Origin of the sequence: Aquirufa regiilacus, from assembly GCF_032470275.1 — a bacterium.
GTDB classification, from domain to species: Bacteria; Bacteroidota; Bacteroidia; order Cytophagales; family Spirosomataceae; genus Aquirufa; species Aquirufa regiilacus.
Map to the genome: position 1 here is coordinate 230,687 of NZ_JAVNWW010000001.1, position 115,343 is coordinate 346,029.

Annotated in this window: 93 protein-coding genes (2 of these 93 running past the window's edge); 48 read left to right on the top strand and 45 right to left on the bottom strand. The window is 42.6% G+C overall.

From position 1 onward, the window contains the following. Window positions 1-1,582, top strand: partial view of a replication restart helicase PriA gene (priA, locus tag PQG45_RS01020; RefSeq protein ID WP_315576040.1) — the 3' portion only. Its footprint begins 920 nt before the window's first position; 1,582 of the gene's 2,502 nt are visible here — the last part of the coding sequence; the start codon falls outside the window, past its left edge; the stop codon is at window positions 1,580-1,582. Here the strand turns inward: priA and PQG45_RS01025 are convergent. The 3 genes from PQG45_RS01025 to PQG45_RS01035 form a co-directional block, all read right to left on the bottom strand. Beyond that, on the bottom strand, window positions 1,579-2,304 hold the full coding sequence (locus PQG45_RS01025) for a nitroreductase family protein (RefSeq protein WP_315576039.1): 726 nt from the start codon (window positions 2,302-2,304) through the stop codon (window positions 1,579-1,581). The genes priA and PQG45_RS01025 overlap by 4 nt on opposite strands. A 98-nt stretch (window positions 2,305-2,402) precedes the next feature. Continuing rightward, the gene (locus PQG45_RS01030; RefSeq protein WP_316070131.1) at window positions 2,403-4,181 is read right to left on the bottom strand and encodes a RagB/SusD family nutrient uptake outer membrane protein; all 1,779 of its coding nucleotides are present in this window, start codon (window positions 4,179-4,181) and stop codon (window positions 2,403-2,405) included. 35 nt (window positions 4,182-4,216) lie between these two features. Beyond that, a complete protein-coding gene (locus tag PQG45_RS01035) occupies window positions 4,217-7,471 on the bottom strand; it encodes a SusC/RagA family TonB-linked outer membrane protein (protein WP_315576035.1) in 3,255 nt (1,084 codons plus the stop codon). 232 nt (window positions 7,472-7,703) lie between these two features. Between PQG45_RS01035 and PQG45_RS01040 the strand changes: the two genes are divergently transcribed. Continuing rightward, window positions 7,704-8,276, top strand: coding sequence for an adenylate kinase (locus tag PQG45_RS01040; protein WP_315576033.1), 573 nt, complete (start codon window positions 7,704-7,706; stop codon window positions 8,274-8,276). A 146-nt stretch (window positions 8,277-8,422) separates the two neighbouring features. Further along, entirely contained in the window at window positions 8,423-9,502 is a 1,080-nt protein-coding gene (gene obgE, locus PQG45_RS01045; RefSeq protein WP_316070132.1) for a GTPase ObgE, read from the top strand. A gap of 48 nt (window positions 9,503-9,550) precedes the next feature. Here the strand turns inward: obgE and PQG45_RS01050 are convergent, their stop codons facing one another. The 5 genes from PQG45_RS01050 to PQG45_RS01070 all read right to left on the bottom strand — a co-directional run bounded on the left by PQG45_RS01050 (window position 9,551) and on the right by PQG45_RS01070 (window position 13,947). Continuing rightward, window positions 9,551-10,453 carry an SDR family oxidoreductase gene (locus tag PQG45_RS01050; protein WP_315576030.1) on the bottom strand — a complete coding sequence of 301 codons (903 nt, stop codon included), beginning with the start codon at window positions 10,451-10,453 and terminating at the stop codon, window positions 9,551-9,553. Beyond that, the gene (hemC, locus tag PQG45_RS01055; protein ID WP_315576028.1) at window positions 10,450-11,382 is read right to left on the bottom strand and encodes a hydroxymethylbilane synthase; all 933 of its coding nucleotides are present in this window, start codon (window positions 11,380-11,382) and stop codon (window positions 10,450-10,452) included. The genes PQG45_RS01050 and hemC overlap by 4 nt, the downstream gene beginning before the upstream one ends. Continuing rightward, window positions 11,369-12,496, bottom strand: a complete 1,128-nt coding sequence (locus tag PQG45_RS01060) for a DNA polymerase III subunit (protein WP_315576027.1) — start codon at window positions 12,494-12,496, stop codon at window positions 11,369-11,371. Before PQG45_RS01060 ends, hemC begins: the two co-directional genes overlap by 14 nt. Window positions 12,497-12,521: 25 nt before the next feature. After that, window positions 12,522-13,568: a putative sugar nucleotidyl transferase gene (locus PQG45_RS01065; protein WP_316070133.1), complete on the bottom strand. Its 1,047-nt coding sequence runs from the start codon at window positions 13,566-13,568 to the stop codon at window positions 12,522-12,524. Between the two features lie 136 nt (window positions 13,569-13,704). Beyond that, window positions 13,705-13,947 carry a type B 50S ribosomal protein L31 gene (locus PQG45_RS01070; protein WP_315576023.1) on the bottom strand — a complete coding sequence of 81 codons (243 nt, stop codon included), beginning with the start codon at window positions 13,945-13,947 and terminating at the stop codon, window positions 13,705-13,707. 520 nt (window positions 13,948-14,467) lie between these two features. On the opposite strand from PQG45_RS01070, the gene PQG45_RS01075 reads away from it, so the two are divergent. The 4 genes from PQG45_RS01075 (at window position 14,468) to PQG45_RS01090 (ending at window position 22,133) form a co-directional block, all read left to right on the top strand. Beyond that, a complete protein-coding gene (locus PQG45_RS01075; protein WP_316070134.1) occupies window positions 14,468-16,921 on the top strand; it encodes a ribonucleoside-diphosphate reductase subunit alpha in 2,454 nt (817 codons plus the stop codon). A 70-nt stretch (window positions 16,922-16,991) separates the two neighbouring features. Continuing rightward, window positions 16,992-18,587: a glycosyltransferase family 39 protein gene (locus PQG45_RS01080; RefSeq protein ID WP_316070135.1), complete on the top strand. Its 1,596-nt coding sequence runs from the start codon at window positions 16,992-16,994 to the stop codon at window positions 18,585-18,587. Next, window positions 18,587-19,213, top strand: a complete 627-nt coding sequence (locus tag PQG45_RS01085; protein ID WP_315576017.1) for a lysoplasmalogenase — start codon at window positions 18,587-18,589, stop codon at window positions 19,211-19,213. The genes PQG45_RS01080 and PQG45_RS01085 overlap by 1 nt, the downstream gene beginning before the upstream one ends. Window positions 19,214-19,223: 10 nt before the next feature. After that, window positions 19,224-22,133: an FAD-binding and (Fe-S)-binding domain-containing protein gene (locus PQG45_RS01090; protein WP_315576016.1), complete on the top strand. Its 2,910-nt coding sequence runs from the start codon at window positions 19,224-19,226 to the stop codon at window positions 22,131-22,133. On the opposite strand, the gene nagB is transcribed toward PQG45_RS01090, so the two are convergent. Beyond that, window positions 22,130-24,031 carry a glucosamine-6-phosphate deaminase gene (gene nagB, locus PQG45_RS01095; protein WP_315576015.1) on the bottom strand — a complete coding sequence of 634 codons (1,902 nt, stop codon included), beginning with the start codon at window positions 24,029-24,031 and terminating at the stop codon, window positions 22,130-22,132. The two genes, PQG45_RS01090 and nagB, sit on opposite strands and share 4 nt — an antisense overlap. An 11-nt stretch (window positions 24,032-24,042) precedes the next feature. Continuing rightward, window positions 24,043-24,252 (bottom strand): helix-turn-helix transcriptional regulator, encoded by a 210-nt coding sequence (locus PQG45_RS01100; RefSeq protein ID WP_315576013.1) that lies wholly within the window; start codon window positions 24,250-24,252, stop codon window positions 24,043-24,045. Between the two features lie 165 nt (window positions 24,253-24,417). Between PQG45_RS01100 and PQG45_RS01105 the strand changes: the two genes are divergently transcribed. Continuing rightward, entirely contained in the window at window positions 24,418-26,793 is a 2,376-nt protein-coding gene (locus PQG45_RS01105) for a TonB-dependent receptor (RefSeq protein WP_315576011.1), read from the top strand. Window position 26,794: 1 nt separating this feature from the next. Then, the gene (locus PQG45_RS01110; RefSeq protein ID WP_315576009.1) at window positions 26,795-27,700 is read left to right on the top strand and encodes a DUF4249 domain-containing protein; all 906 of its coding nucleotides are present in this window, start codon (window positions 26,795-26,797) and stop codon (window positions 27,698-27,700) included. Between the two features lies 1 nt (window position 27,701). Here the strand turns inward: PQG45_RS01110 and porT are convergent, their stop codons facing one another. The 4 genes from porT to PQG45_RS01130 form a co-directional block, all read right to left on the bottom strand. Then, window positions 27,702-28,379, bottom strand: coding sequence for a type IX secretion/gliding motility protein PorT/SprT (porT, locus tag PQG45_RS01115; RefSeq protein ID WP_316070136.1), 678 nt, complete (start codon window positions 28,377-28,379; stop codon window positions 27,702-27,704). A 2-nt stretch (window positions 28,380-28,381) separates the two neighbouring features. Continuing rightward, entirely contained in the window at window positions 28,382-29,107 is a 726-nt protein-coding gene (ubiE, locus tag PQG45_RS01120; RefSeq protein WP_315576006.1) for a bifunctional demethylmenaquinone methyltransferase/2-methoxy-6-polyprenyl-1,4-benzoquinol methylase UbiE, read from the bottom strand. 76 nt (window positions 29,108-29,183) lie between these two features. Beyond that, complete coding sequence (locus PQG45_RS01125) at window positions 29,184-30,110, bottom strand: AEC family transporter (RefSeq protein ID WP_315576004.1); 927 nt, start codon at window positions 30,108-30,110, stop codon at window positions 29,184-29,186. Next, window positions 30,107-31,330 carry a sensor histidine kinase gene (locus PQG45_RS01130; protein WP_315576003.1) on the bottom strand — a complete coding sequence of 408 codons (1,224 nt, stop codon included), beginning with the start codon at window positions 31,328-31,330 and terminating at the stop codon, window positions 30,107-30,109. The genes PQG45_RS01125 and PQG45_RS01130 overlap by 4 nt, the downstream gene beginning before the upstream one ends. 138 nt (window positions 31,331-31,468) lie before the next feature. Between PQG45_RS01130 and PQG45_RS01135 the strand changes: the two genes are divergently transcribed. From PQG45_RS01135 to PQG45_RS01145, 3 genes are all read left to right on the top strand, one after another. Next, the gene (locus PQG45_RS01135; RefSeq protein WP_315576190.1) at window positions 31,469-31,810 is read left to right on the top strand and encodes a PadR family transcriptional regulator; all 342 of its coding nucleotides are present in this window, start codon (window positions 31,469-31,471) and stop codon (window positions 31,808-31,810) included. A 10-nt stretch (window positions 31,811-31,820) separates the two neighbouring features. Continuing rightward, window positions 31,821-34,277, top strand: coding sequence for a PspC domain-containing protein (locus PQG45_RS01140; RefSeq protein ID WP_316070137.1), 2,457 nt, complete (start codon window positions 31,821-31,823; stop codon window positions 34,275-34,277). 70 nt (window positions 34,278-34,347) lie between these two features. Then, window positions 34,348-35,076, top strand: a complete 729-nt coding sequence (locus PQG45_RS01145; protein ID WP_315576000.1) for a head GIN domain-containing protein — start codon at window positions 34,348-34,350, stop codon at window positions 35,074-35,076. On the opposite strand, the gene PQG45_RS01150 is transcribed toward PQG45_RS01145, so the two are convergent. Next, a complete protein-coding gene (locus tag PQG45_RS01150; RefSeq protein ID WP_315575998.1) occupies window positions 35,073-35,681 on the bottom strand; it encodes a DUF1684 domain-containing protein in 609 nt (202 codons plus the stop codon). The two genes, PQG45_RS01145 and PQG45_RS01150, sit on opposite strands and share 4 nt — an antisense overlap. 46 nt (window positions 35,682-35,727) lie before the next feature. Here PQG45_RS01150 and PQG45_RS01155 point away from each other — a divergent pair, with 46 nt between their 5' ends. Further along, a complete protein-coding gene (locus tag PQG45_RS01155) occupies window positions 35,728-36,318 on the top strand; it encodes a riboflavin synthase (RefSeq protein ID WP_315575996.1) in 591 nt (196 codons plus the stop codon). On the opposite strand, the gene argH is transcribed toward PQG45_RS01155, so the two are convergent. The 5 genes from argH to PQG45_RS01180 all read right to left on the bottom strand — a co-directional run bounded on the left by argH (window position 36,307) and on the right by PQG45_RS01180 (window position 41,116). After that, complete coding sequence (argH, locus tag PQG45_RS01160) at window positions 36,307-37,647, bottom strand: argininosuccinate lyase (protein WP_315575994.1); 1,341 nt, start codon at window positions 37,645-37,647, stop codon at window positions 36,307-36,309. The two genes, PQG45_RS01155 and argH, sit on opposite strands and share 12 nt — an antisense overlap. A gap of 7 nt (window positions 37,648-37,654) precedes the next feature. Beyond that, on the bottom strand, window positions 37,655-38,719 hold the full coding sequence (locus tag PQG45_RS01165; RefSeq protein WP_315575993.1) for a M20 family metallo-hydrolase: 1,065 nt from the start codon (window positions 38,717-38,719) through the stop codon (window positions 37,655-37,657). Then, on the bottom strand, window positions 38,720-39,499 hold the full coding sequence (argB, locus tag PQG45_RS01170; RefSeq protein WP_316070138.1) for an acetylglutamate kinase: 780 nt from the start codon (window positions 39,497-39,499) through the stop codon (window positions 38,720-38,722). After that, a complete protein-coding gene (locus PQG45_RS01175; protein ID WP_315575989.1) occupies window positions 39,499-40,473 on the bottom strand; it encodes an N-acetylornithine carbamoyltransferase in 975 nt (324 codons plus the stop codon). The genes argB and PQG45_RS01175 overlap by 1 nt, the downstream gene beginning before the upstream one ends. A gap of 73 nt (window positions 40,474-40,546) precedes the next feature. Beyond that, complete coding sequence (locus PQG45_RS01180; RefSeq protein WP_316070139.1) at window positions 40,547-41,116, bottom strand: GNAT family N-acetyltransferase; 570 nt, start codon at window positions 41,114-41,116, stop codon at window positions 40,547-40,549. 78 nt (window positions 41,117-41,194) lie between these two features. On the opposite strand from PQG45_RS01180, the gene PQG45_RS01185 reads away from it, so the two are divergent. Further along, window positions 41,195-43,798: a TonB-dependent receptor domain-containing protein gene (locus PQG45_RS01185; RefSeq protein ID WP_315575985.1), complete on the top strand. Its 2,604-nt coding sequence runs from the start codon at window positions 41,195-41,197 to the stop codon at window positions 43,796-43,798. A gap of 46 nt (window positions 43,799-43,844) precedes the next feature. On the opposite strand, the gene PQG45_RS01190 is transcribed toward PQG45_RS01185, so the two are convergent. Then, complete coding sequence (locus PQG45_RS01190; RefSeq protein ID WP_315575983.1) at window positions 43,845-44,819, bottom strand: polyprenyl synthetase family protein; 975 nt, start codon at window positions 44,817-44,819, stop codon at window positions 43,845-43,847. A 100-nt stretch (window positions 44,820-44,919) separates the two neighbouring features. Here PQG45_RS01190 and PQG45_RS01195 point away from each other — a divergent pair, with 100 nt between their 5' ends. Continuing rightward, window positions 44,920-45,849, top strand: a complete 930-nt coding sequence (locus PQG45_RS01195; RefSeq protein ID WP_315575981.1) for a patatin-like phospholipase family protein — start codon at window positions 44,920-44,922, stop codon at window positions 45,847-45,849. Window positions 45,850-45,878: 29 nt separating this feature from the next. On the opposite strand, the gene frr is transcribed toward PQG45_RS01195, so the two are convergent. Genes frr through PQG45_RS01210 form a run of 3 tightly spaced genes read right to left on the bottom strand, consistent with a single transcriptional unit; the run spans window position 45,879 to window position 47,907 of the window. After that, window positions 45,879-46,439, bottom strand: coding sequence for a ribosome recycling factor (frr, locus tag PQG45_RS01200; protein ID WP_315575979.1), 561 nt, complete (start codon window positions 46,437-46,439; stop codon window positions 45,879-45,881). A gap of 6 nt (window positions 46,440-46,445) precedes the next feature. Next, window positions 46,446-47,156, bottom strand: a complete 711-nt coding sequence (gene pyrH, locus PQG45_RS01205) for a UMP kinase (protein WP_315575977.1) — start codon at window positions 47,154-47,156, stop codon at window positions 46,446-46,448. 52 nt (window positions 47,157-47,208) lie between these two features. Beyond that, window positions 47,209-47,907, bottom strand: coding sequence for a fatty acid desaturase (locus PQG45_RS01210; protein WP_315575975.1), 699 nt, complete (start codon window positions 47,905-47,907; stop codon window positions 47,209-47,211). Between the two features lie 39 nt (window positions 47,908-47,946). Between PQG45_RS01210 and PQG45_RS01215 the strand changes: the two genes are divergently transcribed. After that, complete coding sequence (locus tag PQG45_RS01215; RefSeq protein ID WP_316070140.1) at window positions 47,947-49,689, top strand: family 43 glycosylhydrolase; 1,743 nt, start codon at window positions 47,947-47,949, stop codon at window positions 49,687-49,689. Here PQG45_RS01215 and PQG45_RS01220 read toward each other — a convergent pair. From PQG45_RS01220 to dusB, 3 genes are all read right to left on the bottom strand, one after another. Further along, a complete protein-coding gene (locus PQG45_RS01220; RefSeq protein WP_316070141.1) occupies window positions 49,676-50,944 on the bottom strand; it encodes a DUF2851 family protein in 1,269 nt (422 codons plus the stop codon). The two genes, PQG45_RS01215 and PQG45_RS01220, sit on opposite strands and share 14 nt — an antisense overlap. A 77-nt stretch (window positions 50,945-51,021) precedes the next feature. Continuing rightward, on the bottom strand, window positions 51,022-51,903 hold the full coding sequence (locus PQG45_RS01225) for a DMT family transporter (RefSeq protein WP_315575970.1): 882 nt from the start codon (window positions 51,901-51,903) through the stop codon (window positions 51,022-51,024). After that, entirely contained in the window at window positions 51,890-52,873 is a 984-nt protein-coding gene (gene dusB, locus PQG45_RS01230; protein ID WP_315575969.1) for a tRNA dihydrouridine synthase DusB, read from the bottom strand. Before dusB ends, PQG45_RS01225 begins: the two co-directional genes overlap by 14 nt. Before the next feature lie 33 nt (window positions 52,874-52,906). Here dusB and PQG45_RS01235 point away from each other — a divergent pair, with 33 nt between their 5' ends. The 4 genes from PQG45_RS01235 to PQG45_RS01250 are packed head-to-tail and all read left to right on the top strand — an operon-like array spanning window position 52,907 to window position 55,658. Then, window positions 52,907-53,857 carry a CPBP family intramembrane glutamic endopeptidase gene (locus tag PQG45_RS01235; protein WP_315575967.1) on the top strand — a complete coding sequence of 317 codons (951 nt, stop codon included), beginning with the start codon at window positions 52,907-52,909 and terminating at the stop codon, window positions 53,855-53,857. Beyond that, a complete protein-coding gene (locus PQG45_RS01240; RefSeq protein WP_315575966.1) occupies window positions 53,858-54,052 on the top strand; it encodes a DUF2007 domain-containing protein in 195 nt (64 codons plus the stop codon). A 3-nt stretch (window positions 54,053-54,055) separates the two neighbouring features. Further along, a complete protein-coding gene (locus PQG45_RS01245; RefSeq protein ID WP_315575964.1) occupies window positions 54,056-54,889 on the top strand; it encodes a phosphatidate cytidylyltransferase in 834 nt (277 codons plus the stop codon). Window positions 54,890-54,944: 55 nt separating this feature from the next. Next, a complete protein-coding gene (locus PQG45_RS01250) occupies window positions 54,945-55,658 on the top strand; it encodes a carboxypeptidase-like regulatory domain-containing protein (RefSeq protein ID WP_315575963.1) in 714 nt (237 codons plus the stop codon). A 159-nt stretch (window positions 55,659-55,817) separates the two neighbouring features. Here the strand turns inward: PQG45_RS01250 and pgeF are convergent, their stop codons facing one another. The 3 genes from pgeF to PQG45_RS01265 are packed head-to-tail and all read right to left on the bottom strand — an operon-like array spanning window position 55,818 to window position 58,925. Further along, the gene (gene pgeF, locus PQG45_RS01255; RefSeq protein WP_315575961.1) at window positions 55,818-56,555 is read right to left on the bottom strand and encodes a peptidoglycan editing factor PgeF; all 738 of its coding nucleotides are present in this window, start codon (window positions 56,553-56,555) and stop codon (window positions 55,818-55,820) included. Next, the gene (locus PQG45_RS01260; protein ID WP_315575959.1) at window positions 56,545-57,168 is read right to left on the bottom strand and encodes a gluconate 2-dehydrogenase subunit 3 family protein; all 624 of its coding nucleotides are present in this window, start codon (window positions 57,166-57,168) and stop codon (window positions 56,545-56,547) included. The genes pgeF and PQG45_RS01260 overlap by 11 nt, the downstream gene beginning before the upstream one ends. Beyond that, on the bottom strand, window positions 57,168-58,925 hold the full coding sequence (locus tag PQG45_RS01265) for a GMC family oxidoreductase (RefSeq protein ID WP_315575957.1): 1,758 nt from the start codon (window positions 58,923-58,925) through the stop codon (window positions 57,168-57,170). Before PQG45_RS01265 ends, PQG45_RS01260 begins: the two co-directional genes overlap by 1 nt. Before the next feature lie 76 nt (window positions 58,926-59,001). Between PQG45_RS01265 and mutS the strand changes: the two genes are divergently transcribed. Continuing rightward, window positions 59,002-61,632 carry a DNA mismatch repair protein MutS gene (gene mutS, locus PQG45_RS01270; protein ID WP_315575955.1) on the top strand — a complete coding sequence of 877 codons (2,631 nt, stop codon included), beginning with the start codon at window positions 59,002-59,004 and terminating at the stop codon, window positions 61,630-61,632. Window positions 61,633-61,909: 277 nt separating this feature from the next. On the opposite strand, the gene PQG45_RS01275 is transcribed toward mutS, so the two are convergent. From PQG45_RS01275 to PQG45_RS01285, 3 genes are read right to left on the bottom strand one after another with little or no spacing between them, the layout of a single operon-like run. Next, window positions 61,910-62,794, bottom strand: a complete 885-nt coding sequence (locus tag PQG45_RS01275; RefSeq protein ID WP_315575953.1) for an NAD kinase — start codon at window positions 62,792-62,794, stop codon at window positions 61,910-61,912. Between the two features lie 3 nt (window positions 62,795-62,797). Then, window positions 62,798-63,466 carry a CBS domain-containing protein gene (locus PQG45_RS01280; protein WP_315575951.1) on the bottom strand — a complete coding sequence of 223 codons (669 nt, stop codon included), beginning with the start codon at window positions 63,464-63,466 and terminating at the stop codon, window positions 62,798-62,800. Window position 63,467: 1 nt separating this feature from the next. After that, the gene (locus tag PQG45_RS01285; protein WP_315575949.1) at window positions 63,468-64,229 is read right to left on the bottom strand and encodes an alpha/beta fold hydrolase; all 762 of its coding nucleotides are present in this window, start codon (window positions 64,227-64,229) and stop codon (window positions 63,468-63,470) included. An 87-nt stretch (window positions 64,230-64,316) separates the two neighbouring features. On the opposite strand from PQG45_RS01285, the gene PQG45_RS01290 reads away from it, so the two are divergent. From PQG45_RS01290 to PQG45_RS01300, 3 genes are all read left to right on the top strand, one after another. Continuing rightward, window positions 64,317-65,510 carry a protoporphyrinogen/coproporphyrinogen oxidase gene (locus PQG45_RS01290; RefSeq protein ID WP_315575948.1) on the top strand — a complete coding sequence of 398 codons (1,194 nt, stop codon included), beginning with the start codon at window positions 64,317-64,319 and terminating at the stop codon, window positions 65,508-65,510. Between the two features lie 61 nt (window positions 65,511-65,571). Then, window positions 65,572-66,891 carry a vanadium-dependent haloperoxidase gene (locus PQG45_RS01295; protein ID WP_315575947.1) on the top strand — a complete coding sequence of 440 codons (1,320 nt, stop codon included), beginning with the start codon at window positions 65,572-65,574 and terminating at the stop codon, window positions 66,889-66,891. Next, a complete protein-coding gene (locus PQG45_RS01300) occupies window positions 66,891-67,271 on the top strand; it encodes a group III truncated hemoglobin (RefSeq protein ID WP_315575945.1) in 381 nt (126 codons plus the stop codon). Before PQG45_RS01295 ends, PQG45_RS01300 begins: the two co-directional genes overlap by 1 nt. A 555-nt stretch (window positions 67,272-67,826) precedes the next feature. Here PQG45_RS01300 and PQG45_RS01305 read toward each other — a convergent pair. Next, window positions 67,827-68,915 (bottom strand): DUF5009 domain-containing protein, encoded by a 1,089-nt coding sequence (locus PQG45_RS01305; protein WP_315575943.1) that lies wholly within the window; start codon window positions 68,913-68,915, stop codon window positions 67,827-67,829. Window positions 68,916-68,992: 77 nt separating this feature from the next. Here PQG45_RS01305 and PQG45_RS01310 point away from each other — a divergent pair, with 77 nt between their 5' ends. The 7 genes from PQG45_RS01310 to PQG45_RS01340 all read left to right on the top strand — a co-directional run bounded on the left by PQG45_RS01310 (window position 68,993) and on the right by PQG45_RS01340 (window position 82,035). Continuing rightward, window positions 68,993-70,069 (top strand): mevalonate kinase family protein, encoded by a 1,077-nt coding sequence (locus PQG45_RS01310; RefSeq protein WP_315575941.1) that lies wholly within the window; start codon window positions 68,993-68,995, stop codon window positions 70,067-70,069. A 3-nt stretch (window positions 70,070-70,072) separates the two neighbouring features. After that, entirely contained in the window at window positions 70,073-70,942 is an 870-nt protein-coding gene (locus PQG45_RS01315) for a sugar phosphate nucleotidyltransferase (RefSeq protein ID WP_315575939.1), read from the top strand. 173 nt (window positions 70,943-71,115) lie between these two features. Beyond that, on the top strand, window positions 71,116-72,429 hold the full coding sequence (locus PQG45_RS01320) for a gluconate:H+ symporter (RefSeq protein ID WP_315575938.1): 1,314 nt from the start codon (window positions 71,116-71,118) through the stop codon (window positions 72,427-72,429). Window positions 72,430-72,613: 184 nt separating this feature from the next. Then, entirely contained in the window at window positions 72,614-75,820 is a 3,207-nt protein-coding gene (locus PQG45_RS01325) for a SusC/RagA family TonB-linked outer membrane protein (RefSeq protein ID WP_315575936.1), read from the top strand. Between the two features lie 21 nt (window positions 75,821-75,841). Continuing rightward, window positions 75,842-77,272 carry a SusD/RagB family nutrient-binding outer membrane lipoprotein gene (locus tag PQG45_RS01330; RefSeq protein WP_315575934.1) on the top strand — a complete coding sequence of 477 codons (1,431 nt, stop codon included), beginning with the start codon at window positions 75,842-75,844 and terminating at the stop codon, window positions 77,270-77,272. Window positions 77,273-77,421: 149 nt separating this feature from the next. Further along, a complete protein-coding gene (locus tag PQG45_RS01335) occupies window positions 77,422-80,571 on the top strand; it encodes a SusC/RagA family TonB-linked outer membrane protein (protein ID WP_315575932.1) in 3,150 nt (1,049 codons plus the stop codon). An 18-nt stretch (window positions 80,572-80,589) separates the two neighbouring features. After that, entirely contained in the window at window positions 80,590-82,035 is a 1,446-nt protein-coding gene (locus PQG45_RS01340; protein WP_315575931.1) for a RagB/SusD family nutrient uptake outer membrane protein, read from the top strand. 564 nt (window positions 82,036-82,599) lie between these two features. Here the strand turns inward: PQG45_RS01340 and PQG45_RS01345 are convergent. Next, window positions 82,600-84,624 carry a M13 family metallopeptidase gene (locus tag PQG45_RS01345; protein ID WP_315575929.1) on the bottom strand — a complete coding sequence of 675 codons (2,025 nt, stop codon included), beginning with the start codon at window positions 84,622-84,624 and terminating at the stop codon, window positions 82,600-82,602. Between the two features lie 54 nt (window positions 84,625-84,678). On the opposite strand from PQG45_RS01345, the gene PQG45_RS01350 reads away from it, so the two are divergent. Beyond that, a complete protein-coding gene (locus PQG45_RS01350; protein ID WP_316070142.1) occupies window positions 84,679-86,709 on the top strand; it encodes a S9 family peptidase in 2,031 nt (676 codons plus the stop codon). Between the two features lie 307 nt (window positions 86,710-87,016). Here PQG45_RS01350 and PQG45_RS01355 read toward each other — a convergent pair whose 3' ends face one another. Then, window positions 87,017-88,087, bottom strand: coding sequence for a Gfo/Idh/MocA family protein (locus PQG45_RS01355; protein WP_316070143.1), 1,071 nt, complete (start codon window positions 88,085-88,087; stop codon window positions 87,017-87,019). 68 nt (window positions 88,088-88,155) lie between these two features. Between PQG45_RS01355 and PQG45_RS01360 the strand changes: the two genes are divergently transcribed. Together PQG45_RS01360 and PQG45_RS01365 are read left to right on the top strand one after the other, a co-directional pair. After that, a complete protein-coding gene (locus PQG45_RS01360; protein WP_316070144.1) occupies window positions 88,156-90,057 on the top strand; it encodes a pectinesterase family protein in 1,902 nt (633 codons plus the stop codon). Window positions 90,058-90,120: 63 nt separating this feature from the next. Beyond that, window positions 90,121-90,999, top strand: coding sequence for a sugar phosphate isomerase/epimerase family protein (locus PQG45_RS01365; protein ID WP_316070145.1), 879 nt, complete (start codon window positions 90,121-90,123; stop codon window positions 90,997-90,999). Between the two features lie 159 nt (window positions 91,000-91,158). Here PQG45_RS01365 and PQG45_RS01370 read toward each other — a convergent pair whose 3' ends face one another. The 4 genes from PQG45_RS01370 to PQG45_RS01385 form a co-directional block, all read right to left on the bottom strand. Next, the gene (locus PQG45_RS01370) at window positions 91,159-93,087 is read right to left on the bottom strand and encodes an alpha-amylase family glycosyl hydrolase (RefSeq protein ID WP_316070146.1); all 1,929 of its coding nucleotides are present in this window, start codon (window positions 93,085-93,087) and stop codon (window positions 91,159-91,161) included. Between the two features lie 5 nt (window positions 93,088-93,092). Then, window positions 93,093-94,040 (bottom strand): carbohydrate kinase family protein, encoded by a 948-nt coding sequence (locus tag PQG45_RS01375; protein ID WP_316070147.1) that lies wholly within the window; start codon window positions 94,038-94,040, stop codon window positions 93,093-93,095. Next, complete coding sequence (locus tag PQG45_RS01380) at window positions 94,040-95,344, bottom strand: MFS transporter (RefSeq protein WP_316070148.1); 1,305 nt, start codon at window positions 95,342-95,344, stop codon at window positions 94,040-94,042. Before PQG45_RS01380 ends, PQG45_RS01375 begins: the two co-directional genes overlap by 1 nt. 72 nt (window positions 95,345-95,416) lie before the next feature. Beyond that, the gene (locus PQG45_RS01385; protein ID WP_316070149.1) at window positions 95,417-96,133 is read right to left on the bottom strand and encodes an SDR family oxidoreductase; all 717 of its coding nucleotides are present in this window, start codon (window positions 96,131-96,133) and stop codon (window positions 95,417-95,419) included. A 92-nt stretch (window positions 96,134-96,225) separates the two neighbouring features. On the opposite strand from PQG45_RS01385, the gene PQG45_RS01390 reads away from it, so the two are divergent. From PQG45_RS01390 to PQG45_RS01415, 6 genes are all read left to right on the top strand, one after another. Further along, window positions 96,226-96,654, top strand: a complete 429-nt coding sequence (locus PQG45_RS01390; RefSeq protein ID WP_315575912.1) for a CBS domain-containing protein — start codon at window positions 96,226-96,228, stop codon at window positions 96,652-96,654. Continuing rightward, on the top strand, window positions 96,647-97,468 hold the full coding sequence (locus PQG45_RS01395; RefSeq protein WP_316070150.1) for a diacylglycerol/lipid kinase family protein: 822 nt from the start codon (window positions 96,647-96,649) through the stop codon (window positions 97,466-97,468). The genes PQG45_RS01390 and PQG45_RS01395 overlap by 8 nt, the downstream gene beginning before the upstream one ends. 3 nt (window positions 97,469-97,471) lie before the next feature. Further along, a complete protein-coding gene (locus PQG45_RS01400) occupies window positions 97,472-98,902 on the top strand; it encodes an amidohydrolase (protein WP_316070151.1) in 1,431 nt (476 codons plus the stop codon). A 178-nt stretch (window positions 98,903-99,080) separates the two neighbouring features. Further along, window positions 99,081-99,416 (top strand): ArsR/SmtB family transcription factor, encoded by a 336-nt coding sequence (locus PQG45_RS01405; protein WP_316070152.1) that lies wholly within the window; start codon window positions 99,081-99,083, stop codon window positions 99,414-99,416. Between the two features lie 2 nt (window positions 99,417-99,418). Continuing rightward, window positions 99,419-99,925 carry an ArsI/CadI family heavy metal resistance metalloenzyme gene (locus tag PQG45_RS01410; protein ID WP_316070153.1) on the top strand — a complete coding sequence of 169 codons (507 nt, stop codon included), beginning with the start codon at window positions 99,419-99,421 and terminating at the stop codon, window positions 99,923-99,925. Window positions 99,926-100,025: 100 nt separating this feature from the next. Then, window positions 100,026-100,625 carry a protein-tyrosine-phosphatase gene (locus PQG45_RS01415; protein WP_316070154.1) on the top strand — a complete coding sequence of 200 codons (600 nt, stop codon included), beginning with the start codon at window positions 100,026-100,028 and terminating at the stop codon, window positions 100,623-100,625. On the opposite strand, the gene PQG45_RS01420 is transcribed toward PQG45_RS01415, so the two are convergent. Next, window positions 100,622-101,041, bottom strand: coding sequence for a YybH family protein (locus tag PQG45_RS01420; protein WP_316070155.1), 420 nt, complete (start codon window positions 101,039-101,041; stop codon window positions 100,622-100,624). The two genes, PQG45_RS01415 and PQG45_RS01420, sit on opposite strands and share 4 nt — an antisense overlap. Window positions 101,042-101,172: 131 nt before the next feature. Between PQG45_RS01420 and PQG45_RS01425 the strand changes: the two genes are divergently transcribed. Together PQG45_RS01425 and PQG45_RS01430 are read left to right on the top strand one after the other, a co-directional pair. Beyond that, window positions 101,173-104,088, top strand: a complete 2,916-nt coding sequence (locus tag PQG45_RS01425) for a PQQ-dependent sugar dehydrogenase (RefSeq protein ID WP_316070156.1) — start codon at window positions 101,173-101,175, stop codon at window positions 104,086-104,088. Window positions 104,089-104,145: 57 nt separating this feature from the next. Beyond that, window positions 104,146-105,444, top strand: a complete 1,299-nt coding sequence (locus tag PQG45_RS01430) for a glycoside hydrolase family 88/105 protein (protein WP_315575897.1) — start codon at window positions 104,146-104,148, stop codon at window positions 105,442-105,444. Here the strand turns inward: PQG45_RS01430 and PQG45_RS01435 are convergent. The 4 genes from PQG45_RS01435 to PQG45_RS01450 form a co-directional block, all read right to left on the bottom strand. Further along, window positions 105,436-106,335: a hypothetical protein gene (locus tag PQG45_RS01435; protein ID WP_316070157.1), complete on the bottom strand. Its 900-nt coding sequence runs from the start codon at window positions 106,333-106,335 to the stop codon at window positions 105,436-105,438. The two genes, PQG45_RS01430 and PQG45_RS01435, sit on opposite strands and share 9 nt — an antisense overlap. 1 nt (window position 106,336) lies before the next feature. Beyond that, window positions 106,337-107,365, bottom strand: a complete 1,029-nt coding sequence (locus tag PQG45_RS01440; RefSeq protein ID WP_316070158.1) for a cytochrome-c peroxidase — start codon at window positions 107,363-107,365, stop codon at window positions 106,337-106,339. A 36-nt stretch (window positions 107,366-107,401) separates the two neighbouring features. Then, on the bottom strand, window positions 107,402-108,190 hold the full coding sequence (locus PQG45_RS01445) for an MbnP family protein (protein ID WP_316070159.1): 789 nt from the start codon (window positions 108,188-108,190) through the stop codon (window positions 107,402-107,404). A 63-nt stretch (window positions 108,191-108,253) separates the two neighbouring features. After that, window positions 108,254-108,637, bottom strand: a complete 384-nt coding sequence (locus tag PQG45_RS01450; RefSeq protein WP_315575888.1) for a hypothetical protein — start codon at window positions 108,635-108,637, stop codon at window positions 108,254-108,256. 97 nt (window positions 108,638-108,734) lie between these two features. Between PQG45_RS01450 and kduD the strand changes: the two genes are divergently transcribed. The 6 genes from kduD to ppk1 form a co-directional block, all read left to right on the top strand. After that, a complete protein-coding gene (gene kduD / locus PQG45_RS01455) occupies window positions 108,735-109,499 on the top strand; it encodes a 2-dehydro-3-deoxy-D-gluconate 5-dehydrogenase KduD (RefSeq protein ID WP_316070160.1) in 765 nt (254 codons plus the stop codon). A gap of 116 nt (window positions 109,500-109,615) precedes the next feature. Then, a complete protein-coding gene (locus tag PQG45_RS01460) occupies window positions 109,616-110,779 on the top strand; it encodes a glycoside hydrolase family 88 protein (RefSeq protein ID WP_316070161.1) in 1,164 nt (387 codons plus the stop codon). A 111-nt stretch (window positions 110,780-110,890) separates the two neighbouring features. Beyond that, window positions 110,891-112,414 (top strand): bifunctional phosphoribosylaminoimidazolecarboxamide formyltransferase/IMP cyclohydrolase, encoded by a 1,524-nt coding sequence (gene purH, locus PQG45_RS01465; protein ID WP_315575883.1) that lies wholly within the window; start codon window positions 110,891-110,893, stop codon window positions 112,412-112,414. A gap of 95 nt (window positions 112,415-112,509) precedes the next feature. Next, window positions 112,510-114,480 (top strand): DNA topoisomerase (ATP-hydrolyzing) subunit B, encoded by a 1,971-nt coding sequence (gene gyrB, locus PQG45_RS01470; RefSeq protein ID WP_315575881.1) that lies wholly within the window; start codon window positions 112,510-112,512, stop codon window positions 114,478-114,480. 4 nt (window positions 114,481-114,484) lie between these two features. Further along, window positions 114,485-114,703 carry a hypothetical protein gene (locus tag PQG45_RS01475; protein ID WP_315575879.1) on the top strand — a complete coding sequence of 73 codons (219 nt, stop codon included), beginning with the start codon at window positions 114,485-114,487 and terminating at the stop codon, window positions 114,701-114,703. A 2-nt stretch (window positions 114,704-114,705) separates the two neighbouring features. Then, window positions 114,706-115,343 carry the 5' portion of a polyphosphate kinase 1 gene (ppk1, locus tag PQG45_RS01480; RefSeq protein WP_316070162.1) on the top strand. 1,651 nt of this gene lie beyond the right edge of the window, so only the first 638 of its 2,289 coding nucleotides appear in the window; the start codon lies at window positions 114,706-114,708; its stop codon lies beyond the right edge, outside the window.

Sequence of the window (115,343 nt, forward strand, 5' to 3'; positions counted from 1 at the left end):
CATCCTCGCGCAGTTTCAGGAAAAAGATACCGTATTATTACATGGTATTACCGGAAGTGGTAAAACGGAAATCTACATTCGCTTGATTCAAGAGGCTTTGGCCAATGGCGATCAAGTCCTGTATTTGTTACCAGAGATTGCATTAACGACGCAAATTGTGGCACGCTTAAAGAAGATTTTCGGCGAGCAGGTGGGAATTTACCATTCTAAATTTTCCGATAATGAGCGTGTTGAAGTTTGGAAATCCATTGTAGAAGGTAAATATCCATTCGTTGTTGGGGTTCGTTCCTCCGTGTTTCTGCCATTTTCTCGCTTAGGCTTAATTATTGTAGACGAAGAACATGAGTCTTCTTTCAAGCAAGTGGACCCCGCCCCGCGTTACCATGCGCGTGATGTAGCGATGGTGCTTGCGGGCCAACAAAAAGCCAAGGTTTTATTGGGCTCTGCGACGCCATCCATTGAATCCTATTATCAAGCTAAGCAGGGGAAATATGGATTAGTTATGTTGATGGAGCGATTTGGGAAGGCGACATTGCCCGAAATGAATTTGATTGACACGAAGTATGCCACCAAAATGAAACAGATGAAAGGGGGCTTTTCGGTCGATCTGGTGACGATGTTGGAGGAGAATTTTCAGAAGGGTAAACAAAGTTTATTATTCCAAAACCGAAGAGGTTATTCCCCTTATATTCAGTGTCAAGATTGTGATTGGATTGCAGAATGTAATCAATGCGATGTAAGTTTGACCTATCATGCCAAAGACCAAGAATTGCGTTGTCACTATTGTGGTTACCGTGAAGGATTGTTACGTCGATGTGGGGCATGTGGAGGGACTAACTTGAAAACGATGGGTTATGGTACCGAAAAGTTAGAGGAAGAACTACAATTGCTTATTCCTGATGCGCGTATTGGTCGGATGGATTTAGATACCACACGTTCCAAAACTGCTTTTAACAGTTTGCTAGCTGAGATACAATCCGGAAATATCGATATTTTAGTGGGTACACAAATGGTTGCCAAAGGGCTCGATTTTGAAGGGCTATCCACGGTTGCTATTTTTGATGCGGATCGGATTATTAACTTTCCCGATTTTAGAGCGCATGAACGTGCATTCCAATTGATTACTCAGGTTGCCGGTCGTGCCGGTCGGCGCGATGAACAAGGTCAAGTTTTCATCCAAACGAATCAGCCTTCGCATCGCTTGTTTCAATTCATTGAATCGGGGGATTATGCTGCCTTGTATGCGGATGAAATTGTGGAGCGCGAAGGATATAATTATCCACCCTTTGTGCGTCTGATCAAATTGACCTTAAGACACTTGGAATCGATTCAGGTGGAGAAAGCTGCCCTTGAATTAGGAGCTATGTTAAAAGCTAAATACGGGCATGGTCGAATTTTGGGTCCAGAGCGTCCTTTGATTGAACGCATTCGTAATCAATTCGTGATGGAAATCCTGATTAAACTCGAAAAGGGAGTATCATTAGCCCAATTTAAAGTTGACCTTCGCTTGTTGCTTGATGAATTACCAAGCAAACCTGTTTTTAAGGGCGTGCAAGTGATTCCGGACGTTGATTGCCTTTAGTGTTTAATGACAACTTCGTTGAATGGCAATCGGAATCGTTCACCCCAAATGCCTGCTTCAGTCCCTTTGCCTACGGAAATAATCATATTGATTTCTGCTCCTGCAGGTAAATTCAACGCTTTTTTTACGCGAACAGCGTCGAAACCTTCCATCGGGCACGTGTCATATCCTTCGGAAGCGATGGAAAGCATGAATGTTTGTGCAGCTAAGGCACATGATTTATGAACCATCACACGTTGGTCGGCTTTTCCACCAAAACGCATGAAGGGTTTTCGAATTCCCATGAAAAAACACATGGCTCTACGGATGAGTGTGAATATCCCGAAGATATCTTGACGATAAAGTAAGGGCATCAATTGGCCATAATATTGCATCCCTCTTTTTTCTCTTTTACCTGCTTCTTTGCCTTTTAATGCATTTTTTATTTGATCAAGATTCCACTGAGCGTGTTGTTTCCAATGATCTTGACGTGTTACAAAAACGACGAGGTGGGCAGGGTTTTTAGCGGCAGATTGTCCGAGACATAAGGCATGGAATTCAGCCTTTTTTTCTGGACTTTGAATCCAATGAAATTCCCACAATTGCATATTGCTACTGTTGGGCGATAAAATGGCACGCGCTAAGCTTCGTTCAATGACTGCATCGTCTACGGAGATGGTTTCGTCGAAGAGACGGTTCGATCTTCTTTGTTGGATGATTTGTTCGAATTGATCAGCTAGCATATGAATTTGTTTTTTCAAATATAAAGGAAATCTCAAGGAGTTTACATAAAAAAAGTCAGGACCGAAGTCCTGACTTTTTAACAAAACAAAAAAACTAATTAATAACCTGGGTTCTGCTTCAAGGTTGCAGCACCCGCTTTTTGAGAGTTTAGAATCTCGTCATTTGGTAATGGGAAATATTCGTTTTTGCCTTTTGTATAGGCTTTCCCTTTTAAATATCCACGCTTGTTGTAGGTTCTACCCGCTAAGTCAGTACCGTTTAAAGATTCCTCTGTTAAGTATTTGTTGATATAAGGCTCAGCAATACCCCAACGAACTAAATCGAAGAAACGGTGACCTTCCATGGCAAACTCCAAACGGCTCTCCATACGCACCGCATTTTGTGCATATTCTTTGCCTTTCGAAGCAAATGTGCCAGCAGGGTAAGGATTGACAACATAATTAACACTTGCATCTTGAACAGAACCTGTTTTTGCACGGTTACGAATTAAGTTGACGTATTTCTCTGCTTCAGCGAAATTGCCTAATTCAACTTCACATTCAGCTAACCAAAGAATCACGGACGACATTTTCAATAAGCGATAATTGTTATTCACATTTCGCTTGCTTGTTGAGTGCGTCGAGCTACCTTCGTCGGCTAAGTAATACATCCATTTCTTGCCAATGTAAGGCCCTGAATATGTTTGGTTCCGAATCCAGTTAAATCCAGGCATTTGACCCCAATCCAAGAAGTTTACACCACGACGACCTACTGTCCAGTCTAAACGAGGATCTACTGGTACATCTTTCTTCAAGTTGAATGTTTGATCTGATTTTAATCCTTGATCATTAGGTACATCAACTGCGTTGTATGTATCAGCCGTTCCATCAGCTTTCGCACCGATCATCGGTAAACCGTCAGCATCCGTTTTGAATGCGTTTACTAGGTTTTGCGACGGAAGGTAGAAACCGCAACATCCACGACCAGGTGAGTTCGCTGAATAAGGCCAGTTCAAGTTATCGCCAGCATTACCATTGTTACCCGTAGAACCATCGTTTACAGAGAATTCAACCTCGAAAATTGATTCTGCATTGTTGTTCGTAATGTTACGGTAGTTGTCATGGTAGTTTGGCATTAATTTCTTACCAGAATTCGTATACACATCTAGCAATAAATCTTTCGCTGCTTGCCATTTACCTTGAAAAATGTAGGCTTTTGCTAAATAGGTTTTTGCGGCCCATTTCGTAGCACGCCCCTTTTGACCTTGCGTTGCAGGTAAATTATCTGCAGCAAATTTGAAGTCCGCTTCTATGTTAGACCAAATATCTTTGTCATTTGGAACTTTCGTCGAATTAGGATCATCACGCTTGTAGATAGTCTCATCGATGTACGGAATTTTATTCCACATCTTTTTACCTTCGAAATGGTAGTGACCACGTAAAAAACGAGCTTCGGCAACTACTTGATTACGCTCAGCTTCGGTCATGTCCTTTACATCTGTACTTTTGGCCAATAGAATGGCTTCGTTTGCACGAGCTACCCCATCATAGGTATGTTGCCATTTTCCTAAAAAGTACGTATTGTCTGAAAGCCATAAATACTGTTCGATGTACTCTTGCTCTGGCTGATCACCAATATCCGTTCCTTTTACAGCATCCCCGGAGGTGATACCACCAAAAACGTAATTTGAAATCGTAGACTGACGTCCCGTATTTCCAGCTCCTACTCCGTCCAATAGGGAGTAAGCTCCAATTAATAAGGCATTCACCCCATTCTTATTACTTAGTGAAGTCAACGAAGCCGCCCCTTGAGGTTCGATGTTGAAGAAACTATCTGAACAAGAAAAGTTGACACCTACTGTCGCGACTAATGATGCGATAATGATTAACTTTTTCATTTTATATCTGATTTATTTTCAAATGATATACCTAATTAGAATCCTACTCTTAAACCAACATTGTATGATTTAGCTACAGGGAATGCACCTTCATCAATACCCATGTGTGTATCTTGATTGTCATTGCCTGAAGTTCTCAAGTTGACATCGGGATCCAAACCTTTGTATTTCGTAAATGTGAACAAGTTTTGACCTTGCACATAAACTTGAACAGAGTTTAGCTTCACAATCTTCAAGAAGCTAGCCGGTACATTGTAGCTTAACTGAATATTCTTAATTCGCATGTAAGAACCATCTTCTACGAAATAAGTAGAGATTTGCTGACTTGTACCATCTTGAGAATTCAAGCGAGGTAACAAGGCATTATCTCCTTGTTTCTTCCAAGAGTTATATAACATGTCTTTTGAACGGTTACCTTGGAACGTATTAAAGTCAGTCCAGTATTTTTGGTAATTGAACAATTCATTACCTTGAACACCTTGCGCAAATACAGTTAAATCCCAGTTTTTATAACCAAGATTTAAGTTGATTCCATACGTGAAATCAGGATGTGGATTACCGATGATTGTTTTATCAGCAGCAGTAATGACATTGTCGCCATTAATATCACGGAATTTGAAAACACCCGCACGCGTGTAGGTACCAAATTTAGGTGCCGCAGCAGCTTCTGCATCATCCTTAATAACACCATCAATGATGTAACCAAAGAAACTAGAAATAGGCAAGCCTGCTCTTGTCACCGAGATTGATGGAAGACGTGTTGAGAATCCAAATACAGATGCTTTCGGATCGTCATTTAGTTTTACAACCTCATTTTTGTATTGTGAGATTTGACCCGAAACTGAGTAACGGAAATCGCCGATGCGATCACGGTACGTTACATTTAAGTCAATCCCCGTATTGTTTACTTCACCAATATTCACATAAGGAATAGAAGCAGAACCTGCCGTTTTCGGAATGGGTACTTGCGTTAACATATCGGATGTTGTACGCGTATACCAGTCTAAGTTAACATCCAACTTGTTGTTCCAGAAACTCGCATCTATACCAATGTTGGTTGATGTGTTTGTTTCCCAACGACCACCTGTATTACCAAATTGTGCGATATCAAAACCTGTTGCGATTGAGTTCCCTGATCCAGAAATATCATAGGCATTGTTGTTTGGATCTGGTGTAAATAACGTATAAGCGTTATAAACGTTTGGAATCAATTGGTTACCCGTTTTACCCCAACCACCACGAACTTTGAATTCATTGATGAATGTCAAATCCTTCATGAATGCTAATTCTGTTAGGCGTGCACCTAATGAGAATGCAGGGAAGATACCGTAACGGTAATTTGATGCGAAACGTGATGAACCATCACGACGTAACGTAAAATCAGCTAGTAATAACTCTTTGTACGAGTAGTTTACTTTTCCAAATTGGGAGAACAAAGCTGTGATTGTTGCTCCTGATCCTGCATTCGATAAACCAGCTGCTGAACCGTTATTCAAATAACGATAAGATAAATCATCAAATGCGAAATTTGAACGTGCCGCACTAAATCCGACACCATACGTTGAAACGGCTTCAGTACCAACTAACACATTCACTGTGTGATCACCTAACGTTTTATTATAGTTCAAGGTGTTGTACCAAGTTACCGCACGATCGTAACTATTTGAAACCGTTAAACTGTTCGCATTACGAGCTTCGGCCGCTTCAATATCACGGTTTAAATAGGCCGCTTGGTTGAAGTTGTTGTATTCAAAACCAAGACTTGTACGGGCTTTTAAATTTTTGATGATTTCCAATTCTGTAAATACATTACCAAAGATGTGTGTTGCTTTAATTGGGTTATCACGCTCTCTCCATTGACGCGCTAATGGGTTAGGCGCGTTACCTAAGTTGGAACCACGAGATCCTGCAAAACCATTCAAGTTAGATGAGTTAGTTCCGCCTAAAGCCGTTGGACCACCCGTAATATCAAATACCGGAATGATTGGTTGAATACGAATCGCAAAGGAAATAGGGTTAGATTCGTTGTTGTTACCCGAAGGAACACCTGTACGCTCATCGTATGAAACGGTAAAGTTTTCACCGAAAGTTAACGCTCCTTTTTTGAATTCGGTATTCGCTCTTACGGAATAACGCTTGTATCCTGTATACTTCAAAATACCTTCTTGGTCAAAATAACTCGCCGAAATTGCATATTTGCCATTTTTCGAACCACCTGTTGCGCCTAATTGATAATTAGAGATTTTAGCAGGGCCGAAAATTACATTTTGCCAATCAGTACCTTCTTTATTTGCTTTGGTAATATTGAAAGCCGTTTTTCCTAAGTTAGGATCTGTGATGTCATTTGTATAGGTATAGTTCGCAGGCAGCGCGCCATATACGTTTGGATAGATATAATCTGCAATGGTTTGAGATCCATCTGCACCGAAACGGTATTGTGCCGAAGGAGATGTTCCTGCAGGCTTTCCAGCACCAATTTCAGATTCATAGTAATACTGACCCAATTCTTTCGTGTTCAACAAATCTAATGTCCTACCTACTGTCTGAGTACCCGTATACATGTCGAAGTTGATTTTAGGCTCTCCTTCGCCACCACGTTTTGTTGTAATGATCACAACCCCATTCGCAGCACGCGCTCCGTAGATAGATGCGGCAGATGCATCTTTTAATACTTGCATCGACTCAATATCAGCTGGGTTGATTTGGTTTAAGGTTCCTTGCGTAGGTACACCATCAATTACATATAGTGGTGAATTGTTGTTGATTGAACCAAAACCACGGATACGAACCATCGTTCCTCCACCGGGAGAGTTGTCATTACCAACAGTCACACCGGACGCACGTCCTTGTAACATTTGCGTTAAACTCGCGGAAGGTACTGCTGTTAATTCCTTAGCTCCTACAACTGTTACCGCTCCCGTAATGTCCTTTTTACGTTGGGAAGAGTAACCAGTTACAACGACTTCGTTCAACTGACTTACATCTTCGTCTAAGGACACGGTGATGCTTGATCGGTTGCCCACGGCTACATTTTTAGTAACATAACCCACGGACGAGATCACTAATTCAGCGTTTCCGCTTTTTACATTAATGGAGAAAGCTCCATTTCCATCTGTTGTGGTACCCGTAGTGGTACCTTTAATTGCAACAGAAACACCAGGTATTCCTCCGCCCTTGGCGTCTTGGATACTACCTGTCACTTTTCGGTCTTGACCAAAAGCCACCCATGAGAGGGTTAGCATGAAGGCCATCAGAAAGACCACTCTGCTTACGTAGAAATTGTTTTTCATAAAATATAAGGTTTGAGTGATAATTGACAAACGTTATTTGCCAACTTATTTTTGCCAATATATAAAACAATTGCATCCGTGCTACACTGTTTTATAATTATTTTAAGAAAAAGTTTAAAAATTATCAAATAATCATAATTTCTTAATGATGAGGTAATTAGCCTGTTCTGCATAGGTAAATCTCCAAGCTTTGCGTACCTTTGTCTTTTGCATTTATTATAAAGAATAGAATATGTTAAACTTGGTATTGTTTGGCCCTCCAGGTGCAGGGAAAGGAACTCAATCAGCAAAATTGATTGAGCAATATGGGTTAATTCACTTGTCTACCGGTGATTTATTGCGTGCAGAAATTTCTGCGGGAACAACCTTAGGTTTGGAAGCAAAGAAATTGATGGATCAAGGAATTTTAGTTCCAGATGCCGTTGTCATCGGAATGATTGATAATAAGTTGAACGAAAATAAAGCTGCTGCAGGTTTTATCTTCGATGGTTTTCCTCGTACGGTTGCGCAAGCAGCGGCATTGGACAACCTATTAGCTCAACACGATGTTAGTATCCAACAAATGATTGCCTTGGAGGTAGAAGAAGAAGAGTTGACGCAGCGACTTTTATCTAGAGGTAAAACATCTGGTCGCCCTGATGACCAAAACGAAGATTTGATTCGTAAGCGCGTCCAAGAATATACAGAGAAAACGGCACCCGTTGCAGATTTTTATGCCCAACAAGGGAAGTTTACGGGTATCAATGGGGTAGGGGAAATAGAAGATATTTATGCCCAAATCGTTTCCATTGTTGAAAAGAATTAATTAAGAACTAAGAGTGAAGAGTTAAGAGGTAAGAAGTAAATGGTGTTTGATTTTATTTCAGCCTAAAATCTCCAGACTTTTGACTTCGGACTGATTAAATCACCTGACTAAAGATTTGCTAGTAACTAGCGACTAATGACTAAAATATGACATCAAATTTCATCGATTACGTTAAAATTAACTTACGTTCAGGACGTGGAGGAAGTGGTTCTTCTCACTTTAGAAGAGAAAAACACGTTCCAAAAGGCGGACCGGATGGCGGTGATGGCGGTCGGGGAGGTCACGTCTATATCGTAGGAAATAGTCAACATTGGACCTTGCTTCACTTGAAATTTCAGAAACACATCATTGCCGATAATGGTAAAGGTGGAGAAGGCGGTCGCCGTTCTGGTTTGGAAGGGGAAGATATTTTCATTGAAGTGCCTTTGGGAACCATTGTCAAAGACGCGGAAACCAATGAGTTTCTAGCCGAAGTGACCGAAGAAGGTCAAAAAGTATTGTTACTACCAGGCGGTCGTGGTGGTTTGGGTAATACACACTTTAAGTCTTCCACAAATCAATCGCCACGTCATGCCCAACCGGGTGAGGCTGGTTTAGAACGCTGGGTGGTCATGGAATTGAAAGTTCTTGCGGATGTCGGTTTAGTTGGTTTTCCAAATGCAGGAAAATCGACCTTGCTTTCCGTGCTTTCTGCGGCGAAACCTGAAATTGCCGACTATCCTTTTACAACCTTGGTTCCTAACCTGGGTGTTGTCGCCTACCGGGATTACAAGTCATTTGTGGTTGCCGATATTCCCGGCATTATCGAAGGTGCAGCGGAAGGAAAAGGACTTGGTTTACGCTTTTTGCGCCACATTGAGCGGAATTCAATTCTTTGCTTTTTGATTCCATCAGATGCTGAAAATTGGGGCGATGAATATCAAATCTTAGTGGGCGAATTAGAGAAATACAATCCTGAATTATTGCATAAGCGTCGCGTACTCGTTGTTTCAAAAATGGATTTGTCCATCCCTGAAATGGAAGAGGAAATGCGGGAGAGCCTTCCAAAAGATCTTCCATTAGTCTTCATTTCTTCGGTAACGAATACCGGTATTCAAGAATTGAAAGACCTACTTTGGGAAACCTTGCAGGAAGAAAATAAAGATGTCGCCAAACAAGTGGAAAGTTCCATTGAAATTCTTCCGCCAGCACAACTCGCTACTGATCCTCAAGAAGAAATCGAATAAATAATTTGTTTACACAATAAAAAAGGTCGCCCGATGGACGACCTTTTTTTATGCTATCTGCGTTGCCATTAAAGCAATGCCTTCATTGAAGGTTCTTGGCTTGTATCCCAACATCGTTTTGGCTTTCGTCAGAATAAATCCCGTTCTCGGAGGTCTTCTAGCGGGTTGTGAAAAGGTGGAAGAATCAGCTGGCTTGATCAATTCTTTTGGTAGATGATAAAATTCCGCCGTTTTAATCGCCATTTCGTAGGGCGTTAATAATTCTTCGCCTGATATGTTGAAAATTCCTTCCGCTTCTTTTTGTGCAATAAGCCAACATCCTATCGCGAGGTCTTCAGCAAGGGTAGGAGTTCTAAATTGGTCCGTAACCACATTAATTTGTTTGCCTTCTTCCAAAGATTTTTTCACCCATAAAATAATATTCGTTCGACTCATATCAGGTACGATACCAAATACTAATACGGTGCGTGCAATAGCCCAACGAATCGAGGAGGCTTGAATGATTTGTTCAGCCTTTAATTTACTTTCGCCATAAACCGAGATAGGGTTCGGTACCGCATCTTCAGCATAGGGTCCTGCCTCGCCATCAAAAATAAAATCTGTGGACAAATGGCATAGGAAACTTTGGTGCTTGGCACATGCGGCCACAATGTATTCGACGGCCTTGACATTTAAGGCTTCACATCCGGTTAGATCACTTTCACAGGTGTCAACGTTCGTCATTGCCGCCGTATGAATAACAATTTGTGGTTTATGTCGGGTGAATACATCTTCCACGGCCGCTGGGTCCGTTATATCAAGTGTTTGGTAGGTATAACCTATTTGATTAGGTAAACGATTTTCACCGCGTGCAGTCGCAATCAAATTAACGCCAGACTCTTTGCTGAGTAGGTCGACTAACTTTTGCCCTAGTAGGCCATTCGATCCTGTGATGAGAATGGTTTTTTTCATGATGCTAATTGTTTCCTAATGTCTTGTAATAACGTTTGCGCACCCTGTGCAATTAAATCTTGCGCGACAGCCTTACCCAATGTCTCAGGATCTGTTCCGATGCCCGTGGCTTTTAGTTCAACTTCTCCCTGTAGTCCAAGTACACCTGCTTGTAGATGTAATCCGTCTGCATGCTGTTTGGCATGACCAAATACAGGGACGCTACAGCCACCATCCAATTGCGCTAATAAATGTCTTTCCGCAAGTAAACAGGCCTCTGTGGGTTCATCATTGCAAAGCTGACGTATCGCAATCGCTAACGCAGGATCCAATTGACTTGAACTTTGTATCGCGACGGAACCTTGGCCCACAGCCGGAGTAAATGTATCGATCGGTAAATGTTCAACGATGTAAGATTCCATACCCATGCGGTGCACACCGGCATAGGCCAATATCATGGCATCACAAGCCCCGCTTTTTAATTTTTCTAATCTCGTTTGAAGATTTCCGCGCATCTCCACCAAGGTATGTTGCGAGTATTCTTTTGCCAACATGGCGCGTCGACGTGTACTAGAGGTACCAACAATAGCACCTGCTACAGCCAACCGAAAATCTGGATTTAAGCTTAAGACAACATCATGTGCAGCCTCTCGCTTTGTGAAGGCGATTAAGGGTAAATCTGCGGCCAATGTTGATGGAAGATCTTTGGCTGAATGTTGAGCGATGTCAATCTCTCCATTCCGAAGCATTGTCTCCAACTCTTCGGTAAAAACACCTTTTGCACCAATTTTCGAAAGGGATCGATCAAGGATTTTATCGCCAATGGTTACAATGTCGATAATTTCAACGGAATATCCTGCGGCCTCCAACAAGCAAGCGATGTGCCTTGCTTGCCACATGGCAAGGGCAGAATTACGCGTCCCGATTCGAATGAGTTTATTTGTTGGCATTAGCAATTCGAATTATTTGTAAAGATAAATCCAAGTGAATCATTTTTGCCCGACCATTTCTTTCCAAATGATAGTGCGCGGTAGACACTTTTTCGCTTATTTTTTCAATGGATTGGCGATTCAAGGTTTTAGAAAAATTCGTAATAAACGCTTTCTCTTTTTCCAAAGCCTTAATCAAGGTCGGCGCATCCGAAATTTGATATAAACACTGTCTGAAAATGTGCAATGCGTACTCCAATAGACTTTTTTGGTCTTCTTTGGCAAGACCATCAAACTGGTCGGCAAGGCCAACCAACTTGCTCAAATTCTTTTGATAAACAGCGCGCATCCAGTCGGCAAACCACGTAGAAGTGCTCAGATTTTCCGACTTGGCTTTTTCGAGTGCCCAGGCAATATTTCCTTCGCAGCTAATGGCTAAATTTTGCGCATTTTCGAGGCTCGTCCCTGTTTCTTTGACTAGGAAATCGGCAAGAGAAACTTCGTCAACAGCCTGAATTGCAATGCGTTGGGTACGAGATAATATGGTTGTCAAAAGCTTTTGTGCATCGGAGCAAATAAGCAAAAATAAGGTGTCGCTTGGCGGCTCTTCTAAGGTCTTGAGTAGCGCATTTCCGGAAGATAAATTCAATGATTCAGGATTCCAGATGATGACTACTTTGAATGGCGCTTCAAAGGGTTTTAGGCTTATTTTTCCAAGTAGTTTTCGCGTTTCTTCGACGGGAATGTTCCCTTGTTTATTTCCTTCAGCACCCATGGCTGCGAGCCACTCGGGTAGAACTCTAAAGAGGCCTCCGGTGATGAAATTACGCCATTCGGGTAAAAATGCATCGGATTCTGCTTCCTTGATCTTTTTGGTGGTAACACTTGGGAATAGGTACACAATATCCGGATGAATTCCTTTATGTACTTTCTGGCAACTAGGACATGTACCACATGCATCGTCACCTTGACGGTTCATGCAAAACAAAAATGAGGTGAATGCCATTGCCATGGCTAACTGTGCGCCACCCGTAGGACCATGAAATAACTGAGCGTGCGCAATATGTTCGTTGAGAACAGATTGGCTCAATTGTTTCTTGGTTTGATGTAATCCGGGGATGTCTTGAAAGCGCATGCGGTTTCCCTAAAAAATGAATAGGCTAATTTCGGGCATTTGCTTCCTCTTTCCAAATTTGTTCGATGATGCTAGGCAGATTTTCGGGGATTTCTTGCTTTTTGGCGCGAATCCATGCCGCTGCGTTTTCTGCCGCGCGATCCTTTCGATAAGGCTTGACCTGCGGGTACTCACCCCAAGTCAGTGATGGGACAAATTTTGGTAAAAATTGACTGCCACTGATGTTGCAATGATTGCCTACCACGGTTCCCGTATTGAATTTGGTATGAATTCCGGTGCTCACGAAGTCACCCATCAAAATCCCGAATGAGCCGCTTTTCGTGTCCCGTAATTCGTTTGTATGATAATCGTATATAAGGACGTTCTTCAAGTCATTTCGCACGTTTGAACAAGTGGTTAATGCACCCAAATTACAAAATGAACCAATAATCGAATTGCCGATGAACCCTTCGTGGGCTTTGTTGCTATAGGGGAAGAAAAGGCTGGCGCTGATTTCGCCGCCAACTTTACAGCCGGGGCCAATGGTCGTTAGTGGTCTGATTTTAGTGCCTAAGTTGGTTACACTTCCTTCCAGTATCGCTGCTGGGCCTTGAATGCATGTTCCAATTTGGAGATTTACATTTGCTCCAATATGGATAGGCCCGTGACTTGCATCGAGGATTGTTCCATTTAGCTGGGCGCTCGGGTCGATGTAACAATTATGAGGATGAATAATGGTTGTGCCGTGGGCTGTATAACGGGCTGGATCAACGTTATTGGGCTCAATGTCAGCATGTAATGCTTGGTGATTGGCCGCAAGTAAATCTTCTGGATATTGGATGTATGCCGGTTGGTCTTGCAGGTAATGAATATTCGTATGATTGGTGCTTGGCGCTGCTGCTCGGTAGGCGATCCATTGTTTATTCCAATATAGAGCCGTTTCCTCCGGTAGCTGGAGTAGACTGTTTAGGAGGGATGGACTCGGAAGTACGGATCCTAGGATATAGGTGTCAGCGGGGATATCTTTCCGGTAAGGCATCCATTTAGCTTCAATCGTTTGTAAACCTACCCAAAGTTCGCGCAGTTTGCGCATGTACGTAAGAGGTCTCAATTGAAGGCAAATCTGCCCATCATCTACTAATCGTTCGGTGTTCCACATGTTGCAAATAAACGGAAAAAGCCCCAACATGAAATCATGTAGAGGCTTTTTTTGTATACTAAAAAGAATACTAGTTTTTCGCGTAACGCTTGTTGAATTTATCAACACGACCCGTAGTATCTAACAACACATTTTTACCTGTGTAGAATGGGTGTGATTGAGAAGAAACCTCTAGTTTGTAAACTGGGTAAGTTGCTCCTTCAAATTCAGTTGTTTCAGTTGTTTGAACGCAAGAACGTGTTAAGAATTTGTAATCAGCTGATAAATCGTGAAATACAACTTCTTTGTATTCTGGGTGGATATCTTTTTTCATTGTGTTTGTATAATGACGATTCCCTGCCGTCTATTTAAAATTAATTGGAAATCCCTGGGAATGGACTTCATTTATTCGGGTTGCAAAATTAATTATTATCTACATAAATACAAATCATGCGCCTATATAATTTTCAATAAAATCAAAGCCTGAAGGCCTTGAAATTTTTTTTCAAAAATATTTTATGGTACTTTTCCAAGACAGATACTGCCATTGGATTTTCCTATGGCGCTATGTCATAGTGTATTTTAAATATGCAATTATTTTCATCTATTTTAGCTTAGAAAAATGTTTGCACAGCCTCTCATTTTTTTCTAATTTTACGTAGTGCCCAAGCCGCTGGAAGTGCTTCAATTTCCGGCTTACGAAAAGCAATAAAACAAAACCGCCAACAGACCGATTTTAGCCATAAATAGGTCTAGTAAAATTAAGAAAAAGCAAATTCTTAGGCGGGAATCTTATTGTGTTAAGTTTGGCTTGTTCCAGATTGATTATTCTAATTTATATTTTATAGAAACACATGTACGTAATTAAAAGAGACGGTCGTCGCGAATCTGTCAAGTTTGACAAAATCACAGCTCGCATTGAGAAGTTGTGCTACAGCTTGGATCCATTTTTTGTTCAACCTTTAGAGGTGGCAAGAAAGGTTATTTCAGGTTTATATGATGGGGTTAAGACGACTGAATTGGATAATTTAGCAGCGGAAACAGCGGCTTCTTTGACAACAAAGCACCCAGATTACGCAACATTAGCTGCGCGTATAGCCATCTCAAACCTGCATAAGAACACGTTAAAGTCGTTTTCTGCAACAATGAAGCGTCTATATACGTACATTGATCCTAAGACAGGACAAAATGCAGCACTTCTTTCGAAAGAGGTTTTTGATATCATCAAGAAGAATGCTGTTGAATTAGATGAAGCAATTATCTATGACCGGGATTTTGGTTATGACTACTTCGGTTTCAAAACATTAGAGAAATCTTATTTATTAAAGTTGGATGGCGCTATCGCGGAACGTCCTCAGCACATGTTGATGCGTGTGGCTGTAGGTATCCACGGTACTGACATTGCAGCTGCAATTCATACATATAATTTGTTGTCTGAGCGTTGGTTTACACATGCAACTCCAACCTTGTTCAACGCAGGTACACCGAAGCCTCAAATGTCTTCATGTTTCTTGCTTGCTATGCAGGACGATTCGATCGAAGGTATCTATGATACATTGAAGCAAACAGCGAAGATTTCGCAGTCGGCGGGAGGTATCGGATTGAGCATTCATAATGTACGTGCCACGGGCTCATACATCAAAGGAACGAACGGTACTTCGAATGGTATTATTCCTATGTTGCGTGTATTCAATGATACAGCACGTTACGTGGATCAAGGGGGTGGAAAGCGTAAAGGTTCCTTTGCGATTTACTTAGAGCCTTGGCATGCAGATGTATTCGATTTCTTGGAATTGAAGAAAAACCACGGAAAAGAAGAAATGCGTGCGCGTGATTTATTCTATGCCTTGTGGATTCCAGATTTGTTCATGAAGCGTGTGGAAAGCAATGAAGAATGGTCTTTGTTCTGCCCACACGAGTGTCCAGGTCTTTCGGATGCTTACGGTGAGGAGTTTGAGGCATTATACCACAAGTATGAATTAGAAGGCAAAGCGCGTGCGACAGTGAAAGCACAAGAGCTTTGGTTTAAAGTATTAGAGTCGCAAACTGAAACAGGTACACCTTACATGTTGTACAAGGATCACGCGAACAACAAATCGAACCAGAAGAATTTGGGTACCATCAAGTCGTCGAACTTGTGTACTGAAATCATGGAATATACATCGAAAGATGAAGTTGCTGTATGTAATCTAGCTTCATTGGCATTGCCTAAGTATGTTCGCACCAACGAGCAAGGTGTGTCTGAGTTTGATCACGCGAAGTTATATGAAGTAACAAAGGCGGCAACTGTCAACTTGAACAAGATTATTGATGTTAACTACTACCCAGTTCCTGAAGCACGTAATTCAAACTTACGTCACCGTCCAATCGGTTTAGGGGTTCAAGGATTAGCTGACGTGTTCATCATGTTGCGTATGCCATTTGAGTCTGCAGAAGCACAACAATTGAACAAAGACATTTTCGAAACAATCTATTTCGCTGCGATGGAAGCATCCATGGAATTAGCGAAAGTAGAAGGTCCTTACTCGACGTGGGAAGGCTCACCAATCTCGAAAGGTATTTTCCAATTTGATATGTGGAATGTTACTCCATCTTCAGGTAACTGGGATTGGGATAAATTACGCCAACACGTTGTTGAGCACGGTGTACGTAACTCATTGTTAGTAGCACCAATGCCTACAGCTTCTACGAGTCAAATCTTAGGTAACAACGAATGTTTCGAACCATACACTTCAAACATCTATGCACGTCGTGTGTTGTCTGGTGAGTTTGCGGTTGTTAATAAGCACTTGTTGAAAGATTTGATCAAGTTGAACTTGTGGAATGAAACGATGAAGAACAAATTGATCTCTGCGAATGGATCTGTTCAAAACATCCCAGAAATTCCTCAAAACCTAAAAGAGCTTTATAAGACTGTTTGGGAGATTAAGCAAAAAACAATCTTGGAGATGGCTGCAGATCGTGGCGCATACATCTGCCAGTCACAAAGTTTAAATATCCACATTCAAGATGTAAACTTTGGTAAATTAACATCGATGCACTTCCACGCTTGGAAGTTAGGTTTGAAAACAGGTATGTATTACTTGCGTACAAAAGCCGCTGCTGATGCGATTAAATTTACGATTGAGAAACAAGCTGACGTGGCAATCGAGCAATCGAATGATGTACACGAGACAGAATTGCAATATGCTGCACATGCGGCTCAAGCAGCTGCCGCAGCTTCATTCCAAACGGAAGATGCTCAAAATCGCGCTGATATGTCATGCTCATTGGATAATCCAGAGGCATGCGAGGCTTGTGGTTCATAATCATGAGATAAATTAACTTGTCAAAATCACCTAGTCGCAAGATTAGGTGATTTTCATATTTTAAGCTACTATGCAAATAAAGAAGGAACTATATTTTTTCGTATTTCTCGGACTAATTCTATTGGCTCTTTTTTTACGCGTGTATCACCTTGGGCAATTTAGCCTATTTTCCGATGAACGATCAAGTGTCTTACTAGGCGTTGCCAATACCAACCAAGGCGGCATGGGTGAACTGATGCGCCCAGACAAAACTTTCACTCCGGCTGATTTTTGGGCACCCAGAGGGATAAAATCTTGGTTGGATGCCGATGCCCGTGGCGATGTCAGTGGGAATAGCCTCGTGCACGACATGATGCTCAAGCTATTTGCTTGGTTATTTGGAAAAGGAGATGCTGCGATGCGTAGTGTCTCGGTCATGTTCAATATGTTGACGATTTGGGTCATGTTCCGCTGGGCCCGACAATTCACGAAGTCAAACATATGGACACTCGCGATTGTCTTGTTCGCTGCCATCGAACCATTCTTTGTTATTTACAGTCAGCAAGCACGTAATTATGCGACAAGTTTGTTTTTCACAACGGCATCCAACTATCTATTTTGGTTATTAGTGATCAAACGAGAAGGCGAATTGAATGGCAATAAAAAATACTTGCTATTGTGGGCAATCGCCTCGCTTGGAGCCCTTTTTAGTACCTATTTAACGGCATTAGCACTTGTGGGGCAGTTTGCTTATATGGCATTGTTTGTGCGCAATAAGTCGATTTGGCTTCGGATGATTACGCGTCTAGGCTTAATTCTTGTGCCATTTGTTGCCTGGTTTATCTGGGGACCCGCCCGTTATTTCATGGGTTTTCAGGCAAATGCAGCAGAACAACTCATCACCTACATTAAGAAAAATGGTGAAATTCCTGGTTGGCTTGAATTTGCCACACCTTCGAATCTCTTCAAGCGTACCATTTCGATCTTATCAGATCATTTTTTCTGGACTAATGACTTGTATGTTAAACATGGTTTTAAAATTGGAACGGTACTTCTAGTAGGATTTCTTTTTTTAGTTTATCAATGGGTTAAATCATTGGATCGGGCAAATCGTGGTGTATATGTGTTAGGAATCATTCAAATCGTACTTCCTGTCGTTTTTCTATTCGCCGCAGCCGTAAATGCAGGGACGACATCAGGATTTTTTCTTCGTTACGCATGTTTTGGGCTACCCTTTGGTATTTTTCTTTCCGTTGGCCTATTCGATTATATTCTGAAACAAGCCATTTGGTATCGGATTTTTGCTTTTGTTTATTTATTGGCCCAGACCTATCAATTGGTCGAATTATTTGTGCCTTTGTATACTGACCAACATCAGAAATACACCTTTTCGGTCAATCGGGGACCCAATCCTTACCCACTTATCGCTTCAACGATTCAAGCAAAATATCAAAAAGGAGATACGGTTGTTTATCCTTCGTCCAAAGCGAATATCTTGGATTCGAAATACTTACGTAATCTGGTTATTGATCCCTTGGATGCGCAGAATGTTAATCTATACTTGAGTGAAACTGATTCATTCATTCAGCGCGTAGATCCTTACTTGCAGGATTCGGTTTTGATTAAAAAAAGCAATGGTCAGGTGATCGTTATTTTTGATTTTAAGAAAGGGAAATATAGATACTAATGAAATTAAATCGAGTTCTTGTCGCCTACGGGATTGTGTCCATCGTTGAACTGCTTGTGAGTCATTCAGCCATTCGATATGTCACTAAGCCCCTGTTGATGATTTTATTAGGCGTTTATGTATATGCTTTTGGCTTAAAACCTGCCGTGCGTAATGCTTTGTTATTCACGTTGCTTTTTGCTTGGTTGGGGGATGTTTTTCTTTTGATTCCGGGTAATTCTGCCTTGTATTTTCAATTAGGCTTAGGGTCTTTCTTGGTCATGCAACTTGCATATATTCGGTTATTTATTAAGTTAGGCGCAACAAGATTGACCTATTTATTAATTCCGGTTCTTGTTTATGTCTTCGGATTTTTGGGATTTTTATACCCCAATCTTCCAGGTGCTCTGGTACCCCCTGTACTTGTTTATGCACTTGCGCTCGGGTCAATGTTGTATTTTGCCTTTCAGATTTCAAGTGTACAACTCCGTGTGGGAGCGTTTTTGTTTGTGGTTTCGGATAGCTTATTAGCTTTTGGTAAGTTTTATTTTGAATATCCTTGGAATTCTTTTGCGGTCATGTCGACTTATATCCTAGCTCAATTGCTACTAATCCATGCTTTGTGTAAATTGCAAGCTCAGCGATAATCACACGTACATGGATGCTCAAGTTCTCAATCAATTAGCAAGTCAATTACAGGGTGCTTTGCACACGGACAACGTGATGCGAACTTTGTATGCCACGGATGCTTCTGCCTACCGGGAGATGCCACTAGGTGTTGCGATTCCTGAAACCATCCAGGATATTGAGACGTTGATTCAGTTTGCTGACCAACATCAAATTCCGTTAATTCCACGGACAGCCGGGACTTCATTAGCTGGTCAGGTCGTAGGAAATGGCTTAGTTGTCGATGTCTCAAAGCATTTCAATCGGATTTTGGAGGTAAATGCTGCTGAATCCTATGCTTGGGTTGAACCAGGTGTTGTGCGTGATGTGCTGAATGTAGAGTTGAAAAAACACGGTTTATTCTTTGGTCCTGAAACGTCCACTGCAAATCGCGCGATGATCGGGGGGATGCTCGGAAATAATTCCTGTGGGTCTAATTCTGTTATTTATGGCTCTACGCGCGATCATATTTTAGAAGTTGAAGGCTATTTGTCGGACGGCACTTTCGTGCAATTTAAAGCGGAAGATCCGCATCAAACCGTTCAAAAATTGCAACCCGGCTCTCGCTTGCATACGATTTATGCACAGACCTTGGCCGCACTTTCGAATCCGCGGAATCAAAAGAATATTCAGGATGAATTTCCAAAGCCGAGTATCAAGCGTAGAAATACAGGCTATGCGGTGGATATGTTGTTGAATTCCGATGCCTTTCTTGCCGACAAGCCGGCCTTTAATTTTTGTGCGCTCTTAGCGGGTTCGGAAGGAACCTTGTGTTTTGTGACACGCATTAAATTGCATGTAGATCCCTTGCCACCTGCCCATTTAGGCTTGGTTTGTGCGCACTTTAATACGATAGATGAGGCCTTGCGGGCTAATTTAATTGCCTTGCGATTTAATCCTTCGGCATCTGAGTTGATGGATCATTATATTTTAGAATGTACCAAAGCGAATGCGGAACAGAGTCTGAACCGTTTCTTCGTTGATGGTGACCCTGGGGCTATTTTGGTTGTTGAACTTCGTTCCGACAATGCAGAGGATTTAGCAAAGCAAGCAAAGGCCGTCGAAGAAGCGATGTTGGCTGAAAACCTTGGATATCATTTCCCGTTTGTAACAGGCGGTGATGTGAAAAAGGTTTGGGATTTACGGAAAGCGGGTTTAGGCCTTTTATCAAATCTGCCAGGTGATGAAAAGGCGGTTGCGGTGATTGAAGATACGGCGGTTGACGTGAATGATTTACCGGCTTTTATAGCTGAGTTTAACGAAATACTTACTGAAAATAATTTGTACTGCGTGCACTATGCACATGCGGGTTCGGGTGAATTGCACCTGCGTCCCATCATCAATTTGAAGACGGCAGAAGGTCATAAACAATTCCGACATATTGCGGAAGCAATTGCGGAATTGGTTAAGAAATACCAAGGATCTTTGTCGGGCGAGCACGGAGATGGTCGTTTACGTGGGGAATTTATCCCTTGGATGGTGGGTGAGGCGAATTACCAATTAATGCGTGAATTGAAGTCTTGGTGGGATCCGAAGGGAATTTTTAATCCCAATAAGATTGTGGACACGCCACCGATGGATACGTTTTTGCGGTATGAGGCGGGCCAACAAACGCCTGAGTTTAAGACAGCATTCCGTTACCAGGATCAAGATGTTTTGCAACATGCGGAACAATGTAATGGTTCGGGGGATTGTCGGAAGACGCCTGTTTCCGGAGGAACGATGTGCCCGTCGTTTATGGCGACACGTAATGAAAAGGAAACCACACGTGCCCGTGCGAATATCCTTCGAGAATTTTTAACACGTTCAACCAAACCCAATCGCTTTGATCACAAGGAGATTAAGGAGGTAATGGATTTGTGTTTGGCATGTAAAGGCTGTAAGGCGGAATGTCCGTCGAACGTCGATGTGGCTAAATTGAAGATGGAATTCTTGTACCAATATCAAAAAGAAAATGGTACTCCCTTGCGTAGTCGGATGGTCGGGCATTTTGCGTCGATTTCTTCACTAGCATCTCGGGTACCTTTTCTCTATAATTTGATTATGGGGACACCTTTCTTGCGTCGAATTTCCAATCGGATTGTAGGTTTCCATCCGGATCGTACGATGCCTTTGATGGCGAAGCAAACCTTAAATTCTTGGTTGAAAGGGCGTAAAACTATTCAGTCTGCAAAATCCATTTATCTTTTTGTAGATGAGTTTACGAATTATAACGATGCCGAAGTGGGTCGTAAGGCTGTTTTGTTATTGGAAGCCTTGGGCTATGAAGTTCGCACGTTAGAGCACCCTATTTCAGGACGTTCATTTTTATCCAAAGGTATGTTGGATGAGGCACGAAATTTGGCACAGAAGAATGTCGAACTATGGTCGGGTTTAGTAAGCGCTGACATTCCTTTAGTCGGCATTGAACCATCTGCCATTTTAACCTTCCGCGATGAATATCCGGATTTGGTATCGGATGCGTGGGTAGAAAAAGCACAGGCATTGAGTAAAAATGTGTTATTGCTGGAGGAGTTTATTGCACGTGAGGCTGATGCCAAACGAATTAATAGCAAGGCTTTCCAGACAGATAAGAAATTATTGAAGTTGCATGGGCATTGCCAACAAAAATCCATGAGTTCATTGGTGGCAGCTAAGAAGGCTTTGTCATTGCCGGCAAACTTTGAGGTGCAATTGATCCCATCGGGATGTTGCGGGATGGCAGGTTCCTTCGGATATGAAAAGGAGCATTATGATTTGTCGATGCAAATTGGGGAATTGGTCCTATTCCCTACGGTGCGTGCTCAACCGGCTGAAGTTGAAATTGTTGCCTCTGGAACGAGTTGCCGACATCAAATTCACGACGGTACGCAACGCCATGCGAAGCATACCGCCGAGGTATTATTTGAAGCTTTGGCTTAGAATTTCCAACGAACAAAGGCTTCCATGGCCTCATATTCAGCTAAACCGAGTGCATTGTAAATTTGAGCAGTGCCTCGGTTTCGTTCTTCAGCCCGTTGCCAGAATTCACGTGAATCTTCCCCTTGGAAAACCACGCCGTCTTTCTGTGATTGGTGTTTGAAGATACCCATCCGTTTTTTGAATACTTGATCGGGTGACATCGGAACGGCCATTTCAATTTGGTCGATATCCCATTCGGCCCAAGCACCTTTGTACAGCCAGACCCAACAGTTCTTCATGTACTCTCTGTGTTTTAACCGTTGGATAGCTTCAAATATGGCATCCAAACATACCTTATGCGTGCCATGTGGATCGGCGAGGTCTCCTGCTGCATAAATTTGATGCGGTTGGACTTCCTCGATGATGTCCATAATTAATTGGATGTCGGCTTCGCCAATCGGTTTTTTACGTATCGTTCCTGTCTCGTAAAAAGGCATGTGTAGGAAGTGGGCGTTCTCTTTTTTGATGCCTACGAACCGACAGGTATTTTTTGCTTCCCCTTGTCGGATAAGTCCTTTGATTTCGCGAACCGCGGGGATATCCAATTCAGAGTCTTTCTTGTTTTTCAAGAATTTGACAGCTTCTTTGTAGATTTTGTTGGCTTTCGCGTTCGAGCTTTCAAATTTTTCATTGAAATCGACCACGAATTCAGCGAAGCGAAGTGCCTCGTCGTCAGCGACAGCGATGTTTCCTGATGTTTGGTAAACAACATGAACATCATGGCCTTGATCATGTAATCGCTGGAAAGTACCTCCCATCGAAATGATGTCGTCGTCAGGGTGGGGGCTAAAAATGATTACTTTTTTCTTAGCAGGAAAGGCGCGTTCCGGTCTATGTGTATCGTCAGCATTCGGTTTTCCACCTGGCCAGCCCGTGATGGAATGTTGTAAGTAGTTGAATACCTCGATATTGATATCGTAGGCCTGTCCATAAAGGGATAATAAATCAGACATCCCGTGTTCATTGTAATCTTTGCTGGTTAGTTTTAATACAGGCTTTCCCAAATGTAAGGACAGATGTGTCACAGCCTTCTTGATCATGTTGCGATCCCAGGTAACGGAGTCGACCAACCAAGGTGTTTTAATCCGTGTTAACAAAGACGCTGCCGTTTCATCCAGAATGAACAGTGTATTTGGATGTTGCTGTAAATAAGTCGCAGGAATATCAGATGTGATAGGCCCTTCCACGGCTTTCGCAACGCTTTGCGCTTTGTGTTCACCCCAAGCTAATAAAACAATACGTTTCGCTTGCATGATCTTGTCGATACCTAACGTGATTGCTCGTTTAGGGACTTTTTCTAATCCTCCAAAATCAATAGCTGCATCGATTTTCGTTGTGATGTCGAGTGTCATCAAACGCGTTTTCGAGTTGATAACGGATCCAGGTTCATTGAATCCAATGTGGCCGTTGCGACCAATTCCAAGCAGGTAAAAGTCGAAACCGCCTAACTTTTCGATTTTGGCTTCATAGTCTCGGCAGAACTCAGGTATCTTTTCAATGGTTAAAGTTCCATCCGGAATATGGTAATTTGTTACCGGTATGTCAATGTGGTCAAACAACTGCTCCCGCATGAATCGCACATAACTTTGGATGGAATCGGGTTCCATGGGATGGTATTCATCTAAGTTGAAGGTGATTACATTTTTAAAACTCAAGCCTTCTTCCTTGTGCATTCGGATCAATTCTTGATAGACTTTTTTCGGAGATGATCCTGTGGCTAGTCCCAAAATTGTTGGTTTTCCTTCCTTGTTTTTTTCTCTGATGAGTGCTGCTATTTCATGTGCTACGGCTTTTGATGCCTGCTCAGAATCATCAAATATTCGCGTTGGGATACGTTCAAAACTAATGGCTTGTTCCATAATGAGTTAATTTAGAGGGATTTGGCTGAAACGACGATGAAGTCTAGTTCGAGTATTTCAAATAAACGTAAGATTGTTTTTATAGCTGGATTGCCTTTACCTAATTCAATGGAATGAATGGTTTTTACTGCGACACCGCTTCGAAGACTTAAATCTTCCTGTTTTAGGCGCAGGGCATTTCTTTTTTCGCGAATGATTTGACCAAATATTGTTAAATCCATTTGTGTGCTTCGTGTTAGGCAAATGTAAGGAAAGTATTTGTTTTATTTTAGTTTCGGTAATATGTTACCATTTTGTTAATGTAAATGCCAATTATTGATATTATGATGAGTGGTAAAACTTTTAATCTCCATTCTGGGTTATATTTGTGTTTTGATTCAATCTATATGTTAGTAAAGAAATTAGGCTTGTTCCTTTTTATGTTATTTCCCTTGGGCTTAATCGCTCAAAAAGCGACCATCAGTGGTTATGTGAAGGATGCTTCGAATGGGGAAGGATTAATTGGGGCAAGTATTTATATCAAGGAATTGAAGGTTGGTAATGTGACCAATACCTACGGATTTTACAGTTTATCTGTTCAGCCGGGTGATTTTACCTTGGTATTTTCATCTTCAGGCTATGCCAAGCAAGAACGGAAGGTTACATTTTCTGGTAAAAATCAGACGCTCAATATTGAAATGAAGCCTGAATCCAACGAATTGGCGGAGGTTCGAGTGACCGCCAAAGCAGTGGATGAGAACGTCAAAGGTATTGAGATGTCGGTCAATAAAATTGACATTAAGACGATTCGAAAGATTCCTGCATTATTGGGCGAAGTGGATTTAGTACGCGCGATTCAATTGTTACCCGGCGTTTCAACGGTGGGTGAAGGTGCAACAGGTTTTAATGTGCGAGGTGGGGGAGTGGATCAAAATTTGGTCTTACTCGATGATGCACCCGTGTATAATTCGTCCCATTTATTTGGTTTCTTTTCTGTATTTAACCCAGATGCTGTTAAAGATGTTAAGTTGTTTAAGGGGGGGATTCCTTCGCAATATGGAGGTCGTGTTTCGTCTATTCTAGATGTTAAAATGAAAGAGGGGAATGCGAAGAAATTAGAAGTTAATGGGGGTATTGGTGTAATCTTTTCCCGACTTTCCATTGAGGCGCCTTTAATAAAGGATAAGGCTTCGTTCATCGTTGCCGCGCGTCGTTCCTACATTGATATTTTAGCTAAACCTTTTTTAACAGGAAATAATGCGGATGCCGCATTTAATTTTTATGATTTGACGGCTAAGGTTAATTATAATATTAACACGAAGAACACGGTGTTTTTGTCGGGTTATTTTGGACGCGACGTATTTGGCACAGGTTTTGGGTTCAATTGGGGAAATAGTACCGTTTCGGCACGATGGAATCACGTGTTTTCGAACAAGCTGTTTTTGAATGCGACGACGTTCTACAGTAATTATGATTATTTGTTAGATTCAGATTTGAAAAATAAACGCCCGTCGGATGCGTTTCGTTGGACATCGAATATTGTTAACCTAAGTTTTAAACCGGATTTCACATATTATGTGACGCCAGATAATACCTTAACCTTTGGGGCTCAAGTTTTATCTTATCAGTTTTCGCCAGGCAAGGCAACTGCTTCTTCCAACGGGGATAAACGTGAATTTGGACAAGCAGATAAGAGCGGAGTTGAACTTTCTGCCTATGTGGGTGATGAATGGAAAATTAGTCCGCGTATTTCGGTACAATATGGCGTAAGGTATTCGAATTATGACTACAAGAGTGATAATGGGGTATATTATGAGCGCGTTCCTGTGCCTGCGAGTATTGAAAATCCAACAGGTTATACCTTGAAAATGATTCAAGTTTCTCCGAATGCCTCCGTTGCTAATTATGGAAATTGGGAGCCTCGATTTGCCTTGAATTTAAAGGTGGGAGAGAATTCATCCTTTAAAGCCTCCTACAATCGATTGGCACAATATGTGCATTTAATGTCGAATACGGCGGCGTCTACTCCTCTGGATGTTTGGACTTCGTCAACGAATATTATTAAGCCTCAAATTGCGGATCAGGTTGCCTTGGGCTTATTTAAAAACTGGGGAGAGAATGGCAATGATTATGAAACTTCGGTAGAGGTTTATTACAAGGATATGCAGAATCAAATTGATTATGCAGATCGCGCAAATTTGTTTTTGAACCCTTTGTTTGAAAAGGATTTACTGTTTGGCAAAGGTCGTGCTTACGGTGCTGAGTTTTTCGTGAAAAAGAATGTAGGGAAACTAACGGGTTGGGTAAGTTATACCTTGGCTCGCACGGAACGATTGATCGAAGGGTTAAACAACAATGATTGGTATGTAAATCGGTATGATCGTACGCATACACTCAATGTGGTTGGTCAATACGCTTTATCAGCTAAATGGTCCTTTGGGGCAAATTTTGCTTACATAACGGGTGTACCTTATTCGATTCCCTCACAAAAATATATCTATGAGGGTGTCGCTTATCCACAAACCGCTGTGGGAACCCGTGGTAATATTCGTGTGCCTGATTATCACCGACTGGATATTTCAGCTACGAAGAAGAACAAGAAGGCTTTGTTTGGAAAAGGCTCTTCGGAATGGGTATTCTCTGTTTATAATGTGTATAATCGGAAGAATCCATTCTCGATCTATACGCAAGCAAATGATTCCAATACCTTAAAAACAGAAGCGGTACAATTGTCCATTATTGGATCTTTTGTTCCAGCTGTCACTTATAATTTTACTTTTTAAGATGCGCTATTTAATCTTATTGTTTTCGGTCTTTTTATTTTCATGTGAAGATGTGGTTACGTTGGATAGCCCTAAGTCGGATCATTATTTAGTGGTTGAGTCAACCTTGACGAATCTTCCTGGTCCACAGAAAATCACATTAACCCAATCGCAAGACTATTTCGATAATAGTTCTGTTCCTGCCATTCGAAATGCGGAGGTCATTGTTCGAGATGATGCTGCAAATGAGTTTAGATTTGTGGAAAGTGCTGAGACTCCAGGGGTATATATCTGGACACCATCAGCAGCGAACCCACTCTTTGGGCAGGTCGGTCGGACCTATCAATTATCCGTTAAATCAGGGGATGATACCTATGTGGCGTCTGCTAAAATGAATCCTGTGCCTCCCATTGATTCGATTGCGTATAAAACAGCCACAGCGAATCCTCGCCAGTCGGGCGATGGAAAACCGGAAAAGGGTTTTGAAGCGCGCTGGTTTGGGAATGATTTAAAAGGTGAGGGAAGTTGTTATCGTTTGAAGTTTTACAAAAATGGAGTCTTGTTTAATTCCCCGTCTAATCTTGTTATTTTTTACGATTCTGCGCTTCAGAAAGTTGCAAATACAGATGGATTGATGTTTAATCTTCCTATTCGTGGTGCCATCAATCCCGAATTGTATGAAGCGAACGATAAGGTAAAGGTTGAGTTGTATTCTATTACCTTAGACCAATTTAGCTTTTATTCACAAGCGCGTCTAGAATTGAATAATGCCGGCTTGTTCTCAAGACCTGCGGCGAATATCCCAACGAATATTAAGAATACCAATAGCAGTTCTACATTACAGGGGGCTGGATGGTTTGGAGTATCCGCGGTTTCTTCGTTAGAGGTCACTATTGATCCTGCCAAAGCTAAAAAGGATTTGCCTTAATTTACTCGAAGTTGATGACAAGCGACACCGTATGGGACCTGATGCCATTTAATTTAGAATAGGGTCCGCTTACAGAAGGGGGCACATATAAATTCAATAGGCCGTGTGAAAAACGTATCTCGGGAGTAAACTTGAAGAACTGGAAATATTGTTCAAGACCAAAGCCATATTCTAAGGAAAGGTCGGCTGTATTTGCGCTGAGTGCGGTGCTTTTTTTCTTAACATTTGCTTCTACCCCAAGTTTAAATCCGCCCATGACATACATGCGGTGATTCTTGCGGCGCAATGATCGTAATTTCAACAATACGGGTACTTCCAACCAAGTTGATTCCCTCCAGAGCGGATTATTTGCCTCACTTTTAAATTGAATTTCACGTTCATAAAGGGCAATGTTGATCCCGGATTTTAATTCCCAATGTTTATCAAATGCGTAATTGACAAGCCCGCCAATTTGAAATCCAAAATTTCGAGGTGATCTGACGGAATCTATCGTCCCTAGAATAGTTTTGTCAGCCTGCATGAAGTAATTCGATGAAGCAAATCCGAATAAGAAACCAAAGTGAATGGGTTTCTCATCGTAATATTCATGAAATATACGGGTGTATTTGGTGTGTTGGCCCCAAGATTGAAAGGTCAGTAATATCAAACATAAGGCTCCAATATTTCGAATGATGCGCACGATTATTTTACTTTTTGGCCTAAGTAGATAGAGCAAATTCCACCTGTCATTGGAATCCATTGTGTCTTCGAAAATCCACAAGACTCATAAATCTTAATAAAATCAGGTCCATCTGGGAATGCTTGAACAGATTCCGGAAGGTATGTGTAAGCTGCTGGATCTTTGGAAATTAATTTACCTAACAACGGTAAGCAATATTTCGAATAGAAGTTGTAAAGTTGCTTCATCGGAAAGTGTCTTGGATTCGAAAACTCCAAGATTAGGCAATATCCGCCGGGTTTAAGCACCCTAAACATGTCTCTTAAGCCCTTTTCCAATGTTTCATAATTCCGTACACCAAAACTAACGGTGATTGCATCAAAACTATTGTCGGAAAACGGAAGTTTTTCAGAATCCCCCATTTGCAAGGTAATCTTTTCTTCTAATCCCATTTTTTTGATTTTCTCTTTACCGAAGGCGAGCATGCCTTCTGAGATATCAACACCTACAATTTTGTCAGGATTGATTTTTAATGCCTCGATTGCAAAGTCGCCGGTACCTGTGGCGATATCCAATACTTTCTTGATACCCTTGTTCTTGAGTAATTTGATCGCTTTTCTCCTCCAGATAATATCGATTCCACCACTTAATAAATGGTTTAGGAAGTCGTATTTATGTGAAATGGAGTTGAACATGTCTGCGACTTGTTCTTTTTTGCCTTTATTTTGATTTTTGTAGGGTACGACCATAGCATTGATTGATTTGCCTAGTCCTAACGTTGATGATTGGCAAATTGTTTACACAAAAATACCAATTTTATTTGGTTTAATGGGGCGCCATGCTGAAAATCCCTACTAAACACCACATGATGACAAAGCTGATCAGCATCGAGAAATTTACGATGGCCGCAGCAATTCCCGTATCAAAATTCAATTCATCCGAATAGGTGATGAGTGTCATGCCGGCGGGAAGAATCAAACAGATCAGCAGCATGTTCCGGTATTGAAATTCGAAGGGAACCGTATAGTAGAGCAATAATCCGATGCTGAGGCCTAATATATACCGAAGTCCTAACACCTGGAATACCTTAGCAAATGCCACTTTAGGTAAACGTACGCTGAAATATATACCCATCAGCAATAAGACCATGGGTTTATTCCCTTTTGCGATGGTATCGATAATATCAGCAGCTAAGGGGAATACTGGAATTTGGAGGATGTTGAAGGCTAATCCGATCAACATCGCTTGAAACGGCGGTAATGTAAATATCTTTTTTAGTACATGCTTAATGGGGTTTTTTGAGCCGTGATTCCCAGCTAAATAAGTCCCCATGCCATAATTGACCATGAAGTTGATGACCGAATTTCCTAGATCAAACATGATGGCATAAGTGAGTCCTTGCCAGCCCCAGATGCCTTCAATTAAAGGGTAGGCAAACAAACCAAGGTTCCAGCCTGCTGAACCCATAGTTAAAATGCCGCGGTGTGTTGGGGCCTCTTTTTTAAATACAAGAAATCCTATAAAGGAAGAAAGGAAGCCGAATAACATGGCGATTAGTGGTAACCAGCCTAATGCTGCGGAAAGTTCAACCTTCAACATGGTCGTAAAAACCAGCGCCGGGAAGGTGGTATGCATCAAAAATTTCGAGATGGATTTCGCATCATTCATCTCGATGAAGCGTAGGCTTTTTAATAAATAGCCGATTCCAATAATGATTAATGCGGATCCGAAGACCAGGTTGGTCGTGTTCATACGTCCTTATTCAGCGGTTTAGGAAGTGAAATCCGGAATGTGCTCCCTTTGTTGATCTCGGTCGACTTCAAGGTTAATTTTCCTTCGTGGTAGTTTTCAACAATCCGTTTGGCTAAGGTAAGTCCTAAGCCCCAACCGCGTTTTTTGGTACTATAACCCGGGTTGAATATTTTCGACATGTTCGCGGGGATAATACCTTTACCCGTATCTGAGATATCAATGAAAAGTTGGTTGTTTTTGCCTTCATGCAGGTAGATTAACATATCGCCGGTACCACTCATGGCGTCTACTGCGTTTTTGCAGATGTTCTCAATGACCCATTCAAAAAGATATTTGTTGACATTAGCCAACTGCCCAGGTACCAATGAGGATTTAATCTCAATGTATACTTTGGTTGAAATTCGAATTTTAAGGTAGTTGATGAAACTGGAAATAAGTTCTTCCAAATCTTCCTCTTTCAGAATGGGTGTTGAACCGATATTTGAAAAGCGGGTCGTAATGGTTTCGAGCCGTTGGATATCCTTCCCAAGTTCAACGACAATTTCGGGATTAATACTCGGTTCATTTCGTAGGATTTCAACCCAAGCAGTCAAGGATGAGAGCGGCGTCCCCAACTGATGTGCGGTTTCTTTCGCTAATCCTACCCAAACTCGATTCTGTTCAGCTCGTCTCGAATAGGAGAAGAATATATAGCCTAAGAAGCCAATGATTAAAACCACGAGCAATTGAGAGAGTGGGTAATAGCGCAGGAGTTTCAAAAGCTTGGAATTCCCGTAATAGATGTATTCTTTTTGGAAACCCATGTCCATTTCGATGGGCTTGTTGTTTTCTGCGATAATTTCCTTGAGTTTGGCTTGTAATAAAACCTGTTTTTGCTCGATGTCAATTGCGTCTGGCATAGCGATGTTGATGGAATTCAGGTGTCCGCTGCCATCTTTCCATATCACTGGAATCGTATTGTTTTCATTGATTTTCTTGATTCGCTCAAAGAAAAAATTGATGTCGGCATTCTCATCACTCGTCATTACATAGCGAATGGTTTCTGCATACAATTCGATTTGCTGCTTTTCGCGCTCCTCTAATTTATTCACCAATCCATCCGTGAAATACAAGGAAAAGCCCGCCATAAATACGCAAACGGCGAAGAAGGCAACTTTCAACCAAGTGTCTCGGTTGTAGAATGCAAGCGGTAAGGCTACTTCTTTGGATAGGATTTTCATAGGGACATAAGCTTGGTAAGCCATTCCTCACAAATTACTCACCGTTTATCCATAAATCAAAAATATTTTTTCTAAGGTACTTTGTATTACATAGTACCTTTTATACATTTGTCCTATCAAATAAACAAAAACAAACCGATGGATATTGAAAATGCCAAGGTGCAGATGCGGAAAGGGATTTTAGAATTCTGTATTCTGCAGATTATTTCAAGGGGTGAGGTTTATGCCTCTACCATGCTGACGGAATTAACATCAGCAAAAATCATGGTTGTAGAAGGGACATTATACCCTTTGTTGACCCGCTTAAAAAATGCCGGATTTCTGGATTATAAATGGGTCGAGTCGGCATCAGGTCCGCCACGAAAATATTATGTATTAACCGAAAAAGGGGAGACCTTTTTAGCGGAATTACATGGAACCTGGGATGACTTACAAGGCTCTGTTTCCCAAATTACTCATCCTCAAACACCCCAAGCTTAATTATACGTTTATGAAAAAGACCTTATCAATTAATATCGCTGGCATTGTTTTCCATATCGAGGAAGACGCTTTTGCTACCTTGGATGCGTATTTAAAATCCATCCATGCTTATTTTCAAAACTTTGAGGGTTCGAAAGAAATCATTGAAGATATTGAGGCTCGTATTGCTGAGAAATTTTGGAATATCCGGGAAACCGAGAAAACCGAAGCCATCACGCAAGTTCATGTAGATGAATTAATCGCCTCTTTGGGAACGGTGGCTGATTTTCAAGAAATCGAAACAGAGGAAGGAAAATCCGAACAACGTAAATCGGAACCGAAACAAGATTCAGGCGCTAAGAAGATTTTTCGTCGGGATTTGACCAACAAGAAATTGGGTGGTGTAGCGGCAGGTGCTGCGAATTATTTTGAGATTGATCCTATTTGGGTGCGATTGATTCTAATTGTTGGCTTTTTTGGCCTTTTCCCTTTGCTGCACGCGGCTAACCTTGTATTCTGGGTGTATGTAGCTTGTTGGATTGCTATTCCTGGAGAAGTAACAGTCGAAACGGATAAATCCTATCGGAAGTTTTACCGTGATCCGGAGAATAAAGTAGTCGGTGGTGTCATGGCCGGAATATCCGCTTATACAGGGTGGGATGTAGGTTTATTACGTGTGTTAGCCGTTATTTCGTTGTTCTTTTTCGGTACAGGAGCTGCAGCTTACATTATCATCATGGCGATTACACCCGAGGCAAAATCGGTGACAGACAAGATGGCGATGACGGGTGAGCCGATCACCTTGGAAAATATTGAGAAGAATATCAAGGAGACATTTCAGCCAGATTCAGCTGAGGAAAAACCCTTGACACGTTTATTGCTTTTCCCTTTTCGGACATTGGCGACTATTTTTACCGCGCTGAAACCAGTCTTGATTGGACTTAAATGGTTTGTGCAGTACCTTTTTGGAATTGTTTTAATCGCCATTGCCATTGCATTTGCCGCTACATTGGTACTTGCAACAACAGCAGGATTTTCCGGATTCGATCATGGAATCATTGGTCTTAATTTTGGAGAGACAGGAATTCCTTTTTATTTATTGGCGCAGGATTTACCTGCCTGGGCAATTTGGGCGGCTTATGCTGCCATAATCCCGATGATCGTTGGCATTGGAATTGGCGGATTGTCCTTATTGCTTAACCGGAAGTTGACAAATTCAATCTACAAATACATCTCCACAACAATGGCGATTGTGGGTTGGATTGGATTATTTGCTGCCTTCAGTTTTGTGGGACGTAATTTCCAACGGACTGCATCCGTGAACCAAATGAAGGAAATTACTGCTGATTCGTCTTATGTCTTTGATGTGAATCGTGAATCAAATGAAACGATGTGGGAGAAATTGTTGGGGAACAATATCATCACAGATGAATTATTGGATGAAGATGAAGAGCATGATTTTAATCGGGGTGGTTTCTCACGTGCACAAGTCAGCTTGGAAGGTTACGATGGAAAGACCATTCAAATTATCCAGTTTGCCAAATCCAATGGCCGTACGCGGGCGGAGGCTGAAAAAAATGCCAAGGCGGTTCAATACCGATATACTGTCAAAGGGAACCAATTAGTTTTAGATAGCCATTTTGGACTGCAAAATTTGAAGTTTCGCAATCAACGCATGCGTGTTAAAATCTTGATTCCTTACGGAGTTACTTTCAGCATGACGCGTGAGTTTGGCTATTTCATGGAGAATGTATTGGATGGGGGTTATTTCAATGAGGATAATGGCGATCTGTTTGTTGGGTCCAAATGGGCTTTCTCGATGGATAAAGGCTTGATTTGCTTAAATCGTAATCCAAAACAATCGGATAACTCGAATGATGATTCTTCCGATAACGATGATGAATCCTTTGACACTGTGCCGGATGCTCCTGTTGCACCCGCGGCGCCAAGTAACTTTTCTTTATCCAAAACCGTTGAACCTTTCGGGGCGATTGAATTAAAGCGTTGTGGATCTGCGGCCATCACAATTGTCAAAGGAAAAGAATTCAAAGTTTCGTACCAGTCGGCGGAGGCATCTGCCGACTTTGGTCGTCTGACTTCCGTGAGTAATCGTACATTGACTTTAAATGATATTCCCAATAATATGTCGGTGACGATTGAAACACCTTCTTTAAGTAAAGTGGATTTAGGTGGAAATGGTCGAACCGAAATAAAGGGATTTGATGTGCCTGCGTTGGATGTTATTTTGCGTGATTTTCACAGTTTAACTTTATCGGGTCGCTCGAATGAGCTTGCCGCTGCAGCCTTTGATTCATCGGAATTGTTGGCCCGCAACTGGCAAACGAATATTGCGCGGATTTCGGTAGGTAATCAAGCCAAAATGGATTTAAATGTGAAGAAAAGCATCAAAGGGAAGAAAGCGGAGCGCGCTGATTTGAGTTATCAATCGTATCCAAATTTGCAGGTTTCGTTTTTGAAAAATAAATAATTAGTTCGGCATGCAACGATGCGGGTCGTTCAAGCATCTTGTTCGCATCTTGAATAAATAAATCCATTTTATGAAAAATCGCTTACGTATTATTCTCAGCTTATTGGTAATTTCTATATCATCACAAGCATTCGCATTTGCGCCCGATCAAATAACGAAAAAATTCCGTATCGGTAATTTTCAATCACTGGAATTAGGCAGTGCTTTTGAAATTCATATCACCAAGGCTAGTACCTGCACGATTTCAGCGACGGGTAATGAAAAGGATTTAGATGAGCTTGAAGTAGAAGTGGAAGGCTCAAAATTAATCGTCTCTTTGGATGAATCATACTGGTCCAACTGGAAAAATTGGAAATCAAGTTCTAATAAAATCATCATCAATATTTCCATGCCGCGCTTACGCGATGCTGAATTTAATGGTGCGACGAAAGTAACGTTAGAGGGTTTTACGGACGAAGAAGAAATGACGTTGCATTGTTCAGGTGCATCTAAAATAAGTTCATCCAAATTAATTGCTGATAAACTTGTTATCGATCTTTCCGGCGCCACCAAAGTTGAAATGGCTGGTCGGGTCCTTAAATTATCCGTTGGCTTGTCGGGAGCTAGCCATGTTATTTTAAACAACATGGTTGCACGCGATGTTGATGTTGACGCAAGTGGGGCAAGTCACGTGGAATTGAACGTTCAAAAATCTTTACGCGTTGACGCATCCGGCGCTTCGAAGATTACTTACCGAGGAAATCCCTTAAACATCTCGAGGGATTTGAGTGGTGCTTCTACGGTTCGCCGCGCGGATTAAGGATTTTTTTCTCCCGCAGGAATTCGAATACTCAGCTGATTTTCTTTGGGCGGTATGGGACAGGCAAAGGTCTTGTTGTATGCGCAATACGGAAAAAAAGCTTCGTTAAAGTCAATGCTTAGTTGATTGTCTTTTAATTTAGTTAGGGGTAACTCTAAATACCGACCGCCTCCATAGGTTTCTGTGGGGGCGGTTTTGTCTTTAAATGGTATGAAAAAATCACCCGAATCATGTTGGTAAACAATTAGGTCAACGTGCATACCTGCCAAATCTGCATGAGCTTTACCAAATACCAATAAGGAATCAACGGAACCATCAGTCATCTGCAGGCTAATGCGCGTCACCTTTTCACTGCGCGTTATCTCGAATGGAATTATCCAGGTTGCATCATAGGGATAATAAGTCAAACCTTTGAAATTTGCCTTGTCTGGGATAGGAGACTCATCACCTGTTTTGAATTGCTCATCTTTTGTTAAGCGCTTTTCAGCGATTTGTAGCGAATCTGCGGATGATTTTGACGGTGCTTGGGATTGCTTGGGAAGGCTGAAGTAGATCAGTCCGCCAACAATCACGATGAGAATCAGTATCCAACGGTTGAATTTCATAGGAATGCGTGTAAATTTGGGTTCGTAAAAATATAAAATTAATCACATGTTTACAGGTATTGTGGAATCGATGGGCGTATTGGAAAGCAAACAAGCGCAAGGCACGAATGTTGATTTTTGGTTCTCGTCGTCTTTTACAGACGAATTGAAGATCGATCAGTCGCTCGCTCATAATGGTGTTTGCCTAACTGTTGTCGAGATTAAATCACCCCAATACCGTGTGACAGCGATTCAAGAGACCTTACAGAAAACAAATTTGGGAGATTTGGCGCTGGGTCAAAAAGTCAATTTGGAACGCTGCATGTCGGCAAACGGCCGATTCGATGGCCATATTGTTCAAGGTCATGTGGATCTAACGGGAATTTGCACGTCCATCATCACGCATGACGGTTCTTGGGAATATCACTTTCAATATCCTGCCGGTCATGTGACTGTGGAGAAAGGTTCGATTTGTGTCAATGGCACGAGTCTAACGGTGGTTGAATCCGGAACGGATACTTTTTCGGTGGCGATCATTCCCTATACTTACGAACACACGATTTTTCACCAAATGAAAGTCGGTGATCGCGTGAACCTAGAATTTGATATTTTAGGAAAGTATATGCAGAAATTATTGGCGAAGCAATTAGCTCAATAGGTCATCAATCGCATCCTCGACTTTTTCAAAACCAAAACGGTTCCAAACAGCCTCTTTTTGCGCTTGAATATCGCTTAATCCTAAATTTCCGATGCTGCCTAAATGGGAGTGATTGATTTCGCGGCTGCTTCCATTGAATTCACCTGCTTCGATCATTTTACCCACTTGTACATAGGCTTCTCGGAAAGGAACTCCCGCAACGACTAATTTATTCACTTCTTCAACCGAGAACAATAAGTCATATTTGGCATCCTTTAACAGGTCAGCCTTCACCTTCATGTGCGTAACCATGTACTGTGTGATTTCCAGGCAATCTTTGATTTCGTCGATGGCAGGCATCAATAATTCTTTTGTCAATTGGAATTCCCGGTGGTAACCTGATGGTAGGTTGCTCATGAGCAATTGCATTTGATTCGGAACTGCCTTGAGTTTATTGGATTTGCCGCGTAATAATTCGGCGACATCAGGATTCTTTTTGTGCGGCATAATCGAACTTCCTGTCGTTAGGGAGCTAGGTAATTCGATGAAGCCAAAGTTTTGTGAATTGTATAAACACACATCCATCGCTAATCGACTCAAGGTCGTCGCTATTTGACTGATGGCGTTTAATACATAAAATTCCGTTTTACCACGGGACATTTGGGCATTGACAACATTCACATGCGGAGCTTCAAAACCTAACAATATGGTCGTTAATTTCCGGTCCAAAGGAAAAGAAGAACCATATCCAGCCCCGGAACCAAGTGGATTTTTATTGGCCAAACGAAAGGCTGCTTCTAGCAATTCCGCGTCTTCAACTAAACATTCTGCATAGGCACCGAACCATAATCCAAAAGACGATGGCATGGCAATTTGTAAGTGCGTATAGCCGGGTAATAAATCGTTTTTATGGGCTTCGCTTTTGGTCAATAAAAGATTAAATAAATCTTCGACCGCATCTGCGATTTCCATGATTTCAGCCCGCATAAATAGTTTCAAATCCACTAAAACTTGGTCGTTGCGTGAACGGCCCGCATGGATTTTCTTGCCTAAATCGCCGAGTTTCTTTGTTAACAAGTATTCGATTTGAGAATGAACATCTTCCATCCCTTCTTCGATGACGAAGGTTCCACCCTCTATTGTAGCTAAAATGTTTTTCAGTTCGACACATAGCGGCTCGAGCTCTTCGGTAGGTAGTAAGCCTACGTGTTCTAGCATCGTAATGTGTGCGAGCGATCCCATGACGTCGTAGCGCGCCAATTGCAAATCGTATACAGGGTCGTTGCCAATCGTGAATTGTTCAATGATTGCGTCTGTTACTTGATTTTCTTTTTGCCAAAGTTTTGCCACGATCGTATTAGATTAATTGTGATAATATGTTCTGATAGGTTTGAATTCCCTGCTTCAGTTCTTCTAAATAAATAAATTCATCCGCCGTATGGCTTCTTCCTGAATGCCCTGGACCAATCTTTACCGATGGGAAATGCATTAATGCCTGATCCGATAGGGTAGGTGATCCGTAGGTTGTAATCCCTAATGCAGCAGCTGCTTCGAGCACGGGATGTCCATCAGGGATTTTACTTGATTGTAATCGGATGCTCCGTGGAGTCAATTCTGCTTGAACGAGGCCTCGTAAAATTTCGAGTACTTGTTCTAAGGAATAACATTCATTGACCCGACAATCAATCGTATAGTGACATTGGTCAGGAACAACATTATGTTGTTTTCCGGCATTGATCACGGTAACGGTGCATTTGACAGGTCCGAGTACCGGGGAAACTTCCGGGAACTCAAATGCCTTAATGTTGTTGATATCTTCCAACGCGAGGTATATCGCATTCACGCCCTCATTCCTTGCCGCATGGCCTGCTACGCCTTTAACTTCGGCGTCCACAACCATCAATCCTTTTTCGGCTATTGCTAATTGGCAATCCGTCGGTTCCCCCACAATCGCCCAGGAAATCTCAGGGAATTCTACTGATTTCAAAACGGATTCGATGCCTCCAGTGCCCGATATTTCTTCTTCCGCCGTAGCGGCTAATACCAAATTGAAGGGTAATGTTTGTTCATAAAAAGAACAAAACGTGCTAATCAAACTTACTAAACTAGCACCCGCATCATTAACGCCCAATCCAATCATTTTGCCATCTAGGTAGGTGGCAGCAAAGGGTTCATGTGTCCAGGAGGCATTTGGCTTCACCGTATCGTGATGCGAGTTTAATAGAATACTTGGTTTGCTGGCATCAAATTGTTTGTTCGTTGCCCAAACATTATTCCCAAGTGTATGAAACGCAATATTTCGAGCAGCCAAAAAATCTTGGATAATTGCAGCAGTTCCATGCTCTTCCCGACTTAATGAGGGGCAAGCTACTAGCTGTGCGAGCAGGTTTTGAGCATCCAAAAATTGTTGGTCCGTATACATTTAGGCTTGAATCAAAGTGCCTTTATCGGGCTGTGAAACGAAATCTGCATGGCAAAGACGAACAATTTGAACGCCTTGTGCAATGGCTTTTAATGCATTTTCGAGCTTAGGAATCATGCCTGCTGACACGATGCCGTCTGCTTTTAACTGAGCAAAATTTGCCTGATTAATCTGTGAAATCACGGAATTGTCATCGTTCGGATCCATCAATACGCCTTGCTTTTCAAAACAATACGTTAAGGTCACATCGAAATAGTCACTCAAACCTATCGCCAAGGCCTGCGCCATCGTATCCGCATTGGTATTGAGGAGTTGGCCTGTGCTATCCGCCGTAATCGGAGCGAACACGGGACTAAATCCGGCTGTTATTAATCCAGCCAAATCTTGCGCATTGACCTTTTCAATATCACCCACAAATCCATAATCCATGGGAACGGGATTTCTTTTTTTAGCGACAACAAATCCTCCATCCGGGCCCGCTAGTCCGATGGCATTGCATTGTTGTGCCTGCAAGGATGCGACAATGGATTTGTTGATCCATCCCGCATAGACCATCGTGACGATGCGAAGGCTGTCGGCATCGGTTACGCGCCGACCGTCAATCATTTGACTTTGTATACCTAATTCGGCAGCCATGGATGTAGCGATTTTACCGCCTCCATGGACAAGTAATTTAGGGCCTTTGATCGATGCAAAGTTGGCCAGAAAAGAAGCTAATGCTTCAGGAGCATCGATGATGTTCCCGCCAATTTTGACAATATGTAAGGCTTGCTTTGACATTAGAATAAATATGGACTCTCCACCCGCATTTGGGTTAATAAAATTTCTTTTAAGACCGTTTGTGCTGCCCAAACCCGGTTTCCGGCTTGTTGGACCACGATCGAATTTGCAGAATCGATCACCGCATCATCCACAACGACATTACGACGCACAGGAAGGCAATGCATGAATTTTGCATTATTCGTTAATTTCATTTTTTCCTCGCTAACTGTCCAAGCAGGATCAGAAGAAAGAATTTTGCCATAATCTTCATACGAAGACCAGTTTTTGGCATAGATAAAATCGGCACCTTCGAAAGCCTCTTTTGGGTCATAACAGATCTTAGCATTTCCTGAAAATTCAGGGGCTAATTCATAGCCTTTCGGATGAGCGATGGTAAAGTCTACATTCGCAATATTCATCCATTCTGCAAAGGAATTAGGAACACATTGTGGCAATGCCTTCACATGGGGCGCCCAAGTCAAAACAACTTTAGGACGTTCCACGGTTTTATATTCGGTAATGGTGATTAAGTCGGTCAGCGATTGCAAAGGGTGGCGTGTTGCCGACTCCAAGCTTACGATGGGTTTTCCGGTAAATTTCATGAATTGTTTTAAGACCAATTCAGAATAATCGTATTCTCTGTCTACGAGTCCAGGAAAGCTTCTAACCCCTACAATATCGCAGTATTGGCCTATTACGGCCGCCGCTTCCGATACGTGTTCTGCTTTGTCACCGTTCATGATGACGCCTTCGTTCATTTCCAATTGCCAGGAATCTGCCCCCACATTCATCACCATCACATCCATTCCTAAGTTTTGTGCCGCCTTTTGTGTTGACAAACGGGTACGTAAACTGGAATTAAAGAACAACAAGCCCATGGTCTTATTCTTCCCCAAATGCTTGTCGGCATAGGGCATCTTTTTCATCAACAAAGCTTCATTTACGAGTTTGTCAATGTTGTACGCGTCTTTAACGGAAGTAAAATGCTGCATATAAGTGGTGGTCCGAAGACCTTAGGATATTGGCAATTTGGTAAAATTACCATTTTTACGAGATAAATGAAATTTATCGTCGGCGTTCCCAGGTGAAAACTTGCATGGGTATTTCGAGTTCGAGTTTTTTCTCGCCTGTCTGAACGAATTGATTTTTTGTTAATACCCGTTGGGAACCCATATTATCCACAGGCGTTTCCGCGCGCAGGATTTGTAATCCTTCATCTTGAAATGCCCAAGCGGATAAAGCTTGGACTGCTTCGGTGGCAATTCCTTGGCCTTCGAATTTTTGATCGATGGCATAGCCTATTTCGGTCGTGCCATCATTATCAGGAAGGCCAGCAAATCCGATTCCCCCTACAGAGCAGGACGCCGAGTTGAGGATAATTTCCCAATTTGTGTACCAGAAATAGTCCAATGGGAATTTAGCGGTTTGGGGTATCCAAAAATCGCTTAAGGCCTGAAGTGTTTCCTGCTCATAAAACAATCCCAATTTCCAAGGGTTATGGTTAAGGTCTAGCGTTTTTTCTAGATCTTTGCGCCCCGTTTGCTTCCAAACTTGCAGTTGCTGGTTTGTCAGTGGAATCAAGGTTAGTCTTGGAGTTTGAACTTGAATGGTCATATTGGGCAACAAATTATCCATTTTGGTCGCAAAATAAAAGGCCTTTATTTTATAAGTACAAATTTTGCATTCGTAAAATACGATTTTAACAAACAAACAATGAAACAAATTATTACGCTATTCGCATTAATGCTCTTCTCCTTTTCTGCCATCTCGCAGATTCCGGGTGGCATGGGAGGATTCGGTGCAGCGCCCAAAAAAGAAGCTGTTATTCCAGGAACTGCGCAAGCAGCTTCAAAAGGTTCAGCTAAAATTGTCGGTTATATCTTGGATTCCACAGATACGAAACCCGTTGAATTTGCCTCAGTAGCCTTAATCAACAAAGCAACGAATCGTCCGGTAGACGGAGCTTCGGCTGATTTGGTTGGGAAATTTGTCTTAAATAAAGTAGCACAAGGTGATTATAAATTGGTTATCTCGTTCATCGGTTATGAAAGCAAAACGTTATTGGTTTCCATTAATGCGAAGAACGATGACCATGATTTAGGTGTGATCAAATTACCCGCAAGTACGAAGATGTTGGCGGAAGTAACCGTGGAAGGCCAGCGTGCCATGATCGAGGAGCGTGTGGATCGTACTGTTTATAATGCAGAAAAAGATGCAACGAATAAAGGGGGTGACGCAACCGATGTGTTGAAAAAAGTTCCTATGTTATCCGTTGATTTAGATGGTAATCCATCGTTGCGTGGTTCATCTAACGTGAAGGTGTTGATTAATAATAAGCCTTCTACCATTATGGCCTCGAGTATTGCGGATGCCTTGAAGCAAATTCCAGCGGATATGATTAAGACGGTTGAGGTAATTACTTCTCCATCTGCTAAATATGATGCAGAAGGTTCTGCCGGTATCATCAACATCGTTACGAAGAAAAATACGTTACAAGGTTTGACTTTAAGTTTTGATACAAGTGCGGGTGTTCGTGGATCTAACCTAGCGTTAAATGGAAATTTCCGTAATAAGAACTGGGGACTTTCGTTGGGAGGTTTTGGTCGTACGGAATACAATGTCAATGGTAAATTTGAGAGTACGCAGATTACACAGAATAATGGTGTAGAAACGCGTAACGTACAATCAGCTGAAACACGTCGCGAAGGTATTTTCGGTAATTACCAATTAGGTTTTGACTGGGATATCAACAAATACAATTCGGTTACATCGAATGTACGTTTTGGTTTGCGTAATGGCAACAACTGGCAAGATGGTCTTTCGCAGGTTCGTAACAATGTGTTAACGAGTTTACGTAATACAAATTCTCAAGATCAATCAGCGAACGTTGATGTCAATGTCGATTATACAAAGACTTTTGAAAAAGCACAGAAGGAGTTTTCAATCTTATCGATGTATAGCCGCAACAATCGGACCAATGATTTTTACAATTTGATTATGAATCCGAATTCGAACATGAGCGAGATCATGAGTTCGATCAAAAACGCGAATGATGCTTACAATGAGGAGGCAACGATTCAAATGGATTATCAAACGCCTATAAACAAAATGTCGATGATTGAGTTTGGCGCGAAGGCGATTACTCGAAATGTAACATCGGATTACAAGTCTTTTACAGCTGGTACGGATGGTGTCTATGCCTTAGTTAACTTAGCCTCTTTGCCAAGTAACGTATTTGATTATAACCAGAATATTTGGGGAACGTATGGTTCATATACCTTAACGACCAAAAACAAGTGGAGTATCAAGGCAGGTGCGCGTTATGAGCATACGGATATCTCGGCAAGTTTCTTGAAAAAGGAAGGTCAAAATACTGTGATTCCTCCATATGGCGTGTTGGTTCCTAGCCTTAACATGTCGAAAACATTCAAGTCGGGAACATGGCGTTTTAGTTACAACCGTCGTATCCAACGTCCAGGTATCGAAAACTTGAACCCGAACGTGAATGCTTCTAATCCATTGAACATCTCAACAGGTAATCCGAATTTGGCGCCTGAGTACACAAATAACTATGAGATTTCGTACAGTAAGTTTGTGAAGCAAACCTATATTTCGACAGCGATTTTCATGCGTAATACAACGGGTGCAATCAATCGTATTCGGGAAGTACGTGGAGATACGGTTAAGACGACATCTCAGAACATTGGTAATGAAGATGCTTATGGGATGAACATCAACTTAAATGTGAATTTGTCCAATAAATTGATGCTTGGTGGAGGCGGTGATTTGTCTTACATGGTCTTGGCGAATAATGTGGCTGATCCTTTGTTGTCTGCGAAGAATGAAGGTTTACAGTCCAACTTTAGAATTTTCGGAAATTACAACTTTGGCAATGGCTGGGGTGCTCAAGTATTCTCTTTCTACCGTGTCAATCAAGTTCAATTACAGGGATCTCAAGGTGGATTTGGTATGTATAGCCTAAGTTTGAAGAAGGATTTCAAGAATAAGAAGGGTAGCATCGGTTTTGGTGCTGAAAACTTCTTGACGCCAAACGGATTTGTAATTCGTAATGAAACGAAGACGGCATCGATTAATCAGGTTTCTGAGAGCACGATGCGTAACATGAACTTCAAGATTAATTTCTCATACCGAATCGGTAAGATGAGTTTTGGTCCTCAAAAGAAGAAGAAGTCGGTGAATAACGACGATACAAAAGGTGGCGAAGGTGATGCGGCTCCGGCAGCTCCCCAACAACCGATGGGTATGCCTGGCATGCGTATGGGTGGAGGCGGTGGTGGCTTCGGCGGACCACGTTAATCCGAAGTATAGGATAAAAAAAAGGAGGCTCAAAAGGCCTCCTTTTTTATTTGTTACGTTCGATGGTGTAGTTGAGTAGATTTCCTAGGGATGTTCGGTAAGCCGAATCAGGGAATTGGCTGAGAATCTCGCGCGCTTCCTGGGCAAATTCCTGCATGCGTTGTGTGGCATATGCAATGCCTCCCGTGGATTTAACAAACGCGATAACCTCTTTAACTTTTACGGGATTATCCGAATCGTTTTTGATGGTTTTAATCATCTGCTTTCGCAAAGATCTCGTGGTATTTTGAAGCGCATAGATTAAAGGTAAAGTCATTTTCTTTTCCTTGATATCAATGCCTAAGGGTTTCCCGATTTCAGCGTCACCGTAGTCGAATAAATCATCTTTGATTTGAAAAGCGATACCTACTTTTTCGCCAAACTGGTGAGCCATGTCGACATATTTCGGATCTGCATCCGTCGATTGTACGCCTACTGCACAACATGCGGCAATAAGTGTTGCCGTTTTCTTGCGAATAATATCAAAATAGACATCCTCTGTGATGTCCAATTTACGTGCTTTCTCGATTTGTAATAATTCGCCTTCCGCCATCTCGCGAACGGCGGTGGAAACGGATGTTAATAGGTCGAAATCTTTGTGGTCTACGGAAAGTAAAAGGCCTTTGGATAATAAATAATCTCCAACAAGCACGGCAATTTTATTTTTCCATACCGCATTGATGGAGAAAAATCCCCGACGGTAATCGGATTCATCGACTACGTCATCATGGACTAAGGTGGCTGTGTGAAGTAGTTCGATTAGCGCCGCGCCACGATACGTTTTTTCGGTGATTTCGCCCACGCATCCTGCTGTTAAGAAAACGAACATGGGGCGCATTTGCTTGCCTTTCCGTTGGACAATGTAATTCATAATCGTGTCCAGCAGCATGACTTTCGTCTTCATGAACTGCCTGAATTTCCCTTCAAATGCCTTCATGGGTTCCGCGATGGGCGCCTGAATAGATGAAAGCGAAATGGACATAGAATTAAGTTTACGTGCGTGTTCGGCACATGTGGAAATTGTGTAAATTTAATCACAATTTGGGATAATTTAGCCCTGAGAAATAAATAATACAAAATTTATGAGCAACATGTTGGTCTTAGCGGGAGGTTCTGTCAAAGGGGCATTTCAAGCGGGTGTCATCAAGGCATTAGCTGAAAAAGGATTCCAGCCGGATGTGATTTATGGGATTTCAGCGGGGAGCTTAAATGCGGCTTTTTTGGTGAATGCATTAGGCCAACAACATGTTTCGGGTCAGGCCATTTCATTTCAGCAAGCAGCCGATGATTTATGGGACTTTTGGGAAACACGAATCACACGGCCTGATTGTTTATCTAAGCCTTTATCGATATTTGAATTAGGTTGGACTGCGTTAACGAAAAAATTCCGAGGCCTCGTTTCTACCCAGCCGTTGCGTGATTTGATTCATGATGTGGTGTCTATTCGAAATTTACAAGCGAGTCCGGTAGGTCTGAAAATAGGTGCAGTGAATATTATGGAGGGGCGCATCCATTATGTGGACCCTAGTACGCCCGAATTTATAGAATATTTAATGGCCTCCTCTGCCGTTCCCATTCTGATGCCTGTCGTTAAAATTAACGGAGAGGTTCGTCGGAGCTATTTAGATGGAGGATTGCGGGATGTTACCCCGATTCGCCAAGCCTTGGATGATGGTGGGAAAAATATCGTCTGCGTCAGTTGTCATCCGGAAGCGATAGAAGGCGGATATTTTGATTCTGGGGATTTATTGGCCTTAGTCGATCGTGTCATGGATATCGCGGTCAACGAAATTTTAAATTCGGATTTGCGCGAAACGATACTAATCAATAATTCGTTGCCTGCTGATGGTTCAATCGTTCAAGGAGGGCCCTATCAAGGCTATCAACGAGTGAAAATTGAATCCATTCGACCTGAGCAGCCTATCACAATCGATATCCAACATTTCACTAAATTAGATATCCGACGGATGCTGGAGATTGGCTATGAAGTGGGCCGCAATAAAAAAGCCTGATGTTTCCATCAGGCTTTCGACATGGGTCATTAAACCACCATAATGTCCCTTTCTTTTTCGTTAAAAATCTGATCGATTTTAACTACGAAGCCATCGGTAATTTTTTGAATTTTATCTTCGGCAGCTTTAATCGCATCTTCCGATACGCCATCGCCTTTTAATTTTTTGATGCTATTGTTCCCATCTTGGCGTGCATTGCGGATGTTGATTTTCGCAACTTCAATTTCTTGCTTTACACGTTTTACCAAATCACGACGACGCTCTTCCGTCAAAGGAGGAATCGCCAAACGAATTGTTTCTCCATCATTCATCGGATTTAAGCCCAAGTTTGAATTACGAATCGATTTTTCAATCTCACCGAAAATTCCTTTTTCGAATGGTTTAATGGCAATTGTACGCGCATCGGGTGTTGTGATGGACGCTGCCCCTGAAATCGGTGTAGCCATTCCATAATAATCAATCATCAAACCGTCCAACATAGACGTGCTCGCTTTGCCAGCACGAATTTTTGATAATTCAATGTTTAAGTGTTTAATGGCGCCCTCCATGGTTTCTTGGGTCGCATCAATATAAAATTCAATTTCTTCCATTGGGTATTAGCTAATTAATGTTCCTACATCTTCTCCGGTTACAAGATCAGCCAAATTGCCTTCCTTGTTCATATCAAAAACGATAATCGGTAAATTATTTTCTTGGCATAAAGTAAATGCCGTTGTATCCATAATTTTTAAGCCTTTCTGAATCGCATCTGAAAAGCTCAAGTGTGTAAATCGAGTAGCCGTTGGGTCTTTTTCTGGATCCGCCGTGTAAACACCATCCACACGTGTACCTTTTAATACCACATCTGCTTCTACTTCAATCGCACGTAGAGAGGCCGTTGAATCGGTCGTGAAATAAGGGTTACCCGTTCCTGCACCGAAGATGACAATACGTCCTTTTTCGAGGTGGCGAATGGCTCTCCGACGAATAAAAGGTTCGCAAACCGCCTCTACTTTTAAAGCTGTCATCATGCGCGTGTAAAGTCCTTGTTTTTCCAAGGCTGCCTGTACCGCCATGCCATTGATGACTGTTGCTAACATGCCCATGTAATCGCCTTGAACTCGATCAATGCCTGCTTTCGCTGCACTGGCTCCTCGGAAGATATTTCCGCCGCCTATTACAATCGCAACCTCGACACCTAAATCATGTACTTTTTTGATTTCGGCAGCATATTGGCCTAAAATAACGGGGTCAATTACCTCGTCTCTAGTCGACAATGCTTCACCTGAAAGTTTTAAAAGGATACGTTTGTATTTAGTGTCTTTCATGCGTTGTTGAGATTTATGCGGTGCAAATTTAGAAAATTAATCGGCTTCTTGTTTACCTTTCCGGCTTATAATCTTTCGCTTCTGCCAATTTCCACCAAGCCAAATAGGGATGTGCATGGTGCTCATAATGATATCCAAAAAAGTAGCAGGAGATAAATGCCCACACGTGATTTCGCTTTTGACTTCTCGATTGCGTTTTGTTTTCCGGTGCGTGCTCTCCACGGTGAGGTAGATAGGTGCCAAAAAAGAATAATTGCAGCGTACTTAAAATCGCGGGTACTTCCCAGTAGACGATGAGGTTTTCCATGGGTAACCAAATTTTCAACACATTGTAGGTGATGGCCATCGCAAGAACTTGTTGCCACGTCACATATTGCCACATAAACTTAAACCACCAGACAAAAAAGTTGCCCTGATGAACATCGGGGTCTTGTTCTGTATTCACATAATCGTGATGCCAATGGTGTTTTTTACGTAATACAGCATAATTGTTGAAGGCGAAGAGTGTCGCACAGACCCAACCCAAACCATGATTCAATTTGGGATATGCTGGAGAAACAACGCCATGTATAGCATCATGGGAGGTTATGAATAATCCTGTATACAAATGGGTTTGAATCAATACATGCACATAGGTCCATGGCGACAGAAAGTCCAAAGGATGCGCTAGGACATAGCTTAAATGTGCCAGCCAAAGCGTCAGTAGCGCAAAAGCCCAAAATAATCCTGTAAAATTGTTTACTTTGTTCACGTGTTTTTGACTGATGGTCAAAATTAATACTAATTACCTATGAAAAATGTTTTCGTTGTGATATTCCTTTGTGGAATTTCATTTATGTCTTTGGGGCAAAAAACCTATTGCAATCCGATGAACCTGGATTATGGATTTACGCCGATACCCAACTTTTCCGAACAAGGTCGCCATCGCGCCACAGCGGATCCGGTGATTGCCTATTTCAAGAACCAGTATTATTTGTTTTCGACGAATCAATGGGGCTATTGGGTCAGTAATGACTTGGTCGATTGGAAATTTATTTCACGTAAATTTTTACAGACCTATCATAAAGTCTATGACGAACTCTGTGCGCCCGCTACGTTGGTATTGGGGGATAGTTTATTGGTCATCGGTTCGACCTATGAAAAAGATTTTACCCTTTGGTACAGCCAAAAACCTCAAACGGACTCTTGGAAAGAGGCAGTTCATGCATTTACGGCAGGCGCATGGGATCCTGCTTTTTTCGAAGATGACGACAAGCGCGTGTATTTATACCATGGGTCGAGTAATACCTTTCCCATGTATGGGCAAGAAATCGATCGTAAAACCCTGCAGCCGATTGGGGAGCGGCACGAGTTGATTCGTTTGCATGATGATTTACATGGATGGGAGCGCTTTGGTGAATACCAAGACAATACTTTCTTGAAACCCTTTATGGAGGGTGCATGGATGAACAAATACAAGGGAAAATATTACTTGCAATATGGCGCACCGGGGACGGAGTTTTCGTCGTATGGCGATGGGGTATATACCTCAGATAAGCCATTTGGGCCATTTACCTATCAGGCGCACAATCCATTTTCATTTAAACCGGGAGGATTTACGCGCGGTGCTGGGCATGGGGCAACTTTCGAAGGCCAATTTGGAAATTGGTGGCATGTGTCTACGATTACCATCGCCGTAAAAAATAGTTTTGAGCGTCGTTTGGGTCTTTGGCCGACGACTTTTGATGCGGATGGGATTTTATATACGAATACGGCTTATGGGGATTATCCACATCGGATGCCTACTGCACATGTAGAAAATCCACGCGATTTATTCACGGGATGGATGTTATTGAATTACAATAAACCTGTTCGTGTATCTTCAAGCTTGCCGGGTTATGGCGCTAATTATGCGGTGGACGAGCAAATGAAGACCTATTGGTCGGCGAAAACGGCTAATAAGGGGGAGTTTATTGAATCCGATTTGGGAGAAACTTCAACGGTACATGCGATACAGGTCAACTACGCTGATCAGGATGTCGATTCGAGTTTCTTGGGGAAAATGAATGGGATTTATCATCAATATGTGATTGAATACAGCATGGATGGAAAGCGCTGGTTAATTGCCGTAGATAAATCAACAAACAAAACGGATGTACCGCATGATTATGTGGAGTTGACCAAGCCGATTGAAGCTCGATACATTCGAGTGACGAATAAGCACATGGCGGCCGGGAAATTTGCGATCAGTGGCTTGCGCGTTTTCGGAAAAGGGCATGGAGAAAAACCTGCGACCGTGAAGGATTTAATCGTCTTACGGGGGGATCATGACAAACGAAGTGCTTGGTTGAAATGGGGGCATATCAGCAATGCCACGGGTTATGTCGTTTATTCGGGTATTTCGCCGGATAAATTATATACTTCCGTGCAGGTGTTTGGCGCCAATGAATATTATTTCAAATCCATGGATAAGGACAGAACTTATTATTTTCAAATCGAGGCTTTCAATGAAAATGGCATAGGTGTTCGCGGGCCGGTGATTAAGTCGGAGTAAGTATTGCTTTCCCCACGGCACATTGTAAGCATTTTTTAGGTTCGCAGTAATTTCGATACCAATGCAAGCAGGCTTGCGAATCACGCGCGGTTTTGATGGGCATGCCCATGGAACTGAAATAGCGTGTGATTTGATTGTTTTCACCATGCAGTTCGTCGAGCCAGCGTAATGCTTTTTCTTCGTATTGGGGCTGGCTTCGTTCTCTGCTGTAACAGATTAACATGGGAATGAGCGTGTTGATGCAGATGGATTGAAATGCACTTTTCCCTAGCTGCGTGTGATGCGGGGCGCTTTTCTTGCCAAATTGCACATGGTTGCTCCAATATCCTTCCAAAGGTATTTCAAAGAGTTGTTGAAGCGTTTTTACTTCTTGCATTTCGAGCAACAAAGATAATAATGCGCAATTGGCTCGGATGATTTCGGCAAATTGGGCTAACCGAATTTGGGGGAAATTTGCAGGGCGGAGGCGCAACATTTTCCAATCGGACTTTTGTAAGTGGCTATCCGACCAGGCATGTTTCTTCTTCAAATGGATGTATTCGCGCCTTAATTCAAATTGGTATTCATCTTGAATGGGTTCATCCAATAATCCAGCAATTCCAAAAAGTGCGGCTTCGATTCCCACGTGTCGGTCGCGGTAAAGCAAAATCAGTTTCAGCGGAAGGCTTCTGGCCAGGCGGAGCATCGGTTCTGCGTTCAACGAAAACCCAAAGCTTTTGGCCAACGAAATGTAAAAGGCTTCCTCCCAATCACCTTTATTTTCTGCCACAAGCATCCGCATGTCTTCATATTTCCCATGTAGGCGTTGCTGAATCATGTCATTGCGCATGTTGTCTTTAGCCGCTTGGGGAACGGATTCAAAAAATGCATGGCAGGCCAATAGATGATGGTTGGTTTGGTTGTTCCAGGTAGATTCTTCGTCTACCCATTTCGATAAGCAGAGTGTTGGGATGGGGTTTCCTACCTCGTATTGGATGACTTGGTTGTCTTCCCAGACTACATGTAAAATAACATTTTCGTAGCTTTTATCCGTATCATGTTGGTGTAAATGCCAGTCGGAGGATTTGACATGTAATTCAACCGCACCTATCCATTCGATTCCGTCGATTCGCACACGGGCATGTTGGAAATCCGCCCCCGCATGTGTATTCTCGATGCCCGGTGAAATGATATGAATGTATTCCCCCGTGGTTAGTTGGGGATTTTGATGGAAGCGCCGTTGTTTCCAAAGTACGGCCATGCTGAGTTCATTCATCTTGTTGCGATTCGATGAATGAAGGTAAGTAGCTCAGCTATAAGTTATTTGGTAAAGCGACTAAGCCTTAAAAATTATCAAGCTTTTGATTTATTGACCAAATAAATACCGGCTAAGAGCACAAACATGAAAACGACTTGTGAAAGATAAATCGCTTCGCCGTCCACAAATCCCCAGCCTAAAGCGACGATGGGAATCATGTAGGTAACGGAACTTGCCACGATCGCGCTCGTCCATTTGATGATTTGGTTGAATGCAAGCATCCCGATCGCTGAGCCGAAAAGGCCTAAGGCCATTGCTGAAATGAATGCCCATAGGTGTTCGTCGTCCAAGGGGATTTCGAAAAAGCCTGTGGAATACAGGAGACCGAGTGCCAAAGGGCCGATCATCATGAAGATACCTGCCGTAGATGTCAAGGGGTGTAGATCGCTCAAGCGTGTTTTGACAATGTGCATGTTGATGCCGTACAACAAGGTTGCTAAAACAACCCATAATGCGTGGACATTAAAATCAATGTTAAATCCTTGGCCCGCAAAAAGTAAGCCGAGGCAACCGAGCAGGCCGACCAAAATGCCCGTCATTTGTTTCCAAAGAAAGGGCTGTGCGAAGAATAGGATTCCGATGATCAGCGTGAAAAGTGGCGTGAAAGCGTTCAGCATTCCGGATAAAGCACTAGAAAGATGTTGGCCTGCAATCGCGAAAAGGATTGCGGGAATGAGGTTTCCGGTTAATCCTGCTAGTAGAAAAGAACCGGAATGTTTGCGCTCCATGTGTTTGAAGCGTTTGATGAAAATGGGTAAAAAGAATAAGCTGGCTGAGCAAATTCGTAAGGCACCTACTTGGAGTGCCGAATAATTAGCCAAGCTTTTTTTGACGAGGATGAATGAACTACCCCAAATCAATGCGAGTCCTAAAATGGCAAGAAAAATAATGATACTTGGTTTTTTATTCTCCTGCATAATGGATGGCAATTTCGTTGAGTGTTTCTTTAATTTCTTCGAGTGAATAACTTGTTACGAGCTTCGTGCGGTAGGGTTTGAAATGATCCATGCCTCGGAAGTAATTGGAATAGTGGCGTCGCATTTCGACGATACCGCCATGGTTTCCTTTCCAGCGGATTGAGAAGTCCAAATGCGATTCGCAAACCGCTATTCGTTCCGAGAGGGTAGGTGGGGCTAATAGGTTTCCGGTAGCCAAATAGTGTTTGATCTCATTGAAAATCCATGGGTACCCAATGGATGCCCGACCCACCATGATGCCATCCACGCCATATTTGTCACGGTATTCTAAGGCTTTTTGTGGGGAATCGATGTCACCATTTCCGAAAATCGGAATTTTGATGCGGGGATTTTCTTTGACTTTGGAAATTAAACGCCAATCAGCCTCACCTTTGTACATTTGAACACGTGTGCGCCCGTGAATGGTCAAGGCTTGAATCCCAATATCCTGCAGGCGTTCTGCGATTTCCTCAATGTTTTTGGTGGAATCATCCCAGCCCAAACGGGTTTTTACGGTCACAGGAAGATGCGTCGCTTTGACTACGGCTTCCGTCATGGCTACCATTTTCGGGATATCTTGTAACAGGGCGGCACCAGCTCCCCGACAAGCCACTTGTTTCACGGGGCAACCGTAGTTTATGTCAATTAAATCGGGTCCGGCTTTTGTCGCGATTTCCGTGCATGAAGCCATTGTTTCAATTGAACTGCCAAAAAGTTGGATGCCAATCGGGCGTTCGTATTCGAAAATATCCAATTTTTGAATGCTTTTTGCGGCATCGCGAATGAGGCCTTCAGATGAGATAAATTCGGTATACATTAAGTCGGCGCCATTTGCCTTACACACCGCACGAAAGGGCGGATCAGACACGTCCTCCATGGGTGCTAATAACAATGGGAAGTCCCCTAACTCGATGTTTCCTATTTTTACCATTCTGATTAAAAATTGCGTAAATTTACGAGCATTATGGAAGAAAACTATTATCAGGGGCCAACTCGTTGGTTGGGCCTCAGTTCAAACCTCTTAAGTCTATTCGGATTTTTCTTGGTTGGAAGCTTTTTGGGTCAGTTTTTTGGATTGCTTGCAGTCGTGGCTTTGATGGAGTTTCCTACCCAAAACATCGAGGCATTTCAAAAGTTGATTTTGGATTTTATTGCTCACCCACAAAAATATGAGGGAGGCTTCCATGCGATGATGGCATTGCAGTGGTTTTCTGCGCTTTTTACCTTTTTCTTAGGTGCATGGGCCTATTTGAGGTTTATTGAGAAACGTTCGGTTTTCGATTTAAATCGTGCGGAGGCGCCTAGTTTTCAGGTGTTTTCATGGGCGATTTTGACGGTATTGGTTGGGATGCCTGCCATGGAATATATGATTGAATGGAATCAGCATATTCAATTACCTGCGGGTTACGAGGACCTGGAAAAAGCGATGCAAACGACTGAGAAGAGCATGGAGGAATTGACAAAATTTTTGTTGAATTTCCAGTCGGATATGGATTTTGCGTTAGCTGTTATGGTCATTGCTGGGATGGCAGCTTTGGGTGAAGAGATCTTTTTTAGAGGAGTTTTGCAATCCATGTTTGAGCGGTATATCGGGAACAAGCATGTGGCTATTTGGCTTGCGGCGGCAATCTTTAGTTTTATACATTTTCAGTTTTATGGCTTTTTTCCTCGGATGTTCTTAGGTGCATTTTTTGGGTATTTGTATGTTTGGTTTCGGAGTATTTGGGTGCCTATTGCAGCGCACTTTTTCAATAATGCCTGGACCTTGCTGATGCATTATTTGTACCAAAAGAAAAACATTTCGATTGATCCGATGGAAATGGTCAATTCGATACCCTGGTGGTCTGCCTTGTTATCCGTTGTTTTAGTTGGCTTTTATATTCGTAGATTGCATACTTATCGGACGGAATCGTAAATGGAAGGCTGGAAATTAATTGGTCAATCGCGCACTGGCATTGATTTGGAAATGCAGAAGGCTTTGTTGTGGGAGCGTGCGGAGATTCGTGCCGTGGTAATGAATAAGAAATTAAGTGCTTACGACTTGGGAAATTGGGAGCTGTATGTGCACCAAGATGATGAAGCGGAGGCGCTAAACATATTAAAGGGTTAATTTATGGGATTACGAAGTTTATCCAATTTACAACAGCGTGTTATTGCGGCGATTATTGCTATTCCGTTTCTGTTGTTTTGTGTATTGTATAGTGATTATACCTTTTTGGTCTTGTTTTTGGTGATAGGTATATTGGCTCAATTGGAGTTTTACAAATTGGTCGGAAGTATCAGCGACAATTTACCGCTCACATTTTATGGTACTTTTTGTGGTGTTGTGATGCATGTATTGACCTTTTTTATTGAAAAGGGAGATTTGGCTTATCAATATTATTACATTTTATCACCCCTGTTGACCTTTGTCTTTTTTATCAAATTGTATAAGTCGAAGGATGAGAAGCCCTTCAAAAACATTGCTTATACCTTCTTGGGTATCATTTATGTGGCGCTTCCTTTTACCTTACTCACCGTTTTAGCGTTTATTAAAAATGATACGTACGATCCCAATATCGTCTTGGGTTGTTTGTTTTTGTTGTGGGCGAGTGATTCCGGCGCATATTTTGCGGGAACGAAGTTTGGTAAAACGAAATTGTTTGAGCGCGTTTCACCGAAGAAATCATGGGAGGGAAGTATCGGTGGGATGCTAACAGCCATGGTTGTGGCGACAATTATTTCGCATTATTATACGAATTATTCTGCTTTCCAATGGTATGCGATTGGGATTATTATTGTCATTGCGGGCACCTATGGAGATTTAGTTGAATCGTTATTTAAGCGTAGCATTAATATCAAAGATTCGGCGGATACGATTCCGGGCCATGGTGGATTTTTGGATCGTTTTGATGGCTTGTTGTTGTCGATTCCGTTTATTATCCCATTTGTGAAATTATTTCCTTAGTGTTTCGTTAACGAATATTAAGAAATTCGAATTTAAATTATTGCTTACTTGCGTCATGCTTCGAAAAGGACTCTTGCTTGTTTTTATCTTGTGCTTGTTTACCAGCGCAAAATTGTTCGCTCAAGGACAAGACAAGACGGTTTTATTTAATGCACGAATTGTATCGGCAACGAATTCAGAATATCTCCCTTTGGCATATGTGTACATTCCGGCAGCGGGTCGGGGAGCATTAAGTGACAACTTTGGTGCGGTGGATTTGTATGTTTTTCCAGGTGACAGTGTGGTGGTTACCTATGTGGGCTATAAGCCACAGTATTACATGATCCCTCGGTCGACGGGCCAAGTTCATCAGGCAATTATTGAGATGATTGAGGATGCGCGTATGTTGACAGAGGTTAAGGTTTTCCCCCATGCGAGTGAGGAGGAATTTAAGAAGGCATTTTTGAATTTGCGTTTGCGGGATGAAAAGCAGCGTGAGGTACTTGCTCGGAATTTGGAGCAGTCGAAGTTGAATGTATTTGCCTTGCAGGCCGGTTTGGGCGCCAATTCGAATTTCCGGAATTTCTCTGATATGATGATTTCGGGCCAGGCAAATAAATCCTTTGTATCGAGTCCTATGTTGACCTTAACGAATCCATTTGCTTGGATGAGTTTTATTAAGTCGATTAAGAATGGGGATTTGAAGCGTAAAGATTGGAAAGAGGCGTATAAGATTCAGCCTAAGCAAGTGGTTTCTCCGCAGCAATTTATGCAGGACCTTCGTCGCTAAGGTGTAGGCGGTTTATCAGTTTTTTGATGGATTTAGGTGTTGAAAGCTGCCTGAAAGCTTAGTTTCCATAGAAATTTATCAGTTTTTTAGACAAGTTTCAATTGTCCTTTCAGTAGCTTTGAGCGGTAACGCTGCCGGGGTCGCAGACCCCGGCAGCGTTTACCCCCTTCGCTGAAATCCAATCACCGCCAACATCCTACCCGTAATCCCTTGCTCTTTTCGATGCGAATAGAACACATCGTTATTCTCCACCGTACAATAATCCGAAATTTCAATTTGCGTAACACCTAATGCATGTAACTGTGCCGCATTCGTAGCCTTTAAATCCACATGCCAGCGCGCACCGCGCTGCTCTTTCAGCTCAAATTGCTCCGCCACCTCATCGCCCACTTCGAAATGTGCGAGGCTAATGCAAGGGCCAATGTATGCTAGGATGTCAGAAGGATTTGATCCACCGGCAATCATAGCGGAGGCAGTTTTGGAGACGATTTGAGCGACGGTGCCTTTCCAACCGGCATGAATCGCAGCTGCAGTTTTACGCACAGGATCCGCTAATAAAATAGGACAACAATCCGCTATCCCCACACCGGCAAAAATACCGGGTGTTGTAGAAACAATCGCATCATAACCGCTTTCGTAACCCGGCGCTACCGAAGTCCAAATTTCCGATCCATGTACCTGATAGGAGCGCGCTAGTGATTCCGGGTCTATGCCTAAATCTGAACAAAAAAGCAAAAGATTTTGAGTGATGGCCGATGGATCATCGTCGGTGTGAACACCTAAATTTAACGATTGAAAAGCTTGTGAACTCACTCCGCCGTGGCGAGTCGAAATACCCGCCATGAGCTGAGGAATGTGAGAAAATATCTGAGGTCTGACGACCCGACTATGCGTCATAACTTAAGCCATACTGTTTCAATACATCATCCGGAACACCGTTCCATTGATTCGGTACATTGCCTTGGTACTCTAAATCAGCAATGCCCATCTTAGATGTGTAAAATCCCGTCGCCGTTAAATTACGCATCAAACTAAAGAAATTAACGCCCTGCGATAAATGCTTCGGTGCCGTACTTGGGTAGGCAATGTCATCGACAATGTTGATGCGCTGCGCCGCCGTAATCTCCGTGAATTTTTTGCCAAAACGCTTGTTGGATTCGGAGTCCAACCAGCGTAATCCACCGCGCATTGGTGTCTTAAATTCAGGTTTGTCTTTGACAATGAATTCGATGAATGCCGTTACGCCCGATTGGGACGCACTTCCCGACTTCTTATCAGCCGGAATGATGATGTCCGACAAAATCGTAATCGTATCCAGTTCATGTTTATTCAAATAAACTTCTGCCTGTAAGCGGGCTTCCATTTCGGCCTCATCCTGCGTCCGACCGTTGGGTCTTTTTACGGGAACTTTGGCTAATTCTAAATTCTCAATCGCCTTCTCATCGGGATTAAATACGGCTAAGCCCAACGAACTCAAGCCCATATTTTTTAAATAGTCTCTTCTTTTCATTACAGGTTGCCTTTTTTACGTTGATCAATGATGTACTCCGAAGTGCGTAACGACAGGGCCAAAATCGTCCAAGTCGCATTTTTATCTCCTTGTGAAACAAATGGCGCCGCATCCGCTACGAATAAATTCTTCACGTCATGCGCCTGGCAATTCGAATTCAATACCGAAGTGCTTTTGTTATCTCCCATACGTGCCGTTCCTACCTCATGAATGATTCGTCCTGGATCCGCCAAACCATAATTGTTTGATGCATCTGGTTTCTTTCCTAAGGCTTCTCCACCCATCGAATCAATAATTTCTTCAAAGGTGTCTTGCATGTGCTTCGCCTGCTTCACCTCATAGTCACTCCACTTGTAGTTGAATCGTAAGACCGGAATACCGTATTTGTCAACCACATTCGGGTCAATTTCACAATAATTATCCTCGCGTACTACTGGCTCACCTCGTCCGGCGAAACCTACGTAAGCGCCATAGAAACGACGGTAATCTTCTTTCAAGGTTGCTCCATAACCACCCGCTGCCTTTTTTAAGCCATCACGTGTGAAGTTTTCCTTGCCGTTTAGGCCTTCGATGCCCCAACCGAAACCGTAGTTTGGCATGCCCATACCTCCACCGTATTCGATGTGGTATCCACGTGGGAAATCCAATTTAGCGTTATCCAACCACCATGGCGTGTAAATGTGCATACCGCCCACACCATCTTCATTGTAACGCTTTCTGTCAAACAAAGAAGGGATGATCGCTGAACGCGATGCCCCCGTGGAATCATTTAAATATTTACCTACCACGCCACTCGAATTGGCTAAGCCATTCGGGAAGCGAGAGCTTTTGGAATTCAATAATAAACGTGCTGTTTCACCCGCACTGGCTGCCAACACAACGATCTTGCCTTTTACGGTATATTCTTGCATCGTACCTGTGTGAACATAGGAAACACCCGTCGCCAAGCCCGTAGCCGGATCTGTCAACACCTCACGCGCCATCGCGAACGGCAACATCGTTAAATTTCCTGTCGCAGCTGCAGGCTTAATCAATACGGATGACGAAGAGAAATCGGCATAGGCAGAACATCCCCGATTACATTGTCCGCAATAAAAACATTGTCCACGCTCGTTGTTGATGGGTTTGGTCAACATCGACATCCGAGATGGATAGGTTGGAATCCCCAAGGCCTTATTTGCCTTTTTAATCATCAACTCATGTAGACGAGGTTTGGGAGGAGGCAAGAAAAATCCATCGGGATTGTTTCGCAAGCCTTCATTGGTCCCAAAGACCCCAATCATCTTATCTACTTTATCGTAATATGGTTTGACATCATCATAGCCAATCGGCCAGTCATCCCCTAATCCGTCAATACTTTTTCGTTTAAAATCATCCGGACCAAAACGCAAGGAAATACGTCCCCAGTGGTTGGTACGTCCTCCCACCATCCGTGAACGGAACCAGTCGAATTTTGTATCGTTTTTACGAGTATATGGCTCACCTTCGATGTCCCAGCCACCATAAGCGGCATCGAAATCACCAAAATTACGTAAGGATGAGCTGGCTCCACGTCGAAGTGACTCGTATGGCCATTTCAGCTGTGTCATATCTTTCGGATCTGCCGGGTCAAAGGGTTGGCCCGCTTCCAGCACACAAACTTTAGCTCCCGCCTTCGTTAAGGTATGCGCTGCCATTCCACCGCCGGCTCCAGAACCGACAATCACCACGTCGAAAACTTCTTGTTGGGATTGAATGTAAATAGACGAATTAATCATAGTTTGAGGTATCGGTTTAAAGAATGGTAAATGTATAAATTTTGACTTATTTTTGTTTTCATTAGCGATAAAAATTTTGGCCAAAAAAACACCCGATGGGCAAGAGCCCCTGAAAAAAGGGGAGACCCCACTTTCCAGACAATTTAATCAAATCAAAGCCAAGTATCCGGGAGCCATTTTGCTCTTTCGGGTAGGAGACTTTTATGAGACGTTTGGGGAAGATGCGGTGAAGGCTTCCAAGATATTAGGGATTACTTTGACGCGTCGGAATAATGGAAATGCCGACGATCATTTAGCCGGATTTCCTCACCATTCCTTGGATACTTATTTACCCAAATTGGTTCGTGCCGGCCAGCGCGTAGCGATTTGTGACCAATTGGAAAATCCAGCGGAGGCGAAAGGAATTGTCAAAAGAGGCGTGACGGAATTAGTAACCCCAGGGGTTTCGTTTAATGACCAAGTGCTTGATAATAAGCGCAATAACTACGTTGCTTCGATTAGCTACCAAGAAAAAGATGCGCAATTTGGCGTAGCCTTTTTAGATATATCGACGGGTGAATTCATGTGCTCGCAGGGTCCTTTGGCCTATGTACAGAAACTGATTCAAAGCTTCATGCCGTCGGAGATTTTGTTTCCCAAAAAATACCGTTCCATCTACCAAGAGCATTTTGGTGATCAGTACCATTCGTTCTCGATGGAGGAATGGATATTTTCCTACGAGTTTACGTATCCCTTGTTAACGGAGCATTTTAAGACCAAAAATCTGAAAGGGTTTGGCATCGAAACGATGCCTTTGGGCATCATCGCTGCGGGTGTTATTTTGCACTATCTCGCGGAAACGGAACACAAACAAGTGGGTCACATCGCCACGATTCAGCGGATTGAGGAAGATAAATTCGTGTGGTTGGATCGGTTTACCATTCGCAACCTTGAATTGGTTTATTCGGTTCAGGAAGGTGGTGTTCCCTTGATTGATTTGATGGACCAAACGATGACGCCCATGGGTGCGCGTTTGTTGCGCAAATGGATGGTTTTGCCGCTGAAAGAGTTAGCTGCGATTCAAGAACGTCAGGCTGGTGTAGCAGGTCTATTGGAGCTGGATGAGACGATGGATGTGCTCATTTCGTTGCTGAAGCCCATCGGTGATTTGGAACGGTTAATTTCCAAAGTAGCTGCGGGCCGAATTAATCCCCGGGAATTGGTGCAGTTGAAACGCGCGCTCCAACAAGTTCCTGCGATCAAGGAATTATTAGCTACACACCCCGCGCCAATCCTGCAGAAATGGGCAGACCAATTGAACCCCTGCTTGCATTTGGTTCAAAAGATTGAGTCCGCTTTACGTGACGATGCGCCGATGCTTGTTCACCAAGGAGGTATCATTAAAACGGGGTATTTGCCCGAGTTAGACGAGTTACATCAATTGTCGACAAATGGCAAGGATTACCTCGCTGCGATGCAGAAACGCGAGATCGAACGCACGGGGATTACATCGCTGAAAGTGGCGTATAACAAGGTTTTTGGCTATTATTTAGAGGTAACGAATGCGCATAAAGACCGTGTTCCGCCGGAATGGATTCGCAAGCAGACGCTCGTGAATGCTGAGCGTTACATTACGGAGGAATTGAAAGGATACGAGGAGAAGATTTTAAGTGCGGAGGATAAAATATCCACGATTGAATTCGGGATTTTTCAGGAACTGGTTCGTGAATCACTGGAGTATTTGGAGTTGATTCAATTGAATGCCTTGGGGATCGCGACGCTGGATGTGTTGACGAGTTTTGCGCAGGTCGCCAAACGCAATCAATATGTCCAACCGACCTTGCATACGGGTGATTCCATTCAGATAGAGGCGGGTCGTCACCCGGTGATTGAACAACAATTGCCATTGGGCGAAGTATATGTGCCGAATGATGTGTATTTGGATAACGAGACCCAACAAATCATCATGATTACGGGGCCCAACATGGCGGGTAAATCGGCGCTTTTGCGTCAGACGGCTTTGATCGTTTTGATGGCCCAAATGGGTTCTTTCGTGCCGGCGACTTCGGCATCGATCGGATTAGTAGATAAAGTTTTCACCCGAGTAGGGGCGTCAGATAACCTTTCCAAAGGTGAGTCGACCTTCATGGTCGAGATGACCGAAACAGCTGCGATTTTAAATAATTTGTCGAATAACTCCCTGGTATTATTGGATGAAATCGGTCGGGGAACGTCGACCTACGACGGTGTTTCCATGGCTTGGGCGATTGCGGAACATTTGCACAATCATTCGAAATGTCGGGCCAAAACCTTGTTTGCCACCCACTACCATGAATTGAATGAATTGACGGAAGACTTTCCGCGGATCAAGAATTTCCACGTTTCCGTGAAGGAAGTGGGGAATAAGATCATTTTCTTGCGGAAATTAGTTCCAGGTGGTTCGGAACATAGTTTTGGTATTCACGTAGCTCAAATGGCCGGTATGCCGACCTCTTTGGTTTTACGCGCGCATGAAATTTTACAGAATTTAGAGAAAGACCACGTGTTGGAGGACAATGTCGAGAAGCTCAAAGACATGCCGAAAAATAATTACCAATTGAATCTATTCGGTGCTGAAATACCGGAAGGCTTGAAGAAAATCGAGGAGCAATTAGGTTCGCTGGATGTGAATACGCTTTCGCCGATTGAGGCCTTGTTGAAGTTGAATGAGTTGAAGAGGTTATTATAACTTTATAGCCCCAGACTTCAGTCTGGGGACCCCTAGGCTAAAGCCTAGGGTTATCAGTAAGTGTTTGTAGATTTTTTATAGCCCCAGACTTCAGTCTGGGGACCCCTAGGCTAAAGCCTAGGGTTATCAGTAAGTGTTTGTAGATTTTTTATAGCCCCAGACTTCAGTCTGGGGACCCCTAGGCTAAAGCCTAGGGTTATAAATTCCTTTCCTTCGGACTAATCTACTTCGGACTCTTTCCCACCAGACTATTTTCCTTCGGACTCCGGACTCGGAATTAATTGCGCACATCCAATCCCCAATTCAATTTATTTCTCAACGTCTGCAAGAAATCATCCCCAGGAATCTTAACGATTTTTGCATTAAATGGCGCTTTTTGGACTTCAATCGTAAACTTGCTATCGATTACACGAGAACGGGAATCGATGGAGATTAGGAAATTTTGGCTCCGACTGCTTACTTCAAATTTCAATTTGGCATCGCTGGAAACCACTAAAGGACGCACATTTAGGTTGTGCGGACTCATGGGTGCAATGATGAGAATATCCGAACTTGGCATCACCAAGGGACCACCTACCGATAGCGAATAACCCGTGGATCCTGTGGCCGTCGAAACAATCAATCCATCAGCCCAGTATGTATTCAAATAATTTCCATCCACATAGGCCTTGATAACAATCATGGAGGATGTATCTGTCTTCATGATTCCTACCTCATTTAAACCAAATTGCTTGCCATCGAATAAGTCGATTTCCGAATGAACAGCTACCAGCGTGCGATCCTCAATCCGGTAATTTCCCGCGATTAACTGATCTACTGCCGCACTAACATCTTGTGGCGATAAAGTCGCTAAGAAACCCAAACGGCCGGTATTAATCCCCAAAATGGGCAATTCTTTGTTGCCAATGTGCGTCAAGGTTTCCAATAATGTTCCATCGCCCCCAATACTCCAAGCCATTTGAACATGGTCCGGAGTTCCTGCATTTTCTTCGTAGGATTCGATGTTTTCTACCGCAAAACCATGTTCTTTCAGGTGATTCTTAAAGTAGGCTGAGAGTACGATATCGCAAGGCTTTTCGCACAAGATATCCCAGAGTTTTTCCATCAACGGCCGATTCTCAGCTGTGAAAGATTTTCCATGAATAGCGATGCGTAAAGACACGAATTAAGGGTTTAAATATTTTAAAAGTAGGTCAAAGCGAGCCGTGTCAACGGTTTCGTTTTTGCCAAAATGAAATGCTTTTTCGATGTGTATGCTATGACGTTCCAAACTTTGAATGATCGCAGCAAATTGATCCGTTTGGACTTGAATCACTAGTTCCGGTAGACCCATCGCATCTTTCGGATTTTGAATCAAAAATGAACGCGTAATCAGTCCATTATTTTCCTCAATCAGTCGGGCGATTAGACTAAATGAATCTCGCTGGCTATGAAAAGGAATGTACATAATTCCGCCTTGCGATGAATTGAATCCGTTGTTAATCAGGAGTTTAGCGACCTCAGCTGATGTTAGGTAGCCCAGGTATTTTCCGTCTTCGTCAGTGACAGGTAATAGCGAAAATCCACTCGACTCAAACCAAGGTAAACTGGCCAAAACGTCTTCTTCAGACTCTAGGCTGTAATGTGCTAAATCCGTTAATAATTGGCTGATTTTTCCATCCGGATGGGGGCATTGCATGAGAAGCCGCTCGGTTATATTTCCCACGAGTTTTTTACCGTCTAAAACCGCCAAATTCGTTTGCTTGGATTGGTGTAAGACTTTCAGACCTTTTTGGATAGAATCCTGTAAGGAGAGGGTGGGAAAATCGAAGGAAAGGTAGGTGAGGGCCAACATCCTATAAGGGGTTTTTATCGAGCCAATTTTGTAAAATCACGTTGAATTCTTCAGGTCTTTCCATCATGGGTGCATGGCAACAGCGGTCGATGAATTGTAGTTCTGATCCAGCGATCAGTGCATTAAATTCGTGTCCCACATGTGGCGGCGTAATGGTATCATTTAAGCCCCAAATCAACAATGTGGGCTTATGAATGCGAACAATATCTTTAGCCATATTGTTCCGTTGAGCTGATTTTGCTATGGCAATAATCCGCATTACTTTCGGAATGCTATTGGTGATTTCAAATACTTCATCAACCAATTCCTTGCTGGCTGTTTTCGGATCGTAAAACGTATATTCGACCCGTTCTTTGATGTACTCGTAATTGCCTCGTTTGGGGTACGAACCTCCCATGGAATTTTCGAATAAACCGGATGATCCCGTTAGAATTAATCGTTGAATTTTTTCAGGGTATTTCAGCGTATAAATTAAAGCAACGTGGCCCCCTAGAGAATTGCCGATTAAGCTGAATTTGTCAAGTTTTTTAAAGTCTACAAAACCTTCAATGAAGGTAGTTAAGCCCTCACAACCTGCCTCTTTGATCGGCATATCGTGAATGGGCATTAATGGGATAATGACGCGGTATTTTTTCGAAAAGTGATTGATAACCCCCTGCCAATTGCTCAATGCACCAAACAAACCATGTAAGAGTAACAGGATTTCACCTTGGCCTTCATCGATGTAATGGTAATTGTTCTCCTCCTTAATCGTATAATTCATTCCGTGGGGACTATTTAATTTGCAAAGTAATGAAAAAGCATTCAAACTTTTCATCCTTTTTTTAGTTTGTTAGATATTAAACTCGTTATGAAGCCAATTGTTATTATTGGGGCCGGAATTGCTGGATTGCAAGCTGCCTCGCATTTACATCGCCAAAATGTTCCTTTTGTATTGTTGGAACAAGCTGACCGTGCGGGCGGTCGCGTTCAGACTGAGCAAGTGGATGGGTTTATCTTGGATCATGGCTTTCAAGTTTTACAAACCAACTATCCCGCTGTACAACGCTCATTCGATTTGTCGGCCTTAAATTTGCAAGCATTTGATTCGGGTTCAAAATTGTGGTTGGGTGGCCAATGGACCTCCTTTTTAAATCCACTTCGTGCGGGCTTAGGCATGCTGAAATTAGTCCCTCATGTGATTTCAATCAAGGATTTGTTTTTATTGGCTCGGTTGTGGTTCAACTTGCAAGGGTCAACTAATGAACACATTCAATCGGGTGAAAATACGGCAGAGATGTTGGGCAGATGGGGCTTTTCAGATACATTTCAAACCAAGTTTATTCGGCCATTTTTTCGAGGAATATTTTTAGATCAACATCTCCAACAACCGGCATCCTTGTTTTTCTTTTACATGCGGCAGTTTTTGGAGGGCCAAGCGGCTTTGCCTGCCAAAGGAATGGGGGAGGTGGCAAATCAGCTGTTGGAAAGTTTACCTGCCGACTCTATTCGTTTCGGGGCTGAGGTTGCTGACTTATCTGAACGCCATGTGAAACTCAAAGGCGGTGAATCCTTGGAGTTTGAGCGTTTAATTGTTGCTTTGGATTCCTATTCGGCAGCTAACCTCTTACAGGTAGATTTACCTGATTTCGTTCATTTGGGTTCAAAGACCTTCTATTTTTCATCGCCAGCCCGTCAGGTAAAGGATAAATTATTGCACTTGATTCCTGGGGAATCGAAATTATTGCACTATTGTTTCCTCTCGCATGTAGCACCAAATTATGCACCGAAAGGTAAAGACTTAATTCAGGTGACAAGCTTAGACTTAAGTCTTGAGGCAGAGGAAGCACTGAGCTTGTTGGCCAGTTATGAGGATGTGAAAGGAATGAAGCTGTTGAAAGCTTTTATTATTCCGAGATCCTTGTCGAAAGTAGGTGTATTCGATTCGCTAAAACATGCTGCGGATGCTCGTGGATTCATTCTAGCGGGAGATTATTGCGAAATGCCTTCCTTGCAAGGGGCTTTGGTGTCGGGTGAGAAAGCAGCAGTTCGAAGCCTTATTTAACTGATTTTCATCAGGGTTTTTTAGGGATAAAGCCGTATATTTGTCCTGTAAATTGACCCTTATGAAGAAAATATTCGTCCTGTTGGCGCTAGTAATTGTCGCTGCATCGTGTAAGAAATCAAATCCTGATTTCCAGAAAGAGGCATCAAATCCTCGTTTTTTAGAGCGCGCACAAAACATGTTGACGGAAAGTATTATTCACGATATTTTCGCTCCCCCTGTGTCTTCGCGTATTTATATGTATTCGAGTGTGGCGGGTTACGAAGCTGCGATTCTAGGAGATCCCAAATTTAAATCTTTGGTGGGTCAATTGAACGGATTTGAGTCTGTGGCGAAACCTGAGCCAGGATTGGAATACTGTTTTCCATTAGCTTCTACGCGTGCGTTTTTGTCGGTGGGCAAGAAATTGACGTTCGCACAGGAATTATACGTTGAATTTGATAAGCAAATCGAAGAAGATTTTCGCAAGACAGGTATGCCGGATGATGTATATGAGCGTTCGGTCGCTCTAGGTGATTCTATTGCGGCTTCCGTAATGCGCTGGGCTGCCAAAGATAATTACAAGCAAACACGTGGTTTCCGATTCACGGTGACCAATTTACCAGGAACTTGGACGCCTACGCCTCCAGCGTACATGGATGCCGTAGAGCCTTATTGGAATAAAGTGCGCCCTGTGATGTTGGATTCTGCTAGTCAATTCCGTGCCCCAGCGCCATCTAAATTTGATTTGACAAAAGGAAGTCCCTATTACAAAGAGGTGATGGATTCATACGAAACTGTGAAGAATTTGACGAATGACCAACGCGATATTGCAAATTTCTGGGATTGTAATCCCTTTAAAATGAACATCACGGGTCATGCGATGTTTGCAACGAAGAAAATGTCTCCGGGTGGTCACTGGTTGGGGATTGTTGCCCAAATCTCCCGCCAATACAAGAAAAGTTATGCAGAAACTGCGGAAGCCTTGGCTTTAACATCCATTGCCATTTTCGATGGATTTATCTCGTGTTGGGATGAAAAATATCGTTCGATTCGTATTCGACCAGAAACGGTTATAAATGCATCGATTGATAAGACATGGATTCCTGTTTTGCAAACGCCTCCTTTCCCAGAATATACGTCAGGTCACAGTACGATTTCACGTGCCGCGGCTGAAGTATTAACGAAGGTTTATGGGGACAATGTTGCCTTTAACGACTCCACGGAGGTGCCTTATGGTTTACCTCCTCGTAAGTTCACCTCGTTTATACAGGCATCCGACGAAGCGTCTATTAGCCGTTTATATGGCGGTATTCATTTCCGCCCAGCCTTGGATGAAGGTGCTAAGCAAGGTTCGAAAGTTGGCCAATATTTATTATCAACCGTCAAAACACGCAAATAATGCATGATATAGCCTCCCGAGATGATATCAAGGTTTTTGTAGACGCCTTTTATGGGGGAATGAAATCAGATGATTTGGTGGGGCATATTTTCTTAGACGTGATGCAGGTGGATTGGTCCCATCATTTGCCCAAAATGTATGATTTTTGGGAAATGTTATTGTTGGACGGATCCCATTATAAAGGTGCCCCAATGCGTCCTCATATGGAGGTAAACCAAAAAGAGCCCTTAACGATGGCACATTTCGACCGGTGGTTCGAATTGTTTTCAGCCACTTTAGATGCACATTTTGTAGGTCCCAAAACGGAGGAAGCAAAGACAAAAGCTTTGAATATCGCGCAGACTTGGGCGTATAAGTTTAAGCTCATCAATGAGCAGTAGGTATTAGACGTTAGTCTTGAATTCATTTGTAGAGACGCGATACTTCGCGTTTTTTTTCTTCCCCAGGTTAAAACCTGGGGTTGTTAATATTTGAAGAGGATTAGTTTTATAGCCCTAGGCTTCAGCCTAGGGATTCCCCAGGTTAAAACCTGGGGTTGTTAATATTTGAAGAGGATTAGTTTTATAGCCCTAGGCTTCAGCCTAGGGATTCCCCAGGTTAAAACCTGGGGTTGTTAATATTTGATGAGGATTAGTTTTATAGCCCTAGGCTTCAGGCTAGGGATTCCCCAGGTTAAAACCTGGGGTTATTAAAATTTGATGAGCATTAGTTTTATAGCCCTAGGCTTCAGGCTAGGGATTCCCCAGGTTAAAACCTGGGGTTATTAAAATTTGATGAGCATTAGTTTTATAGCACTAGGCTTCAGCCTAGGGATTCCCCAGGTTAAAACCTGGGGTTATGATTTTATATCCTCAGACTTTAGTCTGAAGGAAGACGAGAGGTATCGCGTCTCTACAAAATTCCCAGCTTCCACCGTCCAATGTCCAACGTCTGCCCTATAATTTCCAATAAATCTTCTTGCTATCCAGAAAGCTAGCAACCTTGATCACGATCGCCAAGGCCACAAAGGCATTAATAACTTGTGCCCAATCGGATGGAATTTGACTTAATTTTGCCGCGAAGCCAACAAAAACGTAGGTTGTTTTGGTTAACCACTGCGGTACCAGCGTTTCGAAAAAGAGGTAAATAAAAATAGAGTTATTGCCCATCGAATTTAGATAAGCGGGTAATTGGAAACGTGGTTTGTCATCATGAATCCAATTGGCATAGAATAAAGCCATCATGAGGGTAACCCAACCGGCAGATGCGACGGTAAATGATAGTGTAGCTGTTCGCTTGATGATGGGCAAACCGGCTAAATCAAGGCCGTAGCCCACAATAATACCTAATAAACCTAGGCCGATTAATGTTCTTAAGACAGTCCGAGGAGGTGAAGTACGATGAATCAATCGGCCTATTAATGCGCCCCAAATCGTATGTGCGGCTGTTGGGATGGCGTTCATCGCTATCCAATGCCCCGAACTAAGTTTTCCCATGAATAACATGTCGATGTAGGAACCGAAATTTTTATCTGGCGTATAAGCCTGATCGTACCCGGGAATATCTGTAAATACGTACAAAGAATGCGATAGAAGTAATAAAAATAAAGAAGCGGCTAATTGCAGGGGTATGGAAAAACGTAATAATGCAAAGGTAATGAGGGTTGTGAATGCGAGTTGGCACAATACATTCCACAACTCAAACACCATTTCTCCGCGGTGCACGCAAATTAAAATAATGCCGAAGAAAAGTAAAAGGAATGAACGTTTCAGTACTTTGGGCCACAATTCCGCATAGCTTGCCCCCTCATCGATGCGTTTGTAGGTTGAAAAATAAAGGGCAGAGCCGGCAATCATCATAAAACCCGGTTGGAATAAATCTAGAAAATGTAAACCTTCCCAACTCGCGTGAAAGAATTGTTGGACCACAAAGGAATGGGGAAACAAATCTTGTAGTTTGCTGTAAACTCCAGCGCTTTCGGCGGCAAGCAATACGAGGATGAAACCTCTGAAATAGTCGATTGCGGGGAAGCGTTTTTTGATCATGGGTTTAGCTTATGACGTTCAAAGGTAAACTATTTTTTTAAATTCAATTTTGTACTTTTGTTTACGAACAAAAAATTATGATTGTATCTACTCCGGGTCGGATTTGCTTGTTTGGTGAACATCAAGATTATTTGGGTTTACCGGTCATTGCGGCTGCGATATCAAAACGTATTCAATTAAAGGGTGCATTTCGCCCCGATCGAATCGTTCATTTTGATTTGCCCGACATTCAAAAGACAGAATCTTTTTCGCTGGAGTTTCCTTTGGAGTACACCCAAGAGCGTGATTATTTTAAAAGCGTATTGAATGTACTTTCGAGAAAAGGGCACGTTTTTGAAAAGGGATTGGAGATTGAGGTACGCGGAAATATCCCCATTAATTCGGGGACATCCAGCTCTTCTGCTTTGCTTGTTTCGTGGGTGGAATTGCTCAACGAAATGTATCAGCTCGGTTATTCCCAAAAAGAAGTAGGAGAAATTACCTACGAAGCTGAGGTATTGGAGTTTACCGAGCCAGGTGGGATGATGGACCAATATTCGACGGCGGTGGGGAATGTGATTTATTTGGCGAGCCAACCGGCGATCTCGATTACGACATACCAACAAGCTTTAGGAACATTTGTATTAGGAGATTCAGGCGAGCCAAAGGATACCTTAGGTATATTATCCCGCGTTAAATTCGGTACGTTGGGCGGGATTCAAAAGATTAAAGCGATTGATCCTGGTTTTGATTTGGCAACAACTACGCAAGCAGTTTGTGAACAATACCGAAATCTGTTGACTGAAGACGAATGGGTGTTGTTGACGGCAAATTTATCGGATCGTGATATTCTCCTAGCTGCGAAGAAAATGTTTGAAGGGGAGGAGCCTTGGGATGATCATCGTTTGGGGGTCTTATTAACTGATCATCAGAAAAATCTGCGGGAATACAAGCAGATCTCCACGCCGAAAATTGATCGCATGATTGATGCGGCATTAGGTGCGGGAGCTTTGGGGGCTAAAATTAATGGATCGGGTGGCGGCGGTTGTATGTTTGCTTATGCGCCCAACAATCCAGAAGCCGTCGTTGCAGCGATTGAACAGGCCGGCGGGAAGGCTTACATCATCCGTGTGGATGTGGGAACACAAGAAGAAAAAGCAAGTTTATTTTATTAAGATATGAAAAAGAGATTATTGATTTTAGCAGGCGGAATGGCCTCGCGTATGAAGAAAGCGATGTCAGATGGAGCGAGCGATCTAGATCCTAATTTAGTTGCTCAGGCTAACTCGGTGACAAAGGGGATGATTCAGGTGGGGAAGAATGGGAAGACCTTGATTGACTACCAATTATACAATGCGCATTTAGCGGGTATTGAAGAAGTGATGTTGTTATTGCATCCAACAGATACCGTTTCACAGGAATATTGTGAAAGTCTGATGGCTAAAGATGCTTGTTGGGGTATGAAGATTGTTTTCGCGCGCCAACAAATCGCTGCGGATCGCGAAAAGCCAGCTGGCACAGCGGATGCGGTTTATCAGGCCTTGATGCAACATGCGGATTGGCAAACAGGACGCGTGATCGTATGTAATTCGGACAATTTGTACAGCGTAAATGCTTTGAAAACGCTTTGGAATTCGGCTGAGCCAAATGCCTTGATTTCATATCACCGGGATAGTTTGTTGTATCCAGCGGAACGTATTTCGGCATTCGCCTTGATCCGTACGGATGAGCAGGGGTATTTATTGGAGATTATTGAGAAGCCGACGGCCGAGCAGGCGGCAGAATTGATGGCCAAGATTGGTCGTTTGGGCGTGAGCATGAACGTTTTTGTATTTGAAGCGTCGGCATTCTTGCCTTATTTAGCAAAGACGCCGTTTCATGCGGTGCGTAATGAAAAAGAATTGCCAACATCCGTTGTGATGTTTGGTGAGGGAGAGGGCAGAGGTTTCTATGCGATACCTTTGGCAGAAAACGTGCCGGATTTGACTTCCAAGGAGGATATCATGGTCATGCAACAGTATTTAGAAGAGACCTACGGGGATTTTTAATATTTTCCCCTTTGGCAATCCTTACAGGTTTGCCAAAGTTTGAGGCGCTTTTGCGCCGATTCCCCAGACTTTAGTCTGGGGTTATTAATTTTTAGCCCCAGGTTTTAACCTGGGGTTTCTTTTTTTGTTATCTAGGAATTATTTGTACTTTGGTGCAAAACCTATTTAAAAAGATGTCCATTGCAATCGTAATCCTGTGTATCGGCCTATTGGTCTTTCTCATTACCTATCTAAAAGTAAATTCATTCATAGCCTTTTTATTGGTGAGTTTGTTGAGCGGTATACTATTAGGATTGCCCTTGCCCGATTTGGCGAAATCCATACAGAAAGGTTTAGGTGATACGCTCGGTTCTTTGGTAACCATTATCGTTCTAGGTGCGATGTTGGGGAAATTGGTCGCGGCGAGTGGGGCGGCCCAACAAATTTCAAGTTCCCTGATTAAACTTTTCGGAGAGAAGCATATTAGTTGGGGCTTGATGGTCACCGGTTTCGTCATTGGGATTCCTTTATTCTATAATGTAGGATTCGTATTAATGATTCCATTGATCTTTGCACTCGTTCAACGCTACAAATTAAATCCCTTGATGGCGGGAGTCCCGATGATGGCATCGTTGTCGGTGGCCCATGGATACCTTCCTCCGCATCCTTCCCCGGCGGCATTGGTTGCTCAATTTGGGGCCAACATGGGTTTGACCTTGACTTATGGGATACTTGTTTCTATTCCGGCCATTATTTTGGCGGGACCTATCTTTGCCAAAACTTTGGTTCACATACATCCGAAGGCTCCCAAGTCGTTCAGTACACAGGAAATCGGGGAGGACGCTTTGCCAAGCAAGGCAGCTAGTTTTTTAACGGCTTTGCTTCCCGTATTCCTATTAGTATGTACGACAGCTTTTGATATCCAATTAGGAAAGGATTCGCCGGCTTCCCCCATCTTACATTTAATTGCTGACCCTGCGATGGTGATGTTGATTGCGATTTGTTTTGCAACCTATACATTAGGTATTCGAATGGGCAAATCCATGGAATTCATCATGAGCGTATATGCAGATGCGGTGAAGGATGTGGCGATGATTTTATTAATCATTGCAGGAGCTGGCACATTCAAGGAAGTTTTGTTGGCCTCCGGAGTGAGTAAAGAAATTGCGGGCTATTTGGGTACTTTGCCTATTCCTCCTTTAGTTTTAGGTTGGTTAATGGCAGCCATCATACGCGTATGCATTGGATCAGCAACCATCGCAGGATTGACGGCGGCAGGTATGATTTTACCTTTAGTTGTCGCAGGAGGTGTGAATCCTAATCTGATGGTCTTAAGTATAGGCGCGGGGAGTTTGATGTTTTCCCATGTGAATGATACGGGTTTTTGGATGTTTAAGGAGTATTTCAATTTATCTGTGAAGGAAACTATTCGCTCATGGTCTTTGATGGAAACGATCGTTTCCATTGTGGGGCTTTTAGGAGTTCTATTAATTAATGAAATAATTTAATTCCTGGACTTGCCAGATGGGCAAATATGAAAGAAATGCAAATTTCTTTTTTAGGCATTCGCCGATTATACACTGATTTTTATCAGGATTGCATGTTTTTGCAAAATTTTCTTTGGCCTTTATCGGAAAATTCCTAATTTGCCCAACTAAATGTTTTATTTTTTCATTAATTAAACTAATCAACATGAAAAAACTCTTACTCATTTGGGTTTTAACGATGACTGTTTTCAGTTCATTATTAGCTCAAACAAGACAAGTAACTGGAAAGGTTACTGCTTCAGAGGATGGTTCTGCTCTTCCGGGAGTTAGTGTCAGCCTAAAAGGTACCTCTCGTGGTACAACAACAGGTGCAGATGGTACTTACAAGATTTCTGTAAGTGATGGTACTGCGCTTGTATTCAGCTTTGTTGGGTATAAGCAACAAACTGTTTCTGTGGGTAGCCAATCGGTTATCAATATCTCTTTAGCTTCAGATGCGTCTGAATTAAATGAAGTTGTTGTAACTGCCCTTGGTTTAACACGTACGAAAAACTCTTTACCATATGCTGCACAGCAAATTAAAGGTGATGAGTTGACACGTGTTCGTTCAGGTAACGCATTCTCACAATTATCAGGTAAAGTTTCTGGTGTTCAAATTACTCAAGGTAACGCAATCGGTGGATCAACAAACGTTGTTATCCGTGGTTCGAAGTCTTTGACTGGTAATAACCAAGCTTTATTCGTTGTGGATGGTGTGCCTATCGATAACTCGGTAACAAACTCTTCAAACCAACGTACGGGTCGTGGAGGTTATGACTATGGTAATGCTGCTGCGGATATTAACCCAGACGATATCGAGTCAATGACTGTATTGAAAGGAGCTGCGGCGACTGCACTTTACGGTTCACGTGCTTCAAACGGTGTGATCATGATCACAACGAAAAAAGCAAAACGTGGTTTAGGTTTGACGATCAACACAGGTCTTTCTGTAGGTACGGTTGACAAAACGACTTTCCCTAAATACCAAAACCAATATGGTGCTGGTTATTCAGATCCTTACCAAAAAGACGGTTTCTTCTATTTTGATGCAAACGGTGACGGTCAAGATGATTTAGTTGTTCCAACTTCAGAAGATGCTTCTTACGGAACGAAGTTTAATCCTTCGTTAATGGTTTACCACTGGGATGCATTTGATCCAGCGGGTCCAAACTTCCAAAAGGCTAAGCCATGGGTTGCTGCTCAAAATACGCCAATCAAGTTTTATGAGACGGCTATTTCGAACAATACAAACATCTCTTTAGATGGTGCAACAGATAAAGGAACGATCAAATTCGGTTATACACGTAATGAAGATCGCGGAACATTGCCTAATTCAAAGGTGACTAAGAACATCATGAATTTGGGTGGTACATACAATGTTACTTCTAAATTGACAGCTTCTGCGACAGCAAACTTCTCAGTAGTAGAAGGTAAAGGTCGTTACGGTACAGGTTATGATGGATTGAACGTGAACCAAAACTTCCGTCAATGGTATCAAACTAACGTTGACATTTATGAGCAACGTGATGCATATTTCCGTAACAACAAGAACGTTACATGGAACTGGTCAGATCCTTCAACAGCTGCTGGATTGAAGCCTATCTATACAGATAACTACTATTGGACTCGTTACCAAAACTACGAGAACGATACACGTACACGTGTGTTCGGTAATGCAATGTTGAACTACAAGCCAACAGATTACTTGAACGTATTAGGTCGTATCACGATGGATACTTACGATGAGTTCCAAGAGGAGCGTATCGCGGTAGGTTCTACAGATATTCCTGAGTATTCTCGTTATGATCGTCATTTCCAAGAAATCAACTATGATTTAATTGCAAATTTCGACAAGAACGTTATGAAAGATTTGAACGTGAAAGCTTTAGCAGGTCTTAACTTGCGTAAGTCATTGAACCGTTCGATCTATGCAATCACAAATGGTGGTTTGATCGTACCAGGTCTTTATTCAATTGCTAACTCAAAAGGAACTGTTTCAGCTCCATCTGAGACTTACAATCCACGTGAAGTATTTGGTCTATTTGCTGGTGGAACTGTTTCATACAAGGATTTCTTAACGTTGGATGGTACTGTTCGTCAAGATCAATCTTCTACATTGCCTGTTGCTAACAACAAGTATTTGTATTATGCAGGTTCATTGAGCTGGGTATTCTCTCATCACTTACAAGATTTACCTTGGTTAACTTCAGGTAAGTTACGTGCTAACTATGCAACGGTAGGTAATGATGCACCTTGGGGTTCAATCAGCAACGTATATGATCAGCCAGCTCCGTTTGGTTCGACGATCTTGTTCTCTGTTCCAGGAACGCAAAACAATCCAGGTTTGAAGCCAGAGCAAACAATTTCGAAAGAGATTGGTGTTGAAATGGCATTTATGCAAAACCGTTTAGGATTTGATTTGACTTATTACCACACAAATACATTGGATCAAATTATGCCAGCTGCTGTTACTACATCAACAGGTTATAACTCGACATATGTAAATGCAGGTAACATTGAGAATAAAGGTATTGAATTAAGCCTTTATGCTAATCCAATCAAAACGGCTGATTTCTCTTGGAACGTAAACGTGAACTTTACACGTAACCGTAACTTGGTGTTAAGCCTTTACAATGAAAGCCAAAACTTACAGTTAGCTTCATTCCAAGGTGGTGTTACATTGAACGCGACAGTGGGTGAGCCTTACGGTATCTTGAAAGGTAAGACTTGGAAATACTTGAACGGTGAGAAGTTAGTAAAAGCGAATGGACGTTATGATGTAACGACAACGACTACTAACAACATCGGTAATGTTAATCCAAACTGGATCGGTGGTGTGAACAACTCATTCCGTTACAAAGACGTTACATTCAGTTTCTTAATTGATGTGAAGTCAGGTGGTTCAGTATTCTCACTTGATCAATACTACGGTGCTGCAACAGGTGTATTAGAAGAGTCAGCTTTATTGAATGATAAAGGTAATCCTTCTCGTGAAGAGGTAGCAAACGGTGGTGGTATTATCGTTCCAGGTGTTAAAGCTGATGGAACTCCTAATACAACACGTGTTGAGAACTGGTATGGTACATACGGATATGCTTACAACCCACAACATGCATTCGTTTACGATGCAAGTTATGTGAAGTTACGTGAGGCGAATTTGACTTATTCATTACCTCGTTCAATCGTAGCTAAATTAGGTGGCGTTAAAGGCGTAGATTTGTCTGTTTATGGACGTAACTTGTGGATCATTCACAAGAACCTTCCACACTCAGATCCTGAGGAGAATTTATCTGCAGGTAACTTGCAAGGATATCAATCAGGTGCGTATCCAACGACTCGTTCGATTGGTTTCAACGTGAAATTAGTGTTTTAATCATCCTTAATTTTGAATCAGATGAAAAGAATATTTTTAGTATTTGTACCGCTTTTGTTTCTTGCAACGGCTTGTACAGAGGATCTAGCCTCATTAAATGTTGAGACAAAGAAGCCAGCGACTATTCCTGCGCCTACTTTGTTTTCAAGTGCAGTTAAATCTCTTGCGGGGAATTTAGCGACAGCGAGTGTGAACACAAACGTGTTCCGTTTTACGACTAGCCAATGGGCTATGGCGGTTTATCAAGATGAAGCACAGTACGATTTCGCTACACGTGCAATCCCGAACACTTGGTGGTCAGGAATGTACCGTGATGTATTAGCAGATTTACGTGAATCATCTCGTTTGATCAATGCAGATGCAACTTTGTTGCCGAAAGAAAAAGCTAATAAATTAGCTATCTTGGATATCATGGAAGTTTACACGTTCTCTATCCTAGTGAACACGTTTGGTAACATTCCATATACTGAAGCATTGAATTCTGCGAAATTGTTCCCTAAGTATGATGATGCTAAAACTGTTTCAGCAGATTTATTAGCTCGTTTGAACAATGACATTTCTAAGTTAGACGCTTCTGGTGCTGCATTTACAGCATCTGAAGATGTTGTTTACAAAGGATCTGTTGCTAAATGGGCAAAATTTGCAAACACTCTTCGTATGAAGTTAGGTATGGTATTAGCTGACGTTGATGCATCTGCTGCTAAATCTGCAGTTGAAGCTTCTGACGCGGGTGCTATCTCTGCTGCTTCTGACAATGGTTTATTTACATACCTTTCTGCATCTCCAAACCAAAATCCATTACACGTGGATATCGTTTTGGGTGGTCGTCAAGATTACATCGCTGCGAAAGATTTGATGGATAAATTGTTAGGATGGAATGATCCACGTACTGGATCTTACTTCTCAACAAACAACGGAGGTAAATATGCAGGTGGAATCGTAGGAAAGGTAAATACGTATGTTGATTTCTCTCGTGCTGGCGCGAAAGTTATCGCTGCGGATGCTCCTTACGTATTAGCTGATTATGTTGAAACTGAATTCTTGCGCGCTGAAGCAAAAGAAAGAGGATTTAACGTTTCAGGTTCTGCTGAATCGCATTACAACAACGCAATCACTGCTTCAATTTTATATTGGGGTGGAACTGCTGCACAAGCTGCTGAGTATTTAGCTCAAGCAGATGTTGCTTATACAACAGCAGCAGGAGATTGGAAGCAAAAAATTGGTACTCAAAAGTGGATTGCATTATACAATCGTCCTTATGAGACTTGGACTGAGATTCGTCGTCTTGACCAACCAAAAATTGCGACTCCAATCAACGCGAAGTCTGGTTTCCCTACACGTTTAACATATCCTAATACCGAGCAAACATTGAACGGTACTAACTACACAGCTGCAGCTTCTGCAATTGGTGGTGATGTTGTTACAACGAAATTGTTCTGGGATAAGAACTAATCAAGTTTAAATTGATTTTTAAAAGGGCGATCCATTGGATCGCCCTTTTTTATTTGGCTTTTCCGCAAAAAATGCAAATATATTAGAACAATTTATGGTGATTTCATGTTTGAGTCCTATATTTGAGTTCATTCATTAAACTAAACAACATGAAAAAACTAGTACTATCCTGGGTGTTGATGATGGCTGTAGTAAGCACATTGTTCGCCCAAACAAGGCAAGTTACCGGTAAAGTCACTTCATCTGAGGATGGAAGCGGCATGCCGGGCGTTAGTGTCAGTGCGAAAGGTTCTTCGAAAGGAACAAGTACTGCAGCTGACGGAACCTATAAAATCGCAGTTGCAGATGGAGCAAGTCTCGTATTCTCTTTTGTAGGTTTTAATTCTCAAAGTGTATCTGTTGGTTCTAGAGGCGTCATTGACGTTCAATTACAGGCGGATAACCAACAATTATCAGAAGTTGTTGTGGTAGGTTACGGTACGAAAAAGCGCCAGGAGTTTACGGGTGCTGCTTCTACGGTTAAAGCGGCATCAATTGCTGAGCGTCCAGTACAATCATTCTCACAAGGATTAACAGGACAAGCTGCGGGTGTTAACATCACACAACCCAATGGTTTGTTGAATAACCCTCCAGTTATCCGTGTACGTGGTTTGAGTTCATTATCCTTGAGCTCATTCCCTTTGGTTGTTATCGACGGTATACCTATTTCAACGGATAACGTTTCAGCTAACTCGACTACGAATAACCCTTTAGCGGATATTAACCCTTCGGATATTGAGTCAATCGACGTATTGAAGGATGCGGCATCTGCTGCAATTTATGGTTCACGTGCGGGTGCTGGGGTCTTGTTGATCACAACAAAGCGTGGTAAATCAGGAAAAGCTAAAGTTTCGATCGATTCTTGGGCAGGTATTTCGGAGGCAGTTCGTTTACCAGACGTGTTAAATGCACAACAATACATGGATCACAAAAATGGTGCGATTGCGAATGCATTAGCCATGAATCCCAATGCAATTGCAGCCTCTGCTCGTAATGCAGAGAACAAGTCATTCTTGCCTAATTACAATGCGGATGGTTCTTTGATCGATACAGATTGGTACAAAGAAGTATACCAAACAGCTGTTTCTCAGAATCATAACTTGACAATCAACGGCGGTACAGATAAGACAAGCTATTATTTCTCAGCTGGATTTTCTGATCAAGATGGTTTCTTGCGTAGCAATAGCTTCCAACGTCGTTCGGGTCGTTTCAACATGGATCACCAAGCAACGAAATGGTTGAAATTGACAGCTAATTTTAACTACTCAAATACATTCAACAAGGCGCCTATGTCTGGTTCGAATGCGGGTGGAGCATTTAATACATCTGGTTTAGGACGTATTGCGGTTGCTCAAATTCCAAACTTGCCAGCTTACAAGGCAGATGGTTCTTATAACTTAGAGAACAATACAGTTGGTCGTATGAACAACTTATTGCCTGCTCAGTTCCCTAACCCAGTTGTTGTACGTGATTTGGATAAAATTTCATCTGAAAACACACGTTTAATTGCAAATTTAGGTGCTGAGTTCCGTTTAATGGAAGGCTTAACTGCGAAGACTAGCTACTCATGGGATCGCCGTAACACGGAAAATATCCGTTTCTTCAACCCTTACAATGGTGATGGTTGGTCTGCAAGTGGTGACGCATATAACAATACTGCGAAATCAGATAACTGGAACTGGATTAACACATTGCAATACAATGTTACATTGGCTGAGAAGCATAATTTCTCATTAATTGCAGGTTCTGATGTTCAAAAAACACGTGTATTGAACTGGGGAGCGCAGCGTCAAACGCTTGCTGATTTCTTCTTCACAGATTTCCAAGGAAACTATGGGACGAACTTAGCAGCAGGTAATGGTATCTACCAAGTTGCTTATGAGGCTTATTTAGGAAGTTTCTCTTATAATTATGGAGGAAAGTATTTCTTGAGCGCCAACTACCGTCGTGATGGTAACTCTGCATTATCTTCAGAGAACCGTTGGGGTGATTTTGGTGGAGCGTCATTGGGTTGGACAATTTCAGAAGAAGAGTTCTTCAAGAACTTAGACTTAGGAAATAAAGTATCAAATGTACGTTTGAAAGCTTCTTATGGCAAAGTAGGTAACGGTAACGTACCCAATGCATACGGTTCTTATTCAACATTTGCATCAGGACTTTACGGTGCTTCACCAACCTTGTCATTTAACCAAGCAGGTAACAAGGATTTGAAATGGGAGACTTCGGCACAAACCAACGTAGGTTTAGATGTTAGTTTCTTAAACGATCGTATTCAAGTAGAAGCAAACTACTACTACAAGGATATCAACAACTTGATTTTGAACGTTCCTCAAGCACCTTCAAAAGGTATTCCTGGAAACTCAATCCTGGCTAACGTAGGTTCGATGTATAATAAAGGTTATGAATTAGCGGTAACAGCAACTCCAATTAATAACAATGGATTTGTTTGGACGACTAACTTAAACTTTGCAACCAACGAAAACATGGTTACATCATTAGTTGACGCAAACACACCAATCTTGACGGCCACTTCAGGTTTAGAGGTAACTTCAATTACGAAAGTTGGTTATTCAGCTGCACAAATTTACGGTGTAAAGACAGCAGGTGTGAACCCAGAGAATGGTCGTCGTATCTACATCAAACGTGATGGAACAAAAGTACAATACTCTCACTTAGGTGGAGCATTAGCTTGGACGACATTAGATGGTAAGGCTGCAACGTCACCTTCATCTGAGCAACAAATTTTAGGAAATACATTGCCTACTTTCTACGGTGGTTTCAATAACACATTCCGTTACAAAGGATTTGATTTAGGTGTAAATTTTACATTCTCAGGAGGTAACTACATCTACAACGGATCTCAAGCGGGTTTACGTGACCAACGTGTTTGGAATAACTCAGTTGAGGTATTGAACTCTTGGAAGACAGTAGGTCAAGTGACTGAAATTCCAAAGGCTGTTTATGGTGATAACGTATCAAACGGTTCATCTTTCTTAATTGATGCCAATGTTCAAAAAGGAGATTTCGTACGTTTGCAAACAGCAACATTAGGTTATAAAATTCCTACGAACTTAACGTCGATTGGAATCTCAAATATCCGTGTGTATGCACAAGCAAACAACTTATGGTTGTTGACAGCTTATACAGGTGTTGACCCTGAAATTTCTTCAAATGGTGATTCTAACCTTGCTTCAGGTATTGAGCGTAACTCAATTCCTCAAGGTCGTTCATTTACATTTGGTATTAACATAGGTTTGTAATTTTAACAGATAAAGAAAATGAAATTATTCACAAATAAAATGGGAATCTTGTCAATCGCGCTTGCGATGACTGTTTCCTCTTGCAATAAGGAATTCCTTAGTGCAGTTCCGGAATTGGATTTGTCTGATGCAACGGTATTTAATACACCTGCACGTGTCCTTTCCCAAGTTAATGGTTTGTATGGCTCTGCGAAAAACGGTAGCTTATTCGGTGGTCGTTATTTGATTTATAACGATATCCGTGGAGAGGATTGGGTTAACCGTACGACGAACTCTGTTACAGGGTATTCAACGTATCAAGGTAACCAAGATCCTTCAGATTCGTATTTAGCGAATTTCTGGGTACAGGGTTACTTGACGATTAATCGTACAAATTTGTTCTTAGAAGGTTTGGCTGCTAATCCAAATGCAGTTTCTTCTACTTTGGCGGCTAATTACCGTGGAGAAGCGAAGTTTTTGCGTGCATTAACGTACTTCTCTTTGGTTCAATATTTTGCTAAGCCCTATATTTTAGACAAAGGTGCTTCTGCAGGTTTGCCATTACGTTTGAAAGGCTCTGTGTCTTCAGCTGATAATGATATGCCTCGTAGCACAGTTGCTCAAGTTTATGCGCAAGTGTTGTCAGATTTGAACGATGCGGAAAATGAATTGCCAGATTCTTATGGTACAGCTTTGTTAAACACAACGCGTGCACACAAGAACACAGCAATTGCTTTAAAAACGCGTGTGAAGTTGGCCATGGGTGATTACGCAGGTGTTATTGCAGATGCAAATAAAATTGTTTCAGCTACTTCACCTTTTAAATCATCTACGCGTGTAGCTCATGCTTTACAAGCGGATGTATCTGCTGTGTTTAAAGCACCTTACACAACGACTGAGTCGATTTTCTCTTTCCCAATGGATGCAACGAATGCTCCAGGAACGCAAAATCAATTGGGTTACTACTTCAATGCAGGTAACGTTGAATATTACTTAAATACAGGTACAATCGGTATTTACAATAATCCTCAATTTGCTGCAACAGATGATCGTAAAACAAAGTTGACAGTTGCTACAACGGCTGTTGCTAAGTTCCCTTCATCTACGAAGTTTAGTGGTGTATCTCCTTATGTAGATTTTGTACCTAACATTCGTTATGCTGAAGTATTGTTAAACCTTGCTGAAGCTGAGGCGGAAACAGGTAACTTGTCACGTGCAGCTGCTTTATTAAAGGCTGTTCACGGTCGTTCGGATGCTGCTTATGTATTTGCTGCATTAGATACGAAAGCGGATGTGATCAAAGCAATCTTGACAGAACGTCGTATCGAATTCTTAGCGGAAGGTTTCCGTGCGAATGATGTGACGCGTCGTGGTGAGCCGATGGTATCTTTCGGTGCGGGTGCAACGATCCAACCATCTGATCCTCGTTACATCTATGGTATTCCATTAGCTGAGGTTCAAACGAACCCTAGTATTGGGAAATAAATATTAAGCGTATAGAGACTTGATAAGTCTCTCGTCTTATCCATTTAGAGTCCAGGGAGAAATCCCTGGGCTCTTTTTGTTTATTACCTATTTTATCAGTCGTCAGTTTTCAGTGGTCAATAGGCGGTTGACAGTGGTTAGTTGACAGATTTTAGTAGTCTGTGGACAATAATCAGAAGTCAGATACCCGGTGGATAAGGGTCTTTATTCAGTTGTCTGTGGGCAGTTGAAAGTGCGCTGTGGTCAGATATTAGTAGTCTGTATTCAGATGTCAGCTGCTAATTGACTAGGGTAAGTATTCTGTTGTCCGTTAATCATCCCATCGTTGAAAAAAACAATTTCGCAGTCCTTCATATTTCAATTAATCCTTAGGTTTTTGTTCAAAAATTACTAGGCTAAAGCCATGGTACATTCGAAATTTAGATGCGAGTTGTCGCGTCTAAACATATGCCAACGTCTAAAGTCTATTGTCTAAAGTCCAACGTTCAAAAAGAAACCCAAGGATTTCTCCCTGGGCTCAAACTCTAAACTCTTCACTCTTCACTCTTCACTCTTCACTCTTCACTACCATATCTTAATCCGCTCTTCCGGTTTCTTATACAATTTATCTCCCGGTTTCACATCAAAAGCTTTGTACCAAGCATCCATATTAACAGGTGCACCAATAATCCGGTATTGTGCCGGCGAATGCGGATCTGTTTGAATTAAGTTAGCTGCAGTTTCAGGTAATGATGAACCTCTCCAAACCTGTCCATACGATAAGAAGAACCGTTGGTCCGAAGTAAACCCGTCAATTTTCGATTTAGACTTTCCTTGCTTCGTCATTTTGAACGCGTCATAAGCAATGTTTAAACCACCTAGGTCACCAATGTTTTCTCCTAAGGTCAACTTTCCATTTACGTGTAGCGTATCCAAAATCGTATATGCATCAAATTGCTTAACCAATAACTCAGTTCTCGCTTTGAATTTGGCAAGGTCATCTTTTGTCCACCAATTACGTAAAGTTCCGTCTTTGTCGTATTGACTTCCTGAATCATCGAATCCATGTGACATTTCGTGGCCAATGACCGCACCAATACCTCCATAGTTAATGGCATCATCCGCCTTGGCATCAAAGAATGGGAATTGTAAAATCCCTGCAGGGAAAACGATTTCATTCATCACCGGGCTATAATACGCATTAACCGTTGGTGGCGACATGCCCCATTTTGTGCGATCTACCGGTTTTCCAATCTGAGCGATGTTCTCTTGGAACCCCCAAGCACCTGCATTACGCATGTTTTGGTAAAATGCCTTGGGCGAAATTTCCAAACCTGCATAATTTTTCCATGTGTCTGGATAGCCGATTTTTGGCGTAAAGGCATATAATTTAGCTAAGGCCTTTTGCTTGGTTTCCTCACTCATCCAATCCAATTGCTTAATTCGGATTTCGAATGCTTTGCGTAGGTTTTTAACCAATTCCTCCATCCGCACTTTCGCCTCGGGTTTGAAATATTTCGCGACATACAATTGACCCAATAATTCTCCAATCACCCCATCCGTTAGAGATGACATGCGTTGCCAACGAGGCGTTTGAACTTTTTGGCCACTGATTACTTGATTAAATGTGAAGTTGGCCTTCACAAATGGAGAACTTAAATAGTTGGAAGAACCTTTCAATAGATTCCATGTCAAATAGGTTTTCCACGTTTCAACGGGTGTCTCAATTAACATCTTGTTAACAGACTCAAAGAATTTTGGCGCAGAAACCAACACCGAATCGGGTGCTGTTGTGCCAAAATCTTGGAAGGTTAATGCCCAATTGAATGCCGGAGTTTTTTGATTAAAATCCAAGAAAACAAGTTTATTGTATGTCTTATAGGGATCACGCATTTCCAAACGTGACATCTGCGCTTCCGCTAATTTTTTCTCTAATTGGAAGATGGTTTCCGCATTTGCTTTTGCCTGATCTGGGGAAGTTCCAATTAACTGAAATAACGTAGCAATGTAGGTTTTGAATGCTTCCTGAATTTTTAAACTGCGCGCATCCGACTTTAAATATAAATCACGATCCGGCAAGGATGTTCCGCCTTGGCCTAATTGAGGAACCTGCTTATTCACTTGTTTACGATCTTGTCCTACGTAAAAACCGAATAGAGGAGAACCAGCACCCGATCTGCGCATGCGAGCAATCTCGGTCACGACTTGTGACTTGAATTGGATGGAATTAATTTGGTTTAAGTCGGCCTGAATTGGTGTAAATCCGAGTTTCTCAATGGTCAAACTGTCCATGGCAGCGGCATAGAAATCTGCCACGCGGCGCTCAACGGATCCAGCAGCGGCTTTCGATGTTTGCGTCTCTTCCAAGATTGTTTTTACCGCATTGCTATTAAAATCACGTAATTGGTTAAATGTGCCCCAGCGCGTTTCTTTGGCCGGAATTGGATTTTTTTTCACCCAATTCCCATTCGAATATTGTGCGAAATCATCTCCAGGTTTAGCCTGAAGATCCATATTAGATCGGTCGATGTATTTAAAAGGAGTTTGTGCTTCTAAAGCAAATGACCCTAGTAGAAATACCAGGATAGGTAGAACATGATTTTTTCTCATAAGTTTATATTAGATGAAGTTTTAATAACTAATTTACGACGGTAAATGTTTTCTATGAAAAAAATTCTACTTATTGTTCTATTTGCTTGCGGCTTTAACGCGCTCGCGCAAAAACCAGCCATGACGCATGAACGTATGTGGCTGCTAAAAAAAATAGGAACTCCAGCGCTTAGCCCTTCTGGCAAATGGGTCATCTACAGTCGGACCGAAACATCCTATAATCTTGATGAACAATCCACCGACTTGTGGCTTGCTGCTGCAGACGGTTCCACAGAACCTCGAAAAATCACGAATTCCAAAGGGGGTGAAGATAATTATTTTTGGCATCCTACGCTTCATCAGATCTTTTTTACGGCTAAACGAGAAGGGGATGAAGTAGCTCAATTGTATCGATTAAACTTGGATCTTGGCGGAGAAGCCCAACGAATGACAAACATTTCTACGGGTGTACTTACGCCTAAAATCAGTTCGGATGGTAGTAAAATTGCCTTCACCTCTCGAGTGTTTGCCACAGCATTCACCGATTCTTTAAGTAAGAAATTGGCCGAAGAAAAAAAGAAGATTAAAACCAAAGCACGTGTTTATACTTCTTTCCCGATTCGCTATTGGGATTCTTGGTTGGATGACAAACAATCACATGTCTATGTGATGGATTTAACTGCTTCTAAACCAGCACCTAAAAATATATTTTCTCAAGTACGTTTAGTTGAATCGAAAGGATTCCAATTGGGCTCTTTTAGCTTTTCACCTGATAACGCTCAAATTGTATTTGCGGCAACAACGGAGTATAACACAGGAGCTTTCCAATCTGCTACATCACATCTCTATTCCGTATCTATTGCCGGCGGTGCAGAAAAATTACTCAGCACGGATGCAATGAATTATTCCCAAGTTCAATTTTCCGAAGATGGAAAATACTTGATTGCGACAGGGCATACAAATGGAACTAAGATTTATTATGTAGACCATATGTATCGTTTTGCTTGGCCATCCATGGAAGATCGTACCGAATTGGTCGTTGGGCTTGACCGACCGATCAACGATTGGGAAGTTTCAGGCAATTCGATTTTTGCGAGTATTGAAGATCAAGGTGTCGATCGAGTGGTCCAGATTTCAATTGCGTCTGGTGAAGTTAAGCCTACACTTGGCGGGGAGTCAGGATCTATTACAGGGTTGTCGGTGGCGGGAGAAGCGATGGCTTATACTTACCAACATATCGCTGCGCCAGCGGAGGTTTTTGTTTGGAATGCTGGTAAATCGATTGCGATTTCAAAGGCCAATGATGCAGCACTTTCGACCATGGATTTACCCAAGTCTGAAGTTTTTTGGACCAAATCGTCTCGCGGCAAAATGATTCGCAGTATTATCTTGCGTCCTGCAGGTTTTGATGCCTCCAAAAAATATCCACTCTTTGTTTTGATGCATGGTGGACCCGCCATTTCGTTTAAAGATACCTTTAATTTCCGTTGGAATCCCTATGTGTTAGGCTCGACCGATTATGTCATTGTGATGACGGATTATACCGGATCTGTGGGCTATGGGGAGAAGTTTGCTCAGGATATTCAATTTGATCCTTTCAAAGGCCCAGGGAATGAGATATTGGAAGCAGCAGCCGATGCAATCAAGCGCTATTCGTTTATCGATGCTTCCCGACAGGCAGCTGGAGGAGCGTCGTATGGGGGGCATTTGGCCAACTGGATGCAAGCCACAACTTCACATTTTAAATGTTTAGTGGCTCATGCGGGATTAGTTAATTCTGAGGTACAATGGGGAACATCCGATGTGATTTGGGGAAGAGAGTTAATGAATGGCGGCGCACCCTGGGTGCCTACTAAAACGTGGAAAGAACAAAATCCGATGCGCTTCGCTGCTAATTTTAAAACACCGATGTTTATGACAGTAGGGGAGAATGACTTCCGTGTTCCGATTAATAACACACTTGAAAACTGGAGTATTCACCAACGCTTACAAGTGCCTAGTAAATTGATTGTATTTCCGGGAGAAAATCACTGGATACTAAATCCGGATAATTCGAAGTTTCATTATCAGGAAGTGAGGAATTGGTTAGGGATGTATTTGAAGTAGTCGCTAGTCGCTAGTCGTCAGTCGCTAGTCACTAGTCGCTAGTCGTTAGTTGTCAGTCGCTAGTCGTCAGTCACTAATCGCTAGTCGTTAGCCGCTAGTCACTAGTCTCTAGTCGCTAGTCGGTAGTTGTCAGTCGCTAGTCGTTAGTCGCTAGTCACTAGTCGTTAGTTGTCAGTCGCTAGTCGTCGGTCGATAGTTACTAGTCATCAGTCGTTAGTCCACAGTCGCTAGTCATTGGTCTAAAAGAAGAGAGACTTCATTCATTAAACTCTCAGCCTCTGGACTAGTGACTAGCGACTAGTGACTTTTACAACTCCACCATCTTTCCCGTCCGCACCGACTCATCACAAGCAAACGCAATGCGAAGGCTGTTGACCGCATCTTCCACGTGATCCGTCAAGTCCACATCGGCTTGAATGGCATGAAGGAAATAGGCTTGTTCGCGGTCACACAAACCTTGGTGATCCGGTTCGTCCGTAAGATTAATCCATTCATCAGCACGTGTAAATTCATTTTCAGCATTGATATCAGCATGGTGAACACGCAAGGATTCGGTTTTGGTATGTGATTCCACAGAATCAGATTTTCCTTCTCCACTAGCATTTTGTGCCACGATGGAAACGGAACCTTTTGGCCCAAAAACGTCTTTGACGAAATAGGCTGTTTGGGAAATCATAGGCCCCCAACCGGCTTCATACCAACCCACGGAACCATCTTCAAAATGTATTTGCAGTTGGCCATAGTTATAATTTCCAGCCGGAATATCTTCGGTCATGCGTGCTCCAATCGCCGAAACGCGAACCGGTTTCGAACGCGTCATTTGGCACATGACATCAATGTAATGCACGCCGCAATCCACAATCGGACTTAAACTTGCCATCAAATTACGATGCACATCCCACATGTAGCCGTGAGATTGTTGGTTTAAATTCATACGCATTACTAAGGGTTTCCCCATTTCTTTGGCCACTTCGATGAACTTAATCCATGACGGATGATGACGTAAAATATAGCCCACAACGAGTTTTTTGCCCGTTTTTTTAGCTACTTCAGCCACTCGTATGGCACCCGCTAAACTGTCGGCAATGGGTTTTTCAATGAACACATGACAACCGGCTTCCATGGCCTCAATTGCATACGCTTCGTGGGTGTCTGGGTAGGTGGAAATACAAACTGCATCGGGTTTCGTTTCCGCCAAAGCAGCAGAATATTCGTTGAATAGGGGATATTTTCCACCTATTTTAGCATTCAAGGTTTCTTTGCTTTTGCCAGGAGATACCAAGCCGATAATCTCAAAGTCAGGGGAGTTGTGATAGGCCGTTGCATGGGATGCTCCCATATTGCCACAGCCAACTACGAGTACGCGTACTGTTTTCATAATTTCAGGTTTGAATCACCAAGTTAACAAGAATGATTATATATTTCGGTTTTACGCCTTTAGAAAATATGCGCAAGATAGGAATCATACTACTGTTTGTTTGCCAGGGTTTGTTGGCACAAAATACCAAAGGGGTTGCGGGTATTCCCGACAGCTCGTTCGCGAATTATTCGGCATGGAAATCCGCGCTGAAAGAGGATCCAAGTCTCCTGTTGGCGGAATTAACCGCTTCTCAAGTGAAAGCAACCCGAACCTTGGTGTATAAAAAGTTGGGCCAAAGATCATTAGTGCTTGATGTATACGAGCCGCAGGATAAAAATTCCCGAAAATCTTTATTGTTTTTTCATGGCGGCGGTTGGCGAACGGGTCATCGCTCACAGCATGTGATGTTGGCAAAAGCCTTAGTTACCAAGGGCTATCGGGTCTTTTTAGCAGAGTATCGATTGTCTACAGAAGCGCTCTATCCCGCTGCGATGCTTGATGCGCAAGCTGCACTAATTTATTTACACCAACATGCATCGAAACTCCACATCGATGCCAAGCAAATTTTCGTGGGAGGTTATTCTGCCGGGGGCCAAATGGCTGCATTGCTCGGATCCGTTCAGGATGAAAACCTTTTTGGGAAGGGACAAAAAATCAAAGGTATTATTGACCTAGATGGTATTCTGGCCTATATCCATCCGGAAAGTGGGGAAGGAGATGATCGCGTTCGGACATCTGCGGCGACTGCTTATTTTGGCTATACCAAAACGGAAAATCCTGTGCTTTGGAACCAAGCATCTGCTTTGCACCATGTATCCAAGCAAGATCCGCCGGTGTTATTTATCAACTCAGGGAATGAAAGGATGCATGCGGGAAGGGATGATTTTCGTGCTCAAATGAACCAATTCGGTATTCTGACGGATGTGTTTACCCATGAAAAATCGCCACATACTTTTTTGTTGTTTAACAAATGGTTTGACAAGACTGTGCAGTTAATGGATCAATTCATGCAACAAATTACTGTAGCACAGGATGGGTCAGGGGATGTAAGAACGATTCAGGAGGCTGTTAACAGAGGGGTAAATAATCAAACCATTTTTATAAAAAACGGCATATATAAAGAGAAAGTTTACATCGATTCACTTCGGCATGATTTGCGCTTGATAGGTCAATCGCGTGCAGGTGTTGTATTGAAGTTTACGCAAGCGCGCGATATTTGGCGTTGTTCAAATCCGGATGATTATGGTGCCGGTGTCTTGAATATCAAGGGCCATGATTTGAGTTTTGAAAACATGACGGTTATCAATGATTATGGGTTGATTACGAAGCAAGATATCACAATTTCCTGTACAAATGAGGCTGGGAAGACGTCGGTCAGTACGGTTCAGAAATATGCATTGCCGCGTGAGTCAGGGGAAAAGGATGGGGAGAAAATCGTTCGGGTGGATGGACATCAATTTGCAGTTCGTACCATGCCGGGCGCTACGCGATTGCGCTTCGAGCATTACACCTTTCGGTCCGGAGGTGGGGATACCATGAGTCCCTGGGATGTGAATGCCGGAATGTATTATTTCAATGATTGTGAGATCGAGGGTGGGGTGGATTTGTATTGCCCGCGTGGATACGCATTGGCAGAGAATTGCACCTTCATTTGCCACAACATGAGTGCCGCGATTTGGCATGATGGATCCGGAGAAGAAGGGGCGAAATCCGTGTTGAAAAATTGTCGGTTCATCGGCGATCCGGGTTATAAATTAGGTCGCTACCACCGAGAGGCGCAGTTATTTTTGTTCAATTGCAACTTCGATCAAAACATGGCTGATGCTCCGATCTACCAGTCGGGCGACCGAAAATTAGCTTGGGGTCATCGAATATTTTATGCGGATTGCCATCGTGCTGGCGGAGATTTTGCTTGGCATCAAACGAATACAAATGTCAAATCGTCGGACGTTAATTTTACCTGGGTTTTTGGAGATAAATGGAAATAAGCTTTTATTGTATCAAAAAAATACATTAATTTGTGCCAAACCTCTAAACCTATTTAAAATCTCATGGAAAGAAGACATTTCCTCAAGCAATCGAGTGCTTATTTAGCTGGCTCGTTCTTTTTACCTTCCATATTGAATGCTGCTCCTCGTCCGATGGGTGTGCAGTTGTTTACCTTATTCATGACTTTGGATCAGGATGTGAAGGGGAACATGCAGAAAATTGCGGATTTAGGATATAAGGATATTGAATCTGCTTTTAGCCGTATCGGTGGATTTTATGGCATGTCAGCTATGGAATTTTCAGACTTAAATAAATCATTAGGCATGAATTGGGTTTCACATCATGTGATGGGAGCCCCGTTTAAACCACGTCCAGGATTTGATACGTCAAAGATGCCACGTATGAATAATTTGCGGGATGATGCGCAAGCGATTGTGGACTCCTTGAAGGGGACAACAGTGAAGTATTTGGTCTGTGCGAATATTCCGGTAGAGAATAAGGAAGAGGTGGCTGAGGCTGTGCAGGTTTTAACCAAAGCGGGCAAGATTGCGAATGCAGCAGGTTTGACCTTATGTTATCATAACCATGATCGTGAATTTATGGATGTTGATGGCCAAAAAGCATTCGAGGTATTTTCGAAAGAAATCCCAGCAGATCTATTGAAATTCGAATTGGATTTGGGATGGGCAACGAAAGCAGGGGTAGATCCAGTGGCTTTATTCAAAGCTCAGCCGGGTCGTTTCCCCTTGTGTCACATCAAGGATTTTGATGAAGGATTTAAAAATATCGTGCCAGCTGGCTCAGGTATTGTGAATTTCAAACGCATTTTGGATGCATCATCCATCGCAGGCATGAAGCATTTCTTTATTGAGCATGATATGCCAAAAGACGCGATTGAAAGTTTAACAATCGGTAAAAAGAATATAGGACCTTTGTTGTAATAGATTAGATTAATGATTGATTCTTTGAAAGCGCGGGATGTATGTCCCGCGTTTTTTTTTATGGCCTATGCAAAAACCAAGGGAATTTTAAAACCCCAGGCTTTAGCCTGGGGAATCAAAATCAATAGCTTCTACCTCTAACCTCTAACCTCTAACCTCTTACCTAAGTATCCTAAACTGATAAGGCGCCAATTCCAAATGATCATGGTCCATGCCCACGGTTAAGGTTTCACCCGACCATAAATCTTGCACCTGTGCTGGACGCTGCCCCTTCGAATCCATGATGAACCATGTGATACTTTGCGGTGCTGAACTGAAATTAAATAAACAAGTGATTTTCTCAGAACCATTAAAGCGAACAAATCCGGCGATGGAATTATTTTGGTTTTCCAACCACTGTATATTTTTCAAATCAGCAACAATCGGTAACGATCGACGCAGTTTGATTAATTTTTGGAGCGCCGAATAGACTTGATTTTCGGTGGTGCCTTTTTTATCTACCGCTTTATTGCGTTCCCAATCGATGATCGGTCGGTGCATCCAACGGTTATCATAACTCTTGCCGGAATCCTCCAAATAGCTATAATCATTCGTATAACCCGCTTCGTCACCATAGAATAACATCGGCACACCTCCCACAAACATACTCATGGCTTGCATGAGGATAATCTTGTTGATGGATGTTTGAATTCCAGCCGGATCATTGTGATCGATGGCGTATTCTAATCCACATAAGGCTGCCAATGAGCCCGATAATCGGGCATCTTGGGTCTTCGGATTTACCGCAAATAAGGCTCCTTTCGCAGGAGATCCTGGATGAGCGCCGCTGTAATAGTTTTTGATATAGGAACGATGATCATAGGGTGTAAAACCTGCTTGATCAATCATGTAATCATCATATCCTAATCCGATGTCATCGTGGCAGCGGGTGTAGGTCAACCAGGTTGCGCCCAATGGTTTACGAAGCAATTCATGCTGGGCGTTTTGCATGATGCGTACATCACCGGTTGCCAAAGCATCCCATTGAACGGCCATTTGCGTCGCGTTGTAAGCGAAATCACATTCATGTGTCGCATAACGTCCTGTACCAAAATATTCCATGATTTGGGCTGGAGCCACAATGGCTTCACCCAAAATCGCCATACCCGGCGTGGCTACTTCCGTACACATTTTGATCAATTGCAATAATTGATGTGCCTCGGGAAGGTTTTGGCAGGTTGTACCTACTTGCTTCCAAATGAACGCTGGTGCATCGATGCGAACGACGTCTACACCTAAATTGGCATAGTAAAATACATTGCCCAACATCTCAATGAAAACCTTTGGATTCGTGTAATTCAAATCCCATTGGTAATGATGGAAAACCGTCATCACCCATTTATCTAATTTCTCGTCGTAGGTAAAACTTCCTGGCGAACTTTCCGGGAAAATTTCGGGCATCGTTTCCTCCATTTGATCGGGGATCCGACGGTCGTCGTACATGTAGAAATACTCCTGATATTCCTTGATGCCTGATTTTGCTAGTTTTGCCCATTCGTGGTGATGGGAGGTATGATTCAAGACGATGTCAATCATCAAGTACATGTCCTCTTTTTGCAAGGTCGACTGGAAATTGCGTAAATCTTCGATGCTCCCCAAACGATCTTCAACTACCCGAAAATCCTCTACCGCATATCCTCCATCACTCTCTCCCTCAGGACTTTTAAATAAAGGCATCAAGTGTAAGAAATTAACTCCTAGCTTTTGTAAATACGGTAGTTTACTCGGTAAGTCATTGATTTGGCCAGCGAACCGATCCACGTATAAACTCATTCCTACCAGCTCCTGGCTTAAAAACCATTGGCCCTTCGCTTCCTTTTGTGCATCGCGTTTCTTCAGATCATCGGAACGGTCGACAAATGCCTGACAAATGGAATTTAAAAGGCTTTGAAATAATTGTGCCGACTGTGGATGATTGCCATAAATCGCGTTAAAATGCGATTGAATATCATCGATATTCGCCGTAAATCGTTCTACGAATTTAGCGTCCTTGATTTTATGCGTTTTTACGAGCTCATGGAGCTTGTTTTGAAGAGCTGGGTTGTACACGGATATTAATTAAAAATGCTGTTATTCAAATGTTTAAATGCTTCCATCGCTCCCATGTATTCACAGGTTCGAGCGCCGGCTTTGTTGGCATTCTGGATGATTTTATTCCACCCATCAAATCCTAAATTCGAAGGATTTAAAGACGCATTGTCAAGTTGGTATAATACGGCTCCCACAAAGGCATCACCTGCGCCCGTTGTGTCCGTTGGCTTAATTTGAATACTTGGAATAATGTATGTTTTTCCCTCAAGCCCCAACAGTGTACCATCTTTTCCAAGCGTAATCGTAAAGACTCCAGGGATGTTGGCCAATAAATCTGCTGCAGCGTCCTCTAAAGAAGATTTACCGGTAATCAACATCGCTTCTTCATCACTTAGCTTCGTAAAATGCGCTTGCTTCAGATAAATCCAAGATTGCTTGATGAAGCTTTCTTGTTTGTCGCCAAACAATAGGTGTCGGTAATTGGGATCAAAACTGATTGTTTTACCTGCATTTTTGGCAGCTTCCAGTAAGTGATAATAAGCTGCGTTAAGCGGACCATCTAAGAATGCGGTCGCCGAACCAAAATGAATAATAGTAGTCTGTGTCAGGTCGATCTGACTGACTTCCGCTACTGTTAATTCGGCATCTGCCCCGCGATTAAACACAAAATCGCGTTCTCCATCCAGCATCAGCGATACAAACGCGAACGTCGTAAAGTGATTCGAATCCAAATGCACATGTTGGGTGTTTACATTAAACTCCGACATGACCTGATTCAATTGTTTGCCAAAAGGGTCGTTGCCTACTTTTGCCGATAGTGCTACGGAACCCCCTAGGGCTCCAATCGCAGCAGCCACATTCGTAGGAGCTCCTCCTGGTTTTTTTAAGAAATTTTGTCCGTCGGATAGGCTTGATCCTTTATCGGTACAAATCATGTCGATTAAGGCTTCGCCAATACACAATACACTCATTAGGCTTTGGTTGGGGATGGTTTAATAAAAGCTGTCGCTACGGCTGCAATCGCCAATAACACGCCTGCAAAGGTAATCGCATTTCTTGGATCATTGTCCAAAAAGTGCTTTAAAATATAGCCAAACGATATATTTTGAAAGATCATCGGTATTACAATCATCATGTTGATGATGCCCATGTAGACCCCATAACGTTCTTTGGGAATGTCACTTACAACTAACAAATAGGGGATGCCCATCATGCTGGCCCAACCGATTCCAAAGCCTGAAATAGCAAAGAATAATAGGTTCTTGTTTTCGATATGAGGGAAAGCTAGGAATCCCGCAGCGGCTAATAAAAGGCAAGTCATATGGACCGTTTTGGCACCGTATTTTTTTGCATAATTGGCTAAGGCTAAGGCCGATAGGAATGTAACGATGTTGTACCAGCCATTCACCAATCCTGTCCAAGAAACGGCTTTTTCGTAGAGTTCAGGATTGCCTTTCGGAGTTGCATTCCAGACGGATAAGGCGATACTTTTGGAGGAATTTTGCCAATAGCAAAAGAGGGCATACCATTGGAATAAATACACGAGCGCTAATTGCCACATGACTTTTGGCATGACCTTGATGGCTTGAAATATTTCAATAATAGATTCCGTAACACTTACTTTTTTGGAACGAATCTGAGCTAGTTCTCCGGCGGAAGGTTCGATCTCCGACGTTGTTCGCATGCTCCACCAGATCGAACCAATCGAACAAACAGCCCCTAAAAAGAAGGATGCATACACCCAAGTGGGTAATGAACCTGTTTTGCCTATGAAAATTAAGGGGAAAATGAATAGCGATAGATTGGCTAAGGTTTGGCCAAAACCCGTGAAAAAACTTTGCATCTGAAAGCCGGTGGGTTGTTGTTCCTCATTCAATTTATCCGCGACAAATGCGCGATAAGGTTCCATCGCGGTGTTATTTCCCGCATCTAAAATCCATAATAATCCTGCCGCCATCCATAGAGATGAACTAAATGGGTATAATAAAAGGCAAATGCTGCAAAGAAGTGCGCCAATAAAGAAATAGGGCTTTCTGCGGCCCCAGCGTGGATGCCAAGTGCTATCTGAAAGCGCTCCAATAAATGGCTGAATTAATAAACCTGTCACAGGTCCAGCTAAATTCAATAAAGGAATCTCATCCGGACTAGCGCCTAAGAAATCGTATATGGGATTAACTGCACTTTGTTGGAGACCGAAGCTGTATTGTATGCCAAAAAAACCAACGTTCATGTTGATGATTTGACTGAAACTAAGCGAGGGTTTTTTCAATGACATAGCAATAGGTTTATTTTCAGATTAAATTTAATTAATCTGATGTTGATGGGCAAACAGTTCTACACTGTTCAACTAATATTCTTGTGAAAGCGGGTGAATCATCAATTCGTCGATGACCACATGTGCGGGCTGATTCATTACATAATAGATGCTGTCAGCCATATCTTCCGAGCTCAACCAAGTATGATGGCTGGAATCGCCTTGCGGTTCTGCATGGAAATGGGAATCTACTAATCCCGAATAAACGCAGGAAACCTTGATGCCGTCTTTGCGAACCTCCTTACGAAGGGCTTCCGTGAAGGCGTGTTGGGCATATTTCGACGCGCAGTATAAAGATCCTCCATCAAATACCCGTTTGGCAACATCTGAAGCGATGGAAATGATGTGGCCTTTTTTCGCTGCGCGCATGTGGGGCAATACATTTTGTGAGCATAAAAACGTCCCTTTGACATTTGTATCGAATACTTGATCCCATTTTTCTTCGGTATAAGAATCCGTTGGCCCAAAAGCTCCTACGCCCGCATTATTAATCATGTAGTCGATTTTACCGAATGTATGTGCTGTTTTTTCGACCGCCTGCTGAACAAATGTAGCGTCTGAAACATCCCCTGCAAAGTACAAAGGTCTGTGACCCATTTCGGTAATTTCCGCTGCTAGGTCTTTTAATTCACCTACATTTCGTGCGATAAGGCTTAGTTGGAAGTTGTGCTTCGCGAGTAAAAGTGCTAATGCACGACCGATACCTCGAGAGGCTCCTGAAATGATGGCGGTAGGGTAGTTATTGTTCATAGTTCAAACTTACTAAATTTATGTGGATTGCGCGGAGCTTGTTTATTGAATTATTTTTCTATTAATTTATACAATTCTAATCTAGATAAGCCATGAAAAAGGTCAAAGACATTTTAACCAAGAAGGGGGCGATGGTAATTTCGATTCCTTCGAATGCAAAGATTATCGAGGCTTTGCAATTGATGCAAGATTGTAACGTGGGCTCGGTCGTGGTCATGGATCACGGTCAATACCGCGGTATTTTGACGGAACGTGATTATGCACGTAAGGTGATATTGTTAGATAAAAATTCTTCGGATACGGCCGTATCTGAAATTATGACCACGGATTTACCAGGAGTCGAACTCGGAAGCTCAATTGAAGTCTGCATGATATTGATGTCGGAACGCAATATCCGTTATCTTCCGGTGGTCGAAAATGGTGAAATGATTGGAATTATTTCCAGCAATGATTTGATTAAAGCGACGATTCAAGATCATTTGGAAACAATTGAACACTTGAAAAATTACATACATGCGTAAAAAAGTTGCTTTTTTAATAAATCCATCGAAACGAGATCAATTAAACGCTTATGTGAATTGGGTCAAATCGCGCGTGGAAATGGATCTCGCTATTTTCGACGAAAAATGGCCAAATTCTTTGGCGCCTTACGATGAAGTTTGGGTGATGGGGGGCGATGGGACGTTTAATTATTTTGTGAATCGATATCCTGCATGTTCCTTGCCGATTGGACTATTTAAAGGAGGGACGGGCAATGATTTTTATTGGAAGCTTTTTGGTGATATTTCGCGTGAAATGCATTTATTGGCAATCCTGGAAGCAAAAGTTGAGTCCGTTGACGCAGGTCAAGTAAATGAAATGTTGTTCTTGAATGGCGTGGGGATTGGTATTGAAGGAGAGGTCTTGCGTTCGATGGAGGCGATTCGCTACATCAAAGGCGGATTAGGGTATTATTTGGCGGCAATTCCTGCCTTGTTCAGATTTAAGCATTATCGGATTTCGGGACTTCCTGTCTTTTTATGTATGGTCTTTAATTCATCTCGGGCAGGTGGCGGATTTCATTTTTTTCCCATGGCATCGATTGAAGATGGCGAATTAGATATGATGGTTTGCAAGCCTTTGCCTGTTTGGAAGCGTTTAATTTACATGCCCATCATACAAGCAGGGAAGCATGTGCACTTACCTTTTTTGAATTTTTCACGAATTCGCCAGCAAACCATTTCCTGCGATCGCGTTTTACGCGCTCAGGTGGATGGCGAAGTTTTGGAATCCAAAACATTTGAATTTCAGGTTCTTCCGGCTAAATTTGAATTTATCGTACCTATTAACTTATAAATTATGCTTCATCGAATTATGGCTGTCGCAGCCTTATTTATTATTACGCTCTCCGCATTTGGTCAAGAAGCGGATAAGAAAAAAGTCATTCAATCCATCCAAAATCGTTCCGATCAATACGGTCAAATTGCTCAGAAGATCTGGAATTTTGCCGAGGTAGGCTACAAGGAAAAGCAAAGTTCCTTATTGCTCCAAGAGACCTTACGTCAAGCGGGTTTTCAAGTTGAGGCTGGTGTAGCAGATATACCCACGGCCTTTGTGGCGACATTTGGCCAAGGAAAACCGGTCATTGGAATTATGGCAGAATACGATGCTTTGCCTGGATTATCACAAGATTCCATCCCAACCAAACGTAGTTTAGGTGGGAATTCGGGCCATGCATGTGGGCATCATTTGTTTGGAACGGGTTCTGTCGCTGCAGCCATTGCAGTGAAGGAATGGATGAAGGAAACTGGCCAAAAAGGTACGATCAAATTATATGGTTGCCCTGCCGAGGAGGGTGGTTCAGGAAAAGTGTATATGGTTCGTGCGGGCTTATTCAGTCAATCAGACGTCATGTTGCATTGGCATCCCAATGATGAAAATACGGTATCGGCTTCTTCTTCGCTTGCCAATAAGGCAGGTAAATTTCGTTTTTATGGTTTATCATCACATGCCGCGGCATCTCCTGAGCGGGGACGTTCTGCGTTAGATGCGGTCGAGGCGATGGATCACATGGCCAACATGATGCGCGAACATGTGCCATCATCTACACGCATTCATTATGTGATTACGAATGGGGGTAAAGCACCCAACATTGTTCCGGATTATGCCGAAGTGTATTATTATGTGCGCTCTCCTCAACGGGATGTTGTTATGGACGTTTGGAACCGTATTGAAAAAGCGGCAGAAGGTGCTGCATTGGGAACAGGGACACGTTTTGAAGTGGAATTAATTGGTGGTGTATATGAGGTTTTGCCGAATGAGCATTTAGTAGCTGTCATGGGGTCCAATCTAAAATCTGTCGGCGGGTATAGCCTGTCGGCGACGGAACAAGCCTTCGCAAAACAGCTCCAACAAACACCTGGCATGCAAGTGATTGATTTGTCAACCACGAATCAAGTGTTTTTGAATCACCCGGATCCCAGCGGGGGAGGATCTACAGATGTGGGCGATGTTTCATGGGTTGTGCCTACGGTGGGACTCGGTGCAGCGACCTGGGTGCCTGGAACCGCAGCGCATAGTTGGCAAGCCGTCGCAGCCGGCGGTATGACAATTGGTAAGAAAGGGATGTTGGTCGCTGCCAAAACCCTTGCCTTAACTGCGATGGATTTATTTAAAAAACCTGTGTTGATCGAAGATGCACGTTTGGAGTGGTTAAATAAACGCGGTACTGAATTCCAATACAAGAGTTTATTGGGCGATCGAAAACCTGCCTTGAACTACCGAGACTAAAAATATCAGTTTTTTCGAACGGTATTTGTTTGAAAAATCGTAGCTTTTTGCTGCCCCCTCCTTAACCTTTGGCAAACCTTAAAGGATTGCCAAAGGTAGGCAGCACAAAATAAAAAAACCTTTCGAGGTTTTTTTATTACACTCATTCATCGTAATATTGCAATGTAATGATATAGCAATGGGAATAACCAAAACAGATTTGTTTACCGATGAACAAAATGCAATCGCCCAAATGGCGAAAGTGTTAGGACATCCAGCGCGTGTGGCCATTTTGCAATATTTGGTCAAATCAAAAACCTGTATAAATGGTGATTTGATTTCGGAATTGGGTTTGGCACAAGCGACCATTTCGCAGCACCTGCGCGAATTGAAAGAGATCGGTTTTATTCAAGGCACCATTGAAGGGGTGTCCGTTTGTTATTGCATCAATCCGGAGAAGTGGGCGGAATTCAGCCAACTGTTCGGTTCATTTTTTGAAAATTATTTCGTTTCTCAACAATCTAACTGCTGTTAATTATGAGCTTTCCACGTATGCACGTATCACTTTATGTCAGCAATTTGGCGGCATCTGTGAATTTTTATTCGACATTTTTTGGCCAGCCAGCTACCAAGGTTAAGCCAGGATATGCCAAATATGTCCTAGATAGTCCATCCTTGATTATCTCCTTTATTGAAAATCCGGAGCGCGTTCAGGCCAACTTTGGTCACTTGGGTTTTCAAGTAGAGACTTTTGAAGATATGTCCAATCGCTTAGTAAAAGCGCGTGCGCAAGGTATCGTTTCGAAAGAGGAAATCGGTACGTCATGTTGCTATGCGGTGCAGGACAAATTTTGGGCAACGGATCCTGATGGCGTTCAGTGGGAAGTTTATTACTTTCATGAAGATGCAGAATTCAACGATCCACATTATGAATCCCAAGATGCATCCGCGTGCTGCATGCCTCCCGTAGCTGAAAAAATTGAACTTAAAATGGTTGAAGCGCAAGCTGCAAATACCTGTGCTCCAGGTTCTGGATGTTGTTAATAAATTATCAGTATTTGAATCCAAAATCTCGTTTATAACGGCTAGCTTTGGCAAACCTTTAAGGATTGCCAAAGCTTAAAGCTAGAAGTCTTTTTCTCATATGAACAATATCCTGAACGAAAAACTCGAATCCATATTATCCTTGGAAATTTCGGAAGAACGCAAAGCGGTTCTACAACCCTTAATTGAATACATCAAATCCAAGCGGGAAAAGGAACAAGCAATTCGTTTGAATTTTATTTGTACACACAACTCGAGACGCTCTCAGTTTTCTCAGATTTGGGCACAAACCGCTGCCGATTATTTTCAATTGGCCGCTCAATGTTATTCCGGTGGGGTAGAGGTAACGGCTTGCAACGAACGAACGATAGCTTCCCTAGAACGTATGGGATTCATCGTTTCCAAACACGGACATTCCAATCCGATTTACTTTGTCTTGCACACGGAAGATTCACGTCCTATCAATGTATTTTCTAAATTATACGACGATGTGATTAATCCACATACAGGCTTCGCTACCGTGATGACTTGTTCACATGCGGACGAAAATTGCCCGTTTATCCCGGGTGCGGAAGTTCGAATCCCCGTTCGTTATGAAGATCCGAAAGCCTTTGATGACACGGATCAAGAAGCTGCCATGTACGATGAGCGCTCTCGGCAGATTGCAAGTGAGATGTTTTATGTGTTTTCGCGGGTTTAGCTAGTATGGTCTCTTACCACCAACCAGCGGCCATCGATTTTCTTAATTAATAATGTAAAATAGCCACCTACATCACCGAGGCTAGGTCTTTTGAGATTCCACCGACCTAGCACCCAAGCGGTTTGGCTAGCCGTCACATCCACTTCTTGAATATCAAAGGAAAGTGTTCCCATCGTCTCCCGATTGGGATAACTGGTTTGGTAACGCTTTAGTGTCGCTGCCCAACCTTTCGTGACACCCGTTTTGCCAATGAACTTTAAGTCCTCGCTTTTGGCATAATATTCCATGAATTCCTCTATTTTGCCTTCGTTCCAAAGTTTCTCCTGCGTACTCAGGACAGACTTAATAGTAGAAACGTCTTTATTTGTTTGTGCAAAGATGGGAAGTGTCAAAAGGACAAAAGCAACGAGTTTCATGGGATTAATTTTTCCATAAAGTAAGTAAAATTTTGTCGACACATGTCGGTTTTTCGTATCAAATACATTTGGCAAATTTTTAATTTCCGATTATTGTATCATTTTTGTAAAATAATAAATCTAGACTTACCATGAAGCAATTTTTACTAGCCCTAACGCTAGCATGTACCTCGCTAGCCGCGTTTGCGCAAGCCCCCGATGAAAATCGTTTTGTTAAGTCGGTACTCGTTGATAAGCTCGACGAACCGATGGAATTTACCTTTTTACCCGACGGACGAATCGTGTTCGTAGAGCGTAAAGGGGATGTAAAACAATATGACCCAGCTACTGGAATTACCAAGTCTATTGGTAAAATTGTTACGAATACGAAATACACCAACCGTGCTGGCCAGGTACGTGAGGCAGAAGAAGGCGTGATGGGCGTTATCGTCGATCCGAAATTCAAAGAAAATAACTGGTTGTATATCTATTATGCTCACCCCAAAGAGGCGAAACACGTGTTGGCACGTATGGAGTTAAAGGATGAAGCATTATTAATTGACCAACAAAAAATTATTCTTGAAGTACCTACACAACGTGAAGAATGTTGCCACACCGGTGGGGGTATGGTTTTCGACAAAGCAGGAAATTTATTCTTGACCGTTGGTAACAACACAAGTAACAGCAACTCGGATGGCTATGCGCCGATCGACGAGCGTCCGGGTCAAGCGTATTGGGATGATCAACGTGGTGCTTCGAACACGAACGATTTACGTGGTAAAATCTTACGTATCCACCCAGAAAAGGATGGTTCGTACACGATTCCCAAAGGAAATTTATTTGCACCAGGTACTCCCAAAACTCGTGCAGAAATCTATACCATGGGTCACCGTAATCCTTGGAGACCAAGTTTAGATTCCAAAACAGGATTTTTGTATTGGGGTGAAGTTGGCCCAGACGCTTCCGTTGACTCTGAAAAAGGACCTCGCGGATACGATGAATTTAACCAAGCAAAAGGCCCAGGCTATTACGGATGGCCTTATTTTATTGGAAATAACCAAGCTTATGCGGATGTGAATTTTGAAACATTAGCGATTGGGCCGAAATTCAATCCCGCTGCTCCAGTGAACGAATCCCCTAATAACACGGGTTTACGTGAATTGCCACCGGCTCAAAAAGCCATGATTTGGTATCCTTACGGTACTTCGGAAGAATTTCCATTAGTTGGTTCATCAGGACGTTCGGCAACGGGTGGTCCGGTGTTTCGTCGTTCCGATTTCCCAGGTGCGAAACGTGCATTCCCTTCGTATTATGAAGGAAAATGGTTGATCGTTGAATTTATGCGTGGCTGGATTATGGCCGTAACCATGGATGAAAACGGCAATTATAAGTCGATGGAACGCTTCATGCCAAATACGACTTTCGGTTCTGCGATCGATATGGATTTCAGTCCTGAAGGAGATTTATATGTATTGGAATACGGTTCTGCTTGGTTTAGAGGAAATGACAATGCCCGTTTGGTAAAGATTGAATACCAAGGGGGTAACCGTAAACCGGAAGTTGTTGCATCTGCTGCAAGTAAAGCAGGAGCTGCTCCATTCACAACAACCTTAACATCAGATGGAACGAAAGATGCCGATGGCGATAAATTAACCTATACATGGACGGTTAAAAAAGCAGGTAAGTTTGTGAAAAATCTTTCCGGTGAAAAAGCTATGTTAAGCTTAAAAGAAGCAGGTAAATATGCGGTAACCTTGAAAGCAATAGATGCGAAAGGAGCTAGTAATACAGCAGCCTTGGAAATCTTAGTTGGAAACGAGGCTCCTGTAGTTGATATTGATTTCGATGGGGCCAACAAATCTTTCTATTTTTCTGATTCAGCACCGAAATACAAGGTGAAAGTAAGCGACAAGGAAGATGGAGAATTAGAGAAAGGTATCGCACCAGAGGCGGTAGCGGCAACTTTGGATTACATTCCTTTTGGATATGATCCAATCGAGATGTCTCAAAGCCATCGCAAGGCAGATTCAGATTTGTTTGCTTCTGCAGGTTTGCGCTTAATCAATAAAAGTGATTGTAAATCATGTCACCAATTGAACGTGCGTTCGGTAGGACCTAGCTACAATGAGGTTTCTGTGAAATACAAAGGCCAAAATGTTATCGACCAATTAGCCGATAAGGTTATTGCAGGTGGTATGGGTGTTTGGGGTGAACATGCGATGTCGGCTCACCCAGCTATTTCGAAAGCAGATGCGAAGCAAATGGTGTCATACATCATGAGCTTAAGCGAGCCGAAAGCTTCCAATAAGATTGCCTTGAAAGGGGAGTTAGCTTTAGTGAAACCTGAAGGACAGAAATCATCAAAAGGCGTTTTCGTCGTTCGTGCGACCTATGTGGACAAGGGTAACAAGAAAATTGCTCCTGTACAAGCTGAGAAGTGGGTATTCTTACGTGCTCCTCAATTGGATGTTGAAAAAGCGGATGTGACCAAAGGAATTTTGCAATTAATAACACCAGGTCGTTCAACCAACATGGTTGGCCAAAATCCTTATTTAGGTTACAAAGGCTTAGATTTAACAGGTATATCGACCATTGATATTGCAGCCTCTGCCCAAGCGCGTACGAATGCTGCGGGTGGTGTGATTGAAATTCACTTGGATTCTCCTACAGGACCCGTGATTGGTAAAACGAATCCGATTGAGGTAGCTCAAGGTGGATTTGGTGGACCACCGGCAGCAGCAGCGACGCCAGGTAAAGGCGCACCACTGGGAACACCAGCGGCAGCGGGTTCCGCAGCACCAGCAGCTCCAGCGGCTCCGGCAACGGCAGCAACAGCAGCTCCGGCAGCTCCGTCAACGGCAGCACCAGCTCCAGCAACGGCAGCACCAGCGGCAGCAACGGCACCGGCAGCACCAGCGGCTCCACGTCGAATGAATGCACCTTCTGCTCAGAAAGTGGCTATTACTGCCACTTCAGGAGAGCATGATGTGTATTTTGTCGCGGTAAATCCGAAGGCTGCTGACCAACAAATCGTTGTTCAGATCCAAGGTATCGAAATGAAAAAATAGGATTTCATAAAGTAGTTGGAGGGCTTACTTGTCTTTACGATGAGTAAGCCCTTTTTTATGCGATATACTTTCCTTTTCCTATTGATTTCTACGAGCCTTGTCGCTCAAAAAAATATCACCGCCGCTTCTGATGCGACGGCTCCTTTGCATGCCTTGCAACCGGATTACCCTACACACTACGGTGCTGCTTCTGTGCAAGATGTTCAAACCGTATTGGATCGCGTGTTTACTTATTTAGACGTTGCTACACCCAAACAATTCGTCAATAAAACGACTGGAGCCGTTTGGTCGCCCGGTCAGCCATTCGAAGATCAAACCGTTTTTTCCCAAGGAGATTTTCGCCCAATCTCTTACGAATGGGGCGTAACGTATTCGGGAATGTTGGAATTAAGCCGCATCACGGGTTCTCCCAAGTACAAGGATTACGTATTCAATCGCCTAAACTTGATTGCCTCGGCAATCCCCGCCGCACAGAAAAATGAATCCAAACATGTCTTACATGGTTTAATCCATCCGCGTGCCTTGGACGACATCGGAGCCATGGGTATGGCCGTGATCAAGGCCAAGAAGGCCGGTTTTACAACGGATATGTCCTTTGTGACGAAACGTGCTTCCGATTTTATCTTGAAAGAAGAACACCGCTTGCCGGACCGTACTTTGGTTCGCATTCGTCCTTTGCACCACACGATGTGGTTAGACGATGTCTATATGGCGATTCCTGCCTTATTACAGTTAGGCGAACATGAGGAGGCGGTATTTCAATTTAATGCCTACCGCAAGCGGATGTTTAATCCCAATTTGAATATCTACATGCATGGTTATTTGGTGGATGCCGAAGAACATCCGGAGTTTCATTGGGCTCGGGCCAACGGGTGGGCGCTCTTAACTACATGTGAAATGCTTGAGTTTTTGCCTGCAAATCATCCTGCCCGACCTGATATCTTAAAGCAGTTGAAACTACATCTAAAAGGCTTGATGGCTTATCAAGATGGAACGGGATTTTGGCATCAGTTAATTGATAAAAATGATTCCTATTTAGAAACCTCTGCTACGGCTATTTATACCTATGTGATAGCAAAGGGTATCAATATGGGTTGGTTAGATCCGAAAACCTATGGCCCTGCGGCGCTATTAGGATGGAATGCGGTAGCTTCTCGGGTGAATGAAAAGGGGCATGTGGAAGGTACTTGTGTCGGAACAGGCTTGGCTTGGGACCCAGCGTTTTATTATCACCGACCGATTTCCCCGTTCGCGGCGCATGGATACGGTCCGGTGTTGTTGGCAGGTTCTGCCATCATGGAATTAGTGAAAACAAAGAATTATCAAATCAATGATTCGGCCGTTCATTTAAAATAAGAAGGTAAAATGCGCTGAAATGCGGTTGTTAGCTTTGATTTCGCCACCCGAAAGTTGCTGGATTATTGGTGTTTGAATCGTCGTTCCAAACATTGCCTTCCGACTTGTGCATTCGATGCCAAGTCCTACTAGACTCATGCTTCCACCTGTTCGTGTATTGACTTGGCCTTGACTTTTATCATAGGTGGAATACTCTGCATATAAATTAGCATATGGCATCAATGTGATTCGATGTCCTTTGCCATATGCATAAAATAGCGTGGTTGCACCGCTGATTCGGTTACCAAATTTGTATTCCTCCGGATTTGTCCCAGTTAGTTTTACTTGACCATCGAAATTCAAGCCCCAGGCTTGATATCGTATTCCATAGGTAGATTGAATGGTGAAATCAATGCTACCTGTTCCTAATTGGAAATTTGCATTTGCCACTTCGGAGGGATTTGCTGTGTCGTATCGGAATTTACCTAAGGGTAATTTAAGCCCGGCGCCCACGAGTAGATTGTGATTTAGTTCTCGATAGGTTGTATCAAGCAAGGTGTTTATTAGATTATATTGGATTAAAAATGAGGGGTCACCTAATCCCGTAACTTGAAATTTCTGGGTCGAGGTTTGCTGACTATGCATGTTGTAAGGTAGAAAACCAAGAACCTGTATATTTTTAACTGGGTAGAATCTTCCCCAAACCTCCGTACTCTGGAATTGTTCATGAGATGCGAGATAACTGGAACCGATGTGTGAATCAAAACTTTGTGTTCGATAGCGAACTCCCAAAAAACCCCGGTTGGATGCTGGCATTAAGCCGAAAAATGAATTGCTATTCGAACATCCACATAAATCACATCCCCATGTTGTATAGCTTGCGAATAATAAAAAGAGTAATAATTTTCGCATGCTAGTTGGCGCTAAAATTTGGGTTTGTTAAAAAAGCCTTGTCGGTCAACGTCCTTAAAAAGGCGATGATTTGTAATTTTTCTTCCGCGGTCATTGGGATTTTTTTAGCCAGCAATGGATCCAAATTTTGGGTGTTTTGTACGCCCGTATTGTAATGCTCCAAAACTGCATCAAGTGTTAAGAATCGACCATCATGCATATAAGGGCCAGTTACGTCGATATTCCGCAAGCTTGGTACTTTAAATTTATATTTATCGGTTTCAATCTCCGTAATTCGATACCGACCTTGATCTTTTGAGCCTTGCATATATAGTCCATTATTTCGGTAGGTTTGGTCTGTAAAGAGTTGGCCTGCATGACAAGAGCTGCATTTTTCTTGAAATAATTTAAGTCCTTTTAATTCGTTTGTACCTAGAATTTCGCCCTCATTTCGAACGTATTTGTCGTAACGCGAATTCGCGGAAACCAGTGTAAGCATGAATTGCGATAATGCTTTAAGAAATCGTTGTGTGTTAATTTCAGAGGTTCCAAATGCTTTTTGAAATAAGGCTGGGTACCTCGTGCTTTTTCTTAATTTTCCTAACACGTTTCCGATGTTTTCATCCATTTCCAATGGATTTTCAATCGGGGCAATAGAAAAAAGATCAAGGTTTCCTACACCACCATCCCAAAAGAATTCTTTTTGCCATGCCATATTTTGAATTGGAGGTGCGTTCCGACTACCTACGCGATTATCTATTCCATGACTCACATCATGTCCATGATGCGTGAACGCATATGCTTGATTGTGGCATTCTGCGCAGGCAATGGTATTGTCTCTCGACAGCATGGGTTCATTAAAAAGTTCTTTTCCTAATTCAAATCCTGCTTGATTGACAGGATTTGAAGATAGTTCATATATAGGGCTTGGGAAGTTTTTTGGCGTTTGAAAAAGTGTTTGTTCTTGATTTTTTATAGGGGTAACAGGTTCATCTTTGGGAGATGAACATCCTATGAGTAAAATGGAAAAGAGGAGAAATGACTTTTTCATAAGAAAACTCCAGGCCGAAGCCTGGAGTAGTTGATGTTAATTATGAACGTGATCTACCTTGAAGATATTTTGATAGTTATTCGCAAAAGGCCCTGAAATTGCCGGATTCATAATAACTGCGCCATTTGCAATTTTTACATTAGGGCCAAATACTCCATTAACGTCTACTAAAAAGTGAACGGTTGGTGCGATGCTTTTTCGTACTGTAGCTGTACTTGGTAAATTTACCGTAACCTTTCTAAGGTTATTAGCCGTTGCACTTGTACGCCCGCCAAATCCTCCAATATGATATTGGAATTTGTTTAGTCCTGCGGAATTTGCTGGTGCTTTACTTGATATCCCTTCCATTTTGAAAAAGATATATCCGGAATTCCAGGACCAATACATGTTATCTGTTCCATAAGATGCAGGGTCTAAGCATCCTGTTCTTTGATCGACGGCCGAAATACTTTTAAGGCTGTCAACACCGATAGTGAATGTCATTGAGGTATAATCTCCTGCAGGGACATCTTTTAAGACGGGTGTTAAACTCGTTGGGTCCACTTCCTTAACAAGGAAATATTGATCGGCCATGGTCACACTTGTCCCATCTGTTTTCTTTAAACTTATATTCGACACAAAGTAATTTAATGTCGTTACGGTAAAGTCTTCACCAGATGCATTCGTGTATTTGGTCGAGCCGAGCGCCAAATTTTGTGCCCCAGCGATATGATCAAACTCAATCGTAAGATTGTTTTTGTCGTTGGGATTGATAGGCTCAATATTGTCAGGTTGACAAGCAGAAAACGAGTTCGCTACGATAGCGAATAATAATAAATTTTTCATGTATAAATCATTATGTACGGCCAGATAGCCATACGGTTGGTACTAATAAAAAAACGAAATGATTTATACGGTTGCTGGCGGTTTGATTAAGCCAAATCGAATATCAATACCATCTGCTGCTATGTAATGGAATTGAACTTGAGTTTTGAATGAATTGTGTTGGGGTACTAACGGAGAATCGAGAATTTCTTGAAAAGCTAAGATGATTTCGGGCAGTTTCTCTAGGCGGTCATTTGCCGACTTTGATTCTTTTTCTTCTTGTGCTTTTAGTTGCTTGGCCAAATAACATTGACCGTTGCAATTCATTTTTGGTTTGTTCCGATTTTCACACAGGTTTTTAGCGATGTAATCTTGGTTAACTCGGTAATAGGCCACCGCTCCCCATTGATTTACCAAGGGCATTTGCAAGGCAAGTAAGATCAACCAAGAAAGGATACGCAATTTCATGTGACAAAGATACGTTAAGAACGGATTTTCAAAATGTGATTTTTGTCACATTTGAGTAAATTAGGTCTTTATTATGCTTTTGAATCAAATGATAGTTATGCAACCAATATTTAATTTAAGCGGTAAAGTCGCCTTGGTGACGGGATGTAAAAAGGGAATCGGAATGGCGATGGCCATCGGTCTTGCGGAGGCGGGTGCGGATATCATCGGGGTTTCTGCTTCCTTAGAATTAAATGGATCGGAGATTGAAAAGGCTGTTACGTCCTTAGGGCGCAAATTCAAGGGGTATCAAGCGGATTTTTCTGACCGTGAATCTTTGTATGATTTCATCAAAGCGGTCATTGCTGATTATCCACGTATCGATATTTTGGTCAACAATGCGGGGACTATTTTACGCGATCCTGCCGCGGAACATTCGGATGAATATTGGGATGAAGTCATGGAGGTTAATTTGTCGTCTCAGTTTATCTTGAGTCGGGAAATCGGTCGGACGATGTTGTCGCATGGGTCAGGAAAAATCATATTCACCGCGTCTTTATTAAGTTTTCAAGGAGGAATCAATGTTCCAGGTTATGCGGCCAGCAAGGGTGGAATTGCACGTTTGACAATGGCGCTAGCCAATGAGTGGGCGAGCAAAGGAATCAATGTGAACGCGATTGCTCCTGGATATATTTCTACCGATAACACCACGGCTTTGCGAGAAGATAAGGAGCGAAGTGCCTCGATTTTAGGGCGTATCCCGGCGGGCCGTTGGGGTGAACCAAATGACTTCAAGGGTCCTGTTGTTTTCTTGGCTTCAGATGCATCGAATTATGTTCATGGGACGATATTGACCGTGGATGGCGGTTGGATGGGGAGGTGAGTTAAGAAGTAAGAGTGAAGAGATAAAATATATGACTAGCGACTAGTGACTAGAGACTAGCGACTAGAGACTAGCGACTGACGACTAGTGACTAGCGACTGACAACTGATAAACCTATGAAAAAACTAATCCTACTTGCCCTTTTGGCACCTTTATCGGTTTTTGCTCAAAAAATCGATGTCAATAAACAATTCAAATTAGCCGAGCAACAATATCAACGCATGTTGGCTGCACAGCCAGATACATCCGTAACCGTGCACTCCGCGAATCAGGATGGGACCTATCGGAATATGCCCTCCAAATGGTGGTGTTCTGGATTTTTTCCGGGTGGTTTGTGGCAATTGTATGAGCGCTCCCACAACGCACAATGGGAAAAAGCGGCACGCCTATGGACAGCTGCGGTGAAGAAAGAACAATACAATACGGGGACGCATGATTTAGGTTTCATGATGTTTGATTCCTTTGGCAATGGGTTGCGTCTAACCAATGATCCAGAATACAAGAAAGTATTGATACAGTCTGCGAAGTCTTTGGCAACACGTTTTGACCCTAAAATTGGTTTGATTAAATCTTGGAATAGCTTCAAGGGAGGGTATGAATATCCCGTAATCATCGATAACATGATGAATTTGGATCTATTATTTTGGGCTTCCAAAGAGACAGGCGATCCATCTTTTAAACAAATTGCACTAACGCATGCCGACAATACCATGAAGCATCATTTCCGTCCGGATAATTCGAGCTACCATGTGATCTTGTACGATGTGGATGGAAAGGTTTTGGCCAAAAAACAACATCAGGGGTACCAGGATGAATCTTGTTGGACCCGTGGCCACGCCTGGGCGATGTACGGGTATGTGGAAATGTACCGCAATACAAAGGATAAAAAGTACTTAGATTTCGCACAGAAAATCTCGGATTATTATTTGAATCACCCGAATTTGCCGGCTGATAAAATTCCGTATTGGGACTTTTATGCACCGAATATCCCCAACGAGGAGCGTGACGCATCTGCGGGTGCAATTGCTGCCTCGGCTTTATTGGAATTGAGTACTTATACGGGTGAAAAAGGCAAGCGTTACTATGCAGATGCGGTGAAGATGTTGGCGTCATTATCAAGTCCTGCATATCGCGCAGCTTTAGGAGAGAATAACAACTTCTTGATTAAACATTGCGTGGGGGCAAAATCCTTGAATTCGGAGATAGACGTCCCCTTGATTTATGCGGATTACTATTATTTAGAGGGCTTATTACGCTATGAGCGTTATAATAAAAAATAGGGTTTGCCGTTTAGCTTTGGCAAACCTTTAAGGATTGCCAAAGCTTAGTAAATGGTTTGCCAAAGCTAAGCTAATTTAGTACCTTTGTGGCTTCATTTTTTATCAAGCCCCATGTCAGTTAAAAAAATCCAATCAGCCTTAATTTCGGTTTATTACAAAGACGGTTTAGCACCGATTATCCAAGAACTTCATAAAAATGGCGTAACGCTTTATTCAACCGGAGGAACTCAATCTTTCATTGAAGATTTAGGTATTCCCGTGATTGCTGTGGAAGACCTAACAGGATATCCTTCCATCTTTGGTGGTCGGGTAAAAACGCTACACCCGAAGGTATTTGGAGGTATTTTACACCGTCGTGATTTGAAAGAAGATGTGGAGGTTGCTAAGCAATATGATATCCCTGCGTTGGATTTAGTAATGGTGGATTTGTATCCGTTTGAAGAAACGGTTGCATCGGGAGCATCAGATGAAGATATTATTGAGAAAATTGATATCGGTGGTATTTCGTTGATTCGTGGTGGCGCGAAAAATTTCAACGACGTATTAATCGTTTCCTCGCGTGATCAATACGCAGAGGTTTCTGCCATTTTTGCGGCACATGGTACAACATCAACAACCTTAGCGGAACGTAGAAGCTTTGCTCAAAAAGCATTTGCCGTTTCATCGCATTATGATGGAGCTATCCAGCGGTATTTCGCTGGAGAAACAGCTGATTTGGCTAATTATACAAGCTTGCCTGCGAATGGCTTGCGATATGGGGAGAATCCTCACCAACAAGGCACTTTTTACGGCGATTTGTCGGCCTTGTTTGATAAACTACATGGTAAGGAATTGTCTTATAACAATCTAGTAGACGTAGATGCTTGTATCACCTTGTTGGATGAATTTGAAGAGACCGCTTTTGTGATTATCAAACACATGAATGCATGTGGCGTAGCAACGGGTCAAACGGTTAAAGAAGCCTATGACAAAGCATTGTCGTGTGATCCTGTTTCGGCATTCGGTGGCGTATTAGCTACGAATAACGAAGTAGATAAAGCAGCTGCAGAATCAATTAATCCTTTGTTCTGTGAAATCTTAATTGCTCCCTCGTTTACCGAGGAGGCTTTGGAGGTTTTGAAAACGAAAAAGAATCGTATTTTATTGAAGCGTAATGCGGTTGAGTTTCCAACGAAAATGTTCAAGACTTTGTTGAACGGTGTTTTGGAACAAGATAAAGATTTAGTGATGGAAGGTGTGGCCGATTTCAAAACGGTAACGAAACGTGTTCCTACGGATGAGCAGAAGCGCGCGTTGGCTTTTGCATTGAAGATCTGTAAGCATACGAAATCCAATACGATTGTCTTAGCGAATGATGGCCAATTATTGGCATCCGGGGTTGGTCAAACATCGCGTGTAGATGCGTTGAAACAGGCGATTGAGAAAGCGAAGGAATTTGGTTTTGATTTGAATGGCGCGGTGATGGCGTCCGATGCCTTCTTCCCATTCCCAGATTGTGTGGAAATTGCAGGAAATGCAGGTATTGTGGCCGTAACACAGCCAGGTGGTTCGATCAAGGATCAGGATTCGATTGCGTATTGCGATGCTAACGATATTGCGATGGTCATGACGGGAATTCGCCACTTTAAGCATTAGGATTATTCGGTAAAAATTTATATTTTTAAGGCTAAGATTCAACAATTAAAAAACGAGTAAAGCAATGCGCTCGTTCAACTCATTTAAATTACATTATGTCAGAAGCACAAGATACATCAGCTCAAGATCGGGCAAATTATGGTGCAGATAATATTCAAGTATTAGAGGGTTTAGAGGCGGTTCGTAAGCGTCCTTCCATGTACATCGGTGATACCGGCTTCAAAGGTCTTCATCACTTGATTTGGGAGGTTGTCGATAACTCCATTGATGAGGCGTTAGCAGGTCATTGCGACATGATCAAAGTAACGATCAATACAGATAATTCCATTTTAGTCGAAGATAACGGTCGGGGTATTCCTACGGGCATGCACACGAAAGAGAAGCGTTCTGCCTTGGAGGTAGTTATGACGGTTCTTCACGCCGGTGGTAAGTTTGACAAAGACACGTACAAAGTTTCAGGGGGTCTTCACGGTGTGGGGGTTTCTTGTGTGAATGCCTTGTCGACGGATTTGAAGGTAACGGTATATAGCCGTGATGGTAAAATTTACCAACAAGAATATAAAATTGGTGTTCCGCAATACCCCGTTAAAGAGGTAGGAACAACGGATCGTACAGGTACATCGGTCTTGTTTAAGCCTGATGAGACTATTTTTACGGTCACAGAATACAAATACGAAACAGTTGCAGGTCGTTTGCGTGAATTGTCATTCTTGAATGCGGGGATTCGTATTCAGTTGACGGATATGCGTGAATTGGATGACAATGGTGTAGCGAAAACAGAAGAATTCTTCTCTGAAGGGGGTCTTCGTGAATTCGTTATGTTCTTGGATTCGACGCGTGAGCCATTGTTGTCTGAGCCTATCTACATGGAAGGTGACAAGAATGGTGTTCCTGTTCAGGTTGCGATGGTTTACAATACGTCGTATACAGAGAACGTGGTTTCTTATGTGAATAACATTAACACGATTGAAGGGGGAACACACGTAGCGGGTTTCCGTGGGGCGTTGACGCGTACGTTGAAAAACTATGCGGACAAATCGGGTGCTTTAGAGAAATTGAAAATTGATATTGCGGGAGATGACTTCCGTGAGGGTTTGACTGCGGTTATTTCCGTGAAAGTTGCTGAGCCTCAATTCGAGGGGCAGACGAAGACCAAATTAGGTAACGGTGAAGTTTCCGGTGCGGTTTCGGCTGCGATGTCGGATATGTTGGAGTCTTGGTTAGAAGAGCATCCAAAAGAAGCGCGTCAAATTGTTGCCAAAGTAATCTTAGCCGCTCAGGCGCGTCATGCAGCTCGTAAGGCGCGTGAAATGGTTCAGCGTAAAACGATTTTGGGTTCTAACTCATTGCCAGGTAAACTAGCCGATTGCTCGGATTCAGATCCAGAAACATGTGAGATTTACTTAGTCGAAGGGGACTCTGCAGGTGGAACGGCTAAACAAGGCCGTAACCGTGCATTCCAAGCGATTTTACCTTTACGTGGTAAGATTTTGAACGTAGAAAAAGCGCAAGAATATCGTATCTACGAAAACGAAGAGATTAAAAACATGATTACGGCTTTGGGCGTATCCTTTGGAAAAGATGGAGACGAGCGTGCCTTGAACATGGATAAGTTGCGTTACCACAAAGTGATCATCATGACCGATGCGGACGTTGACGGTAGTCACATTCGTACCTTGATTTTAACATTCTTCTTCCGCTACATGCGTGAGTTGGTCGATCGTGGATGTATCTACATCGCGCAGCCGCCATTGTATCAAGTGAAGAAAGGCCAACAAGTTCGTTACGTTTGGACGGAAGACCAACGTACCTTGGCGATTCAAGAATTAGCTGGTGGAGGAAAAGAAGAAAGTGTAGGCGTACAGCGTTATAAGGGTCTTGGAGAGATGAACGCAGAGCAATTGTGGGAAACGACCATGAATCCAGAATCACGTACATTGAAACAAGTAACGGTTGATTCAGCGATTGAAGCAGATTTATTATTCTCGATGTTAATGGGAGACGAGGTTGCACCGCGTCGTGATTTCATTGAGAAGAACGCGAAATACGCGAAAGTAGACGTTTAGTTCGATGGAGGTTGATTTTAAAGCCTATCATTTGCGTGGGATTCACGCGCGTACTGCGGAGGAAAAGCAGCTGATCAATCAAGAATTGAAAGATCTTTACGATTCCTTAACAGACGAAGATAAACGAATATTTAATTTGGAGCTTCAGAAATTCTTGGCCACCGAAATGGGGCGCTTGGGTTCTGATTACGAAGCAATTAAAAACCAAATTCCAGAAGCCTAAACATGAGCGACTCAAAATTAGATCAAATAATTAATGATACAGAAGATTCCTCTCAGGGGAATCTTTTGTCATTCCTACAGCCTAAGAATTGGAAGATCAATTTAATGGCACCTCGTGAGGCAAAACGCAAGGTGGAGAAGTCCATGCAAAAGGCGCAGGACACTATCAATAAAGCACGTTTTATTTCACGTGATTTATCTTGGTTGAAGTTTGATGAGCGTGTGTTGGACCAAGCGCGTGATTCGGAGAAAAGCTTATTTGACCGATTGAAATTCTTAGCCATTACGGCTTCAAACCTTGATGAGTTTTTTACGATTCGAATAGGTTCCTTATATAATTACATCGATTTTGGGAAAGAGCGTACCGATTATTCAGGTCTGCGCGAAGTACCATTTAAGCAAACGCTGATTTCTTCGGCACAAGAATTTAGCCAGGAGAAACACCGTTTATTTATTGAAGAGATCCTTCCTTTATTTCCTGAAAATGGTTTAATGCTGGCTAATTTGGATGATTTGACGCCAGATGAATTAGCGGATGCGGAGGCGTATTTTCATCGGACGATTTACCCGATGTTGACACCCATGGTCTTTGATCATACGCATACATTTCCAAGTTTATTGGCGAAAACGCTCATTTTTGG

Coding starts and splice junctions, on each gene's coding strand:
- PQG45_RS01285 (WP_315575949.1), bottom strand. CDS start 64,229: ATGAATTATACGATTAAGGAGGAGAACAATTACCATTACATCGATGAA.
- PQG45_RS01110 (WP_315576009.1), top strand. CDS start 26,795: ATGCGCTATTTAATCTTATTGTTTTCGGTCTTTTTATTTTCATGTGAA.
- pyrH (WP_315575977.1), bottom strand. CDS start 47,156: ATGAAAGACACTAAATACAAACGTATCCTTTTAAAACTTTCAGGTGAA.
- PQG45_RS01330 (WP_315575934.1), top strand. CDS start 75,842: ATGAAAAGAATATTTTTAGTATTTGTACCGCTTTTGTTTCTTGCAACG.
- PQG45_RS01240 (WP_315575966.1), top strand. CDS start 53,858: ATGGAAGGCTGGAAATTAATTGGTCAATCGCGCACTGGCATTGATTTG.
- PQG45_RS01350 (WP_316070142.1), top strand. CDS start 84,679: ATGAAAAAAATTCTACTTATTGTTCTATTTGCTTGCGGCTTTAACGCG.
- PQG45_RS01065 (WP_316070133.1), bottom strand. CDS start 13,568: ATGCGCAAACTGCGCGAACTTTGGGTAGGTTTACAAACGATTGAAGCT.
- PQG45_RS01060 (WP_315576027.1), bottom strand. CDS start 12,496: ATGCGCTTTCAAGACATCCCCGGATTACATCAAACCAAGAAACAATTG.
- PQG45_RS01475 (WP_315575879.1), top strand. CDS start 114,485: ATGGAGGTTGATTTTAAAGCCTATCATTTGCGTGGGATTCACGCGCGT.
- PQG45_RS01295 (WP_315575947.1), top strand. CDS start 65,572: ATGAAGAAAATATTCGTCCTGTTGGCGCTAGTAATTGTCGCTGCATCG.
- PQG45_RS01335 (WP_315575932.1), top strand. CDS start 77,422: ATGAAAAAACTAGTACTATCCTGGGTGTTGATGATGGCTGTAGTAAGC.
- PQG45_RS01075 (WP_316070134.1), top strand. CDS start 14,468: ATGTACGTAATTAAAAGAGACGGTCGTCGCGAATCTGTCAAGTTTGAC.
- PQG45_RS01320 (WP_315575938.1), top strand. CDS start 71,116: ATGTCCATTGCAATCGTAATCCTGTGTATCGGCCTATTGGTCTTTCTC.
- purH (WP_315575883.1), top strand. CDS start 110,891: ATGTCAGTTAAAAAAATCCAATCAGCCTTAATTTCGGTTTATTACAAA.
- PQG45_RS01410 (WP_316070153.1), top strand. CDS start 99,419: ATGAGCTTTCCACGTATGCACGTATCACTTTATGTCAGCAATTTGGCG.
- ubiE (WP_315576006.1), bottom strand. CDS start 29,107: ATGGTCGTACCCTACAAAAATCAAAATAAAGGCAAAAAAGAACAAGTC.
- PQG45_RS01400 (WP_316070151.1), top strand. CDS start 97,472: ATGCTTCATCGAATTATGGCTGTCGCAGCCTTATTTATTATTACGCTC.
- PQG45_RS01375 (WP_316070147.1), bottom strand. CDS start 94,040: ATGAGTGTATTGTGTATTGGCGAAGCCTTAATCGACATGATTTGTACC.
- PQG45_RS01035 (WP_315576035.1), bottom strand. CDS start 7,471: ATGAAAAACAATTTCTACGTAAGCAGAGTGGTCTTTCTGATGGCCTTC.
- PQG45_RS01340 (WP_315575931.1), top strand. CDS start 80,590: ATGAAATTATTCACAAATAAAATGGGAATCTTGTCAATCGCGCTTGCG.
- PQG45_RS01300 (WP_315575945.1), top strand. CDS start 66,891: ATGCATGATATAGCCTCCCGAGATGATATCAAGGTTTTTGTAGACGCC.
- PQG45_RS01430 (WP_315575897.1), top strand. CDS start 104,146: ATGCGATATACTTTCCTTTTCCTATTGATTTCTACGAGCCTTGTCGCT.
- PQG45_RS01425 (WP_316070156.1), top strand. CDS start 101,173: ATGAAGCAATTTTTACTAGCCCTAACGCTAGCATGTACCTCGCTAGCC.
- PQG45_RS01405 (WP_316070152.1), top strand. CDS start 99,081: ATGGGAATAACCAAAACAGATTTGTTTACCGATGAACAAAATGCAATC.
- kduD (WP_316070160.1), top strand. CDS start 108,735: ATGCAACCAATATTTAATTTAAGCGGTAAAGTCGCCTTGGTGACGGGA.
- PQG45_RS01150 (WP_315575998.1), bottom strand. CDS start 35,681: ATGAAATTCAACCGTTGGATACTGATTCTCATCGTGATTGTTGGCGGA.
- PQG45_RS01050 (WP_315576030.1), bottom strand. CDS start 10,453: ATGAAAAAAACCATTCTCATCACAGGATCGAATGGCCTACTAGGGCAA.
- PQG45_RS01155 (WP_315575996.1), top strand. CDS start 35,728: ATGTTTACAGGTATTGTGGAATCGATGGGCGTATTGGAAAGCAAACAA.
- PQG45_RS01315 (WP_315575939.1), top strand. CDS start 70,073: ATGAAAAAGAGATTATTGATTTTAGCAGGCGGAATGGCCTCGCGTATG.
- PQG45_RS01140 (WP_316070137.1), top strand. CDS start 31,821: ATGAAAAAGACCTTATCAATTAATATCGCTGGCATTGTTTTCCATATC.
- PQG45_RS01190 (WP_315575983.1), bottom strand. CDS start 44,819: ATGTCCATTTCGCTTTCATCTATTCAGGCGCCCATCGCGGAACCCATG.
- PQG45_RS01080 (WP_316070135.1), top strand. CDS start 16,992: ATGCAAATAAAGAAGGAACTATATTTTTTCGTATTTCTCGGACTAATT.
- PQG45_RS01040 (WP_315576033.1), top strand. CDS start 7,704: ATGTTAAACTTGGTATTGTTTGGCCCTCCAGGTGCAGGGAAAGGAACT.
- PQG45_RS01175 (WP_315575989.1), bottom strand. CDS start 40,473: ATGCAGCATTTTACTTCCGTTAAAGACGCGTACAACATTGACAAACTC.
- nagB (WP_315576015.1), bottom strand. CDS start 24,031: ATGGAACAAGCCATTAGTTTTGAACGTATCCCAACGCGAATATTTGAT.
- PQG45_RS01435 (WP_316070157.1), bottom strand. CDS start 106,335: ATGCGAAAATTATTACTCTTTTTATTATTCGCAAGCTATACAACATGG.
- PQG45_RS01415 (WP_316070154.1), top strand. CDS start 100,026: ATGAACAATATCCTGAACGAAAAACTCGAATCCATATTATCCTTGGAA.
- PQG45_RS01440 (WP_316070158.1), bottom strand. CDS start 107,365: ATGAAAAAGTCATTTCTCCTCTTTTCCATTTTACTCATAGGATGTTCA.
- PQG45_RS01265 (WP_315575957.1), bottom strand. CDS start 58,925: ATGATTAATTCGTCTATTTACATTCAATCCCAACAAGAAGTTTTCGAC.
- PQG45_RS01090 (WP_315576016.1), top strand. CDS start 19,224: ATGGATGCTCAAGTTCTCAATCAATTAGCAAGTCAATTACAGGGTGCT.
- hemC (WP_315576028.1), bottom strand. CDS start 11,382: ATGCCAACAAATAAACTCATTCGAATCGGGACGCGTAATTCTGCCCTT.
- PQG45_RS01215 (WP_316070140.1), top strand. CDS start 47,947: ATGAAAAATGTTTTCGTTGTGATATTCCTTTGTGGAATTTCATTTATG.
- PQG45_RS01105 (WP_315576011.1), top strand. CDS start 24,418: ATGTTAGTAAAGAAATTAGGCTTGTTCCTTTTTATGTTATTTCCCTTG.
- PQG45_RS01025 (WP_315576039.1), bottom strand. CDS start 2,304: ATGCTAGCTGATCAATTCGAACAAATCATCCAACAAAGAAGATCGAAC.
- PQG45_RS01070 (WP_315576023.1), bottom strand. CDS start 13,947: ATGAAAAAAGATATCCACCCAGAATACAAAGAAGTTGTATTTCACGAT.
- PQG45_RS01135 (WP_315576190.1), top strand. CDS start 31,469: ATGGATATTGAAAATGCCAAGGTGCAGATGCGGAAAGGGATTTTAGAA.
- PQG45_RS01325 (WP_315575936.1), top strand. CDS start 72,614: ATGAAAAAACTCTTACTCATTTGGGTTTTAACGATGACTGTTTTCAGT.
- PQG45_RS01395 (WP_316070150.1), top strand. CDS start 96,647: ATGCGTAAAAAAGTTGCTTTTTTAATAAATCCATCGAAACGAGATCAA.
- PQG45_RS01310 (WP_315575941.1), top strand. CDS start 68,993: ATGATTGTATCTACTCCGGGTCGGATTTGCTTGTTTGGTGAACATCAA.
- PQG45_RS01290 (WP_315575948.1), top strand. CDS start 64,317: ATGAAGCCAATTGTTATTATTGGGGCCGGAATTGCTGGATTGCAAGCT.
- PQG45_RS01100 (WP_315576013.1), bottom strand. CDS start 24,252: ATGGATTTAACAATATTTGGTCAAATCATTCGCGAAAAAAGAAATGCC.
- PQG45_RS01365 (WP_316070145.1), top strand. CDS start 90,121: ATGGAAAGAAGACATTTCCTCAAGCAATCGAGTGCTTATTTAGCTGGC.
- PQG45_RS01420 (WP_316070155.1), bottom strand. CDS start 101,041: ATGAAACTCGTTGCTTTTGTCCTTTTGACACTTCCCATCTTTGCACAA.
- PQG45_RS01030 (WP_316070131.1), bottom strand. CDS start 4,181: ATGAAAAAGTTAATCATTATCGCATCATTAGTCGCGACAGTAGGTGTC.
- pgeF (WP_315575961.1), bottom strand. CDS start 56,555: ATGACGCATAGTCGGGTCGTCAGACCTCAGATATTTTCTCACATTCCT.
- PQG45_RS01220 (WP_316070141.1), bottom strand. CDS start 50,944: ATGAATGAACTCAGCATGGCCGTACTTTGGAAACAACGGCGCTTCCAT.
- argB (WP_316070138.1), bottom strand. CDS start 39,499: ATGTCAAAGCAAGCCTTACATATTGTCAAAATTGGCGGGAACATCATC.
- dusB (WP_315575969.1), bottom strand. CDS start 52,873: ATGGTAAAAATAGGAAACATCGAGTTAGGGGACTTCCCATTGTTATTA.
- PQG45_RS01305 (WP_315575943.1), bottom strand. CDS start 68,915: ATGATCAAAAAACGCTTCCCCGCAATCGACTATTTCAGAGGTTTCATC.
- PQG45_RS01345 (WP_315575929.1), bottom strand. CDS start 84,624: ATGAGAAAAAATCATGTTCTACCTATCCTGGTATTTCTACTAGGGTCA.
- PQG45_RS01360 (WP_316070144.1), top strand. CDS start 88,156: ATGCGCAAGATAGGAATCATACTACTGTTTGTTTGCCAGGGTTTGTTG.
- PQG45_RS01130 (WP_315576003.1), bottom strand. CDS start 31,330: ATGAAAATCCTATCCAAAGAAGTAGCCTTACCGCTTGCATTCTACAAC.
- PQG45_RS01145 (WP_315576000.1), top strand. CDS start 34,348: ATGAAAAATCGCTTACGTATTATTCTCAGCTTATTGGTAATTTCTATA.
- PQG45_RS01450 (WP_315575888.1), bottom strand. CDS start 108,637: ATGAAATTGCGTATCCTTTCTTGGTTGATCTTACTTGCCTTGCAAATG.
- PQG45_RS01250 (WP_315575963.1), top strand. CDS start 54,945: ATGCTTCGAAAAGGACTCTTGCTTGTTTTTATCTTGTGCTTGTTTACC.
- frr (WP_315575979.1), bottom strand. CDS start 46,439: ATGGAAGAAATTGAATTTTATATTGATGCGACCCAAGAAACCATGGAG.
- PQG45_RS01235 (WP_315575967.1), top strand. CDS start 52,907: ATGGAAGAAAACTATTATCAGGGGCCAACTCGTTGGTTGGGCCTCAGT.
- PQG45_RS01390 (WP_315575912.1), top strand. CDS start 96,226: ATGAAAAAGGTCAAAGACATTTTAACCAAGAAGGGGGCGATGGTAATT.
- obgE (WP_316070132.1), top strand. CDS start 8,423: ATGACATCAAATTTCATCGATTACGTTAAAATTAACTTACGTTCAGGA.
- PQG45_RS01180 (WP_316070139.1), bottom strand. CDS start 41,116: ATGGATAATTTGTTGCCCAATATGACCATTCAAGTTCAAACTCCAAGA.
- PQG45_RS01460 (WP_316070161.1), top strand. CDS start 109,616: ATGAAAAAACTAATCCTACTTGCCCTTTTGGCACCTTTATCGGTTTTT.
- PQG45_RS01185 (WP_315575985.1), top strand. CDS start 41,195: ATGAAACAAATTATTACGCTATTCGCATTAATGCTCTTCTCCTTTTCT.
- PQG45_RS01225 (WP_315575970.1), bottom strand. CDS start 51,903: ATGCAGGAGAATAAAAAACCAAGTATCATTATTTTTCTTGCCATTTTA.
- PQG45_RS01245 (WP_315575964.1), top strand. CDS start 54,056: ATGGGATTACGAAGTTTATCCAATTTACAACAGCGTGTTATTGCGGCG.
- PQG45_RS01445 (WP_316070159.1), bottom strand. CDS start 108,190: ATGAAAAATTTATTATTATTCGCTATCGTAGCGAACTCGTTTTCTGCT.
- PQG45_RS01380 (WP_316070148.1), bottom strand. CDS start 95,344: ATGTCATTGAAAAAACCCTCGCTTAGTTTCAGTCAAATCATCAACATG.
- PQG45_RS01085 (WP_315576017.1), top strand. CDS start 18,587: ATGAAATTAAATCGAGTTCTTGTCGCCTACGGGATTGTGTCCATCGTT.
- gyrB (WP_315575881.1), top strand. CDS start 112,510: ATGTCAGAAGCACAAGATACATCAGCTCAAGATCGGGCAAATTATGGT.
- PQG45_RS01195 (WP_315575981.1), top strand. CDS start 44,920: ATGAGCAACATGTTGGTCTTAGCGGGAGGTTCTGTCAAAGGGGCATTT.
- PQG45_RS01260 (WP_315575959.1), bottom strand. CDS start 57,168: ATGAAAAGAAGAGACTATTTAAAAAATATGGGCTTGAGTTCGTTGGGC.
- PQG45_RS01165 (WP_315575993.1), bottom strand. CDS start 38,719: ATGTATACGGACCAACAATTTTTGGATGCTCAAAACCTGCTCGCACAG.
- PQG45_RS01385 (WP_316070149.1), bottom strand. CDS start 96,133: ATGAACAATAACTACCCTACCGCCATCATTTCAGGAGCCTCTCGAGGT.
- PQG45_RS01355 (WP_316070143.1), bottom strand. CDS start 88,087: ATGAAAACAGTACGCGTACTCGTAGTTGGCTGTGGCAATATGGGAGCA.
- PQG45_RS01280 (WP_315575951.1), bottom strand. CDS start 63,466: ATGTTGGCCCTCACCTACCTTTCCTTCGATTTTCCCACCCTCTCCTTA.
- PQG45_RS01125 (WP_315576004.1), bottom strand. CDS start 30,110: ATGAACACGACCAACCTGGTCTTCGGATCCGCATTAATCATTATTGGA.